We start from the raw sequence: 115343 nt of genomic DNA, 5'->3' as shown, positions 1-115343 counted from the left end.
GTACATATTGAAACGGTTGATATTGTCAGGACCATAGGTCGGGGTTACCGTCATGAACTCTGTGATAGGAGCCATTTCGCTACCGTTACGCACCTTTATCTTGTACAGACTCTCAAGGTTTGCACGATCGGCTTGTTCACCCTGTATCATTACACGATAAATCTTACCGAAACGGTTGAAGTTTGAAGCATAAAGACCACCATAGTAACCTTGCAACGTTGTCAAGATATCCCTGGGCGAAAGTCCGGCACGCTTACACTTGGCCGCATCAATATCAATAGTATATTGAGGGAAGTTGGTGTTGAAGGTCGTCTGAGCAGACTCGATTTCAGGACGTTTCTGCAAGTCTGCCAAGAAAGTCTGAGCCACCTGGTAGAACTTGTTCAAGTCGCCACCGGTACGGTCTTGCAAGTTGAATGTAAAACCGTTTGTCACACCATAACCACTAATCATAGGCGGCTGGAAGAAGAGAACCTGTGCATCCTTAAACACGTCACGCGAACGCAGATACAAGTTGGCAAAGATTACGGTTGAACTCTCCTTCATAGAGCGTTCTTCCCAATCCTTCAACTTGATAATGAACGAACCATACGAAGGACCTTGTCCACCAATGAACGAGTAACCCGATACAATGGTGCTGATTTCAACAGCCGGACATGAACGCACGAGGCTGTCTACCTTGTTAAGATAAGCTTCGGTGCGGTCTTGCGATGTGCCAGGAGGCATGGTTACAACACCCATAATGGTACCGGTATCTTCAGAGGGCACCATGGCCGTAGGCGTGATATTCATCATCCATACCAACAAGGCAATACTACCAGCAACAAAGCCGAGTGAGAGCCAAGGGCGTTGAATGAAGATAAGCACCTTCTTTTTGTAAGACTTCAATATCTTGTCGAACGAAGCCTCGAAAGAGTTTTGGAATTTTTTCGTAGTCAGACCGATGAAGGCCAATATAGCTACAATTGAAAGAATAACAGTGATGACAGGGTGCGAATCAAAGTTGAAGCCACCGAATATCAAGCCGAGGATAGAGATTACAACCAATATCAGAGTGATACTGGGATGAAGTATGCGGCCAATGCTTTCGGCATAACGCTGATACATTGTTCGGCCAGCAGCCTTGTAAGCCGTGCCCATGCGTTGTTTCAACGATTCTTCCTCCTCACCATGTGCCTTGTGCGGTTTCAGCAAGATGGCACAAAGGGCAGGCGAAAGCGTAAGGGCGTTCAAAGCTGAGAAACCGATGGCAATGGCCATGGTCAAACCGAACTGACGGTAGAACACGCCCGAGGTACCCGACATGAAGCTCACCGGAATAAACACTGCCATCATCACGAGCGTAATAGACACGATGGCCGAGCCTAACTCACGCATGGCATCGATTGAAGCCTTTCGTGCCGACGTGTAACCTTGATCCAACTTGGCATGCACGCCTTCCACCACCACAATGGCATCATCCACCACAATGGCAATGGCCAGCACCATGGCCGAAAGTGTCAGCAAGTTGATCGAGAAACCAATGGCATACAGAGCAAAGAATGTACCAATCAAAGCCACAGGAATAGCCACAGATGGTATGATGGTGCTTCGCATATCCTGCAAGAAGATATACACCACTATAAACACGAGGATAAATGCCTCTATCAAGGTTTTGATTACTTCGTGAATAGAGGCAAAAAGGAAGTCGTTTACGTTCTGAGCCACAGTAATCTTCAAGCCTTGAGGCAAGCCCTTCTGTGCATCATCAAGCAACTTCTCACAGTCCTGAATGATTTCAGTTGCATTTGAACCTGCCATCTGCGAAATCATACAAGTTACTGACTTGTGACCATTAACCTTACCCGAGAAGCCATAGCTTACACGGCCAAGTTCTACACGTGCCACATCCTTTAAGTGAATAATCGTACCATCAGGATTAGCCTTGATCACAATATCCTCAAATTCGGGAACCTGGCTCAAACGACCCTTGTAACGCAACGTGTACTGGAACGTCTGGTTTTCACGTTCACCGATGTTACCAGGTGCGGCCTCAATGTTCTGCTCAGCCAGTACACCGCTGATGTCCGTAGGCATCAAGTGGTATTCTGCCATCTTCTCTGGATTGAGCCAAATACGCATAGAATAGTCGGCACCCATCACCATGGCATCACCCACACCCTTTACACGCTGAATCTGCGGAATGATGTTAATTTTTGCATAGTTCTCAACAAAAGCCTCATCGTAGCGGTCCTCTGTATCCGAAACAGAGAAAATCATCAACATTGAACTCTGACGCTTCTGTGTAATCACACCTACCTGCGTTACCTCCGAGGGCAACAAACCCTGTGCTTTAGCCACACGGTTCTGCACATTCACAGCTGCCATATCAGGGTCAGTACCCATCTTAAAGGTAATCTGTATGGTGGCAGCACCTGTATTGGTTGCAGTAGATGTCATGTAGTCCATGTTTTCCACACCATTGATTTGCTCTTCGAGCGGAGCAATAACGGAGTTCAACACGGTCTGCGCATTTGCACCCGTATAGGTGGTGCTCACCTGCACAGTAGGTGGTGCGATGTCAGGATATTGGACAACTGGGAGTGATACCAAACCCAATACACCCAATATGACAATCACAATTGATATCACGGTAGAGAGTACCGGACGGTTAATAAACCGATCAAGTGTCATATTGCTAATATATTTAATTGATAAACAACAAGCGGCTGTCAAGTCAAAGCCCTATATCCGCTTGCTGCACATATTATTATACTTGATTATGCTTTGAGCCTTTATTACTTTTCGCCCGGCATCTTGCCGTCCTTCATGGCCTGCTGTTCCTTCTTCTGGTTAGCACGGAGCTGAGCAAGCGTAATAGGATTGATTTTCTGGCCATTCTTCAACTGGTTCACACCATCTACTACGATGCGCTCACCCGAACGGAGGCCCGAGGCTATTACGTAAGTTTGACCATCATTCTGCGGCAGCACAGTAATTTCGCGAGTGGCAACAGTCTTATCGTTGTTCAACACATAAACAAACTTCTTGTCCTGCACATCAAATGTAGCACTCTGTGGCACAATGATGGCATCGTTTGAATGAGTAGGAACAAGGATTGAACCCGTACCACCTGAGCGGAGAATGTGCTGTGCATTGTCAAATGTAGCACGCATCTGCACCGAACCCGTTGAAGAGTCTATCACACCGCTTACAGTACTGATGGTACCGCTCTGGCTGTAAGTTGAACCATCTGAAAGCAAAAGGCTCACTGCAGGCATCTTCTTAATAGCAGCATTCACGCCACCGGCCTCACGCGTAAGGGCAAGTAATTGCTTCTCGGTCATTGAGAAGTAAACATACATCTTTGATATGTTTGACACGGTGGTTAAAGGATCGGCCGATTGTGCACTTACCAAGCTACCTACACGATAAGGAATTGAGCCCACCACACCATCTGCCGGACTTGTAACCGTACACCAGCGCAAGTTGTCCTGTGCGCTCTGCAACTGGGCCTCAGCCGATGCCAACTGGGCCTCGTACGAAGCCAAAGTGTTTTCGGCCATCTTCAAGTCGTAGCTCGAAATGATATTCTGCTTAAAGAGCATACGCTTATTTTCCACCGTAAGTTTTTGAGTGGCAATATTGGCTCGGCACACACGAATTTGAGCCTTAGCTGCCTTTACCGCAGCACGATATTGTTCAGAATCAATCAAAAACAAAGGCTGACCTTTACGAACAGTTGAACCTTCGTCAACAAGCAGTTTTACCAAGTAGCCTGACACCTTCGGACGAATTTCGATATCCTGCATACCCTTGATTGTTGCCGGATACGATGTCTTCAAGTCAGCCGACGTGGTTTGTACAGTTTCTACTGCAAAGTCATTGCTGGCTTCGCCCATCTGTTTTGACTTGCTGCCGCAACCGGTCAAGACCACTGCGGTAAGCACCCATAAAGCGATTTTCTTCATGTGTTGTTTGTTATAAGTATTTTATTTGTGTTTCCTTCTTTCCGTTTACATCAGTGCATACTACACCCTAATATAAACTTTGTGCAAAGTTACGGCAAAAAAACTGAATGCAGTGTGTTAGTTTTCCTTGAAAATGTGCCCATTAGTAATTTTTAGTGCAGAAAAAGGTACAAAACGCCCCAAATGTATATTACAGATTGCAATAAGGTAATTGACACACGATGCGCACAACTCAGGCCATGCTTACCCCGTTGACCGTTTTTTGGGCTGACGAGATAACGAATTGACAGGTTGACGACTAAGTATGTCCTGCACTTTTTGTTATGTTAAAGACAGAAGAATAAGGAACGCAGAAACCTGACAAACACACGTGTCGCCCCATCAATTCGCCAACCTGTTAAATTACTCCGCCAACGGGTACACCCAACTTTTTTAGAGGCGCCCGCACGTATTTTAAGCATTCCGCTCCCGTTTACTATAATGTTTTGCGTAACTTTGCACCAAACTCGAAGTACACAAAATGAGAATAGGATTTGACAACGAAAAGTATCAGCGCATTCAGTCTGAACACATCAAAGAACGTATTTCGCAATTTGACGGCAAGCTCTATCTGGAACTTGGCGGCAAATTGTTTGACGACCATCACGCCAGCCGCGTACTGCCAGGATTTATGCCCGACAGCAAACTGCGCATGTTTCAAAAAATCAGCGACAGCATTGAAATAGTTATTGTTATCAGTGCCGCCGACATTGAGAAGAACAAGAAACGTGCCGACCTTGGCATCACCTACGACGAGGACGTACTCCGACTCAGAGGCGAATTCCAAAACCGCGGGTTCATGGTTGGCTCTGTAGTCATCACCCACTACAACGGACAACCGGCTGCCACACAATTCAAGCAGCGACTTGAACGTGACGGCATCAAAACCTACTGCCATTACCTGATCGAAGGCTACCCACACGATGTCAAGCTCATTGCTTCAGACGAGGGCTTTGGCAAAAATGACTATGTTGAAACCGAGCGTCCGCTGGTTATTGTCACGGCCCCCGGACCCGGCAGTGGCAAAATGGCTGTTTGCCTCAGCCAATTATATAATGAGAATAAACGCGGCATTAGAGCCGGATATGCCAAATTTGAGACCTTCCCCGTATGGAACCTGCCACTCAAGCACCCGGTCAACATTGCCTACGAAGCCGCCACTGCCGACCTCAACGACGTCAACATGATTGACCCGTTCCACCTGGAGGCTTACAACAAAATAGCCATCAACTACAACCGCGACATTGAGATATACCCTGTGCTCAATGCGCTGTTTGAGGGCATCTATGGTGCCAATCCCTACAAATCGCCCACCGACATGGGTGTTAACATGGTGGGATTTTGCATCAGCGATGATGAGGCTTGCTGCGAAGCATCAAAGGACGAAATTATACGCCGTTATTACGCCGCCACCAACAAGATGGCCCGCGGTGCTTGCAACGAAGCCGAAATCAGCAAAATACAAATCCTCTTTAATCAAGCCGGCATCACTACCGACTACCGTCGCACAACTACGGCAGCTAAAGAGCGCTTGAAGGAAACTGGCCACACTTCGTCGGCCATAGAACTCGAAGATGGCACCATCATTACGGGCAGTTCGAGCGAATTACTTGGTTGCAGTGCTGCCTTGCTACTCAATGTCATGAAGCACCTTGCAGGCATTGACCACCAACTCAAACTCATTCCGCAGTCAATGATCGAGCCCATACAGCACACCAAGATACAATACCTTGGCGGACACAACCCCCGCTTACACACCGATGAGGTGCTTGTGGCGCTCTCGGTTTTGTCTGAAAACGATGATAACTGCCGCAAGGCGCTCGAACAGTTGCCCAAATTGCGCGGCTGCCAGGTACACTGCACCGTCATGCTGAGTGAAGTGGACCAAAAAATCTTCAAAAAGCTGGGTGTCAACTTGACCTGCGAACCTGTGCTGAAAAAGTAACTTATTGAAGTTTCTGATTTAGCAAGTGCGGGCTGAAGGCCCAATGTTCTCCATAGCCCAGGGCAAGCGAAGCGGCACCTTGGGTTGATATGAATGCAAAAGTTACGCCCTGTAAGGGCAGAAGTAACAGAGCTTTTTACTTTTGCCCTTACAGGGCGCGACTGCTTCAATACGCGATACCCAGGGTGCCGCTTCGCTTGCCCTGGGCTATGAAGAACATTGGGCCTTCAGCCCGCCCTTGTCAAATCCGAAACTTGAGTAACTTGTTCAAAAGCCACATAAGCCCCAAGCTCAACAAAAGCCCTTAGCCATAAGTACAGCTATTAACGCTTGCTTACGACTAAGGGCTTAAATTATTTATGGATGATGCAACTTACCTCACCACGATTTTACAACTTTCAGTCATTCGTTTGCCATTGTCAACCTTCACCACATACAAACCAGCTGGCAAGTTAGAAGTGTTCAATCTGTAAGATGTCTGACCATTAGCTACTGGCGTTTGCATTACAGTTTGTCCATTACCATTCACCACACTCAGCAGTTTGGCATTTTCTATTCCTCTAAAATCCACGACAACCATTTCATTCTTGCGAGCGAACTCTGGCGTTGCTTTTAATCCAGTGCGTTCAGTACGTACGGCCTTAATTGAGGCAGCGTCACCAGGAGTTATCGCATAGAATATACTTACGTACTCGGTCTCACCATCGCTCCCAGTTTTCTCCACTTCTGCAACAATATAATTCTTATTCTCGAAATGAACAAAACTGAGGTGCCTATCATATCGATTAAGAATATATCCTTCATCAAACATTACAGTAGCAACCACATTTCCATTATCTTGCATTATCTTGAACCCTGGACAAGCATAGTCATACCATGTCACTATTTGGTCGACCTCTCCATCACCATCAAGATCTGTTTCAACTGTTCTTTCAACTGATTGTTGGCATATAGGAACGACATACTCATATGCTTTGTCAGCATTAAAAAGGTTTTGTGTAATATAGAAATTGTTGCATTCATAATGTGACACCATGTCATCGTAGCGCAAATATAATGCACTCACATCAAAGCTTCGCACATCACTTTTCTCTGGTGCCTCTTTCCAAGCACCCGTAAGAGAGGGCCCATAATATTTCAATGTGCCAGAATATTTGCCGCATTGCTGCCTATCACCACTCAAAGTCAAAGAATCCACTAAGGAGTATGTGATTTTGCCTATGTAATAGTGACCTGTCAACTTACCGTTATAATCCCTACTTACTTCCAACGAATCTTTATTTACACTTATGTCAAAAGACACAGAGGTAGCGGTTCTTGAAGTTTCCGTTATTACGGCCTCTTTACCAAATAGTCTTCGCGGCTCGTAGTATTCGTTTAATTCGGTCATATCACGACGTATCTGATCTGCTGTCATGTTCTCTATTGCAGTTGGATAGCCTGCAAGATCCACCACCTTGTCAAATTGAGGCATGTTTTTCCACAAAAGTTCGCGATATTTAGTCACTGAATACGTTTCCACATTAGGCAGAACCAAATCGAATTCCTTTTCAACGTCAAGATTTTCGTCATAGATCTTTACTCTTTTCTCGCCAGTATCTAAGTAATTATACATACGACCCTTTCCATCACAAGTGAACATTACTGGCGCAGGGTCCCCTATACCAACCAATTCTGACTTTGGTTTAAGAATTTGTGCCTGTGAAGCCAAGGCTACAGAAAGTGCTGAAACAACAAGTAATGTCTTTTTCATCTTTATTTCCCTGATACGTGTCGGGCGCAACCTTTAATTATAAAATATTGATTAAACTATCGTTGTGACAAAAGTAACTATATTATTTTACCCCCCCCCCGTGAATTATACAATATTTAACTATGAATGCGAGCCTATTGACACTACAACGGGATATTATCACAACACATGAAACATTTTATCCACTTAAATGCAAATTAGTAACCATCAATAGTCCTCAACATAAATTACAAAAGAATCTTTTCTTATTACAAATTAGTCATCTACTCCAAAAGGCACATCAATTACACTCTGGATTTAGCATCTTACTAAGTCCAGAGTGTTTTCATTTTTGCATACATAAAGGATTTATCTAACCGCCTTGCTTCGTATAGTGTGTGCAAGTTCATGTTTTACCAACAGTAAATTAAAATATCGATTTTTGTCTACACTCTACACTTTCGTACATAAATAGTTGATTATCATTGCATTATGATGTGTATACAAAGATGCATTCCATCTACACTCCGTCTGCACTATGCCTGCACGATTATCTGCAAATTAACAACACGACAACAAGAGGCAAGAGAAGAAAAACGGAAGGAAGAAAAAACAATAACGGGAGGTAGCACAAACAGTCGGACGAACTGTCGGTACTACCTCCCGTTATCATTTGCTGCGCCTCACACTGCCATAGTGCATGCAAGCCCATGACGTGCAGCGGTTGTTGTACATGGCGTGCATATAAACACTGCCACACCATCTTTGCGTGCAGACAAATACAACTGCGTGCAGACAAGAGTGTAGATAAGAATCGAAGTTGTCTACACGCCGTAGCGCATTGATTTTCAGCACGTTTACCACGTTTAGTGCAGAGTGCAGACAAAATGGCAATAAAATGCCGGACGCGCGCGCGAGGCTATTTGATGAAAGCAAAATCTACACCCAGCGGACGCATGGAAGTGCCATACTTTTGGCGGAGTTTTTCAAACAAGGCCATGGTATCTTTGGCAAACCCCTGGCCTTTCCATGTGCTGGTGTTGGTTATCAGCACCCAACACTGGTTGGTGTCGGGGTAGCGCACCACCAGTGCACTTGACCCCGAGAGCGTACCTGTGCGCGTCCAAGGCTTTCCCGTTGGGGTGAAATTCCAACCTATTGAGAAGCGGTGTTCACCCATATCCTTGGTCATTGTCTGCACCGACTGCGCTGTAAGTATGTCAGGATAATGCGCATCGCCGTCAATGGCCGAAATGAAATGACATAATTCGGCTGCCGAAGCGCACCAGGCACCAGCACCTGCCGAACCCGTAATGTCGTTCTCGCCATAGCACTTAACCACCATGCGGCCGCTGTTGTTAAACTCTTGAATGGGTTCGGCCTCCTTGTGCATGTAATATTTTACCTCGCCAGGGTGGCGGTCTTTATAGTAATTGCCAGCTATTTTGAAGCCAAAGCAACCTGCCGGCTGCAGCACCTCGCGCTGTATGAACTGTTCGTAGGTTGTGCCCGAACGTTTCTCGATAATCATCGACAGCAACAAATAACCTATATTGCAATACTTCTGCATGTCGCCCCCGGGCTGATAGCCCAAATGACGCTTGAGCACAATTTGCAGCAACGCATGATGGTCGGGCGGTGCGCTCAAGTGGTTCTGCATCATAATATAACGGGTTGAAAACACGGGATCGCCAGCATATCGCGTAAAGCCGGCTTTGTGGCGCAACAAGTCGTCAACTGTGATGTCGAAATAGCGTTTATCGGTTATGGCATTGGTGTAAGCTGTATCATTTAATATGCCTTGAGGGCCAAAAACATGGTCGGTCAGCTTTAACTTGCCCTTTTCTCGCAGTTTCATAATGCCTGTGGCTGTAATCAGCTTCGACACAGAAGCTATACGCAGAATATTAGACGGACGCATGGGGTCGTTCTTTTCCTTCTCTGCCCAACCATATCCCTTGGCATAAACCAGAGAGTCGTTGCGCGACACAGCCAACTGTGCGCCATTCACCTCCCAACGCTTAAGATATTTGGCAATGAGACTGTCCATCTCGGCCGCACCCTCGAAATTCGATTTTTCATTAGTTAGCGAGTCGTTCAGATGCGGCATGCGGCTTTCGGGCAAGGATTTGCCTTCATTTTCACTGCCCCCACGGCAGCGGCTTATGCAGAGCAAAGCGACTATGGCTACGACTACTGCTACAAAGATTTTGAAACTACGCTTGAATTTGCGCTTTTTCTTTTTCATTATTATAATGTGGTTATTTTTTTGTTTGTCCTTTATTCCTGCCTGTTACGGCTATGCTTAAAATTGCCGACAATGCCAGCAACATTGGGTAATAAAGATTGGGGATAATCTGCATCGGGCTTACAAGAGCCAGACCACTGGCCATGAGCAACTGGGCACCATATGGTATAATGCCTTGTACCACGCATGAGAATATATCGAGCAAGCTTGCCGCGCGACGTTTGTCCACGCCATAGCGCACACTGATGTCTTTAGTTATTGCCCCAACCGACAATATGGCCACAGTATTGTTGGCTGTGCAGCAGTTGGTAAGGGCAACCAATGAAGCTATACAACACTCTGCCGCACGACGCGAGTGCACACGGCGGGTCAGCACACGCACGAGATAGGTAACTCCCCCACCCTTACGCACAACTGCCAATAGGCCTCCAGCCATCATGGAGATGAGAATTAAGTCGCCCATGCCCGTTATGCCATGCGCCATGGAGAGCAACCAACCCGAAAGCGTGTAAGCCCCCTCGGCTATGCCAACCACACCCGTTAAAAGCGTGCCAACACAGAGCACCATCATAACGTTCATGCCGCACAACGCCGCTACAAGCACCACGGCATAAGGCAGCACTCGCCAAAGATGCAAGATGCCTTGAGCATTGGCTGATACCACGCCTTGCTCAAAACCCATAAAGGCGTAAATTCCAAAACACAGAATGGCAGCCGGCAGCACAATGCGGAAATTGGTGCGAAACTTGTCGCGCATGGTACAATTCTGGGTACGGGTGGCAGCCACAGTTGTGTCGGATATGAATGAAAGATTATCGCCGAAGAAGGAGCCGCCCACCACTATAGCCACCATGAAGGGTAATGACACCCCTGTGCGTGCCGACATTTCAGCCGCCATTGGCACAAGTGCCACGATGGTGCCTACCGACGTGCCTATACAAAGCGACACCACACACGATGCCAGGAACAACCCGGCAAGCAAAATGTTTCCGGGCAAGCACCTCATAGTCAGGTCGACCGTTGCCGTTACCGCGCCCATTTCCTTGGCCGATGCAGCAAAAGCACCTGCAAGCACAAATATCCATACCATCAATAAGAGGTCGCTGCTGCCGGCACCATGCGAAAAGGCGCGCACACGCTCATCAATGCTGTAACCACGCAATGTGAGCAATGAGGCTATACCTGTAAACAGAAACACGATGGTCATCGGCACACTCGAAAAGTCGTTCATCAATATGCCCATCACTGCCATAAGCAGCGCAAGCAACACAAGCGGCATGAGCGCAAGCCAACCACGGCGACGAGGACGCAGCCGGCGGTCTTCACGTTGTTTAGTAGTCATTTATTTAGATTTTGAGTGCAAAGTTAGAAAAATATGCTTACCTTTGCTATGACGTTAGCGGAATTAAGCATTAACGGGCTAACATATTAACAGGCTGACAAGTAGGCACGCCTTGCTCTTTTCGACCTGCGAATGTGTGATACAGACGGGGACACGGCCAGAAGGACACTGCAACTCGTCGTTCATTTGTTCGTCAACAAATTCGGCCAACGCACCGCTATAACAATCAACTTGATATCATTCAGGCAGGGAGGCTTTAACCTAACCCGTAGTGACAGCATATCATATTTGCCCTGTAACGCACACCAAGCCATTCTGCCCATCAAACTTTAATTCTATCATGCTTAAGCAAATCATTAATGGCCGCATTCTCACCCCACAGGGTTGGCTCAAGGGCGGTTCTGTAATTGTTGAAGGTAACAAGATCAAAGCCGTTAGCAACAACGACTTGCACGTTGAGGGTGCCGAAATCATTGATGCGAAGGGTTGCACTATTGTGCCTGGTGGCATCGAAATGCACGTCCACGGCGGTGGTGGACGCGACTTTATGGAGGGTACCGAAGAGGCTTTCCGCGTAGCCATCAACGCCCATGCCAAGCACGGCACGACCTCGATATTCCCCACACTGTCATCGTCAACCGTGCCTATGATTGAGGCTGCCTGCCAAACTTGTGACAAATTGATGGCTGAAGAGAATAGCCCCGTGCTCGGTCTGCACCTCGAGGGTCCGTACTTCAACCCTAAACAAGCTGGTGCGCAAATTCCCGAGTGGATCAAGGCTCCCGTGGCTGAAGAGTATGAACCGCTGCTTGAGAAATATAAGTGTCTGAAGCGTTGGGACGAGGCGCCCGAACTCCCCGGCTCGGTTGAGTTTATCACCGCCTGCCGCAAACATGGCGTTTTACCTGCCATTGCCCACACGCGCGCCACTTACGAGGACGTGGTGGCCGGCCACGATGCTGGTATGACTCATGCCACACACTTCTACAATGCCATGCCGGTGGTTTACAAGAACCGTGAATTTAAGGTGCCTGGCACAGTAGAAAGTATTTTTGCACTTGAGGACATGACTGTCGAAATGATTGCCGATGGCATTCACGTGCCTCCCGTCATGTTGCGCATGATTTACCAAATCAAGGGCGTTGAAAAGACAGCACTCATTACCGACTCTTTGGCATGCGCTGCAACTGAAGGCGATGCAGCCTTCGACCCCCGCGTCATATTGGAGGACGGCGTGTGCAAATTGGCAGACCGTTCGGCTCTGGCAGGCTCTATCGCCACAATGGACCGTCTTATCCGCACCTGCGTGCAGATGGCTAACATTCCATTGGAGGACGCTTGCCGTATGGCCAGCGAAACTCCGGCCAAAATCATGGGCGTGTTCGACCGCAAGGGTTCGCTCGAAGCTGGCAAGGACGCCGACCTCATGATGTTTGACGAGAACCTCAAACTGACATACGTGATGCAAATGGGCAACGTTGTAACCAATGAACTCTAAGCCTCAACGCTAACCTCCATTGTGCTGATGTGCACACGCGTTTTCTTAACACCCTTGAAAGCGCGTGTGCATATTAGCTTTTACTCCCCCCTATTTCTCAAACACAATGATTCCATTACTCGACATTCAGCACCTGACTAAACGCTTTGGTGCGCTCGAACTCTTTAACGACATAAGTTTCTCGGTTGCCGACGGCCAGAAAGTCGGACTCATAGCACATAACGGAGCCGGGAAAAGTACTTTGCTGAACATTTTGGCCGGAAAGGAGGATTATGACGGGGGAACTATCGTGACAAGACGCGATGCCAACATTGCCATTTTGGAACAAGCGCCAGTGTTTGAGCCTGGTACAACTGTGATTGACGCCTGCTTCCAGCGTGCTGGAGAATTGTCAACCCTTATCAGCCAATACGAACAATGCCTTGCCACACCCGGCAATCCGGGGTTGAGCGAACTGATAGACGAAATGGAACGACGCGAGGCATGGGACTTTGAGTTGAAGGCCAAGCAAATTCTGTCGAAACTCGACATTAACAATTTCACGCAGCCGGTAGAAGAGTTGTCTGGTGGGCAACTCAAACGCGTGGCTCTGGCTAATGTACTACTGGCTGACCCCGATTTGCTGGTGCTTGACGAGCCAACAAACCACCTTGACCTTTCAATGATTGAATGGTTGGAGGGTTACTTGCAACGCACTACCAAAGCGCTGCTCATGGTGACACACGACCGTTACTTCCTTGACAATGTGTGCCAGCGCATACTGGAACTTGACGATGAGACCATTTACACCTACGATGGCAACTATGAGTATTATCTCGAAAAACGCGAGCAACGCATCACGGCACAGAATGCTAACATAGCACGCGCCAACAACCTGTATCGCAAAGAGCTTGACTGGATGCGCCGCATGCCCTGTGCCAGAGGCACTAAAGCACGCTACCGCAAAGAGGCTTTTGTTGAATTGGAACAGCGTGCCAAGCAACGGCGTGAGGAAAGGGCTGCACGACTTGAGGTAAAGAGCGGATACATTGGCAGCAAAATATTTGAAGCTGAATATGTGAGCAAAGCTTTCGATGTGCCTGGTGCCGACGGCCAAAAACAGCAGAAGATTATTCTTGACCACTTTTACTACAACTTCGCACGGTTCGAAAAGATGGGCATTGTGGGTGGCAATGGTACCGGCAAGAGCACATTCATCAAACTATTGCTTGGACTTGAACAACCCGATGAAGGCCGTTTTGTTGTGGGTGAGACTGTACGATTTGGCTACTTCTCACAAGACGGCATGGACTTTAACGAGCAAGACAAGGTTATTGACGCGGTACGCAAACATGCCGAATACATTGACTTGGGAAATGGACGACACCTGACAGCCATGCAGTTTCTGACACATTTTCTCTTTCCACCAGCCCGTCAGCAAGATTACATTTACAAATTGTCGGGAGGTGAGCGCCGACGCCTGCAACTATGCACTGTGCTGATGAAGAACCCCAACTTCTTGGTGCTTGACGAACCGACCAATGACCTTGATATTGCCACGCTGCAAATTCTTGAGGAATATCTTCAGGACTTCAAGGGGTGTGTGATAGTAGTCAGTCACGACCGCTACTTCATGGACAAGGTTGTCGACCATCTGTTAGTGTTTAACGGTGAGGGCAAGATTGACGATTTTCCTGGTAATTATTCAGAATACCGCGAATGGAAATCGCTGCGTGAACATGAAGAGCAAGAGGAGAGAGAAGCCGCAAAGAAGCAGCAAGCCACCAACACTAATGCAAAAGCAAACACTTGGGGCGGCGAAAAGAAACGCAAACTGTCTTTCAAGGAAAAGCAAGAACTCAAGCAGCTTGAAACGGACATTGAAAAACTCGAAGCCGAAAAGAAGGAAATCGAAACAAGTCTTTGCTCTGGCACACTGTCCGTTGACGAACTTACAGAAAAAAGCAAACGTCTGCCTTTGCTCGAAGAAGAACTTGACGAAAAATCGATGCGATGGCTCGAACTTAGCGAAATAGAACAATGAAACCATTAGCTGAACGTCTGCGCCCTACAACGCTCAACGATTACATAGGCCAAAAACATCTGGTAGGGCCAGGTGCCGTACTGCGTCAGATGATTGACTCCGGACATATTTCTTCATTCATTTTATGGGGGCCACCGGGAGTTGGCAAGACAACTTTGGCCAAAATCATTGCGCAACATCTCGACACGCCTTTCTACACGCTATCAGCAGTAAATAGCGGGGTGAAAGAGGTGCGCGAGGTGATAGACCGTGCCACAAACGGACGTTTCTTCAGCGAGCAAAGCCCTATTTTGTTTATTGACGAAATTCACCGCTTTTCAAAGTCGCAACAAGATTCGCTCTTGGCCGCTGTTGAAACTGGTGCCATTACGCTGATTGGCGCCACCACCGAAAATCCTTCATTTGAGGTCATACGTCCGCTCTTGTCGCGCTGCCAAGTGTATGTGCTAAAGAGTTTGGACAAGGCTGACCTCGAAGTGCTGCTACATCGCGCCCTGACCAAGGACTTGGTGCTGAAAGAACGACATATCGAGGTGAAAGAGACTGAAGCTCTGTTCAGATACAGCGGTGGTGATGCCCGTAAACTATTAGGCATACTCGATTTGGTGACATCTGCCTCTGATGCCGACCCACTCGTTATTGACAATGCTACAATCACCGAACGTCTGCAACAAAACCCATTGGCCTACGACAAGGAAGGGGAAATGCACTATGACATCATTTCGGCCTTCATAAAAAGTATTCGAGGCAGTGACCCCGATGCGGCACTATATTGGTTGGCACGCATGATTGAGGGCGGCGAGGATCCCAAATTCATAGCACGGCGCTTGGTCATTTCGGCCTCTGAGGATATCGGACTTGCCAATCCCAACGCGCTGCTGCTGGCCAATGCAGCATTTGATGCTGTAGCTAAAATTGGCTGGCCTGAAGGGCGCATTCCGTTGGCCGAAGCTACGGTTTATCTGGCCACCAGCGCCAAAAGCAACTCGGCGTACATGGGCATTAACAACGCCCTGCAGTTGGTAAAACGCACAGGCAATCTGCCCGTGCCGCTGCACTTGCGCAATGCGCCCACCAAACTTATGGCGGAACTTGGCTATCACGACGGCTACTTATACCCTCACGATTACCCGGGAAACTTTACGCCACAACAATATCTGCCCAATGAGGTCAAGGACGAAGTGCTTTGGAAACCATGCAATAATCAGGCAGAAGACCGCAGCCGTGACCGCATGAATACATTATGGAAAGGCAAGCAAAGATAAAGAATGGGGCTGACATCTGATGCAAGATGTCAGCCCTATTATGTGAGGCAAGTTCCTGGCAAGCCATATGAGCGCCCCACTAATACAGATGGAATATACGCTCCATAAGTTGCCATTTTTCTGAAGAGGTGGCACCGTCTTTCGTCTTTTGATATTTCCCTGTCAGTGCCTCCCATTCTTCTTGCTTTGGCAGTTTGGCCAGTTTTGCCATCGACTCGTCCCAATTAAAATCCTCTGGCGTTTCAACAATCATAAACAGGCGGTTTTCCAACAGGTAAATCTCCATTTCGAGAATGCCTACCTCTTTGATACCACTGAGGATTTCTCTCCAGACGTGACCTTCTTCATGCAATTTCTTGTATGCGGCAATGAGTTCTGGCTCGTTTTTCAAATCAAGTGTTTGGCAGAAACGTTTGGTCTTAATACCATACTGCTTCTGCACATATCCATTTTGTTTCATTGTTTTAAGATATGCCCTACTGCATTCTCTCGTGAGAATATGCGAACAGGTGTTATTATACATCAGTTTATAAAGGTTGCTAAGTACGGAAAATCGTGCGACAAAGCCAAATCTTTTAAGTCGTACAAAGTTCTCACTTATTCAGTTCTGAGGCAAACATTTGCACCATAAAATGAACAGAACCAACGCTTCTGCATTAAAAGTAAGGCATTTAGCGTACATTTCTCAATGATTTACCCTATCTTTGCATAGGTTTCGGTTTAACAAAACAACAAAGCGAGTTTAGTACGGCGTTCTTGCCGCACCCATCACAAATATGTTACGCAAAATCTTCACACTACTGATGTTTGCAGCCATAGCCACCACTATGGCGCTTGCAGAGAAGTGGACCATCGAGACATTGCCCATGGTTCACTTGCAAAACGCGCAACATTATGTGTGCAACCCCGACGGTGTGCTATCGCCAACAGCTGTTGCCGCCACAGACAGCATGCTGCAAGCGTTGGAACGCGACAAAGGCATTCAAACTGTAGTGGTGGTGGTTAAACAGCTTAAGGGCGATGACCCTTATCAATTTGGTATGGATTTGAGCCGCAAATATGGCATCGGCTCAAAAGAACAACGCTCTGGCTTGATAGTCATTTTAGCAACAGAGGACAGAAGCTACCAAATACTTACCGGCAACGGGCTCGAAGGTGCACTGCCTGACGCCATTTGCAGGCGAATTCAAAATCAGGTAATGGTGCCAGCACTAAAAGCTGGCGATTGGAACAGTGCCATTGTCAACACAATCAAGCGCATTGACAGCTATGTGCGCAAAGACAATTCCCTGACAGCTGAGAATGGAAACGACGATGACAGTTCGGCCGCAGTTGCAGGTTTCATTATCGCATTGCTGTTCATTATTGCCATCTCATACATATTTGCCCACCGCACACCAAGATGCCCTAAATGCAAGACACGCATGCGCAAAGTCAGCAGTCAGAGGGTGCGCGCCAGTGCTATTAGCGATTGGAAGATACGTACCATTTGGCAATGTCCCAAGTGCGGGAATAAAACAACACACTATACCGACACAAACGACACACACAACGGCAATGCCATTCCACCCATATGGTTTGGCGGTGGCAGCGGTGGGGGTTCATTCGGTGGAGGAAGTATCGGAGGCTCTTTTGGCGGCGGCACCTTTGGCGGCGGCGGAAGCGGCGGCCGGTTTTGACAAAAAAATACAACGAACAGACATTTTTCAAACTAACAACAAACGGATATGAAGAAAGGAACAATAACCCTGCTCGTGATTGGCGTGCTAATTCTTATTATGGTAGGCGGCACACTGACCACCTACAATGGTCTGATTGCCAAAGACGAGGCTGTGGCCACTGCATGGGGCAACATTCAATCACAATATCAGCGCCGTGCCGACCTCATACCTAATTTGGTAAGTACCGTTAAGGGATATGCCAAACACGAAAGCGAGACACTCGAGAATGTAATGGCTGCACGAGCCAAAGCTACACAAGTAACTATAAATTCAGACAACCTTACCCCCGAAAAGCTCAAACAATATCAAGCCGCACAAGGCGAATTGTCACAAGCTCTCGGCCGCTTGATGGCGGTGTCTGAAAATTATCCCAACCTCAAGGCCAACGAGAACTTTTCAGAACTTCAAGCACAACTCGAGGGGACTGAAAATCGTATCAACGAAAGTCGTCAAATTTACAACTCGGCCGTTCAAACCTATAATGTGAGCGTGCGCCGTTTCCCTGCCAATATCGTGGCAGGAATGTTTGGCTTTGACAAAAAGAATCAGTTTGAGGCTGAGGCCGGAGCAGAAAAAGCACCCAAGGTAGAATTTTAATACACAACTCTAAACATACATACTCATCAGTTCACATGGACAGCAAACAACGATACATGATGCGCGGCGTATCCGCCATGAAAGAAGACGTGCATAACGCCATCAAAAACATTGACAAGGGCATATTCCCTCAAGCCTTTTGCAAAATCATTCCCGACATATTGGGTGGTGACCCCGAATATTGCAATATCATGCATGCTGATGGTGCCGGCACCAAATCAAGCCTTGCATACATGTACTGGAAAGAGACGGGCGACCTCTCTGTATGGAAAGGCATTGCGCAAGATGCCCTTATTATGAACACAGACGACCTCCTTTGCGTTGGAGCCGTTGACAACATTCTTGTAAGCTCTACCATTGGCCGCAACAAAATGCTCATACCGGGCGAAGTGATCTCTGCCATCATCAACGGCACAGACGAGTTGTTGCAGCAGATGCGCGACATGGGGGTAGGCATCTATGCCACTGGCGGAGAAACTGCCGATGTGGGCGACCTTGTGCGCACAATCATCGTCGACTCTACTGTCACTTGCCGCATGAAACGCAGCGACGTTATCAACAATGCCAACATTCGTCCGGGCGATGTTATTGTCGGCCTCTCGTCAAGTGGTCAAGCTACCTACGAGAAGGAGTACAATGGTGGAATGGGGTCTAACGGACTCACCTCAGCCCGTCACGATGTGTTTGCCAAATACTTGGCAGAAAAATATCCCGAGAGCTACGACCATGCCGTACCCGAAGAATTGGTATATAGCGGCGGACTTAAACTTACCGACAAGGTGGAAGGCTCACCCATCAATGCCGGCAAGCTTGTACTTTCCCCCACCCGTACATACGCACCCGTCGTGAAGAAACTGCTCGACGAACTGCGTCCCGAAATCCATGGTATGGTACACTGCACAGGCGGTGCACAAACCAAGGTTCTGCACTTTGTGGGCGAAAATTGCCGCGTCATCAAGGACAATATGTTCCCCGTGCCACCTCTCTTCAAGACCATTGCAGAGCAAAGCGGCACCGACTGGGCAGAAATGTACAAAGTGTTCAATATGGGACACCGACTCGAAGTCTACGTACGTCCCGAAAATGCCGAAAAAGTTATTGCCATCAGCAAGAGCTTCAACATCGATGCACAAGTTGTAGGCCATATCGAAGAAGGCCCGCGCTCACTCACCATCAAGAGCGAGTTTGGCGAGTTCAACTACTAAGACACAACACAGCCCGAAGTTCAAGAAGCCAGCAACCATGATTGCCCCCACACAACAGTAGCAATCAAGTTGCCGGCTTTCTGAACTTCTTTCTTTATAGACACCTACTGATTGTATAACATATTTTGAACACCTACTTAAATGAATACGTTATTAGATAAATTGAACGGACTTGAAGCACGCTTTGAGGAAGTCAGCACACTTATTACAGACCCCAACGTCATTGGCGATCAAAAGCGCTATGTGCGACTGACCAAAGAATACAAAGAGCTTGAAGACCTCATGGCAGCCCGCAAGGAGTACGCCAATTTACTATCGAACCTTGAGGAGAGCAAGGACATGCTGCTCAACGAGACTGATGCCGAAATGAAGGATATGGCACGCGAGGAAGTTGCCGAATGCGAGAAACGCATACCCGAACTCGAAGAGCGCATCAAACTCATGCTCGTACCTAAAGACCCCGAAGACGCCAAAAATGCCATTCTCGAAATACGTGGCGGCACGGGTGGCGACGAGGCCGCACTTTTTGCCGGTGACTTGTTCCGCATGTACAGCAAATACTGCGAGCGTAAGGGCTGGAAACTTGAAGTGTCAAGTGCCAGCGAGGGAGCCGCAGGCGGTTTTAAGGAAATTGTCTGCTCCATTACGGGCACCGACGTGTATGGCACCATGAAGTATGAAAGTGGCGTACACCGCGTACAGCGCGTGCCTGCCACCGAAACACAAGGACGTGTTCACACCTCGGCAGCAACCGTTGCCGTATTACCCGAAGCCGAAGCATTTGATGTGGTCATCAACGAAGGCGAAATTAGATGGGACACATTCCGCTCAAGCGGTGCCGGTGGTCAGAATGTCAACAAGGTAGAATCGGGTGTTCGTTTGCGGTACAACTGGAAAAACCCCAACACTGGCGAAGTAGAGGAAATCTTAATAGAGTGCACCGAAACCCGTGACCAACCTAAGAACAAAGAGCGCGCACTTGCACGTCTGCGCACTTTCATCTACGACAAAGAGCACCAAAAGTACGTTGACGACATAGCCAACCGCCGCAAAACGCTCGTTTCGACTGGCGACCGTTCGGCCAAAATCCGTACATACAATTATCCGCAGGGCCGCATCACCGACCACCGCATAAACTATACCATATACAATCTGCAAGCGTTTATGGACGGCGACATACAGGACTGCATCGACCACCTCATCGTAGCCGAAAACGCCGAACGATTGAAGGAAGCTGAAATGTAATATTGTCATGACACGCCTTTTGTTCATATTGTTTTTCACGCTGCCTCTGCTCACAGCCTGCCACAACAAAACGAGTCAGGCCTCGGGCGACAATGGCGCCTTTGCCAAGGCCAAAAGCCACAGCGACGGCGTAAACATCGACCGCATATCACAGTCCGGCGAACTCATTATTGGCACCATCAGCGGCCCCGACACATACTTCGACTACCAGGGCCGCGGCATGGGTCTGCAATATGCACTGGCCGAAGATTTTGCTAACACATTGGGAGTTGGTGTACGTGTTGAACTTGCCACAGACAGCACCGAATTGGCCAAAATGCTCAAAAAGGGAGATGTTGACGTCATAGCCTATCAGCTTTCCCCCAGTTTCTGCCAAAAACAAGGCATAGCCACTGCGGGAGCTAAAAACGCAAAGACGGGAGCAAGTTGGGCCATACTACCCGATGCTAAAGACCTGGCCGAAGCGCTCAACGATTGGTATGGCGATGGTGTAGAAGTGAAAGCACAAAAAACGGAAAGAACGTGGTTGCACAACCGCACCATCGTACACCGCAAGGTACGTGCCCCATTCATTTCACGCGAGAAAGGTATTATATCCACCTACGACGCCTATTTCAAGGCAGCTGCGCGCTATACAGGCTGGGACTGGCGACTCATTGCAGCACAATGTTATCAAGAGTCGGGCTTCGACCCCAATGCCACATCATGGGCTGGCGCCTGTGGCTTGATGCAAATTATGCCCGCCACTGCCGGACAATATGGCTTGCCTTCAACCCGGCTTTTCTCGCCCGAAGACAATATAACCACAGCAGCACGCCACATCAGACACCTGCAACAACAATTTGCCAACATTGCCGATGCCGAGGAACGTGCCAAATTTGTGCTTGCTGCCTACAACGGCGGGCTTGGCCACATACGCGATGCCCAATCACTCGCCCGGAAACATGGCGGAAACGCCTACAACTGGAGCGACGTGAGCTACTACGTGCGCAATTTGAGTAATGCCCAATACTACCGCGACCCCGTTGTTAAATATGGCTACATGATTGGCAACGAAACCTACAACTATGTAATCAGCATCATGGAGCGATGGCGGCAATACGGAGGCAATGTCCACAGCTTGTCAAGCGGCAGGTTGCCCGACGACACACCATTGACTGCCAACAGCAACGAGCGTGTTACGCCACACAAGCGCAACCGCTTCAGCAAAGCGCACAAAATACTGTCTGCCGATGAAATGGAGCAACTTAATCAATAAATTCGCAGCCCCAATCTCCACACACACATAAAGAGAAGGGACGCCTATATGTATAAGTAGACATGCGTTGGCAGAATTAGTGAACAAGTTGACAAGTTAACCTATAATTCCAAAGTTACCGTACAAGGGCTTGACTTACCCAAAAGTCAGACTGTTGTACGGTATTTTTCATTTTACCCCGACCCAACGTTAGCACAAGCTATCCTCCATCTACTTGTAACAAAAGCGCACAATGTATTTTGCATTTTAATACTTTTCAGCGCAAAGTAATAGCAAAATATAAACTCTACAAGAAGAATATCAACAAAAGAAGCATTTTACCCATATATTTCTGCGCAAAAAGTCATTCTGTTACGAATATTGTTGTTATATTTGCAACGTGATAACAAAACAAGTCTTCCACAAGACATTTGGCACATCACAAACATACATTCAAAACACAATAACAGACAGACTACAATGTGCGGCATCGTATCAATATTCAACATTAAAGAGCAAACTCCCGAGTTGCGCAAGAAAGCTCTTGCCATGAGTAAGAAAATCCGTCACAGAGGCCCCGATTGGAGCGGCATCTATTGTGGCAAGAGTGCCATATTGTGTCACGAGCGACTTTCGATTGTCGACCCCCAAAGCGGCAAGCAACCCTTATTTGCACCCGACAACAAACAGGTGTTGGCTGTAAACGGCGAAATTTACAACCATCAAGACATACGCAAGCAATATGCCGGCAAATACCAATTTCAAACTGGCTCCGACTGCGAAGTTATACTTGCCCTTTATCGCGACAAAGGCATAAACTTTCTTGAAGACCTCAATGGCATCTATGCCTTTGCATTATACGACGAAGCCAACGACGACTTTCTTATAGCCCGCGACCCCATTGGCGTCATACCCTTGTATATTGGACACGACAAGGACGGCACCATTTATTGTGCTTCCGAGCTCAAAGCACTGGAAGGGTTCTGCGATGAATATGAACCATTCTTGCCCGGACACTACTATCGTGGTTCTGAGGGGAAAATGGTAAGATGGTACAAACGCGATTGGGAAAGCTACGACAACGTAAAGAACAATGGCGCATCTGTCAACGATGTGCACAACGCACTCGAGGCAGCCGTCAAGCGCCAGCTAATGAGCGATGTGCCTTACGGAGTTCTTCTGTCGGGCGGTCTTGACAGTTCTGTCATATCAGCCATTGCCAAAAAATACGCAGCACACCGTATCGAGACCAACAGCACACAAGCAGCCTGGTGGCCTCAGCTCCACTCATTTGCAGTGGGATTGAAGGGAGCACCCGACCTGGCAAAAGCCAAGGAGGTGGCTGACTTTATCGGTACAGTGCACCACGAAATAAACTACACAATACAGGAGGGACTTGACGCCGTGCGTGACGTCATCTATTTCATCGAAACATACGATGTCACCACCGTGCGTGCCTCCACCCCAATGTACTTGTTGGCACGTGTCATCAAGTCTATGGGTATCAAAATGGTACTTTCGGGCGAAGGAGCCGACGAGGTGTTTGGTGGATACCTCTATTTTCACAAAGCGCCCAATGCACGTGCTTTTCACGAAGAAACCGTGCGCAAATTGTCAAAACTCCACCTTTACGATTGTCTGCGAGCCAACAAGAGCCTTTCGGCTTGGGGTGTTGAAGGCCGCGTCCCCTTCCTCGACAAGGATTTCCTCGATGTGGCCATGCGTCTGAACCCCGAAGCCAAGATGTGTCCTGGCAAGACTATAGAAAAGAAAATTGTGCGCGAAGCCTTTGCCGACATGCTGCCTGAAGATGTGGCATGGCGCCAAAAAGAGCAATTCTCCGATGGCGTAGGTTATTCATGGATTGACACCTTGAAAGCCGTCACCGCACAAGCCGTAACTGACGAACAAATGGCACACGCAGCCGAGCGTTTCCCCATCAACACCCCAATGAACAAGGAGGAATATTACTACCGTTCAATCTTTGAAGAATATTTCCCCAGCGAAAGCGCAGCACGCAGTGTGCCCAGTGTACCCAGTGTAGCATGCTCTACAGCCGAAGCACTTGCCTGGGACGAGTCATTCAAAAACATGAACGACCCCAGTGGACGTGCCGTTGCCGGTGTGCATGAAGAAGCTTACGCCAATAAGTAGGTATTCAAAAATCACCCTGCAGCACCATGCCATTTACCTGGCACCCCTATTACGAGACTTGACTAAACTATATAATGTTATTTTGGTTGATCTGTCCGCCGCACACACCAACGGGTGAACGTGCGGCGGATTTTTTATAACAAGCTGGCATTTCAGCCTTTTAATGTCAAAATAATTGGTAGCCACATTCGCTTCAACTGCCAACCAGCCAATATGTTAGATGCTGCGTATTCAAAAGCGGACATTACCTATTGGCACCTCCCTTTCTCCAAATTCAATCATTGCGTTAAAAAGACTCACCTTCACAGCATTTCGCAAATCATTCAATGTGATATCTGCTTCTTGAATAATACCTTTATCCAGGAGTGCTGCTCTTTTTGTACCAAGCAATAAAGGGCGTTTGGGAGTTATCCAATGATTACCGTCATATATGGCAAGGTTAGTAAATGAAGTATCAGTCAAAAGCCCATGTTTAACGATGATGATTTCATCGCAGTTCCCCTTCTGTGCCACCAAAGCATTAAGACTGCTGCGATCTGCACTTTAATAGTCATACGTTATCGCATCGTTTTCAACCACTTGCAAGGATTTTATTTCGCGCATGGCGTATGCAGCATAAGTTATGTCCTTTACACCCTGCTCTCCATACACCACCCTCGCCTTATAAAAATCCATATCTGCCGTTGGCGCCACGAGTTTCTCCAGCGAAGGCATAGGAGTCGCATTGCATAGCGATGGAAAGAAATGCCGAAGAGTTCTTTCCAACCTTTCCTGATGATATGCTATAGCCTGTGCCTCTCCTTCCTTAATCTTTATAGTTTCTACAAATTGCTGTGCCATATTTCATTGTGTAATTATTCAAACGGAAGATACACCTTTTGCAACACTTCCTCAAATTCTTTTCTGCAATCACTCTTTGAGGTAATGCCACCTCCGGCCTTGAAGAATATGCCCTCCCCGTCCTTTTCCATAAAACGTATCATTACGGCCGAATTGAGCATTTCGTTGTCATATATACCCATAATGCCCGTATAAAAACCGCGGTCGTATCCTTCAGCCTCATGAATTATCTGCACCGTTTTATCCTTTGGCGCACCCGTAATCGAACCTGCCGGCAACATGGCAGCCAAAATATCACCTATACGCTTATGATAGTCTGATGGCAACTTGCCGCTAATTTCAGAGCTGGTCTGCAGTATGTGACCCTTGTTAGTATGCAGTACATCTATATAACGGTATCTGTCCACCCTTACTCGCTCTGCCACACGGCTTAAGTCATTTCTAATCAAATCAACGATGGTCGCATGTTCCGCAGCCTCTTTCTCGTCGTTCATCAGCGCTTCTTCTGCATTTGGCAGGGAAGCGTCGAGTGTCCCCTTCATAGGATAAGAATATATCTTTCCATTCTTTATGCGGACAAAAGACTCCGGAGAAAAACACACAAACTGCTTGCCGTTATCTGTTCTCACGAGAATCTTGTACTTGCCTTTTGCCCTTAAAAAAATATCATCAAATGAAAGGTCGCAATCCACAGCCACCTTACAGGTAAGGTTAGTAAGGAAACTGTTACCACACAGAATGTTGCTCTTAACAGTCTCAAAACTTTTTGTGTACTCTCCAAAGTCCGGTTCATGCACCTTCCACATCTGCTGTTTTGCTGACGCGGAGCGCAATTGCCGTTTCACATTGGTGATGCCCTCAAAGTCATAAAGGCATTCTTCTGGAGAGATTTCCGAAAGTTTCCGTATATATGCTTCCGTGCCATCATAATTGATGACGAAAAGAAACGGTTCCTTTTCATCAGCCAAATGATTGAGACGGTCTATAATATTCTGGTTCATGGGGTTTTACTTATAAGTTGCAAAATTATACCATTTACATGAGAAAGCCAAAAGCACCAGTTGGTATGTTCACCACATCGGCATTTTTTCTCCGTTCTCTTTAGGCAAAACGACCTTTTATGCGTTACGAGTCATTATGCTAAATAGCACTTTATATTTACCTTACTTCGTTCGAAGTAAACACTTACAACGTTCGTGGTAAATATACACATCGTTCGTTATAAGCACATTGAACGACCGATGTAAGGTGAATACAAAGGCGCCTTAACTTAATTGCCCTACCGACCTCGAACAGTATTCTATGTTAAAATAACACCTAAAGAAGCAAGAAATGTTTTACAAGGATAGAGTAGAAAGAAACCTGCATCTCTTTCTACTCTTATTCCTATGAACATTTATTGGCATTTTACCAAGTGATAACCTTATCTACAATTTCTTGTTGCTCCAAGCTACTTCTTCGCAGATAGATACGTGTTGTCTCTATGCTTTCGTGTCCCATGAGGTCGGCAAGCAAAGCAATATCGTTGAACTTCTCCAAGAAATTTTTGGCATAACGATGGCGGAACGAGTGAGGGTACACCACTTTTTCATTCAAGCCATACTTCACCGCATAGTTCTTCAACTGCTGTGATATGCCTCTTGTCGTGATGCGCTCGCCAAAGCGATTGAGAAAGAGATAGCCACTTGTGCGGTTGAGTGTTTGCAACCACTTTCCAGTTTCCGTACGCAATGTCTTGGGGATATAGATGCGCCGTATCTTGCCACCCTTGGTGTAGATGTCGTAGTAGCCTACTTGCACGTGCTCAACCTTGATTTGTACAAGTTCGCTAACTCTGGCACCAGTCGCAGCCAAGAAACGCACCACAAAGTACCACTCCAAGTTGTCTTCCTTCTTCAACTTGTTCTTCAAGAAAGTGTAGTCGGCATTACTGATGACATTCTCCAGATAAGAACGTTGCTGCACCTTGACCGACTTTAAGCGGAGTTTCGTCTTGCCCACAAATACAAGATACTTGTTCAACGCCTGAATACGGAGGTTCACCGTCTTTGGCTTGTAAGTCTCAATCAAGTAGGTTTTGTAAACCAACAAGTTTCTCTTGTTCAACTCTTTGTGTCGAGAGCCAAACTCCTTCACGGCATACAGATATGCCGAAATCGTGTTTTTAGCCATATTGCCTTGGCTTAGGAACTCTTCAAATTTGTCTAATTCCATTTCTATTCGTTTATTAGTGAAACATTAAGTTGTCCTAATAAATAGGCATGGATTTGTTCTATGAGTTCCTATTATGAGAAGATACTTGCTACGGGGGAGGTGAAGTGCATTGATGAGGAGATACCGTTTGAGATACCTACATCTTGGAGTTGGGCAAGACTTTTGAATGTTTCGATATATATACAAAGAGGGAAGTCTCCTAAGTATTCACCGATAAAAAAGTATCCTGTTGTTGCTCAAAAATGTAACCAATGGGCAGGATTCTCTATTGACAAAGCGCAGTTTATAGAGCCTGAATCCTTGTCCAAGTACGCTATTGAGCGATTTTTGCAAGATGAGGATTTAATGTGGAACTCCACAGGATTAGGAACATTGGGGCGAATGGCTGTATATTACGCGAAGCTTAACCCTTATGAGCTGGCTGTTGCAGATAGTCATGTAACAGTCATCCGATTGTTCAAACCCTTTATGTCTCCTCTTTTCTTCTATTTTTACTTCGCAAGTCCAACGGTTCAAAGTGTAATAGAAGACAAATCAGATGGCAGTACTAAACAAAAGGAACTTTCGACTACAACTGTATGCAATTATCTTGTCCCTATACCACCAAGAAACGAACAGACACGAATAATATCAAAGGTTACGTCTTTACTACCTGTTATAGAAAAGTATGGAACACAACAAGAGAAGTTAGATAAATTGAATAGAATAATAAATGAACAAATAAAAAAATCCGTCTTACAAGAAGCAATTCAAGGAAAACTGGTTCCGCAAATTGCATCAGAAGGTACAGCACAAGAAATGCTTGAACAGATAAAAACAGAGAAGCAGAAACTTGTTAAAGAAGGCAAGCTAAAGAAGTCTGCCCTCAATGATTCTGTTATCTTCCGTGGTGACGATAACAAGTATTATGAGCAGATAGGCAAAAAGTGTTTGGATATAACTGATGAAATACCATTTGTAATTCCTGAAACTTGGCAATGGGTAAGGATTCGTGATGTTTTCCAATTAAACCCAAAGAATGAAGCCGAAGATGAGAAGTTGGTAGCTTTGTAAGCATCCCATGCAGGCCGTATTGAAAAGACTCCAATAAAGTCCGAATTTTGCAGGCAAAAAGTACTTATGTTTTGTCTGAACGAAAATAACATCTACCATCTCTATACTCAAGGCATAGATATGCGAAAGGGCGTTGAAGGACTTTGCGGCATTATTCGTACATATCAGTATAGTCCTACCAATCAAGAAGTCTATGTTTTTGCAAACAAATCGCGTACTCTGGTAAAAATGCTCCATTGGGAACGTGGAGGGTTTGTAGTATATTACAAACGGCTTGAACAAGGCAGGCTCAGCCCTTCCATCTTTCATCATAAAAATGCGGCAGTCTTTATAGATATAAGATGGGATGAAATGGTGCTGCTCATGGAAGGCATCAGACTTGGAACAAAAAGGCGAAAACGATATAATATTATCAAAGAAAAACTTTGATAATCAAAGATATTTTCGCAACTTTACTCTCATAATAAATGAGAGCGCCAAATATGAATACGATACAGGAATACATAGAATTACTTGCAGTTCGCAACGAACAGATTCGCGAGCTGCAAGAACGTATTTCTGGATTGGAAAACGAATTGAGCAAGCGGGAAATAGAACTTTCCAACTTGAAACGTCTGCATTTTGGGCAAAGCTCAGAAAAGATGAAAAAGCCCGAATCGTTGGAACCAATGCCGTTGTTCCCCGAATACGACGAGGCCACTGTCGAGGCCATAGACAATACATTGCCTCCAATAGCTCCTTCGGAAATCGTCGACGCGATAGAGGAAGAAACCAAGCAGCGCAAGGCAAAGAAAAAAACTGAGCAAAAGTCAAAGCAACAACGCGAACGCAGGACACTCAGACTTCCGGACAACCTGGAAAGAGAAGTTGTCACCTTATATCCTGACGGCTATGATTCAGAAGAAATGAAAATCATAGGCAAGGACAGCACCATCACCCTGGAAAGACGCACGCAAGAATACTACCTAAAAGAGGTTGTACGAGTAATCTGCATCAATAAATCTGAAAAAGGCAGTACTCGTCCACGAGTGATGCAACACCCTTTATTGCCGCGGATTTCAGAACACGGCTATTTGGGCGACAGCATGATCGTCAACATTCTTGTAGATAAATTCTGCCATCATTTACCCGAATACCGTCAAGCTAAAATCTTCCGTGAACATGGGCTGGACATACCAACCAGTACAATAAACAGGGCGGTCCATCAAGCTATAGACAAGCTCTACCCCATTTATTATGCCCAAATGAAAGCGGTGCTGCGTTCTCCCTATGTACATATGGACGAAACAGTTGTAAGCGTAAACGACCGCAAGGACAAAACCCGTAAGGCGTATCTATGGGATATGGTAGACGGCAGTCCGCAAAACAAAGGACTATTCTTCTATTACCGAGAAGGTTCACGTTCGCAACAAGTGATGCAACTTATGTTGGACGGGTATAAAGGCGCAGTACAAACAGACGGATACAAATCCTATGAAGCACTAGAGCAGACACGGTGGATAACACTTCTGCACTGCATGGCTCATGCACGCCGCAAGTTTGAAAACATAAAGGGTCAGTATCCTCAAGACATACAGGTCGTACTTAAATACTTCGCCCTCCTCTACCAAATCGAAGCCAATCTCAAAGAACGCCACGCATCTTTGGAAGAAATACAAAAAGAGCGAGAAGAAAAGTCTGTCCCCATCTTAAATAAAATAGAACAATGGCTGAAGCAAAAAAGCCTTGTAACAACTCCCAAAAGTTCTCTTGGCGAGGCAATCAGCTATACCCTTAAGCGTTGGGACAAACTATGTGCTTACGTCACCAATGGCATGTATAACATAGACAATAATCCTGTTGAGCGTAGCATACGTCCCATTGCCCTTGGGCGTAAGAACTGGCTGTTTATAAAGAATGATGAAAGTGGTGAAGACTTAGCTGTAATATCAACACTTATCCAAACCTGTGAACTCTTGGGAATAAATCCAAAGGATTGGTTATCCAAGACGTTTTCCAAAATCGCCGGGCAAAATAATTACGATCCAGAAACATTGCTACCTTATCATTACGTATAAAACAAATAAGCCAAAGTCAATCTATCAGGACTTTGGCTTATTTGTTTTATACAATACGGCCTGCATGGGATGCTTACGTAGCTTTTATTCCTATGGAGAAAATTAGTGCTGGCTATAAATCAGACTTTACTTTTGATACTACCAAATGGGGAACTATCAAAAAAGGATTTACTCATTTTGCGAATGGTGATGTTGCTTTTGCAAAAATCACGCCATGCTTTCAAAACAGGAAGTCTGCAATTTTCCATGACTTGCCCAATGGAATCGGGGCAGGAACAACAGAATTAAAGGTATTGAGACCCTATGGAAATACAATAGACAGGTGGTATCTGTTGTATTTCTTAGAGTCTCCGTATTTCATAGATGAAGCAACGTTTAAGGGAACTGCTAATCAACAACGTATTGTTGTGGGTTACTTGGAAGACAAACTATTTCCTTTGCCTACTCAAAAAGAGCAACAACGCATTGTTGCTCAAATAGAAAAATTATTTGAACAACTGCATTAATTGTTCTATCTTCTGAACTATTATTCTCTGCTCTTGCAGTGGTGGAATACCAATAATAAGACCATAAAACAATTCTTTGTTGAGGTGTGGAATTGCTGCACCTTTCTTAGAGTTGCGCAATGTCTCTTTATAGAACTGTATAAAAGCTAAAACATAAGGTTCGTACATTTGGGAACTTATCCATAACTGCTTGAATGTACTACCCATATAGCCATCTTGTGGTACGATGAAAACTTCACCAGAGTTTTCACCGTCCACAAGCATTATATTGTCACCTTTATATACAAGTTTACCTTGTTCTACTATTGTTTCAGAACATTTACCGCGTAAGTATTTTGCATCTAACAAGCATTGCTCGCCAATGGTTTTCAAGCCGTCTGTAAGTTGACAAACAGCATTTAATCGAGCAATAGACCAAGTACTTGGAAAGTCAAAAGGAAGTTCTATCTCGGTTACTTCGCTCCCTATTTGCTCATAATACTTGTTACGGACTTAATCTTTTGTACTATACGCAGTTGTTCTGCAAATGGTGGTAGTGGAACAAGATAGCTTTTTACAGTCTTTGTTGCTAATTCCTTTTGCTTTGTACTGCCGTCTGATTTGTCTTCAATAACAGACTGAACTGTATTACTTGCAAAATAATAGTACAGGTATTCAGAAACGATGTACGTTTTGTATGGACGAATAACTGTAACATGGCTATCTGCAACAGCCAATTCATATGGGTTAAGTAGCGTATAGTATATAGCCATTCTACCCAATGTTCCCAATCCTGTAGAGTTCCACATCAAATCTCTATCTTGCAAGAAATACTCACTATTATAAGATGTAATACTCTGTGGCTCAATAAACTTTGCTTTTTCTATGGAAAATCCAACCCATTGATTGCATTTTTGAGCAACAACAGGATATTTCTTTATAAGGCTATATTGGGGTGATTTGCCTCTATGAATAAAAGAACAAATATCGTCAAGTCGTACCCACGCCCAATTTGACGGTATCTCAAATGGTATTTCTTCATCAATACATACAGCCCCATCTTCCGACTTCTCCCAATACTTGTTATCGTCACCACGGAATATAACAGAATCGTTGAGGGCAGACTTCTTTAGTTTGCCTTCTTTTACGAGTTTCAGCTTTTCTTCTTTTATCTGTTTGAGCAGTTCTTTGGCTGTTCCTTCTTCTGCAATTTGCGGCACGAGTTCACCTTGAATTGCTTCTTGCAATACACTCTTTTTTATGATGTCTTTTATTGTTTTGTTCAACTCATTTAGTTTATTCTGAGCATTATCATATTTTTCGATCTGTAACAAGAGTGCTTCCAATTTTTTAATGATTCTCTGTTGCTCCTTAGAGGGTGGAATTGGAATAAAAGTGTTCTGAATGCTACTTTGCGACACATTAACCTGTGAAGCAGCCATTCCAACAGTTGCACTCATTACTAACTCATGTATTGCTGAACTATTAAGTACTAAAACGAGAAACCTTGGATTACAATAATCGTGCATATAATCTATTCGAACGGTCTTGTCTGAAAGAATTAGCTTATCACAATTATTTTCAACCATACAAACTATACCAGTTCGATTAACAGGACCAGCTCGTGTTATAAGTATATCACCATATCGTACACAATGTTCAGGGTTTATTACGTAATGCTTTGGTAATACTTTGTTCTCATTAGATAAAAAAGCATTCTCTTGGATTGCTGTAGTTGTCAACACCCCCCATTCATCCGCCTTTTTCGGTCTTTTTTCACAATTAGGGCTTTTGCCAGCATTTGTACCTAAAATAATATCACGTAATCTACACCATTCCCACCCCTGCGGTACTTCAAACGGTATCTCCTCATCAATGCACTTCACCTCTCCCGTAGCAAGCAACTTCTCATAATAGGAATTATCCTCACCACGGTAGATAATAGATGCGTTCTTGTCACGCTTGATTTTCTTCTCCTTGATCAAGCGTTCTTTCTCTTGGCGAATCTTATCAAGCAAAACGCTTGCAGGTTCGTCATTAGGGTCTTGCGGTACAAGTTTTCCCTGTATCGCCCATTGTAATATGCTATTCTTTAATTGCTTTCCGTTCATTATAATTTTCTATCGTTAGAAATCATTGTCCTTATTCTTCTGCTTCAAAAAGAACTGATAAAGTTTCTTGCCTATTTTATCTTTAGCAAATGTCCGCTCATGCTCAATAGGTATGGTAGATAACCTTATCTTAGCCACGCCTTTTTTCAACAACTCAAATTGTTGAGGACTTATCTTGAATTGAGCTGTAGAACTGATTTCTGTCACAGGAAGGACTATATTGCCAGAGACAATACCTGCCGTTTCAGAGCCGCTACCAATCTGAGAACCATAAAGTTTAATAACTTCACCATCGAATGTTTTCAACAACATGGTTGATTCTTTCAGGAAATTCAGTCTGTCTGACTTTACGGTTGCGATAATGTAATATGCCGTATCTTGCTTCACAACGCTATATTTCATGTTGCATCCCTCGGCAGCCAAAGGCCGATATGTATATCCAACCGTTTGTGCATTTATATTGGCACTGAACATAGTCAGTACAATAAACAAAATGATTTGTATTCCAATATTACTTTTCATAATTATGCTATAAAATCGAAATGTCCTTATTTTATTGTTGTTACTCTGCTTCGTCTAACAACTTGTCAAGTTGCGCTTGCAGTTCTTCACGCTTTGGCAGATAAAGTTGGTAACGTGCCACAAACAATTGATTGGTTATACCCTCCAAGGCATACTCCATCAGAAGTTCGTCTTTTCTTGCTCCCAAAACTATGCCAATTGGTGGATTATCGTCAGGTTGACATACTTCTGTTTTGAAATAGTTAAGGTAGAGGTTCATCTGCCCAATATCACCATGCTTTATCTCTGCTCGCTTCAGGTCAATCAGCACATAGCATTTCAAGATACAATGGTAGAATACCAAATCCACCTTGAACTGTCGGCTTCCTATCTGCATGGAGTATTGTCTGCCCACAAATGCGAAACCACGTCCCATTTCCAAAAGAAACTGCTCCATGTGGTCTTTAAGAGCCTTTTCCAAGTCACTCTCCTTATAGCGTTTCTGTTTGGGAAGTCCTGCAAATTCAAGCACGAAAGGGTCACGGATGATGTCTTGCGGAGTTTGCACTTGGTGCCCCTCGTTAGCCAAAGCAAGAACTCCTGCCTTGTCTGTGCTTAGTGCAAGTCGCTGAAACAGACAACTTTTCATCTGTCTTTTCAGTTCCCTAACTTTCCATCCTTCCTTGATAGATTCCTTATAATAGAACTGCATTTCAAGCGTGTTGTCACATTTCAACAATTCAAAATAGTGGCTCCATGTCAATTTGTGAGACACTGTCTCACAAATTGGAAAAGCAAGATAAAACTTACGCATATAGACAAGATTGGAGCGGCTAAAGCCTTTCCCGTTTCTTGCTGTCAAATCCTTTGCAAGGTTTACAAGTAACTGCTTGCCATACTCAGCTCTATCCTTACCTTTAAGTTCATATTCAACAATATACTTTCCTGTCTGCCAGTTGGCATCAAGCAGTTCTGTATTGACAGCAGCAATGGCTTTTGACTTCGCCTCACTCCATAACGTGGTTATGTTGTCTATCAACTTCTGATAGGCAGCATCATTTATGTTTGTCAAACCTTTATTCTCCATGCCAATCTTTTAGATTTGTGGGACACCGTCCCACATTTTACAATTCGTCCACATTCACATTTATCCCCAAGATACGCTGTATCTCTGCCAATGTCTTATCAATTTCATGATCAAGAGCCTTGCGCTTCTTGAAATAGTCGGCAAGCAGTTCGGCAGGAGGCAAGATCTCTTCATCCTCTTTCGGGAACTTACACAAGTCGAAGTTGCAATCGGTGGCGATAAGGTCTTCAACTGAATAGCAACGAGATTTCTCGTCACCATCAGCAATAATAATCTCCTTACGGTCGTTCCACCACTCACGGATTGGGTCACAATGTTCCGACTTCATGGACTTTGTCTTGGAGAAGTGCTTGTAACCCTCTGGCATATCGAGACGATAGAACCATGTTTCCTTCGTTGAGAAGCCTTCTGGAGCATCCTCCGCACTGGTATTGTCGAAGAACAAAATGTTTGTGGCAATCGAAGTGTAAGGTGCAAAGATACTGCCAGGCAAACGGATAATGGTATGCAAGTTGAAATCTCTGAGCAGCTTGGTCTTGATGGCTATCTTTGTGTTGTCCGCTCCAAACAGGAAACCGTCTGGGACAATGACTGCTGCACGACCATTCCTCTTCAGTCGGTACATGATGAGAACCATGAACAAGTCAGCGGTCTCGCTACTGCGCATATCAGAAGGGAAGTGTGACTTGACATCCGACTTTTCGTTTCCACCGTATGGTGGATTCATCAACACAACATCAAACTTGTCTTCGTCTGTATAGTTGAGTACATCTTTTGTAAGCGAGTTGTCGTGATATACCAATGGCGTGTCAATACCATGCAGCAACAGGTTTGTCACACATAGCATATACGGGAATTGTTTCTTTTCTATGCCAAATACAGACTGATTGTACTCTTTGCGGTCTTCAGCAGTCTTTACCTTCTTGTCCAATTCACCCAACCAGCTTGTGATGAAACCTCCTGTACCACAAGCGAAGTCTGCCATTTTTTCGCCAATCTGCGGATTGACTATCTCTGCCATAAACTCGGTCAAGGCTCTTGGGGTGTAGAACTCACCAGACGATCCAGCCGATTGCATTTCTTTAAGGATAGTCTCGTATATCTCTCCGAAAGCATGACTCTCTTCATAGTCACCAAGGTTCAAACCGTCAATTACATTCAGCACTTGACGAAGTTGAACTCCATCTTTCATATATTGGTTGGCATCCTCAAATGTGGTCTTTACAATCGCCTGACGGATAGGGGTAGTTGGTGTTACCTCTATGTTCTTGAGTTTCACAAACAATGTGTTGTTGACAAATGAAAGCAGTTCATCACCAGTCAAGGCATTACCGCTTCCATCGTCATGCGCCCAGTTGCGCCAACGGCATTCTTCTGGAATAATAGACTTGTAATCATCATCGTCCAACTCCCAATCATTCTCTTTCTCGTCATAGACTTTCAAGAACAGCATCCACGCCATTTGTTCTATGCGTTGCGCATCACCGTTGATACCGGCATCATTGCGCATTATATTGCGTACTCGTTTTACGAAATTTGATAAACTCATATTTTGTTTCACCTTGTGCATCTTTTCTCGCCACGACATAGTTCAAGCAAGCTTGGCTCTGTTCGTTTGGTTTTTCGAAAAGATTCTATTTTATGCTATATTATATATGTATTGTTCCAGTTCCTTTACGGCATCAAGATAGCCTTGTTTGCCACCAAAGAACTTCACGATGTTTGCCTTTGAACCCAATTTGCGGAAAGGGTCATTTTCAAGCACAGTAAGGCTTTCCAATTCGGACACACCTTTTTTGGTGTACTTATCTAACAAGGCTTCAAGCACAAGTCGTGCCTGTTCACCATACTTGCTGAATATGTCTCGTTTCTTCACTTGTTCGGCACGTTCGTGTCGTGTAAGTGTTTTCTTGCCGTAGGCTATATGGCAGATAAAATCGAAATCATCAACATCGTCCATATCTTGGTCATGCTTCAACGCCGCAAGGTCAATGCCACTTTCTTTAAGCATTTTAGCAATATCTGACTTTTTCTTGGTTTCTTGCCACTTGGAAGTGAACGTGTCAATCGTAGCGTATGTGTCTATGATACTTTTCTTTGTATAGTCGGTAATACTTTCCGTGCGAAGCAACTTACCATTTGTGTCATAAACAGAAACGACCTTATTAATGACCATCACTTGACAACCATCCTTGGCAACAATCGGCTTCGGGCGTGGCTCAGGATTGGGTTCTTTCACACCTGTAGGCTCGTCGTCTTCAGGAAGTACATATGGCTTAGGCTCTTTTTGCTTGGGCGGATAGTTCGGGTCTGTTTCAATCGGTCCGTCCCAATCTGGGTCTGCAAACAATCGGGTCACGTTGCGGAAGTCCATAACAGTGAAGTATGTCTTTCCTTCTTTCTCACGAAGACGAGTGCCACGACCAATAATCTGCTTGAACTCTGTCATAGAACCGATTTGTTGGTCAAGCACAATCAGTTTTGTCATTTTGCAATCAACACCAGTTGAAAGCAACTTACTTGTAGTTGCTATGACAGGATATTTCTCGGCAACAGAAATGAAATAATCCAACTTGCCTTTTCCGTATTCGTCACTACCAGTTATACGAACCACATAATCGGGATTTTTCTTGCACATATCAGCATTGGCATTAGCCAAAGCCATACGCATACGTTCCGCATGAGTTTCATCAGCACAGAACACAATGGTCTTAGCCATGCGATCTGTACTTTTCAGATAGTTAGTTATCTCTTGCGCAACTTCCCTTATACGGTCTTCTATAACAATGTTATAATCATAGTCGCTATTGTTATAAATGCGATCTTCTATCTCGTTGCCGTTTATATCCTTTTGGCCCATTGTCGGTCTCCACTCATCGCCAATGTTGGTTGTGATGTTTATAACCTTGAAAGGAGCAAGGAAACCGTCCTCAATTCCATTTTTAAGACTATATGTATATATAGGCTCACCAAAGTAGCCAATACTTGACTGGTATTTTGTTTCTTTAGGTGTAGCAGTCATACCTATATGAGTAGCCGAAGAAAAGTATTCCAAAATGTTTCGCCAGTTGCTATCATCCTTTGCACTACCTCTATGACACTCATCAACGATAACAAGGTCAAAATAGTCTGGATTAGGAAACAACTCCTTATAGTTTTTGGCATCATTCTGCCCAATCAACTGTTGATAGAGTGCAAAGAATACTTGATAAGACCCCAATTCTTCCAAGTGGTTCTTATCTTTTGAGTAGTCTATCTTGTGCGTTACCTTTTCTAATGGTTTGAAATCCTGCTGTATGGATTGGTCAACCAATATGTTGCGGTCTGCAAGATACAACACTTTCTTCTTCAAACCACTTTTAAGTAAACGCCATACAATCTGAAATGCTGTATATGTTTTGCCGGTGCCAGTTGCCATGACAAGAAGCACACGGTTTTGTCCTTTAGCAATGGCACCAACTGTGCGGTTTACTGCATTGCGCTGATAATACCGTGGCGGAAATATATTCTGACCAGTGCAGAAAGGCTGCTCAATGACAGACAACTCTTGCTCATTAAGTCCGTTTCCATCGTTAGACTCATTTTTATATTTTTCAATAAGTTCTTCTTTTGTTGGAAATTCGTCCATGGCAAAAGTGCGTTCCTTGCCTGTCAAGAAGTCATGTTCGGCAAAACCTTCACCATTTGAACTGTATGCAAACTTTACATCAAGCATTTGGGCATAGGTCATGGCTTGTTGCAATCCATGAGAAACGGAATGATTGGCATCCTTTGCTTCTACAATAGCAATGGGTGTTGCCTTATTTGCATAAAGTACATAATCGGCAAACTTCGGTTTCTCTCTATGCACAAAATTACCATGAAGGCTAATTTTACCGTCAGTAAATTTAACCTTCTGTTCCATGAATATACTATCCTTTGACCATCCCTTGCTTGTGATGGCTTCGTTGATATAGCGGAACTTGATGTCCTCTTCTGTTAAATCTTTGCTTATGCCCATATTCAAATAATATTTTATTATCAGAAGTTCTACAACATACTTGCCAAGACAAAAACTACGAGTTCATTACACTCTTTCGTTCTCGTCCGTAATCAAATCCTTGAGGTCAACTTCTAAAATCTTTGATATTTCAAGAAGCGTTTCTAAATCGGGTTGGTATTTATTCCGAGCATCGCTATTGACCATGCTAAAGCTCTTACCAAACTGTTTTGCCAGCCAAGTTTGTGATATTCCCCTGCTATCTAAGACATTTTTTTATCTTGTTTCGTTTCATAAATTCACCGAATTATGCTGCAAATATACATTAAATTTTGCGACAATCATTATAAGTCAAGTCATTCCAACATAACGATTGTTATTTCGTGTAGTTATTGTACCTTTGCAACAGAGAAGAGTTGTTTGACAGCAAACGTATGCATATTGCAGAAATTGATACTATTGCCAAATCATTACCTCTATTGAGATAAAAGACTCATAAATAGCTCATTTTAAGCTATTCTGTAGATTTTAGCGAAATTCTTGTGTAAAAAGCCACTTATTTGCCCATATTACCATGTTTTCCAAGTAAATTATACTTCCTTATACATGATATTGCGTATTTTTGTAGTCTAAACTAAGTAGGTGTTCAAAATTATTTTTTCATTGAAAGTGCGTTATCAGGACGCAGATGTTCCCTTCGAGTGAGGGTTTCTGTCCCCCGATAACGGGGGAACCGAAGGGGGTTATAGCGGGCTATGTGACCAAGGCCGAAGGGAACATCTGCGCCCCGATAATGTGCTTTCAATGTGAAAATGGCACCTACTGATTGTCTAAAATAATTTTGAATACCTACTTAAAGTTAGAAACAAATAATAAAAGAATTGTCATGTCAAAAACAACGATAAAGAAACTGCTTCAATCCATGACGAAGGATGAAATCATAGGAATGGTGCTTGAACTGTATTCCGCCAAAAAGGAAGCCAAGGAATACTTGGAATACTATGCCTGTCCTGACGAGAAAGGAAAACTCGAAGAGTACAAGGACATCATTCGTGAGGAATTTTATCCTGTGAGAGGGAGAGACCCGCAGTTACGTTTTTCTGTTTGCAGAAAGGCCGTGGCAGACTTCAAGAAGTTCAAGCCGTCAAAAAATGCAATTGCAGAACTGATGGTGTCGTATATGGAATGGGCCTTCCAATTAGCCCACGAGTATGGCGCCATGTGGGAAGATTATTATTACTCCGTGGAAAGCAACTTTGACAAAACCGTCCAGTACGTTGCCGAAAACGGACTTTGGGAGAAGTTTGACAAGCGACTTCAGCAGTGCGTAAAATGGACAGACGGAAGCGGCTATGACTTTGCGAATATCATTGAAGACATATATGAGGATGGCAAGGATGGATGAGTAGGTGTTCAAAATTATTTTTACATTGAAAGTGCGTTATCGGGACGCAGGAATCCCCTTCGTGTGAGGGTTTCTCAAACAACTTAAAGATCCCCGAAACGGTCTCGTTTTTGATGCCAATTTTGGGCGTCCTACCTTTTAAGGGCGGTTCTTATAATTCTGAAATAAAACAACTGACATTACACAAATTTGTTGATATACGATTGCAATATTAGCCACATAGCCTTAACTTTGTCCTTACAATTTCATTAACACCCATATAAAGAGATATACAAGATGGCAAAGAGTAAAAAAGAATTTACGTTCCTTACCATTGCACTCTTTTGCAGTTCTTTGGCTCATGCACAACAGCAAACTCCAACAGAACAAAAGGATACCATTGAAAACAGGAACACTATTATAAAGATGGCGGACAGCCACTCCTCAAGGGGAGGAGTCAACAACGCCCTTGATGTACTGAGCGGCCAAGCTGCTGGTGTCAACGTAACCTCCAACGGACTTGACCGAATGGCCATGCTCAACAGTGTGCGTGTGCGTGGCACCACCTCTATCATCGGAGGCAACGACCCATTGGTGCTGATTGATGGCGTCACTTCCGACGTACTTACACTTTCAACCATCTATCCTGCCGACATCGAGAGCTTCAAAATTTTGAAGAATGCCGCCGAAACTGCCATGTACGGCTCACGCGGTGCGTCGGGCGTAATAGAAGTAAAAACCAAAAAGGGAACTGGCCGAGGGTTCCAAATATCGTATGAGGGGAACATCGGATTCGAGCAGATGTACAAACATCTCGACATGCTCAACGCCGAAGAATATGTAGCCACAGCAAAGGCTTTGGGCATATATTGCAACGACGGGGGCTTCAACACCGATAATTACAAGGTGATAACACGCACAGGCATGGTCAACAACCATTACTTTGCATTTAGCGGCGGAACGCCACAGTCAAACTATCGTGCGTCTTTCGGGGTGATGGATCACAACACCATCATCAAGAGAATGGATTATAAAGTTTTTGTTGCCAAAGTTGACGTAACACAAAAAGCCTTCAACAACAAACTCACGGGAGACTTCGGGGTGTTCGGTTCGTCATTTAAGGACCATGACATCTTTGACACCCAGATGCTGTTTTATTCTGCAGCTTGCCAAAATCCGACATTCCCGGCTGGAACTGACAAGAATGGTAACTGGCTGAAGAACGGGTCTGCCACCCGCATCAATCCTCCAGGCATATTGCTTGATGAGAAGAATGACTCTAAGGATTTGAACTTTGACGCACACATAAAACTGAGCTACGACTTCAATCCCAACTGGCGCATTTCCACATTCGCATCATACCTTTATGGTTCTACCGAAAACGGCATGTTCTGTCCCACATGGGTATGGGCGCAAGGCAACGTATATCGTGGCGAGTTTAAGAAAGAGGAATGGCTCGGCAATGTGGCTCTCAGTTTCAAAAAGCAATTCGGCATACACAAAATCTCGGCAGAAGCGAACAGTGAATATCGTAAGCTAACAAAAACAGCCTTTTGGGTCTACGCCAAAGGCATTCCAACAAACGATTTCGGTTATAACAATCTGGGAGCTACCGCAGCCCGCCCTTATGGTGGCACAGAAAGCACCTACGAAGACCAGGCCCTGGCATCTGTAATGGGAAGCGTCACATACACATTGCTCGACCGTTACACAGTATCTGCCAATGCACGTGGTGACGGCTCTTCAATGGTTGGCGACAACAAGACATGGGGGTTCTTCCCGTCCGTGTCATTCACTTGGGACATGAAAAAGGAAGCCTTCCTTGCCAATATAAAACCGCTGTCGATGCTCAAGCTCCGTACAGGGTTTGGACAGGCAGGCAACCTTGGAGGCATCTCAGCCTATACAACGATGAACACCGTGAGACAGAATGGCATTGTACCTGTCAACAGCTCGCCTACGGTGACGCTCGGAATGGTGAGAAACAACAATCCCGACTTGAAGTGGGAAACCAAAAAGACCTTCAACATCGGTGCCGACATCGGCCTTTTTGCCAATCGCCTTATGCTCACGGCTGAGTACTACTATTCAGAAACTTCCGACATGCTCTATGCCTACGAGGTTCCCGTTCCGCCATTCGCCTTCAACACATTGCTGGCAAACATCGGCTCTATGTCCAACCGAGGATTTGAGTTTGGCTTGTCCGTACAGCCAATAAACAAGAAAGACATGGAGTTGAACATAAACATGAACCTGTCCTTCCAAAGCAACAAACTCATATCACTGAGCGGGGACTATAAAGGAATGAGCATGACGGCGGCAAACATCACCGCCATCGGTTCACTGGACGGGGCTGGGCAGAACGGCGGCGACAACAATGTTGTCTATCAAATTGTAGGACAGCCTCTTGGCGTGTTTTACCTTCCACACTGCAAGGGACTCGTCAAAAACGAGAACGGCAGCTACTCTTACGACATAGAGGATATTGACCACAACGGCAAAGTGGACTTGAGCGATGGCGGCGACAGATACATTGCCGGACAAGCCACACCCAAGGTAACTCTTGGTTCAAACATCAGCTTCAGATATAAGGACTTCTATATAGCCCTGCAAATGAATGGTGCTTTCGGCCACAAAATATTCAACGGAACGGGGTTGGCTTACACCAGCATGGCATGTTTCCCCGACTACAATGTGCTGAAAAACGCTCCACAGAAGAACATCACCGACCAAAGAGTCTCTGACTATTGGCTTGAGAAAGGCAACTATCTGAACTTCGAGCATCTGACAATAGGCTACAACATACCATTAAAGAGTATGGTCATTCGCTCATTGCGTGTGTCGTGCAACATCAGCAATCTTGGAACAATTACAGGCTACAAAGGGCTGACTCCAATGATAAACAGCTATGTGGTGAACAGCACAATGGGTATTGACGACAAGCGCAACTATCCTTTGTACCGTACTTATTCATTGGGATTGAGTGTACAATTTTAAGAAATGAAGAATATGAAAAGATACATCAGCTACATATTCATAATGTCAGTAACGCTATGCCTCTTCAGTTGCTTGGACGAAAATCCCAAGGACCAACTTGACCAAGAGGCCATCTACAATAATGCTGACAACATATACAAAAACGCCGTGGCTTCACTATACAACCATATCGGCAGCAACCAAGAGTCTGAAGGGCTTCAAGGCACCTGCCGCGGCATATATGATTACAACACGCTTACAACCGACGAGGCGATGAACCCAATACGTGGCGGCGACTGGTATGACGGCGGCCTGTGGGAGAATATGTATCAGCACAAGTGGAGCGCCAACGATGTCTATTTATATAATGTGTGGAAATATCTGTTCAAGGTGATTGTGTTATCCAACCAGTCACTCTCGGTTATTGACAGTCACAAGAGTCAGCTCACAGCAGAGCAAACGAGAAACTTCACAGCAGAGGTGAGGGCGGTACGTGCTTTGTTCTACTACTATGCAATGGACATGTTCGGACGGGTGCCTATTGTGACATCATACGATGTAGAGCTGAAACATGTGGTGCAAAGCGAAAGAAGCGAGGTATTCAAGTTTATCATTGACGAATTGCAAGATGTGGCTCCACTGCTTGCCGACAAGCATTCCAACAAGGAGGGCAACTATTACGGACGCATCACGCGCCCTGTCGTCAACTTTCTTCTTGCAAAGCTTGCCCTTAATGCGGAGATTTACACCGATGACAACTGGACTGACGGCAAACAATTAGAAGGTAAGGACATCTACTTCACTGTCAATGGTGAAAAGAAGAACGCTTGGGAAACCTGCATCTGGTATTGCGAACAACTAAAACAAGAAGGCTATGAACTGGAAAGTGACTATGCCTCAAACTTCGCCGTGCACAATGAAAACTCCAAAGAGAACATCTTCACCATTCCATTGGACAAGAACCTCTACCTCAACGAATATCATTATCTGTTCCGCTCACGTCACTACAAGCATGGCGGAGCTTATGGCGGTTCATCTGAGAACGGCACCAGTGCAACAGTTTCTACCGTCAAAGCGTTCGGCTACGGCACAAACCATGTTGACAACAGATTTCATATCAATTTCTACGCAGACACGGTGTTCGTTGACAACAAAAAGATATATCTGGACAACGGAAAGCCTTTGGTGTACATGCCGCTGGAGCTGAAACTAAACCTCAGTTACAGCCCATATAAACAAACGGCTGGTGCACGTGTCGGAAAATACGAAGTGGACAGAACCGCCTATTCAGATGGCAGGCAGGTTGACAACGACATTGTGCTTTTCAGATATGCCGACGCCTTGTTGATGGAAGCCGAGGCGAAAATACGCAATAACGAGAACGGTGCAGCAGAGCTTAATGCCGTAAGAGATAGAGTTGGTATGCCTCACGTCGAAGCCAATTTGGACAACATTCTCAAAGAGCGACTCTTAGAATTGGTATGGGAAGGCTGGAGACGTCAAGACCTCATTCGATTTGGCAAATACACAAAAGCATACGACCAGCGCACCCCTATTGACAATGAGAATACTGGCTTTACTACCGTATTCCCTATTCCGCAGAAATGTTTGGACTTGAACAAGAAACTCAAACAAAACTCCGGCTATGAGTAAGTAGCCAGCTTTTCACGCCAAGTTAGGCGGCACCTCAGCCCTGTAAACCGAAAAAAAATATTTTTTCGCTTTGCAGGGCATTCGGTTTGCACTAACTTTGCACCAAAAGTGGCTAAGCGCCACATTACAAACTATCATGTTGAAAAGAATTAAGAGAAATTGGTATGTGCCCAAGGGGCAAGAACCTACAGATTTCGACAAACGCATACTGAGCTACCAAAATCGCGGTGAACTCGTACCTACGCGCAAACTTATAAAAACGCCTGAACAAATAGAAGGCATAAAGCGCTCTTGCGAAGTGAACACTGGCGTGCTTGACCTGGTAGAAAAAGAAATTCATGCAGGCATGAGCACTGAGGACATTGACAAGCTGGTGTACGACTACACCGTGGCTCATGGCGCTATACCCGCACCACTCAACTACGAGGGCTTTCCCAAAAGCGTGTGTACAAGCATCAACGAGGTGGTTTGCCACGGCATTCCGTCTGAATTCGAGGTACTTGAAGAGGGCGACATCATCAACGTTGACGTGAGTACAATTCTTGACGGCTACTACAGTGACGCCTCGCGCATGTTTATCATTGGCAAGACTTCGCCCGAAAAGGAGAAGTTGGTGCGCGTAACAAAGGAATGCCTTGAAATTGGTGCCGAAGCTGCAAAACCATGGGGCTTTGTAGGAGACATCGGCAAGGCTATTGAGAAGCATGCCAAAAAGAATGGCTTCAGTGTGGTAAAAGACCTGTGCGGCCACGGCGTGGGATTAGAATTTCACGAGGACCCTGAGGTTGACCATTACAACACACACCACAATGGCATGTTGCTCGTACCGGGCATGGTGTTTACCATTGAACCCATGATCAACATGGGCGATTGGCACGTGTTTATCGATGAAGAAGATGGCTGGACGGTCGTGACGGAGGACGAACTGCCCTCTGCACAATGGGAACACACCTTCTTGATGACCGAACACGGATTGGAGGTTCTGACTTACTAATTTAGTTGACGCATACAAGTTGGTTAGCGTGCAAGCAAGCTACTATGCTTTATGTCGCATGAACGCCCTTATAATTGGTGTAAACAAAGTTACGACGAAATGAGCACAACACCCTTTTTACCATAAACAGGGCAACTAAACCAGCCTACGCTTCAACACAATTGCAGGATTTTTGCAGATTACATCAATCCCGATTGCATCACACAACACAAGTAGGTGTTCAAAATTATTTTTACATTGAAAGTGCATTATCGGGACGCAGATGTTTCCTTCGGGTGAGGGAACATAGCGGGCTATGTGACCGAGATCGAAGGGGACAGATGCGCCTCGAGAATGTGCTTTCAATGTGAAAATGACACCTACTGATTGTATAAAATAATTTTGAACACCTACTTACATACATTTACGAATACAACGAATGACTACAATACTTGCTATAGAATCGAGTTGCGACGACACTTCAGCGGCTGTCATGCGCGATGGCTTTCTGCTGAGCAATGTCACAGCAAGTCAAGCTGTGCACAAGGCATACGGTGGCGTGGTGCCCGAACTGGCCTCACGCGCACACCAGCAAAACATCGTGCCCGTTGTTGACCAAGCGCTGAAACAAGCCGGTGTCGACAAAGAGGAATTGTCGGCTGTGGCTGTAACACTTGGCCCAGGCCTGATGGGGTCGCTGCTTGTGGGCGTATCGTTTGCCAAAGGACTTGCTACCGCACTCGGCGTACCTTTGATCGAAGCCAACCACCTGCAAGGCCACATTTTGGCTCATTTTATCCAAACGAAAGACGATGTGCACGAAGTACCTCCCTACCCCTTCCTATGTTTATTGGTCAGCGGTGGCAACTCGCAAATAGTCAAAGTTAATGCCTACAACAAACTCGAAATATTAGGACAGACTATTGACGATGCTGCGGGCGAAGCAATGGATAAATGCTCCAAGGTGATGGGATTTGGCTATCCTGGCGGACCTATCATTGACAAACTCGCACGTCAGGGCAATCCCGACGCCTACAAATTTGCCAAGCCGCACATACCCGGACTTGACTATAGTTTTTCGGGACTGAAAACATCTTTCCTGTATTTCCTTCGCGACCAGATTAAGGAAGACCCCGACTTTATTGAACACCATAAAGAGGATTTGGCAGCCTCGCTTGAACGCACTATCGTTGACATATTGATGAAGAAGTTGGACCTGGCGGTCAAACAAACCGGCATTAACCATGTAGCCCTGTCGGGTGGTGTATCGGCCAACACAGGACTGCGCAACGCCTTCAAGCAACGTGCCGAGGAAAAAGGATGGCATATTTACATACCGCGCTTTTCATACACAACGGACAACGCTGCCATGATTGCCATCACAGGCCATTACAAATATCAGGACAAAGACTTCTGTCCGATTGACAAACCGGCCTACTCACGCACCACGCTCTAAGCTACGCTGTCACACGTACATTATACATATCATACGAAATTACAACTTAGAGGTGGCTCAACACACAACAAAACGGCCACCCGCTAAAAAGACATACAATGGATTTAGACCTCAAACTTGTAAGCAAGGAAATCAACGAAATTATGTGGCGTGAGTGCAAGACTCTTGCCACAGCCGAAAGCTGCACCGCCGGCCGCATTGCCAGCGTTATTACAGCAGTGCCGGGCAGTTCAAACTACTACAAAGGTGGCTTGGTATGCTATGCTGACGAAGTAAAAGAGAACATTCTGGGCGTTGACGCCAAAGTGATTGAAGAGCAAACTCCCGTATGCGAGGAGGTTGTACGCCAAATGGTCATCGGCGCCAACAAGTTGTTTAACACTGACTATGCCGTAGCCATTAGCGGCTATGCAGGTCCTGGCGGCCCCGATGGCGGCAAAGCTGGCGTCATTGTTGGCACAATTTGGATTGCAGTTGGCAATGCCGACCACATTGAAACGCGCATGATTGAAGAAGACAACGGCCGCGACAAGAACTTGGCCTCGGCCACAAACGCAGCCATGCACATGTTGCTCGACTATATCAAGGGCGAGGAAAAACCCGAAGATGCTGCCGAGTAAAGAACTGTCGTAAAGGGAACGACGTTCACACTCTATATCATACATTGTCACATCAGAGCAGAAAGTTTACAGACTTGCGCCCCAACAAAATAGAGGCGCACTGCAAACTTTCTGCTCTGTTTGGCTATAACAAGGGCATAACTTGCACAAAAGTCGCCCCCATTAGAGCTAGCGCTTAGAGCTAGCGTTTGGTGATAGCGCTTAGAGCTAACGCTTAGTGATAGCGTTTGTCGCTTGCGTCCGTTCGCTTGTTTACACTAAAAGAATCAAGACAAAAAAAGTTGCATTTGTGACTCCTGACTTCATCACTTTTTTGCGCCATTATATAGTGCGTATTGAAAATCAACGAGTTACGTAATTAAATTGGGTGACGTAGGGTGACGCAAGCAAAGAAGCGGACCTTGTTTTGCTCTTTTAAGGGCTGTTCGCCCTTGTACCGCTTACCGCGAAGACATAAGTACATAAGCTACATAAGTAACATAAGGCTGACGCCGTGGTTTTTTACATAAGCTGAGGCAGGGCTGCCCGCCCTGCTTGTAAGAGACATAAGGCTGGCGCCGTGTCATTGGCTCTAATGTAGTTTGTCGTGATAACATAATGGAACACAATTAAAGCGTTCTCTTTATCAGGCGTCAGCCCTTATGTATCTTACAGGCTGGGCGGAAAGCCCAGCCTCAACTTATGTAAAAAAACACGGCGTCAGCCTTATGTTACTTATGTAGCTTATGTTCTTATGTCTCCCGCGGTAAGCGGCACAAGGGCGAACAGCCCTTAAAGCAAAGGACAAGGCTCGTTGCTCCCAATGTAGAATAAGACATATTCTACCTTGTCAGCCCGCTATAATCGATTTGGGTGACGCATTGACGAAGTCAGGAAATGTTGCATTTGTGACTTTTACCATACTACAACAACTTACATACCGAGTATCTTACATCTTACACTAATACGTTACAACTCATTGATTGTCAACACTTTACTCAGTGTAAGATACTACAAATTCCACCTACACACAACCTACACAACCCATATGCTGCCACACGGCACAAGCACGGGAGAACAGTATCACGGCATAGGGGAGCAGAAAAGTCTGTTGCTCCGACTGATTTTTCTGCGTCCTTGTGCCGTATTATCTACTGCATACGTCCATGTTGACTGCGAGGCTGCGGGGTAAGGTGTGTAAGATGTGTGCAAGGGTGTGTAAGATACTTTGGAATCATCTTACACTCTTGAAACGTCTGTATATCAACTTGTTACGTACAAAAAGTGTAAGATGGCAGTAAAAGCACGCACTCTCTTTTACATGAGGGATGACGGCGATGGGGCAAATATTTGTGTACAAATTGTACACTTTTTTTGTTGGGTGCAATGCCTTAGTGTTACCTTTGCAGCACTTTACTTTTATATCAAACCAAATTGTATTGACTACCATGAAACGAATGCTTAACAGAATGCTGCGCTATGCTGATGCCATTGTGAAACGTGGCGTGGACAAACTGATAGATGTTATCGCGCATAGCCTGGAACCACAAAGTAAAAACACTGTAACACCCCAGCGGAAAAAACGCATGCGCAACGACACTGACTGCGCACCGCAAACAACTGGCAGCACCACGAACTGCGGTCTGACCGAACAAGCCATCAGTCTTATGGACGAACTGTACGACATTCGCTATAATGTGCTTGACCGCACACCCGAAGCACAACGGCGCGACCAGGCGGACAAAGGGTTTGTGCCCGTGAGCAAACTGGTGCGCAACACGATGGTGATTGACTTGCACAAACGGGGCTGCATGGTGTGGAACAATGATGTGGACCGCATTGTGGAGTCGGCCTACATGCCGCGGTATCACCCCTTCAGCGCTTATTTGCAGGCCCTGCCTCAGTGGGACGGCACCGACCGCGTGGGTCCACTGGCCGAACGGGTGAGCACCGATGCGCTGTGGCGCATGGTGTTTGGGCGCTGGCTGCGCTGCATGGTGGCCGGTTGGGTGCAAGCTACAGCGGGCGGTGCAAGCACCTGTGGCAATGCCATTGCGGCTGTGATAAAAACGTCTCCAACCGCAGCGACCTATTCCACCTTGTTTCTGTTATGCCCCTATCGAGATAACAAGAACGTTTGCCATTAGCTCTAATGTAAAGTTTCGTAATCTTGACGATGACCAAAAGGCAGGACTTGTCTCAACTACAAAGATGAAGGCAATGGTTATTGACTTTTTATTCGATTCAAAGTCTGTCTTAGGCACAAAATGACTGAAAAATAAGTCGTTTGCTTTGTCATTAAATAAAAAGTTACTACCTTTGCACCCCGTAAGCGGATAGTATGTCCGTTGACTGGTCAATGTAAGAAAAACCACCCCAAGATTACGCAACAACAAAATTCTGAAACCCAGTCATAGGAGAATAAATACCGAAAACCGCTACACTTCTAATCAAACAACAAAGAAACAAAGCGAAAGCAATGTCTAAGATTTGTCAAATTACAGGAAAGAAAGCCATGATTGGCAACAACGTTTCTCACTCGAAGCGTCGCACAAAGCGCTCGTTTGATGTAAACTTGTTCACTAAGAAGTTCTACTACGTTGAACAGGACTGCTGGATCACACTCCGCATCAGCGCTGCTGGTCTGCGCCTCATCAACAAGGTCGGCTTGGACGCCGCTCTCAACAGCGCCGTAGCCAAGGGATATTGCGATTGGAAAAATATTAAAGTAATCGGCTAAAATTGTAGAATAAAATGGCTGGAAAGAAAGCTAAAGGCAACCGCGTTCAGGTTATCCTCGAATGCACTGAAATGAAAGAAAGCGGCCTTCCTGGAACATCACGTTACATCACAACGAAGAACCGCAAAAACACTCCCGAACGTTTGGAGTTGAAGAAGTATAACCCCATTCTTCGCAGAATGACCATCCACAAAGAAATCAAATAAACCACAGTAAACCATGGCAAAGAAAACAGTCGCTACACTTCAAGAAGGTAAGACCGATGGACGCTCTTACACCAAGGTAATCAAGATGGTAAAGAGCCCCAAGACTGGTGCTTATATCTTTGACGAACAGATGGTTCCTAACGAAGCTGTTAAGGACTTCTTCAAGAACTAATCTGAAGTTCGGCAATAATTAATTGATTCTTGCGATGCCTACACAAAGGCTATCGTAAATCATACACAAGGCTGCGTACCTCTAATAGGTATGCGGCCTTTTTTGTTGGCCACGCGCTTTTCTCTTTACAAAACATAGTGTAACTTTGCAAAAGAACAATATATCAGCAGATGCTCATAACCATGATGGCATCATTACAACTTGCACGTCATTGTTTTGAATATCTGCCCAACTACAAAAGCACATTTCTATGAGAAAAAGAGTCCTATTCATTGCCTCATGCGCGATGCTTGCAATGTCTACTTTCTGCCAAGCGCAAAACACTTTCCTGAAACCAGACCAAGTGGCCAATAGCCTTGAGCTGCTTCCACCCCCACCCCAACCCGGTAGTGCACAGTTCAATTACGACGAAGCGCAATACAAGTGGGGAAAGATGCAACGTATCACTCCACGCGGCAAACAGGCTGCCGAAGACGCCAATTTGGGCGGTGTCGGATTGTCAAACGCCTTTTCTGATGCTTTCGGAATCAAAATATCTAAAGAAGAAACGCCCGAAATATATACACTCATAAGCCGTATGCAGGAGGACGCAGGCGATTTGTCTACACGAAGCGCAAAGAACTACTATATGCGCATGCGCCCATTCATGTTATTTGGCGAACAATCACTAACCCCCGGTGCTGAAAAGTGGCTCGCCACAAATGGCTCTTACCCATCAGGCCATACCGCCATTGGTTGGGCTACAGCCTTGGTGCTTGCCGAAATTAACATTGACCGCCAAAACGAGATACTGAAACGTGGATTTGAGTTTGGCCAAAGTCGTGTTATTTGCGGTGTTCACTATCAAAGCGATGTTGATGCAGGCCGAGTGGTGGCCAGCGGACTCGTGGCACGCCTGCATGCAGACGAAGGCTTTTGCACACAATTAGCCAAAGCCAAAAAAGAATTTGCAAAGTTGAAGAAAGCCGGCAAGGTGAAGTAAACAGACTGCAATACGCCTACTGATGCAAAAAGGGCGTGGCCTCAAAGCAAGATTCCAGAAATAGAAATCTGCCTTGGGGCCACGTCTTTTCTATATCAACAGGCCATGTTGCATTGCGTGCAACAACCATGCACGCACATCACCTGCACCTCATCATTTCTGTTCATCGTCACATTCGCCCAAACGATGCGAAATGCGCATGGCACAGAAGTTTGGACCGCACATGGTGCAGAACTCTCCGTTTTCGAAATGTGCGTCTTTGTAATACTTTGTAGCCAAATCTGGGTCAAGACTCAAGTTGAACTGGTCCTTCCATCGGAATTCGTAGCGCGCTTTTGACAACGCATTGTCGCGTACCTGTGCACCAGGATGCCCCTTTGCCAGGTCGGCCGCATGCGCAGCTATCTTGTATGTCACCACGCCCGTGCGTACATCGTCGCGGTTGGGCAAAGCCAAATGTTCCTTGGGGGTAACATAGCAAAGCATCGCAGTGCCAAGTGCACCTATTATTGATGCGCCAATGGCTGATGTAATATGGTCGTACCCTGGCGCAATGTCCGTTACAAGCGGGCCAAGCGTATAGAAAGGTGCATTATGACACTTTTCAATCTGGCGCTGCATGTTCTCAGGAATTTTATGCATTGGCACATGACCCGGCCCCTCAATAAAGGCCTGCACGCCCTTAGCCCAAGCACGTGTAACCAGTTCGCCCATGGTGTCGAGTTCGGCAAATTGCGCGCGGTCGTTGGCATCGTAAATTGAGCCCGGACGCAAGCCATCGCCAAGAGATATGGCTACATCGTACTGCGCACAAATATCGCAAATGTCATCAAAGTGTTCATACAAGAAACTTTCCTTGTCATTTTGCAAGCACCATTCTGAAATAATGCTGCCGCCACGGCTCACCATGCCTGTCATGCGCCCCTGAGAGAGGTGAATGTTTTTGCGACGTATACCACAGTGAATGGTGAAATAGTCCACGCCCTGCTCACACTGTTCGATGAGTGTGTCACGATAGAGCTCCCAAGTCAAATCCTTGGCCTTGCCATGCACCTTCTCCATAGCCTGATACATAGGCACTGTGCCTACGGGCACGGGGCTGTTACGCACTATCCACTCACGGGTTTCGTGAATATTGGCACCAGTTGAAAGATCCATAATAGTATCGCCTCCCCATTTGCAACTCCAAATAGCCTTTTCCACCTCTTCGTCTATCGATGAGGTAGTGGCAGAGTTGCCAAGGTTGGTATTGATCTTTACCAAGAAGTTGCGACCAATAATCATTGGTTCAGCCTCGGGGTGATTGATGTTGGCGGGAATGACGGCACGACCAGCAGCCACCTCATCGCGCACGAACTCTGGCGTAATGTGGGTTTCAATGCCAAGTTCTTTACAATTCATGTTTTCGCGTATGGCCACGTATTCCATCTCAGGCGTTACAACGCCCTGTTTGGCCAAAGCCATTTGTGTGACAGGTTGGCCGGGCAAAGCACGCAACGGCAGGTGATGGTGGTTAAAGCGCAAAACATCAAGCGATTTATCTGCCAAACGTTCACGACAGTAAGACGATGAAAATTCGCTCAATCGTTCTACACCGCCACGCTTCAATATCCACTCTTCACGCAAACGCGGAAGCCCTTCTTTTAAGTTGGGAGTATAATCAGGGTCGGAATACGGACCGCTGGTGTCGTATACCATCACAGGTGCATTCTCTTTGTAATGCTTTTTACCCTCAGCATCTTTAGTAACGGTTGGAGTCAATTCCACCTGACGCATAGCCACCCGCAGTTCGGGGTAACGTTCGCCATGCAAATATATTTTCTTGCTATTAGGATAATGTATTTTCATATCGAACTATTTATTTAGTAGGTGTTCAAAATTATTTTATACAATCAGCAGGTGTCATTTTCACTTTGAAAGCACGTTCCAGATAAAGAGTATTTTGAACACCTATTTATTTGTCAGCGTTCAAAAAACTCTGCATCATTTGCACAGGGTCGTCAGCACGCAGTATGGCACCACTCACAGCTATGCCATGTACCCCCGTTTCGAGAATAGGCATCACATCATCGAGTTCAATTCCGCCTATGGCACATATTGGTATGCGCAATGCTTCGTGCTCAACCTGCTGCATAATTTGTTTGTAACCTTCCAGACCTATCACCGGTGACAATTTCTCTTTAGTCGTCGTAAATCTGAACGGGCCGCAACCAACATAATCAGCACTAAGGCGTTTGAGTTGCCTGATATCGTCTATGGTGTTGGCAGTGCCCCCAATAATGAAATCGTGTCCCAACACCTCGCGCGCCTCATCAACGGGCATATCATGTTTGCCCAGATGCACACCATCAGCCTTTATCTTTTTACAGAGTTCCACTCTGTCGTCCAATATGAATGTGGCTTGATTTTTGCGACACTGCTCGAGCAAACGCACTGCAATGGGCTCAACCTCATCGTCCGACGCATTTTTCATGCGCAGCTGAATCCATTTGCAACCACCCCGCAGAGCCAACATAGCTGAGTCTTCATAGCCTATGGTGGCTGTGGTGTGGGTAATAAATTGTACTGGAACCATATAAATATAATATACGATTATTTTATGAGCTTTTCCTTCGCCAGCATGACCTGGTGCAGGTTCCGAGGGTATAATCTCAGCACGCCCAAATAGGCGTACACCCCTTAGCTCTTTTGAATTGCGCACAAAAGTACGAATAAAAACAAGGGCGACAAAAAAAGCCACTAATAATTTGCACCATTGGAGGATAAGTCATACTTTTGTAAGCATATTTATATTAGGCGTAAAGTGTAATCTTGCAAATTGATACTGCCACGCCATCATAATTTCAACAACATATGAAACAACATATACTACTTACTATCATAAGTTTACTTGTATTCTCAGCCCCGGCTGCGGCCATGGCATCGCCCGTCGACCCTTCGGCGCCACTTGCTGAATCAACCGAGATGCAAGGTATTAACGACGAAGCGAACCATGTGGACGTTTCGGTAAGCGGCACCAGCATTCAAGTGCACGCTGTCAACTGTCAAGGAGCCACCCTGAAGGTGTACGACATTGTGGGAAAACTGAAATATGTAGCGCACATTGACAGCAACGACAAAACGGTACGTTTCTCGCTGGGAAAGGGTGTATACTTACTCAACATCAACAAAACCACGCGACGCATCAGCGTAGCGGGCTAAAACGGCATGGCGCTGCAACATGATAGTGGCATATAGCATTGACACCCTGCGCAACCCCGACACACGGACTCAGGCCTTTGCGGCCATGGTGCGTGACACGACTCCAAAATTGTACACGCAAATCCGACGTATTGTACAATACCATGATGATGCCGACGACGTGTTGCAAAACACCTATATGAAAGCGTGGCAGGCATTGGACTCCTTTAGGGGTGACTGCCAAATATCCACATGGCTATACCGCATCGCCATGAACGAGGCTTTGTCTCTCCTGCAAAGGCAACATACTACAGACAGTTTGGACACTGAGGACGATGCCAACATGCGGTCGCTTGAAAGTGACCCTTATTTTGATGGCGACGAAACTGAATTGATGCTGCAACAAGCTATAGCTACCCTGCCTGAAAAACAACGCATTGTGTTTAACCTTAAATACTTCGACGAAATGAAATACGAGGATATGAGCACTATGCTTGAAACCAGCGTGGGAGCGCTCAAAGCATCGTATCATTTGGCAGTGAAGAAAATTGAGGAGTATTTTAACGCACACGATTAAACTTTTATGCGTTTTATGTGTCATAGAGATAAAGACATATTATCGTGATATGACCAAATAACTGTAACGCAATGAGCACATTCGATACAAATATTTCAAAAAAGCACAATCCATTTGTCGTACCCGAAAACTATTTGGCAAGTTTTCCGGAGTTGATGATGCAGCGCATCGCAGCATCGGCACAATGTGTGCAAAAGGCGCACAACATGTTCATTGTGCGCTGGATACCATGGCTTGGCGCTGCTTGCGTGGCAGCGCTGCTTGTACTGTTCTCGCAAATACAACAGAGCCAAATGTCTGATGTGGATACACATATTTCAGCACAGTCCAGCAACAGCGATTCGCATGCCGATGCGGCCTATGACTATTTGATGATGGCAAATGCCAATAATATTGAAGCCTACGACTATGATTACTAAAATACTTTGTTTGCTTGCCACCTTGTGCTGCTTGACATTAAACACGCCTGAAGCACACGCCGCTTCATGCCAAACAATGCAACCACAGCCTCCTGATGCACCAAACAACCGGCCGCCAAGAAAATTCAACCCTGAGCAATTCCGACGCGACCTTACCGAACACATCACCAAAGCGGCTGGATTTACACCTGCCGAGGCCCGGACTTTCTTCCCCCTATTCTTCGAAATGAGGGAAAAGCAGCGCAACCTTGAGCATCAAAAGGGACGTGCACTACGTCACGCGGCAGAGCATAATATGAACGAATATGACTGTCAACGTGTGTTGGCAGAGGTGGCCGAACTGCAAAAGAAATCGTTGCGCATAGAGCAGCAATACTGCACACGCCTGCGCAAAATAGTCGGTGCATGCAAACTTGTGAAGGCCATCAGTGCCGAGAGAGCGTTCGGACGCAAGGCTTTTAAGAAAATGACAAAATAACAAACAGACACATTGTCAATGGAGAACCCGCAAATCGAGTTAGCTCGAAAGATTATAGAAACGACAGACACCAGTTTGTTCCTTACAGGTAAAGCCGGCACAGGAAAGACAACTTTCCTGCGTCGGCTTCGTTCTGAGTCGCCCAAGCGTATGGTGGTACTTGCCCCAACCGGCATTGCGGCCATTAACGCTGGCGGAACAACCATACACTCATTTTTTCAATTATCATTTGCCCCCTTTGTGCCTGGCGCCACCTATACAGAAAAACAGCGCACATACGGCATGAACAAGCAAAAAATAAAACTGTTGCGTACCCTCGACTTACTCGTTATTGACGAAATAAGCATGGTGCGCGCCGACCTGCTCGATGCCGTAGACGACACACTGAAACGCTACCGCCACAGCAGCCTTCCGTTTGGCGGAGTGCAACTGCTGCTTATTGGCGATTTGCAACAATTGGCACCGGTCGTAAAGGACGAGGAGTGGGATATGCTCAAACAGTTCTACGCCACGCCTTACTTTTTCAGCAGCCTGGCCTTGCAAAAGACCAATTACGCTACCGTCGAGCTTGAAACGGTTTACCGCCAAAGCGACCCTGAATTTTTGTCATTGCTCAACCACATACGCATTGGCAATGTCAGCCAGCAAGTGCTTGACAAATTAAACAGTCGGTATATCCCAGGATTTCGTCCCGAAAATGAAGACGGCTATATTCAATTAGTCACCCACAACTACCAGGCACACAACATCAACTCTCATGAAATGGAGATGCTTGATGCACAGCCCTACACATACGATGCCACCATTAAAGGCAATTTTCCTGAATACGCCTACCCCACCGACCTGAATTTGACCCTCAAATGCGGTGCACAAGTAATGTTTGTAAAGAATGACACAGACAAGCGCTACTTTAATGGCATGATCGGCGAGGTTGTCAAAATAAGCAACGACGGTTTTACAGTAAGTCCCAAATCCGACCCCGAACAACTTATCGAGGTACACAAAGACGTTTGGGAAAACACACGCTACGTCCTTGACGAAAAGACTAAGGAAATAAAAGAGAAAGTAGACGGCACTTTTGAACAATACCCCGTAAAATTGGCATGGGCCATCACCATTCACAAGAGCCAGGGGCTTACCTTCAACCATGTGATGATTGACGCCTCGAGTGCCTTTGCACACGGCCAAACTTACGTAGCCCTTAGCCGCTGCCGCACACTCGAAGGCATTGTGCTGACATCGCGCATCAGCCAATCGGCCATTATTGCCGACAAGCACATTGACGCATACAACAACGAAATGACAAAGCGCCGTGTAGACAATGACAAACTGACACTGATGCGTCACAACTACAGTCTGCACTTGGTGGCCGAGCTATTCAATTTTGAAAAGGAGCGCATCGGACTGGCAAGCATGACACGCATATTCCAAGAGTTTTTGTCATCAACATACGCAAGCACCACAAGGGTGTATGAAGATATGCTGCGCATCTTCGACATGCAAGTAATGAACGTGTCAGGCACATTTCACCAACAATACACACAAATGCTGCATAACTTAAATGGCGATGTTGAAAACGAGGCGCTACAAGTGCGCATCAGAAAAGGCGCAGAATACTTTGCCGACAAATTGTACGATGTGCGCGAATTGATAGAAAACACGCAAATCGACATTGACAATGCGGCAACCAAGAAACGCCTTACAACAACACGATCCGACCTGTTGCTGCAAGTGCGCCTGCACATCAAGCTCCTTGAGATTGCTGCCGACGAAGGATTTACAACAAGCAGTTATCTGCAAAATCGTGCCAAGATATTGTTGCAGATCGAAGAAAGCAGCAACACGAAGAGCAGTCCAACCCAGAAAAACGGCACAACCAAGAGCACAGACAAGGAGAGTATACCGACTGAGATCAAAAACGGTGACCTGTACTACCGGCTCAAAGCATGGCGTGCCCAACGTGCCACTGCCGATGGCGTACCGGCCTACATGGTGCTTAACACCAAAGCGCTGATTGCCATGGCCAATTACGTGCCCACCGAAACGAAGTATCTGATCAGAATGCCCCACTTTGGCAACAAGAGCATGGAAAAATATGGCGCAGAATTATTGGAGCTCATTAAAGCCTATGCACAAGAGCACAATCTTAAGCCAGCCATGCCCGACAGTGTTTTGCAACAGCCAGCTGAACAGCAGCCCGAGGCGCCCAAGGAACCCAAAGAAAAGACCTACGAAAAGACCTTGCGCCTGTACCTCGAAGGCAAAAAGCCTCAAGCTATTGCCGATGAGCGCGAGCTGGCACTGAGCACCATCATATCACACCTTGCACGATACATCAGTTCCGGCGAGGTTAAATTTGACGACTTGGTGTCGCCCGCCAACTTTGAGCGTACCAAAGCCTACTTTGCCACCCACCCCTACTCCAAAGAGCAGCGTCTGACCGACATACGCAATAGCATGGGCGACGACATCAGCTTTAACGACATCAAACTGTCTATGCTCAAACTGGGATACATTAAAGATTATAACTAACACTTTGACATGAAGAGTTTACTGATAAAAGATACAACAACTGAGGAGCGCATTGAAATCGTAAAAAACGCGCTGAACTTTGGCGGTGCCGACTGCGAAGGCATTGACATGGACGACATGTACGACGACTACATCTTCGGATTGAAGGAGTTGGCAGAAATCAACCTCGAATTCAGCGAAAGACATGCAGGAGAAATCAAAGCCAATTCTACAATGGACCGCCCCACCCGAGGCGGGTGCAGCATGCGCTGACATTTTGCACAAAAATACATGACTTTTCTAACCCACAATCGCCTTTATAGTCCGGTTGTGGGCTTTTTAATGTCAAATATCTACACATTGGCACATTATTTGTATGCAAAACAAGCAAACATATTAAACCAACAAAATACAATGCAAAAAGGTAATATCGGTATAACCACAGAGAACATATTCCCTGTTATCAAGAAATTCCTCTACAGCGATCACGAGATTTTTCTTCGCGAAATAGTAAGCAACGCAGTTGACGCTACACAAAAGCTCAAAACTTTGGCCATGAAGGGCGACTTCAAAGGCGAGCTGGGCGACCTCACAGTACATGTAGCCGTTGACAAAGAGGCTAAAACACTTACCATCAGCGATCGTGGTATTGGCATGACCGCCGAGGAAATTGACAAATACATCAACCAAATAGCCTTCTCGGGAGCTAACGACTTCCTTGAAAAATACAAAGACGATGCGTCTGCCATCATCGGACATTTTGGCTTGGGCTTTTACTCATCATTCATGGTGGCTGACCGTGTTGACATCATCACACGCAGCTACAGAGATGACGCCAAAGGTGTGAAATGGACCTGCGACGGTTCACCCGCCTTTGAAATAGACGACTGCGAAAAGGCCGACCGTGGTACAGACATTGTATTGCACATTTCAGATGACTGCGTAGAATTCTTGGAAAAGAACAAAATTCAAGAATTGCTCACCAAGTACTGCCGTTTCTTACCCATACCTATTGCTTTCGGCAAAAAGACAGAATGGAAAGACGGCAAGCAAGTTGACACCGAAAAAGACAATATCGTAAACGATACCACACCTCTGTGGACTAAAACACCATCGACACTCAAGGACGAAGACTACAAGAAGTTCTACCGCGAACTTTACCCCATGTCTGACGACCCCCTCTTCTGGATACACCTTAATGTAGACTACCCCTTCAACCTGACCGGTGTACTCTACTTCCCACGCATCAAGAGCAACCTCGACATTCATCGCAACAAAATTCAGTTGTACTGCAACCAAGTGTTTGTAACCGACCAGGTTGAAAACATTGTGCCAGACTTCCTCACATTGTTGCATGGTGTGATCGACTCGCCCGACATTCCGCTGAACGTTAGCCGCAGCTACCTGCAAAGCGACTCTAATGTAAAGAAAATATCTTCATACATTACCAAAAAAGTCAGCGACAGACTGCAGTCTATATTCAAAGCCGACCGCAAAGACTTTGAACAGAAGTGGGACGACCTGAAGTTGTTCATACACTACGGCATGCTGTCTGAAAACGATTTCTACGACAAGGCCAAGACCTTTGCTTTGTTCAAAGACGTTGACGGCAAATACTTCACATACGACGAATACCGCGACCTTATCAAGGACGCACAAACCGACAAGGAAGGCAACCTTATATACCTCTACGCCACCAACAAAGACGAGCAGTACAGCTACATCGAAACTGCCAAGTCGAAGGGATACAATGTACTCTTGCTCGACGGTCAACTCGACACTGCCATGGTGAGCATGCTGGAGCAGAAGTTTGAAAAGAGTCGTTTCAGCCGCGTAGATGGCGATGTCATTGACCGCATAATCCAAAAGGACAACGAAACCAAGGATGAACTTCCTGCCGACGAAGCAGCCTCACTCACCGGTGTGTTCACATCAGAACTGCCCACAATGGACAAGACACAGTTCCATGTCGAAACTGCTGCCATGGGCGAGCAAGCCACACCGGTTGTTATCACGCAAAGCGAGTATATGCGACGCATGAAGGACGCCAGCCGCTATCAGCAGGGCATGTCGTTCTACGGCGAAATGCCTGACATGTACAATTTGGTGCTCAATTCCGACCACCGACTTGTTAAAGAGGTGCTCTCCGACATGAAGTCTGCCTTGGCCGACAAACTGCTGCCCATTGAGAACGAGCTCAACACACTCAAGGCACGTCACACCGCCATCGAACAAGATCAAAAGGACAAGAAGCCCGAAGAACTGACCGACGACGATAAAGAGACTATGAAAAAGTGCAACGACGACATTGAGGCTCAAGAGAATGCACGCAAAGGCGTTTGGGCCGAATATGGCAAGAGCAATCCCGTCGTAGCACAGCTCATCGACCTGGCTCTCCTTCAAAACGGCCTTCTGAAAGGCGAAGCCTTGAGCAAGTTCATCAACCGCTCTGTCGATTTAATCAAATAGATTATACAAACTACTAAGCCAAGAGCTTATGAGTGTTATGTGCAACATGAAACAAATTACACAATCATCATGACGCACCAACATTCATAGGCTCTTTTTGCATTACGTATGAAACTATTTATTTCTACCATTCTACTTTCATTATTTGCCCTGTCATGCCAATCCACCACGGCCAACAAGAGCAACGAACGACAGGACACGCCAGACGCCACACTGAGCAACGTCGCTGCCAACACCACAAACGACACCATTCTCAAACACTGCGTTTACACTGCTGCCGACTCTGCCAAAGTGGTAGAATTACTCAAACTGCAACCGGGGCATGACGATGTGCTATTTTATGCACGCAAATTTAAGGGCGTGCCATACGTGGCCTCTACGTTGGAAAAAAAGGACCCAGAACAGCTCATCATAAATCTCAAACAACTTGATTGCACCACACTGGTAGAGACAACACTGGCCTTAACCATGACAAAACGCCAGGGCGAAAGTACATTCGAGGCATATTGCAAAAATCTGGAAACTCTGCGCTACTGGCATGGCGAGATGAACGGTTACCTGTCGCGTCTGCACTATTTTACATGGTGGATGCACGACAACATTGACAAGGGACTGATAGAGCACGTTAAAGATGCCGTGCACTTTACCGCCCCCATCAATGTGCAAAATCACTATATGTCTGCCCACCCCAACAAATACAAGTTTTTGAAAGCTCACCCCGAATGGGTGGACAGCATCAAGCAACTCGAACAACAATACAACGGCCCCGACGGATTTTTCTTGCCAGCAAACAAAACCCGGCTCACCCCCAAGGAACTATCGAGCATACACAATGGTGACATTGTGGCCATTGTGACACGCAAAGATGGTATAGACTACTCGCATCTCGGATTTGCAGTATGGGGAAAGGACAACCACCTTCACCTGCTCAATGCTTCATCTATTCATCACAAAGTTGTTGAGGAACCCAAAACGCTCTACCAATATCTCAAAGAGCACCCATCATCAATCGGAATCAGACTGCTAAGGCTGAAATAAACATGACAAGTGTAGTCAGTGCCAAGCAGAATCCCCATCATTTTTTATTTGGCATTTTGTCTGCACTCTACACTAATCACACTTAAAACACTGATATTCAGACCATTACAGCGTGTAGACAAAGTCAAAATCCGTCTACACTCCTCTCTGCACGTGTCTGCACTTGCTTGCACTTGTCTGCACCGGCACAATCACGCCGTGGGCACATGCCAATATGTGGGCACCTGCACTCATCAAAATGTGTCATGACAACAAGATAATCCTGTATAGGGAGAGCGATAATTCTGTCGGAGTTACAGTTTTTTCGCCCTCCCTATATTTATTTTCCGTTCCGTACAAACAATTTTGCAGCCTTAGGCAAACAAAGATGTGAAAATGCAAGCAAGCCTTTAGTGCAGACAAGTGTAGATAGCAGTGTAGACGGATTTTGACTTTATCTACACGCCGTAAAACCATGATTATCAGAAAATTTAATACGATTAGTGCAGAGTGCAGACACTTTTTACATAAACAACTATGGAGGGAACATACGCAAAAATGTCATTTATTCTACACAACACTCTAATGCCTGCACACCATTCATTCGCGTCCGAAATGGCTAACGAGCAAAAAAAACACTTGAAAAATTTGGTCGTTATACCAGAAAGCCGTACCTTTGCACTCGCAAAACGGAAATGAGACTTGCACTCTTAGCTCAGTTGGTAGAGCAACTGACTCTTAATCAGTGGGTCCAGGGTTCGAACCCCTGAGAGTGTACAAAGGATTTTTTCATACGCCAATCATTTCCGGTTTTTGCAAAATGCACTCTTAGCTCAGTTGGTAGAGCAACTGACTCTTAATCAGTGGGTCCAGGGTTCGAACCCCTGAGAGTGTACTTATCAAGCAAATTATTTTGCACTCTTAGCTCAGTTGGTAGAGCAACTGACTCTTAATCAGTGGGTCCAGGGTTCGAACCCCTGAGAGTGTACAAAAGAGACTGAGGTTGACAAACTTCAGTCTTTTTTTGTATGTATACTTGAACTAAAAAACAGCATTTCTAACATGAACATCATACACATCGACAGCATTGACCACCCCGGGGTTGAAATATTCAGCACGCTTACCGAAGCTCAACTACGCAACAAACTCGAACCTGAAAAAGGCATCTTCATTGTTGAAAGCCCAAAGGTGATAAAGGTTGCCATGCAGGCAGGTTACGAGCCTGTGGCTCTGCTTACCGAAAGCAAGCACATCAATGGTGACGCCGCCGACATCGTAAGTCAACTCGGCAACGACATACCCATCTACACCGGTAGCCGCGATGTGCTTGCCTCACTCACAGGTTACAAACTCACGCGCGGCGTGCTCTGTGCCATGAAACGGCCTGCGCCACCCACACTCGCTGCAACACTGGAGGGCGCTCAACGCATAGTGGTCATTGACGGCGTGGTGGACACTACCAACATTGGTGCCATTTTCCGTTCTGCAGCAGCATTAGGCATCGAGGCCGTCATTTTAACACGCAACTCTTGCGACCCACTCAATCGCCGAGCTGTGCGCGTGTCGATGGGATCAATCTTTCTCGTTCCCTGGACCTGGATTGACGAGGAAGATATAAGCGGACTCAAATCGTTAGGATTTAAGACCGTGGCCATGGCACTCACCGACAAATCGGTTTCGCTTGACGACCCAGCCTTGGCTAATGAGGAAAAACTTGCCATCATTATGGGCACCGAAGGCGACGGACTACCCAAACACACTATTGAGGAGGCTGACTACACCGTACGCATACCCATGGCACATGGTGTGGACTCACTAAATGTGGCCGCCGCATCGGCTGTTGCCTTTTGGCAGTTGTGCAAAAGAACGCACTGAAGCACAAATGATCATTTAACAACACTTTCTACAATTTATGTAGAACCTGTAAACAAACTCGTACATGTAAACTTTGTATTTTCAAATAAATATTTACCTTTGCATAAGATAAGGCTGCGGTTCGGCATAACGTTCAAGCAAGCTTGACGTTCTGCACTCACCTTGCACTATCTTTGCATAAGATAAACGGCGCCACCGCGCTACAAACATTTATTTAATAGTCTAACCACCGTTACTACTTATATTAGACATGAATACAGAGGATTTACGTGATGCACGAGATAACGATCAAGAAGTTAATGAATTCAACCTATTAGATTTTGCCCTACAATTATTGCAGAATTGGTATTGGATTGCTATTTCCGTAGCCATCACATTGTGCATTGCTGTTTTTTGCATGCTGCGGACTACACCTACTTACACACGCAGCACGTCTATTCTCATTAAGAACGAAGATGGTAAGCCTTCAGGCTCAGGGGTAGCCTCCTTGTCACAAGACTTTCAAAACCTTAGCGGCATGTTGGGTACAAACACCAACATCAAAAACGAAATGTACACCATTGGCGCACCTGTCGTGATGCAGGAAGTGGCTAAGCGCCTGCATCTTGATGTACAAATGAAGGTGGAACAAGGACTGCACGATGTGCCTTTATATGAGGAATCACCTATCAAATTGTTGCTGCCGCAAGCTAATGACGACGATATGCTCTCCTTCAAAATGCGCCTGCACGCCAACCAGACTGCCGAACTTTGGGACTTTGAAAATGGGGGGGGTAAAATTGACAAACGTGTGACCATAAAAATGGGAACGTTTGCCCGCACACCTGTAGGCGTTGTGGTGATACAGCCCACGCAGTACTGGCACAAGCATTTCTTTAGCGACGATATCACCGTAAACAAAATTCCACTTGAAGTTGTTGGCAATATGTACAACAGCAGGTTGAACGTGAGCTTGACCGATAAGGAGTCGACTATTGTTGACATCAGCATCACTGATGAGGACAAACAACGGGCCGAGGACATATTGTGTAAACTCATTGACGTGTATAACGAACAATGGCTGAAGGACCGTAACAGAGTGGCCGAAAGCACTTTTGAGTTCATCACCAACCGCTTGAACACGTTGTCTAAAGAATTGGGCGATGTTGACCAAAAGATTTCTGACTACAAGAGCCAGAACAAGATGCCAGACATTGACGCAGCATCAAATATGTATATGGCACAGAATTCTAAAAACAACGACCAAATTCTGCAACTGAACAACCAACTGGGGGTGGCACGTTACATACGCGAATATCTTAACGACCACAGCAAGCACAACCAATACTTGCCCACTAACACAGGCATTGGCAGTACTGGCATTGAAACGATGATTGACAACTACAACAAAACTGTCAGTTCGCGCAACGATGTGCTTGTTAACAGCAGCGAGAACTCGCCCCTCGTTCAAAAGTTCAACAACGACTTGGCCCAACAGCGACAAACTATCGTGCGCTCACTTGACAACCTTATTGTGCAACTGCAATCGCAAGTGAACAGTTGGCAAAACACTGAAGCGCTGACTAATGAGAAATTGGCTGCTGCTCCGCAACAGGTAAAGCAGTTGCTCTCTGTGGGACGCCAACAAAAGGTTAAGGAAGCACTCTACATTTATTTGCTGCAAAAACGTGAGGAGAACGAACTGTCGAAGACTTACACGGCATGGAACACACGCATCATTCAGCCACCTATAGGAAGTAAGTATCCTACTTCGCCACGTAAAAACATAGTGTTGCTCATTGCATTAGCCATCGGTGTATGTGTGCCAGCCGGCATCATGTTCCTGATGCAGACGCTCAACCACACGGTGCGCGGACGCAGTGATCTTGAAAAATTGAGCATTCCATTGATTGGCGAAATTCCACATTTTTTAAGCGGTGGTAAAAAACTATGGAAGAGTCACAAAGATAACGCCAAACGACAGGTGTATGTCAAGAAGGATTGCCGCGACTTAATTAACGAGTCTTTCAGGGTGCTGCGCACCAAACTGGACTATTTCATCAAACCTTTTGGCGCAGACAAAAAGATTATTCTGGTTACAAGTTTCAACATCGGAGCTGGCAAAAGCTTTATATCTGCCAACTTGAGCGAGGCTTTAGCTCTTAAAGACTGTCGGGTATTGGCTATAGACTTTGACATGCGTCATGCCTCACTCAGCACATTTGGCGAAACACAAGCACAGGGATTGTCTGCATATCTTTGCGGAATTGAAGATGACGTGGCTAAACTTATACAACACAATCCTAAAGGTTTCAATTTCGACATACTACCCGTTGGCGTACTGCCGCCCAACCCCGCAGAATTGCTTTTGAGCCCTAAGATGAACGATATGCTCGACAAGCTGCGCAATGAGTACGATTACATCATACTTGACTGTCCACCTATTGACATAGTGACAGACACAAGTATTATCAAGGACTACGCTGATGCCAACCTGTTTGTCATACGCGTTGGTCTCATGGACAGACGTAGTTTGAAAGACATTGAAGAACTCTACCAAAAGGGGGTATTCAAGAATATGGCACTTGTGCTTAACGGCACCAAATACGTAAGCAGCCGCTACGGCAACTTTAGATACGGCTATAGCTATGGCTACAACAGCCATGGGTATTCCAGCTATTTCGTAAGCATCCCATGCAGGCCGTATTGTATAAAACAAATAAGCCAAAGTCCTGATAGATTGACTTTGGCTTATTTGTTTTATACGTAATGATAAGGTAGCAATGTTTCTGGATCGTAATTATTTTGCCCGGCGATTTTGGAAAACGTCTTGGATAACCAATCCTTTGGATTTATTCCCAAGAGTTCACAGGTTTGGATAAGTGTTGATATTACAGCTAAGTCTTCACCACTTTCATCATTCTTTATAAACAGCCAGTTCTTACGCCCAAGGGCAATGGGACGTATGCTACGCTCAACAGGATTATTGTCTATGTTATACATGCCATTGGTGACGTAAGCACATAGTTTGTCCCAACGCTTAAGGGTATAGCTGATTGCCTCGCCAAGAGAACTTTTGGGAGTTGTTACAAGGCTTTTTTGCTTCAGCCATTGTTCTATTTTATTTAAGATGGGGACAGACTTTTCTTCTCGCTCTTTTTGTATTTCTTCCAAAGATGCGTGGCGTTCTTTGAGATTGGCTTCGATTTGGTAGAGGAGGGCGAAGTATTTAAGTACGACCTGTATGTCTTGAGGATACTGACCCTTTATGTTTTCAAACTTGCGGCGTGCATGAGCCATGCAGTGCAGAAGTGTTATCCACCGTGTCTGCTCTAGTGCTTCATAGGATTTGTATCCGTCTGTTTGTACTGCGCCTTTATACCCGTCCAACATAAGTTGCATCACTTGTTGCGAACGTGAACCTTCTCGGTAATAGAAGAATAGTCCTTTGTTTTGCGGACTGCCGTCTACCATATCCCATAGATACGCCTTACGGGTTTTGTCCTTGCGGTCGTTTACGCTTACAACTGTTTCGTCCATATGTACATAGGGAGAACGCAGCACCGCTTTCATTTGGGCATAATAAATGGGGTAGAGCTTGTCTATAGCTTGATGGACCGCCCTGTTTATTGTACTGGTTGGTATGTCCAGCCCATGTTCACGGAAGATTTTAGCTTGACGGTATTCGGGTAAATGATGGCAGAATTTATCTACAAGAATGTTGACGATCATGCTGTCGCCCAAATAGCCGTGTTCTGAAATCCGCGGCAATAAAGGGTGTTGCATCACTCGTGGACGAGTACTGCCTTTTTCAGATTTATTGATGCAGATTACTCGTACAACCTCTTTTAGGTAGTATTCTTGCGTGCGTCTTTCCAGGGTGATGGTGCTGTCCTTGCCTATGATTTTCATTTCTTCTGAATCATAGCCGTCAGGATATAAGGTGACAACTTCTCTTTCCAGGTTGTCCGGAAGTCTGAGTGTCCTGCGTTCGCGTTGTTGCTTTGACTTTTGCTCAGTTTTTTTCTTTGCCTTGCGCTGCTTGGTTTCTTCCTCTATCGCGTCGACGATTTCCGAAGGAGCTATTGGAGGCAATGTATTGTCTATGGCCTCGACAGTGGCCTCGTCGTATTCGGGGAACAACGGCATTGGTTCCAACGATTCGGGCTTTTTCATCTTTTCTGAGCTTTGCCCAAAATGCAGACGTTTCAAGTTGGAAAGTTCTATTTCCCGCTTGCTCAATTCGTTTTCCAATCCAGAAATACGTTCTTGCAGCTCGCGAATCTGTTCGTTGCGAACTGCAAGTAATTCTATGTATTCCTGTATCGTATTCATATTTGGCGCTCTCATTTATTATGAGAGTAAAGTTGCGAAAATATCTTTGATTATCAAAGTTTTTCTTTGATAATATTATATCGTTTTCGCCTTTTTGTTCCAAGTCTGATGCCTTCCATGAGCAGCACCATTTCATCCCATCTTATATCTATAAAGACTGCCGCATTTTTATGATGAAAGATGGAAGGGCTGAGCCTGCCTTGTTCAAGCCGTTTGTAATATACTACAAACCCTCCACGTTCCCAATGGAGCATTTTTACCAGAGTACGCGATTTGTTTGCAAAAACATAGACTTCTTGATTGGTAGGACTATACTGATATGTACGAATAATGCCGCAAAGTCCTTCAACGCCCTTTCGCATATCTATGCCTTGAGTATAGAGATGGTAGATGTTATTTTCGTTCAGACAAAACATAAGTACTTTTTGCCTGCAAAATTCGGACTTTATTGGAGTCTTTTCAATACGGCCTGCATGGGATGCTTACGCTATTTCGACAACAAGGGCTCTCATAAATAAGTTTCATTAGACATTGAGACCAAACACAATCTCCGCATGAGTTTTGCAGACTACAAACACTCATGCGGAGATTGCATTTTGTTTAGCGGGTGATCGAAACAGTTTTGTACACCTACCTATAAGCAGCGAGGTTACCTGTATTGCTTTTTGCGATTAAAGAAGAAGCCCACGTACACGTTGCAAAAGTTTACAGAATTAGCCAAACTGAAACGCTGCTTGCGATACAGATACAGATGGCTGATAAACGAAGCACCGGCAAACCAATGAGCATTGTTCCAAACCAACCCCAATCGCGATGTGCAGTCGAAACTGAAGTTACGCAGGTCATTAAACAACTCATCACCCTTTAGTTTCTCACCACTCATCTTGCGAATACCCACCGAAGGCATGACCGATGCACCGAACAAGCAATTACGCGCAAACACCCAATTATAGCCGTAGCCCGTGCTGACAAAGTAATAATCATAACTAATTCTGGAGAATTTCAATTCGTCGACAATTCTCTCATCATTACCCGTGCCCAATAAATCGGACGGCAACTGCGTGTAATCAAAATTCACCTCCTGTTTGCTGTACCCCATGCCCAAGAGCATTGAGCCACAACTTTTGCGCTGCACCGTGCTTTGATTGTATGCCGCAGGATAGGAAAAATGCTTATGATTAAACACATAATAGGCACTGAACGACACCGTTTTTGCATTAAGACCACGAAAGTCTACGTTGTAAAAATCTTTGTTGCCAACACCTTCAAAACCTGTGGTGCGGCGCAGTCTGAAGTTGCCTGTATTCTTGATATAAATGAAGTCGCACCCGAGCATCGCGCTATACAAACTAAAGTTGAACTCTGTGCTTTTGCTTATTGCCTTGGGATGGGCAACGTCGAACGTGTAACCCAAAAATATCCAACGCCAACCGAAATATGGACCAACCTTCACACTCGGAGCCGGTTGGGTTGATATCGTTTGTCTTAAACCATCTTCATTCCTTCCTTGAAACTTATACGTCTGAAAAGAATTTGTATTTTGCAGCATCGCCGTAAAGTTGTAGTAGTTGGGCGATATATAAGTTGTGTCGTAATTGTCGAAGTTCTTGACAAAACGATAAAAAACATTTCCCGCGTGCTTTACCTTCTTCTTTATATGCTGCATGCGCGTTTCTGTCACGGCACTGTCCGCAAGCTCCATATTGGCGTGCAACGAGTCGGCAGCGTGTACTCTTTCACCCACCTCCTCGGCATGCACAAAAGTGTTGACTTCAAAAGCCAACACCAAAGCGACAGATATGTTTCTTATTAAATCGTTAATAGCAGTACGTAATAGATGTTCCTAATACAAATCAACATATATCAGCGGCCATTATTGTATCGCTTACAACTTGCCCAAAATACGGTCTACCACCCAATTAACAGGTGTTGCACTCACACAGTCACAAGTACAAATAGCTTTGTCTTGCAAATGTTCGACCACTAACTTGATTAGGGGCAACTGCACATAGGGAGGGTTTTCAACAGCAAACTCTTGACGCCCGTTTTCATTTTGCAACACAATGGGTTGGTAAGTGAATACCGAAAAAGACAACGACCCTTTATCGCCCACTATGTCGATGCGGTCTTCCTTTGCCGATTCGTGTGCTACAAAGCACCATGAGCCAGAACCTGGCAATCCGTTGCCAAACTTAAAACAAGCACTTACAGAGTCCTCGGTGGGATATAATCCGCCACGGTTTGCTTTCATACCCTCAGCCTCGAGTATAGGGCCAAACATCTCTTGCAATAAATCTATTTGATGCGGTGCCAAATCGTAGAAATAGCCCCCACCAGCAATGTCGGCCTGCACACGCCACGGCAAGTTAGTTTTGTTGTAATCCAAATCACGCGGCGGCACTGCAAAGCGTATTTGCACATTTACGACCTTGCCCACAGCGCCCGAATTAACCAAGTCCTTTACCTTGATGAAGTATGGCAAATAACGCCGATAATAGGCCACGAAACACGGCACACCCGTTTTCTCAGCTATACGGTTGATACGACAGCAGTCCTCATAGTTCGAGGCCATAGGTTTCTCCACATATACGGCCTTGCCGCTTTTCATTGCCATTATGGCATAAGTGGCATGTGTTGATGGCGGAGTAGCTATATAAACTGCATTCACTTCAGGATCATTCAGCAGAGCTTGCGGATCGGTGTACCAACGCTTCACGCCATGACGCTCAGCATACGACTGTGCACGATCAGCCCTGCGACTCATCACTGCCACAACTTCAGATCCTTCAATCAAATTGAAAGCCGGGCCACTCTTTTTTTCGGTCACTTCACCACAACCGATGAAGCCCCAACGTACATGTTCCATAGTTGCTATAATTTGTAAGTAGGTTTCTTCAAGCTATCTCAGAGACACCTCCCCTTAAAGGCACATCGGGTACATGGTTCCAAAGAGACTGATTATTCTCTCTGAATCATGTACCCGAAGTGTATCATTGCATTAAAACATCATCAATACTCCTGCCAGCACTTGATTTCGAGATCGTCAAGTTTCTGTGTGCAGAAAGCGTAGATGAAAGCCGATGCCAATCGGGCATTGGTTATCAAAGGAATGTTCAAGTCGATAGCAGCACGACGTATCTTGTAACCATTACTCAATTCACCCGTCGACAAGTTCTTGGTCACATTTACCACCATATCGATGTCCTTGTTGTGCAACATGTCGAGTGCCTGAGGCTGTTGTCCTTCCTCGCTGGGCCAATGCACCAAAGTGTTTTCTATGCCGTTTTCGTCAAGATAGCGGCTTGTACCCGGTGTGGCGAACAATTTATAACCATGGTCGCGCAGCATAGCACAAGCAGCCAACATTTCAGCCTTTTGCTTGCCATCACCTGTTGAAAGCAGAATATTCTTTTCGGGCACACGCTGGCCTACTGACAACATGGCCTTGAGCAATGCCGAACGCGAATCTTCGCCCAAACAACCTACTTCGCCTGTCGAAGCCATATCGACACCCAACACGGGGTCGGCCTTCTGCAAGCGGTTGAATGAGAACTGCGATGCCTTGACACCTACATAATCGAGGTCGAACAAACTCTTTGCAGGCTTTTCAACCGGCAAGCCGAGCATAATGCGTGTAGCCAGCTCAATAAGGTTGATTTTAAGCACCTTGCTCACGAACGGGAACGAACGCGATGCACGCAAGTTACACTCAATAACCTTGATATCGTTTTCGCGGGCCAGATACTGAATGTTGAATGGACCAGAAATATGGAGTTCCTTGGCAATTTGCTTTGAAATCTTCTTGATGCGACGTGCCGTTTCAACATAAAGTTTCTGCGGCGGGAACTGAATTGTAGCATCACCAGAGTGCACACCTGCAAATTCGATATGCTCAGATATGGCGTATGCAATGATTTCGCCATCTTTGGCTACAGCATCCATTTCTACTTCCTTGGCGTGCTGCATGAAGCGGCTCACAACCACAGGGTGCTTTTTCGACACATTGGCAGCCAACTTCAAGAAGCGCTCGAGTTCCTCCTGATTTGAGCACACGTTCATGGCTGCACCCGAGAGCACATACGACGGACGCACCAATACGGGGAAACCAACACGCTCAATAAAGTGCTGGATATCGTCCATCGAAGTCAACGCGCTCCACTCAGGCTGGTCTACACCGATGCGATTCAACATTTCAGAGAATTTCTCACGGTCCTCTGCATTATCAATATATTTGGCTTGTGTGCCAAGCAAGTTGATATTTTCAGCATCGAGGCGCATGGCCAAGTTGTTCGGAATCTGACCTCCCGTGCTCACAATCACGCCATAAGGACACTCTAAGTCGAGAATATCCATTACACGCTCAAATGTCAGCTCATCAAAGTAGAGTCGGTCGCACATGTCATAGTCCGTCGACACAGTCTCGGGGTTGTAGTTGATCATGATTGAGCGATAGCCCTCCCTGCGGATAGTATTGAGTGCCTGCACACCACACCAGTCAAACTCTACAGACGAACCAATGCGATATGCACCCGAACCGAGCACAACAACCGAGCGCTTGTCATTTTCAAATCGAATGTCGTGAGCAATGCCACTATATGTCAGATACAAGTAATTGGTCTGAGCGGGATATTCGGCAGCCAAAGTATCAATCTGCTTTACAACGGGCAGAATGCCGGCCTGCTTACGACGTGCACGTACCGCAAGAATAGCCTTTTCGATGTCCATCTCCTTCTCCATGCCTACGGCACGAGCTATCTGGAAATCGGTAAAGCCCTGCACCTTTGCCTTACGCAACAATTCGTTGTCGAGCACATTGATTGAGGTGCAAGCATGCAGTTCCCTATCCGTCTCATGTATTTTATAAAGCTTCTGCAAGAACCAACGGTCAATCTTTGTCAATTCATGAATTTGATCGATGGTGTAACCTGCATTGAATGCCTTTTCAATAACAAAGATACGCTTGTCGGTAGGCTCTTTCAAAGCCTCGTCCACATTGTCAATCTTGAGTTCCTTGTTGTCAACAAAGCCATGCATGCCCTGGCCAATCATGCGCAAGCCCTTCTGAATAACCTCCTCAAAGGTGCGGCCGATGGCCATAACCTCACCAACAGACTTCATTGACGAACCAAGTTCGCGGTCTACGCCATGGAATTTGCCCAAGTCCCAACGCGGTATCTTACATACCACATAGTCCAATGCCGGCTCAAAGAAAGCCGAAGTTGTTTTGGTTACAGAGTTCTTCAAGTCGAACAAGCCGTAGCCCAAGCCCAATTTAGCAGCCACAAAAGCCAAGGGGTAACCAGTAGCCTTTGATGCCAAAGCCGAAGAGCGCGACAAACGGGCATTAACCTCGATTACGCGATAATCCTCGCTGTTGGGGTCGAAAGCGTATTGCACGTTACACTCACCCACAATGCCCACATGGCGTACAATGCGGATAGAGAGTTCGCGCAGCTTATGATATTCAGAGTTTGTCAGCGTCTGCGAAGGCGCAATCACAATACTCTCACCCGTATGAATGCCTAACGGGTCGAAGTTCTCCATATTACAAACTGTAATACAGTTGTCAAAGCGGTCGCGCACAACCTCATATTCCACTTCTTTCCAACCCTTCAAGCTCTTCTCTACAAGCACCTGTGGTGAGAAAGAGAAAGCCTTTTCAGCCAATTTGTCGAGTTCTTCCTCATTGTCGCAGAAGCCCGATCCAAGTCCGCCCAAAGCGTAGGCGGCACGCAGAATGACAGGATAGCCCAATTCGGCAGCGGCCTTGCGAGCCTGCTCTACATTTTCGCAAGCCTCGCTCTTGATTGTCTTAACGTTGATTTCGTTCAACTTCTCAACAAACAGTTCACGGTCCTCCGTATCCATGATGGCCTGTACCGGTGTGCCAAGCACCTTGAGATTGTACTTTTCGAGCACACCGTTTTCAAAGAGTTTTACACCGCAGTTAAGAGCGGTTTGTCCGCCAAATGCCAACATGATGCCTTCGGGACGTTCCTTTTCGATTACGCGCTCAACAAAGTAAGGTGTTACCGGCAAAAAGTAGATACGGTCTGCCACGCCCTCCGAAGTTTGCACCGTGGCGATGTTCGGATTGATAAGTATTGTTTCGATACCCTCCTCTTTCAGAGCCTTGAGGGCCTGCGAACCTGAATAGTCAAACTCGCCAGCCTCACCAATTTTAAGTGCGCCCGAACCGAGAAGGAGAACTTTCTTTATTGTAGTCATAGCTTGGATATTTCGATGGTGAGCATACTCTGAGGCTACCACACTACCATGAATGTAGCAGGTTACAGCCCCAGCACTATTTCACCCTTTGGATATATTATTTATTCAGCAACTTTACAAACTCGTCAAAAAGGAATTCCGTATCAACAGGACCGGAACAAGCCTCTGGGTGGAACTGAGCCGAGAACCAAGGATTGGTCTTGTGGCGCACACCCTCGTTCGAGCCATCATTCATATTGACAAAGTAGGGTTCCCATTCAGCAGGCAGTGTACGGTTGTCTACTGCATAGCCGTGGTTTTGCGATGTAACGAAGCAACGGTTTGTGCCAACCATACGCACTGGCTGGTTGTGACTGCGGTGTCCATACTTCAACTTGTAGATGCTGGCACCTGCGGCCTTCGACAGCAACTGATTACCCATACAAATACCCATGCAAGGACGTACAACCGGATTGTTCAAGAACTTGCGAATATTCTCGACTGCCTCCACACAAGTGTCCGGGTCGCCAGGACCATTTGCCAGGAACAGGCCATCAAATTCCATGTCATTGAAATCGTAGTTCCAAGGCACACGAATAACCTCTACCCCGCGCTTTATCAAGCAACGAATGATGTTATTCTTCACGCCACAGTCAACGAGCACCACTTTCTTGCGGTTCTCGCCTTCGTTGTAACGAATGATTTCCTTGCATGACACTTTAGCCACATAATTAACCCCCTCATACTCTGCCGTAGGAACGTTGTTGGGCTCATCATCAAACAATATCTTACCCATCATCACACCATGTTCACGCAACACTTTGGTAAGTTCGCGCGTGTCGATGCCCGTAATGCCTGGCACCTTTTCGCGTTTCAGCCAGTCCCCCAAACTTTCCACAGCATTCCAATGACTGTACTGCTCGCTATAATCGCTCACGATAATAGCCGAAGCATAAATGCGGTCACTCTCCATGTAAGTGGCCAATTTATCATCACCGATTGTGAAAGGTGGCACACCATAATTGCCCACAAGCGGATATGTAAGAGTCATGAGCTGTCCTGCATACGAAGGGTCTGTCAAACTTTCGGGATAACCCATCATGGCTGTGTTGAAAACCACTTCGCCTGCTACAGGAGCTTCATAACCAAACGACTTACCATGAAATTTGGTTCCGTCGTCAAGAACAAGTGTTACGTTACGCATATTATTGAGTTGATGTAGATTTATAAGTAGAGTATGCATAGATTACCGGCATAATCAGCACTGCGTTACCGGCAAACATCTGTACTATTTCGTTTTATAAGAGTTTTCGTAGAAATTCACAAAGGCTTCATTCACACGCTTGTTGCCTCCAGGCGTCGGATAATGACCAGAGAAATACCAATCGCCTGGTGAATGCGGACAAGCCTTATGCAGCCCTTCAATACTTTGATACACAATATGTATTTCGGTTGTTACACCTTCGGGGCGGAGCATTTCGGCCATTTTCTCAGATATATCCTCCGAGGTGAATGGTTCGTACACATCGCGCACATAGTTCACCACCTGCTCTTTGGGCAAATTCAGTTGTGCCTTACAGCGCTGATATATAACGTCCAAGCGTGCTTCAATGCCACGTTCCTTATGCAGTTCTATGGCTGCGCGGAAGGCTATAAACTCCTCCATGTGCGCCATGTCTATGCCATAATAATCGGGGTAGCGCACCTGCGGCGACGAGCTTACCACTACTATGCGACGCGGGTGCAAACGGTCCATGATGCGTATGATGCTCTCACGCAGTGTCGTACCACGCACAATACTGTCGTCTATTACCACAAGATTATCAACGCCCGGACGCACCGAGCCATAAGTGATGTCATAAACATGAGCAGCCAAATCGTTGCGCGAATTGCCCTCAGCTATGAATGTGCGCATCTTGATATCCTTCCATGCCACCTTTTCAGCGCGGATACGGCGCGACAATATTTCATGCAGCTTTTCGTGTGTGACATTTGCACCGAGCTTTTCAATATCTTCTGCCTTCTGTCGGTTAAGATATTCGTTAAAACCCTGCAGCATGCCATAATAGGCGGCCTCAGCTGTATTAGGAATATAGCCAAACACGGTATTGTCTAACTCATTGTTGACAGCCTTCAATATAGGCTCAACCAAGGTACGGCCGAGTTCCTTGCGTTCATTATAGATATCCTTGTCCGAGCCACGGCTGAAGTACACGCGCTCAAACGAACAAGCAGCATATTTTTTAGCCTCAATTACCTGTTCGGTATGCACTTCTCCGCATTTATTCATAAAGATGCCCTGACCAGGCTGCAGCTCATGCACCATGTCAGCCTCCACGTCCAAAGCCGTTTGTATGACAGGACGCTCTGAGGCTACAACCATCAATTCGTCATCTTTGTAATAAAACGCAGGACGTATGCCCCAAGGGTCGCGCATGGTGAACATCTCGCCCGAACCGGTCACGCCACACAGCACATAACCACCGTCCCACACGGGTGCAGCCTTCTTCAGCACGTTGCACAGGTTAATATTGTCCTCAATGTAGCGCGTGATGTCCATATTTTCGAGCCCCAACTTCTTAGCCTCAACAAAGCAGCGTTCGCTCTCGCGGTCAAGGCGATGACCGAGTTGTTCAAGTAAGATATATGTGTCCGACACCATACGCGGATGCTGGCCTTTCACAGCTATCTCGTTGAATATCTCCATCACGTTTGTCATGTTGAAGTTGGCGCAGATGCACAAATTCTTGGCGCGCCAGTTGCTGCGGCGCAAAAACGGGTGGACATACGAAAGGCCACTCTTGCCAGTAGTCGAATACCGGAGGTGGCCCATATATATTTCGCCAGCAAACGGAACATAACGGGCCGCAAAGTCCGCGTCATGCAATTGTTCGCTTGTGAAATCAGCTAATTCCTTATGTACGTTACCAAAAATCTCTTGAATGGCTCCGCCGCCAAGGCCGCGTTGCCGAAACATAAACTCCTCACCTGGAGCCGCCTGCATTTTCACGCATGCCAGCCCCGCACCTTCTTGACCGCGGTTATGCTGCTTTTCCATCAGCAAATACAGCTTGTTCAAGCCGTACATCCACGTGCCATATTTCTTTTCATAATAAGAGAGCGGCTTGAGTAATCGCACCATGGCTACACCGCACTCATGTTTCAAAGGTTCCATTCGCCGAATTCTTTGGTTTTGTGGGCAAAGATACGAAAAAAGTTACAACTCTGCTAAGGTTCTCGCAATTAAGTACACAACGTTTCGTAAAAAGAGCTTCACTCCGCCTACTCTACCCCTAAAACGTGGGCATCACACGCAGCCAACCCTTAAATCCGCTCACCATTCGTTCCTAAACAAATAGCGGATTTAAGGGTTGGCACATAGAGTTCGCGCTTTACTTCACCATCACCTTTTTACCATCAACAATATTCAAACCTTTTATTGGCCTGTTGAGCTTCACACCTGTGGGTGAATATATGCTATGTGGCATAGCCGTTGACGAAGTCTCGACCTCGTCCACCGCATCAAGTTCCGAATCGGCAAGATAGGCAAATTCCGTATCTTCGATAGGTAACACCTCTTTAGCCATGCCCCACACACGATGCTTCTGAAATTTGTCAACCGCATCGCGTGGCACATAGAGTGTAACTTTTTTATAAGCGTCCCAATAATCACTATATACACCATCAACATAATCCACATACTCACCATCAGGTATGTCATGACACCCCAAATATAATCTATTTAGTCGCGCATAGCTAAACGGACCAATTCCTACTCTTTTTAATTTACTACCAAAAGCCAAATAATCTGCACTCCACAGGTCAGCAAAAGCATGCCCACCTATTTCTATTACATTTTTACCCACAAAGCCTTTTAACTTACCCGAACGAAGAGAGCTCCATTGCACCGTGCGGCACTCATCAGGCAAAGGCAACATACCATCATAAGAAGGGATAATATGCACTATTTGTCCGTAATCTTTTGTGTATACAGCTATTCCATCAAACGTATAATAAGGATTATCTGGGTGGAAGGTGAAATCTTTCAGTTTATAACAAGAAGCAAATGTCGTGCCTTGAAACGACCTCACTGTAGACGGGATATTTATTTTTTCAAGAGAACTTTCTACGTTCCAAGAAGCAAATGCCCAAGTGTCTATTTCCACCAATCCTTCATTAAGGTTCACCTCACGCAACGAATAGGTATCTTGAAACGCCGCATAACCAATAGAACGCAATGTACTCGGAACAGTAATAGAACGCAAAGACACAGCACGTTCAAAGGCCAAATCTGGCAAATGATTATCTTTATCCAGCTCTTTGTCATCCATATAGACACCACCTTTTACTATCTGCGCTGCACTTAAATCCAAATTTGCAAGTTTGGGCGTTTTATTGTCAGTACACCCCACCATATCACGGAGCGTAGCCAAATCATCACCATTTATCTTACCACTAACAACTAAAGTACGCACCTTGTACAAATCATTGCCCAACTTCTCCTTCAGCGTACCAGGTTCTTGCCCCATATCAATAGTCAGCGTTTTATCCAAATCGGTGCGCTTAGGCAATGGCATACGATCCGCATTCACGATGGTATTTGTGGCAGCATCGTAGAGCATCACCGTGAGTTGCAACTTTCCATAGTCGTCACAATTAAAGTTTGCAGATACGTTTGCCACATAAGCATAATCCTTGCAGGCCTCCAACGTTGATGGCACACTACCCTCCAGCCCGTCACAACTGAGATAAATGAAGCGCGCAACGTCCGAATACAGCATTTCCACCTTTGTTGGCAAGTTCTCAAATCCACCCATCTCCTCACTTTCACCAGCAAAATTATTCGTTTGTTTATAAGGGCCCACACTATCCTCTGTCACCACATACACCAAGCGCAGTTGTGCATTTTCCAAAAAATTGGCCACACGTGTGGTTGTATACACCTTATACGCCTCATCGGCCTCAACATAGGTTACGCTGTCAATGCGCACCATTTTATCAGTTGTCAGTCCGGCCTTTTCTATTTGTCGTTTTAGCCACGAATAGCTCACTGACGTACTTTGGCGATTGAGAAAGGCTGAAGGATAACTATTAACCTGCAAGCCATATTCGTCAACATACGCCATTTTATCCCCGTTTCCGTGTATAGCAATGGCTAAAAAGTTGTCGGGAAAATCGCGTTTAAGGCCATCTATGGCCACAATGCCCTGAGGACACCAGCCACACCATGTAGCAGTGGCCTCCTCCATCACCATACGGCGTGGATAGCTCTCTGCCGCGAGTGCAGCACCATCTGACGACAAAGTAAATTCTGCCCATGTTTGCACCGTACCCATGATGCTTAATAACACCACGGCCGCCAAAAATCGTAATATTCGTTTCATAGCATTCTTATTTTGTTGAATAATACAAGTGATTTGCGGTCAAATATACGAATATCCTTTTACATCGGTTTTATTATATTTAATGATATTTGCCCATGTAAGGGCAAAAATGGCAAACAGAAACGAATACAGATACAAGATTTTGGGCCATACACGCTATACAAGAGATTTATTATAGTCCTGATTTTTAGACATATAGACGCATATTTCTTTAGTTTTCCTTTAATATAAGCGCTCTTGCCTTGTAGTCAGGCAAATAACTGGCCATCAATTCATGAAAATGGCGGTTGTGCGAAGGCTCCTTGAGGTGGCACAACTCGTGTACTACGACCATTTCAAGACACCGCTCAGGGTAAAACACAAGGTTAAAATTAAAACACACGACACGTGAGGCTGGCATCATACTGCCCCAACGCGACTTCATAACCTTGTAGCGCACAACCGAAAGTGGCGCCTCATTCATGCGTGGAAGCCAATAGGCAAGATAACTCTTGACAAGCGTTTTGAACTGTTTTGCGTACCACGCATTGATTACCAACATGGCTTGCTGCGGTGTGAGCCAGCGCGACGAGCTCACTACAAGCTGACCATCTTTTAGTTCGGCTTGCGGTACCCCTTTTTCTGTCAAGCGGTAATGAAGCGGGTAACGGTTTCCTAAGTAGGTGAACAACTCGCCCTCTGCATAATCGTGGAACCAATAGTCCTTTTGCTTTTCTAAACGTTGTTTGGATTTTGCCACGGCATTTCGCAGCCAATCTTTTTTGTCGTTCAAAAAGTCCATGACTTTGTTTTTGTCGCACCACAGGGGCACAACCAGCGACACACTACCATCACGGCGTACCACCATGCGTAGTGCCTTGACAGCCTTTATGCTGACCGTTAATTGTATGCCCTCGTAAGTAATTGTTGTGTTGTCCATCTTTGAATAAAAGGGTGTTAGCCTCGCGCGCACGCGCGTCATGTTTTTTCGTGCAATTTGTCTACACTCTACACTTTTACGGTCTAACTAATTGATTATCAAATATTTTAAGTGTGTAGACACTACCTACACTTTGTCTACACAGCATCTGCACTACCCGTCTACACTATGGAAAGCCACATCTATCTTAAAGTGCAAATATGATTGCACAGGTAATATGTCGCGTGGCAGACAGTCGTGCCACTACGTTTGTAGAGTTACGGGGGAGCGGCTTGCCTGTTTCTCCGGCTGAAAAGTCTGTCGCCCGTTACACAAAAGCCGCAAGCACAATGTGGCATACGATGGCTGTCTGCACTCGCACCGACACTCACGAAGCGTGCAAACAAAGTGCAGATGAGTGCAGATAAAGTGCAGACGAAGTGTAGAGTTGTCTACACTACTTTTTGCATTGAATATCAATGAGTTAAATAGCAAAAGTGCAGAGTGCAGGCTGTTTTACATTTTATAAATTAAGGGAGTGCACACAGACTTGTGCAAGCACCACATACACTTGCCTACACTGCCATCACCCTAATAAACCACCTCGACAGCTGCGGGATAAATGCGCTCGGGGTCAAAATAGGTGGCAAGCGATTGCACCATGTTTTTCACGTCAAGCCGCAAACGGCGCTCGCAAATGGTTTTGCCATTTACTACCACCTTGACAGGTTGGGACAAATCAACCAGATGCTCGTCAAGATAGAGTGTGAAACTGCCGCCCCGGGCTGGTGTGTAATGACGGGCAAACTTTAATTCGATACCATATACAGGGTCACGCTCCACGGTGGTGTAGTGCACATCTTCTACCACAATATTTACCTCGTTTGCAGCGATGTTTACATCATAGCGTGTGCGGCATTCGGTTGCCGGGCGTTTGTTTACCTTAATATTGTAAAAACCCGTACGATGCAGACCGTCCATTTCAAAATCCTCCCATATAAAATGCTTGGGGTATGGATTTCGTGTAAAATGCGACAACCACGGTGTGGTGACTGAATAGTCGATAAAATGCTGGCGTCCGGGTATGAGTTCAACTTTGTGTCTGAAGCCGGCAGGATAAAGGGCTTCCATGCTGTCGAGCGCCTCCTTGGTATAACCTGTCAGTCGGTTGCGATAAAAACCGGCATCGTTGGCACCTGTGCGAAACGAAAAGCCGATGTTCTCCAAATTTTCAACTGGTGCATTCTTCAAGGGTTCGCCACCAGCCATCGGCCCCGCTGCAGCCCAATAGTCGGCATAGAACGAAGCCAGACGTTGCGACCCATAACCGCCCTCGGATATGCCAAACACATACAAGCGGTTAGGATTGACATCGGGCGAGAGCATTGCCTCACGCAGCAAGTTGGACCATGCCACTTGCTTGCTGCGCTGCCACCATCGGTACCATTCGCCCTCGTTGGGTATTTGCGGAATGAAATACAACGAAGGGGTATCGGCAAAGCGCTTGGCGAGTATCAGTCCGGTTTGCCACTCTTGCTGCTTGGGACCCGAACCATGCAGATAGACGTAAAGGGGATAACCTGCCTCGGGCTTGCTACCCTTGCAGCCATAATAGAACGGCATGACGGCATGCGGCTCGAGCGTGTCGGGCAACAGCCATTTGTCGGTCGTGCTCCCAAGACTATCAGTAGCCGGCAGATGGTATGCTGCCGCCTTGTTTGCCTTACACCAAGCTTGCCAAACAAGGGCACGCTTGGCATTTAGCCGACTGACAGAAACACGTGCCGAAGGGGCTACAACCGCGTTGCTATTATTAAAGGTTTGCGTGAAATAATGCTCTATATCACCTTGATTTTGAGCATTTACACACAGACTAAAAAGACTAAGTATAAGTAAATATAGCTTGTTCATAAAGTCGTTTTAATATTGGGACGTGCATCAGTTTGCTACAAGGTCAGTCATCATGGCCAAGTCGGCCTCAGACAGTCCGGCCTTAAGCAACATGGCTTTGTCATCGTCGAGGAAGTGCAAGGCATTGTCGTGTGGCAAAGCCCGTTTGTAGCGCGTTACCGCCAGAGGCAGATTGCCTCCGAGCCAGGCTGCATGCCCTGCATTAAGAAAGTCGGTTGGTGTGGGTTGGTTGGCCAGCACTTTGGTGTAATATTTTTCGGCCTGTTCATATTTAGCTGTCAGCAATGAACACCATGCCAAAGCACGCTCAGAATTGCCTGACTGAGGAGCCAAATAATTGGCTTTGAACAGATATTTGAACGCCTCGTCGTAACGTTGCAAATATATCAGACATTCGGCTTGGCGCAACGCCAATGCTGCATCTTCGGGCTGCATTTCGGCCAAGTCGTTGTAACATGACAGAGCCTCTTCGTAGTCGCCGGCATTGCGGTTGCAAACGGCCAAATGACGAAGTGTCCAATCTGATTGTGGTTTGAGCGCATTGGCCTGTTCGTAAAGTGCACGGGCACGTACAAAATCGGCCACTTGTTCGTAGCAATAACCAAGTCTCTGCAACAGGCCATTGGTACGCGCACCGACCGGCACACGCTCGTACAAACTGCGCGCAAGGTCGTATGACTTGTCTTTGAAAACGAAGTCAGCCATGCGTACAAGCAGTTCCTCGTCGTTCATAATATTGTCGAACGGGCTGTAATCGGCTATAAAGAGATTGCGTTGGAACGGATTGACAAAAGCCTCGCGATGTATGTACAAATTGCAAAAGCGGTAAAAGCCTTGTACATAAGAGCGCAACTCATCTTTGTAACGCTCTGCGGCATCACGCTCCATGGGAGCTGGCAAATCGATGTCTGCCAGGCTTTCTTGCATTTTTGCAGCCTTGTCGGAACCGGCATCAAGCGGCAACTGCAGAGCCATCAAGCAGAACGAATATTTGTCGGAATCGCAAAGCCCTGCATTGTTTATCATCAGTTTTACGAGTTTGTTCTTTTCAAGGCCAGCCGGCAGTTCGGGGTGCTGCATGGTGAATGGCCAAAACCAATTACAAGCTATATTGAAAAATGGGAACCGCTGCTTCAACACCTTGAACGAGCCCATATACATGTCGGCACCACGTTGTTGTAATGCTACAAACTCCTTCATGTATTCGCTTAATTTTGAGGGCGTTCCGTCATCGTTCCATTCAGGATTAAAGTCTGCTTCGTCCAATCGTTCCTTAATATCGTCTATGCCAAGCGACTTGTCAATGCGCAAATCTTTCATGCGCTTCATCATCTGCGGAATTATTTCGTTTTGCAGACTTTTTTCAATGCGTTTAGTTTCCAGACTCAAGAACATCTGCGTCTGCAACAACTCAAGTTCGCTCACAAAACTGGGCAAATCAGACATGAGTTTGAGACGCGCCTCAACCTCGGGATACATGGCCAAGCGCGAGGCATGAACAATGTGTACAAAGACCAATCCCGTCAAGGCTCTTACACGTAGTTTCGTTTCGAGCACCAAGGCATTGTCAAGCAGCAACCGGTATTTGGCTACATCGAAAAAACGCATTGCAGCCAAGGTGGCAGCACTCAGCAATAGTGCTTTATGTTCTACGGGGATAGTGTCTGCTGCCATATAATTGGCCGCAGCAATTTCTTCGTCAGCTGTCCAGGCGCCTGAAAGCCATACGGCATCGAACATGTCGCGCACTGGCGCATCGGGCGACAACAAATCGGCTAACTGATATTGTGCACCACGCAACTGCTGCAAGGTGCGCAGACACGTAGCATAATATGATGTGTCGGAAGAGATTTCTCCCACCCTTTCGAGCACATCGGCCAGCTCGTAGGCTCTGCGCACAAAACCTGCATACATTTTGTGGCGCTGAGGATCGTCAGCCCCCTTGGCCATGTAGCTTAACATCATTTGATATGAGTCGGCCAAGGTGTCAACCTCCTCTTTCACACTCCACGACTTCAGGGTTGCTGCCAACCCTTGCAACGATTGCAAGGCCAAAAGCAAATGGTTGCCTTTTAAGGCCTCAATCACATCTTTATGCAAATATTGGTAAGTTTGGGTGTTCATCTTTGTACTATTATGGCTATTATAACCTTTGCAACATTATTTCATTTTGCAAGTGCGCAATCAATATTTTATTGTATCAGCTACGGCCTTTGGCAATCCGTAATCCTTTTGCAGGATAATGCTGTAAGCCTTTGGGCCCTTAATGCGTATGGAGTCGAGTGCCATACGGCGTCCCTTTTCGAACAGCTGCCACTGTTGACGCTTTGACGCGTCTGCCATACGTTTGGATTTCATCACAAAGCAACCTTTTGAACTGGCAAAGCGTTGGGCATAAATGCACTTGTGCCCTTCAGAGTAAGCCAATGAGGTATAGGGCCAGCACAACATGGCCGCATCTATCTGGTCGCCAGTCAGCATTTGGGCGCGAAGATTTAAGTTGTTGATTTGTGGATAATATACATTGTCGGCGTTTACCTTGGCCGATTGCAGCACAAGACGTAACAGTTCGCTTTCAGCCGAATGACGGGCTATGCCCACTGTGCGGCCGGCGAGCGACTTTACCTCGCGCAGTCGGAGTGTGCCACATGTAAACAGCTCCCAACGTTGCGAACCTGTCCACATCACTTTTAAGCCAGCCATACGTGCACCATGGTGCGCCATACGCACGCCATCGGCCCAACCGCCATCGGCTATGCGGCCCATAAGGGTGGTGTCGCAGTCCATCTGCGAGGGATAGGTGGCTATCTGCAAGTGCAGACCAAGCGAGTCATAAATGCCGGTTCGCTCGGCATAATATATGGGGAGACAATCACGGTTGGGGACTAAGGCGACATGTAATGCCGCGGAGTCGTATGGCTCGGTGCCAAAATTGAATTGGCTGGCGGGCTTTCGGTCTGTACACGACACAACGACAGCCATCATTACCACAAACAGAGTTGTCAGAAGTTTCATTTTCAGTATTTATTGTATGCAAGGATTCTATTTTTACAGATATGGAGTTGTACTAATCAGGTGATTATCAGCTTTACCATAATGCACCTTCAGTGTAAAATTAGACCCGAGCACATGCTTAGAGATTATCTTTATATTGCGTGTTATTTTGTAGAGGTCGCAAGCCTCAGCGGTGTACTCCCCGATGCGGCCATGCACAGGAAGGACTTGTATAAAAAAGAATAAGAGTTTAGAAGTTTAGAAGGAAGGCATACTATATATGCCACCTCTTAAACTTCTAAACTCTACTTAAAGCAACGTTTCAAGCCACTTGCACATCAGTAAGCCCAACGGCAATTTGGCCGAAATGCCATATTACTCGCCCTTGATGGCTGCGATACCAGGAAGCACCTTGCCTTCGATAGCCTCGAGCAATGCACCACCACCTGTTGAGATGTAAGACACCTTGTCGGCCATGCCAAACTTGTTGATGCAAGCTACTGAGTCGCCACCACCGATGAGTGAGAAAGCGCCATTGGCTGTAGCCTTGGCAATAGCCTCGGCAATGGCCTTTGAACCACCAGCGAAGTTGTCCATTTCGAACACACCTGCAGGACCATTCCAAAGGATAGTCTTGGCATCTTCGATAACCTTGGCAAATGCCTTGCGGGTTTCGGGACCTGCATCAAGGCCTTCCCAACCTTCGGGAATGGCATTGGCAGGGCAAATCTGAGTGTTGCAATCATTCTTGAAGTCATCACCGGCAATGCAGTCAGTACCAAGTACGAGGTTTACACCATTTTCCTTAGCCTTCTTGATTACGTCGAGTGCTACGTCGAGCTTGTCGTCCTCGCAGATAGACTTACCGATATGACCACCCTGAGCCTTGGCGAATGTGTAGGTCATACCACCGCAAAGAATGAGGTTGTCAACCTTGCCGAGAAGGTTTTCGATAATACCAATCTTGGTTGAAACCTTTGAGCCACCCATAATAGCTGTGAAGGGGTGCTTGATGTTGCTCAACACATTGTCAACAGCCTGAACTTCCTTCTCCATAAGATAGCCAAGCATCTTGTGGTCAGCGTCGAAGTTGTCAGCGATTACAGCAGTTGAAGCGTGCTTGCGGTGTGCTGTACCAAAGGCGTCGTTGATGTAGATGTCAGCGTATGAAGCCAATGTCTTAGCAAAATCCTTCTGACGGGCCTTCATTTCCTTCTTTGCCTCATCGTACTTAGGATCTTCCTTGTCGATGCCTACAGGCTTGCCTTCCTCTTCAGGGTAGAAGCGGAGGTTTTCGAGCAAGAGCACTTCACCGGGCTTGAGAGCTGCGGCAGCGTCCTGTGCCTTGGCACAATCAGGAGCGAACTGTACCTTTACACCCAATTTTTCGCTAACGGCATCAACAATCTGGCCGAGAGAGAATTTGGGGTTTACCTTGCCTTTGGGCTTGCCCATGTGACTCATAATGATGAGTGAACCACCATCGGCGAGTACCTTCTTAAGAGTGGGGAGGGCACCACGAATACGGGTGTCGTCTGTGATGTTACCATTGTCATCAAGAGGTACATTGAAGTCCACGCGAACAATTACCTTCTTGCCTTTGAAGTCGCAAGTTTCAATAGTCATAGCGAATACTTATTTATTTGAAAGTTTAATATTTTCACTATTTGCACACAACATTCAGCCGGCCACACCATACTGGCGCTCCACAATCTGCCGCTGCGCGCATAATTTTATGCAGCAAAGTTAATGCAATCGGAGCGAAAGGCAAAAGTTTTGGCTAAAAAAACTACCAAGCGGGTGCTTTTGGCACATTTTTAGTCTGCTTTGTGCGATTTACGCTTTTATTTTTACTTTTCGCTCCCCAGCATTCGCCCTTTGTGCGTAATTTTGCGGCGCAATCAAGTTGCAAGCACATTTGCGAACATCACTTAAACGAACATTTTAGACAACATGGCAGACGGAAATTTTAATCGCACACACTTGCCCAACCGCCCTTTCTTAAGCGGACTGAATGCCGGCAAGGCCCAAATGCACACTTTGGCCATACGCGCATTTAACGCATGGCAAGCCGAACAAGGATTTGACGAAGAAAAGAAACAAGAGAACGAACGTCGATTCAGAGAACTGCTACCTTTATAATAATGCTCGACAACCCGTCAATTTGCCAACAACCATCTTAAAAACACCTTTCACTTTTTCAAAATCAAGGCCCCGTCTGGCAAAGTTTTGTAAAATAAACATAACAACAGGCATCTTTGCTTGGCATAACGCAATTATTTTCATAACTTTGCCAACATGGAGATAAAATCGACTATTCTGAACAAAATACATAAACTGAGCGGTTGCGCCCTGCTCCTTTCTATTGCTTTCATGATACCGTCAACTTCTCATGCACGCAAAAAAGATAAGGACAACGGACGCGGCATGGCTGCATACGTGGCTACAGAGCCAGACGTTGTGCCAGTTAAAGCTATTGGCGAAAAGCGTATGGTGCACGCTGCCGCCGTATTTATACGTACATCAAACGCACGCATCAATTCGAAATACAAAGAAGGCATTGACGTATCGCACTACCAAGGCAATATCGATTGGGACAAAGTGGTAAACGGCACGCCCATTTCGTACGTTTATCTCAAAGCGACAGAAGGTGCCTCACTAGTTGATGACACTTACGAGCGCAATTTGACCGAAGCGCGCCGCGTGGGGCTGAGTGTAGGTAGTTACCACTTTTACCGTCCCAACGTGGACTGGAAGAAACAGTTTGATAACATGACTTCTGTGGTAAAGACCGAGAATCAGGATTTAGTGCCTATTATCGACATTGAACACCGTGGTTCGGTAAGCTCAGAGGACTTTATTGCCGACCTGCGCTCATTTATAGAGAAAGTGACTGCTTACTACGGCAAGAAGCCCTTGCTCTACACATACCACAACTTTTACAACCGTTACTTGCAAGGCGAATTTACCGACTACCACTTCATGATAGCCCGATACCGCAGCGACTCCCCCACCCTTAACGACGGGAAGGACTATATTATGTGGCAGTACACTCAAACAGGATCTATTCCGGGTATCAGAGGACACGTTGACCGTTCGAAAATAATGGGCAATTTCTCGCTCAATCAAGTAATGATGTAGCGTATACCCTACATTATATATATAGTACATTCAAAACACAACAAACCGCTGTCTCTGCACGAACAATCATATTCATGCCGACGACAGCGGTTCGTTGTATCATGAAAAGTCTCACACATATATTTATTATATAAGTGCTTACTTCTGCAACGCATCACGTATTTCGCGCAACAACTTTACTTCCTCAGAAGGTTCGGCAGGAGCCTTGGGCTGCGCAGCCTCTTTTTTCTTGCGCGAGAGCTTCATAATAAGACGCACCAACATGAAAACGCAAAATGCGATAATAATGAAGTCGATGCAAGTCTGCAAGAAATTGCCATAAGCAATACTAACAGGTTCGCCACCCTCATTCAACGGATTAACAGGCAAATCATACTTCAGGTCCTTAAAATCAATACCGCCAATCAGCCAGCCAATGGGCGGCATAAACAAGTCATTGACAATAGAAGAAACTATTTTGCCAAAAGCGCCACCGATAATTACACCTACTGCCATATCAATGGCATTACCCTTTACAGCAAACTCCTTAAACTCTTGCAAGAAAGCCGATTTCATGTTTTTGAAAATTTAATGATTAAACATGGTGCAAAAATAAAAAGGTTTTTGTACTTTTGCGGTGGAATAAGGAAATAAGTGACAATGCCTTGAAAGCAAAGCACTGATTTCTGCTTCCAACTCAGAGTTCATTAACAGAAATATTAACCACACAAATAGTTAATTCATAACTTAAACATCATGATTAAAGTAGGTATTAACGGTTTCGGTCGTATCGGCCGTTTCGTATTCCGTGCTGCTCAGAACCGCAGCGACATCCAGATTGTAGGTATCAATGACCTTTGCCCCGTAGATTACTTGGCATACATGCTCAAGTACGACACTATGCACGGTGCATTCCAGGGCACAATCGAGGCTGACGTTGAAAAGAGCGAGCTCATCGTAAACGGCAACCACATCCGTGTTACTGCTGAACGCAACCCGGCTGACCTTAAGTGGGACGCTGTAGGTGCTGAATACGTAGTTGAGTCAACTGGTCTCTTCTTGACTAAGGAAAAGGCTCAGGCTCACATTCAGGCTGGTGCTAAGTACGTAGTTATGTCAGCTCCTTCAAAGGACGACACTCCTATGTTCGTATGCGGCGTAAACTTCGACAAGTACGTTAAGGGTACTCAGTTCGTATCTAACGCTTCTTGCACTACTAACTGCTTGGCTCCTATCGCTAAGGTATTGAACGACAAGTTCGGCATCGTAAACGGTTTGATGACTACCGTTCACTCTACTACTGCTACTCAGAAGACTGTTGACGGTCCCTCTTTGAAGGACTGGCGCGGTGGTCGTGCTGCCAGCGGCAACATCATCCCTTCTACTACTGGTGCTGCTAAGGCTGTAGGTAAGGTAATCCCCGAACTCAACGGTAAGTTGACTGGTATCTCTATGCGTGTTCCGACTTTGGACGTTTCTGTAGTTGACTTGACTGCAAACCTCGCAAAGCCCGCCACTAAGGAAGATATCTGCGCTGCTATGAAGGAAGCTTCAGAAGGCGAATTGAAGGGTGTACTCGGCTACACTGAAGACGCTGTTGTATCAAGCGACTTCCTCGGCTGCACTAACACTTCTATCTTCGATGCTAACGCCGGTGTTTACCTCACTGATACTTTCGTTAAGGTTATCAGCTGGTACGACAACGAAATCGGTTACTCTAACAAGGTTCTCGAACTCATCGCCCACATGGCTAAGGTTAACGGCTAATCCGTTGCTTTAAGTTCAGAAACTTAGACCTTTAACAGCCGCCACTAAGCTCTACGCTTAGTGGCGGCTATTTTTTTACACCAGCATGGCCCGCCAGTTGCCCGCATTTAGTATCTTTGCATAAGATAGGCCGCGGCTCGGCATAACGAACAAGCAAGCTTGACATTCTGCTCTCGCCTTGCGCAATCTTTGCATAAGATAGGCTGCGGCTCGGCATAACGAACAAGCAAGCTTGACATTCTGCTCTCGCCTTGCGCAATCTTTGCATAAGATAGGCTGCGGCTCGGCATAACGAACAAGCAAGCTTGACGTTCTGCTCTCGCCTTGCGCTATCTTTGCATAAGATAGGCTGCGGCTCGGCATAACGAACAAGCAAGCTTGACGTTCTGCTCTCGCCTTGCGCTATCTTTGCAACAACAATAAGTAAACAGCAAATAACACACAGTGGACATCATAACAATACTTGGCCCCACCGCCTCAGGCAAAACAAGCGTTGCCGTAAAATTGGCCGAACGGCTCGATGCCGAAATTATCAGTGCCGACAGCAGACAGGTATATCGGCGCATGGACCTCGGCACAGGCAAAGACCTTGATGACTATACCATCAATGGCAAGCAAATACCTTACCACTTGATTGATATTGTCGAACCAGGCACAAAATACAATGTGTTTGAATATCAGCAGGACTTTCTCAAAGCCTACAATGACATTCGCTCACGAGGTAAACGGGTGATTGTGTGTGGAGGTACGGGCCTATACCTCGAAAGCATTCTGCGCAGCTACCGCCTGTCGCCAGTGCCACAGAACCCTCAGTTGCGAGAAAGGTTGAAAGACAAAACGCTCGATGAGCTGACGCAAATTTTGAGCCAATACAAAGTGTTGCACAACTCTACGGACGTCGATTCTGCTCAACGTGCAATCAGAGCTATTGAAATTGCTGAATACTACAAGCACACCCCCATAGACGACCGTCCATTTCCCACCCTCACATCATATAACATTGGTATCGATGTGGACCGCGATACACGCCGCAAGCGCATTACCCAACGTCTCAAGCAACGTCTTGACGCCGGTATGGTAGACGAAATAAGGCATCTACTTGCCGAAGGCATTCAACCTGATGATTTGATATACTACGGACTCGAATACAAATATCTTACACTATATGCCATAAACAAACTCAGCTATGACGAAATGTTCAGGCAACTCGAAATAGCCATACATCAGTTTGCCAAACGGCAAATGACATGGTTCAGGGGCATGGAGCGCCGTGGCATCGAAATTCATTGGCTTAAAGCTGAAGAAGCCGTTAACATCAACATCACCGATTTATAATAAGCCCCTTCACTAACTCAACACGTACATCAACATTTAACTAACTATGCCAGCAAATTCATGGGGCATCATATACTGCCCGAAAGAGGGCTCTGCCCATACACAAAAGCGTTGGAAAAAGATACGCCAATATCTTGAAGAGAAAGGCGTCAACTTTGACTACGTGCAAAGCGAGGGAGCAGGTTCGGTTGAACGATTGGCTGCCATGATGACGCGTACCGGTTACGCCACCATCATTATTGTCGGCGGCGATTCGGCCCTTAACCACGCCATTTGCGGCATTATGTCTACAGCGTCGCCATCGGGCAAACACCCTGTGCTTGGCGTCATACCCAACGGCTTTGGCAATGACTTTGCCAAATTTTGGGGCATGCACACCGATGATTACAAAAATACGATAGACGCCTTAATATTTCAGCACACCCGCAAGGTTGATGTAGGCACAATTCAAATAGCCGATGCCGACGGTCAAAACAAACAGCTGTACTTTCTCGATTGTGTTAACCTTGGCGTAGCATCGTCCATCACAAATTTGAAACGCAAGACAAGCAACTGGTTCGGTTTCAAAACCATCTCATACTTTTTCTCTGCACTGCTGCTATTGTTCCAGCGCATGAATTTCAGATACGTATTTGACATGAGCGGCGAACACATCGAGCAAAGCGCCATGAGCATTTGCATCGGTTCGGCACACGGATACGGACAAACGCCAAGTGCTGTGCCATACAATGGTCTGCTTGACATCACGCTTGTATCAAAGCCTGCCATATTTCAGATATTTCATGGACTGTGGTTGCTGTTCACAGGACGTTTCCTGAGTCACCGCGGTGTAAAAGTGTGGCGCACCCGCCATGTCGAATTTACAAAGCTCGGCCATGCCCCCTTGAGCTTTGACGGCCGCACATACCATGGCCACGCCCAATCCATCAACATCGGCATCATGCCCGAGGAGATTGAGTTCTTGATACCATAACACTTCGCCCTTACAAAGGGTTATATACCCATAACAAAGGCGTGTTTCGCACCATCACGAAACACGCCTTTGTTGTATGCAATAAGTCATTGCATCGGTTATTGTTGTCCGCCTCCTGCATTAGCGTCTCCGCTTGCGCCCGAACTATTTCCGGTTCGCATCACATCATCATTTTCGATGCTTCGGTCCACCTTCTTCACTCCCGACTTCAGTGAGCCAAGGCGGTAACTTACGCCAATGCTCAAACGCATCATGTCATTGCGGGTATCTGAAACATAGCGCATTTGATTAGTGACAGTTGAGGTACGGAAGTGAGTATAACGTCCGATAAAGTTGCCAGCTTGCAAATTGATGCCCAAACGGTCCTCCTTCAAGAATGAACGGCTCAAGCTCAGACTATAGAAAAAGAAGCCTGGAGCCTTACCCTGCAAGGTAACCTGACGTGTGTTGCCGCCGAGCCAAAGACCAAGTTTGAGTTTCCACGGCATCGTTTGCTGCAATCCGCCCCACAAGTTTGCTGAAAAACCAGAATTATGACTACCCAACACATGGGCCTTATAATCAGAATAACTTGCCGAAGCGTTCAGATTGATTGTAGTACACTTAAAAACAGTCCAGTTAATATAGGTTGACAGCATCGTCATCTTTGAATGTTGAAATCCGCCATAAGTGGTGTTGGCCACGCCATTCTCATCAACAAAACTATACGACACCATACCATTGTTGGAGAATGAATAGTTGAGTGACGCATTAAACGTGAGTTTCGGACCAAACATGCTGTAAGTTAAATCCAAATTGTGCGACTTTTCGCTCTTCAAGTCTGGATTACCATACGTTACTGCCTCAGGCGAATAAGACACCTTATAAGGTGAGAGATAGCTAATGTCCGGACGTCCTATACGCATATTATATCCAGCCTTCAACATTTTGCCGTCGCTCAAATTAAAACCGGCACTTATCGAAGGCACCCAATCGCTCATGTGTGTGCCAAAAGCCTCACGCTTACCATCGGGATAGCTCACATCTACCTTGTAATACTCATATCGGCTTCCGGCCATTGCGCTCCACTTGCCCTTTTTCAAGTTATATTCCAGATAAGCGGCGGCAATGTTACCCGTATGGCGGTAGCGCAATGAGCGTTCCTCGTCAAGTTGCATGTCGGCATCACTACCAGCTGGGCGCGAATACTCCACACTGTTGCTTCGGTTGACACGACGAATATACTTCACGCCCGTTGCCATTGTGTGGGTTTTCTTTTTGTCTAAAGGCGTGGTAAAATCCACCTGTGCCGTATGTTCGTATGACAAATTGTCCGGGTCTGTGTCAAGATCCTTCAAACCAAAGTTTTCGGGCAGATTGGTCAACTGGTCATTCCACGTCTTTACCTTTGTCGTTTGCGGACTGTTGTCGTAGCGGTATGACATAGTCAGTTTGGTGTCATCAGTAAAAGCGTGCTGGTAATCGGCCGAAGCGTTTATGCTGCGATACAGGCTCTTTGTTTTCGATGCCACATGATAGCTGTAATAAGGCGATCCGTCAACCCTAAACATCTGGTTCAGCGAAATATTGCTGTTACGACCGTTCCAGCCATGAATGCCAGCCGACACACTCAACAAGTCCTTTTTAGTAAATTCATAACTGGCGTCGAGGTTACCAAACTGAAAAATGCCGTGCGACTCCGATTCCGTGTCCGATTTCAACAAATGACTGTCATTTTCGCCATACAATTCGCGTTCAACGTTAGTAGTGGTATTAGGTTGATCGTGATACCCCGCACCATAGTGTGCAGAAATCATGAATTTGCCAAACTGTGCCATTCCCATCAACGACCCCATTTCGCCACGATTACCAACCGAAGCATTTGCCGTCACGGTATAGCCCGACGTCGAAGTCTTGGTGTTGGTTATGATATTAAGCACACCAGCCACCCCCTCGGCATCATATTTTGCGCCAGGATTGGTAATAACCTCTATCTTTTGAATAGCCGAAGCCGGATAAGCTTTGAATATCATAGACGGATTGGCACTCATCATTTGGTTGGGCTTTCCGTCGACATACACCTTAAAGCTGGCATTTCCGTTCACCTTGATGTTATCCTCACCATCAACCGTCACCATCGGCACCTTGCGCAACATTTCAAGCACCGTGTTGGTTTTAGCGTCAGGGTCATCGGCTATCGAATACGTCAGTTTGTCCAGTTCGGCCTTAACCAATGGGCGTTGTGCCGTCACGGTTGCTACCCCTAAAGTAGAGTTGTATTCCTTTATGTACAGCGTATCAGTATCAACCATACGCTTATCTGCTGCCAACGTTATCTGCCGGCGTACGGGAGCCTTGCCAATCGACATAAGCTCAAGCACGTATTTTCCAGGCTTTGAAGCAGTAATGCTAAATTTGCCATCAAGCTGTGTGGTGTTAGCTTTCAGCGGTTTCATTGACGGCACTCCGAGCAGTCGCACCGTGGCGTATGCCTCTGGCTGACGGGTCAAGGAGTCGCACAATGTGCCTTTTATGGTATAATTGCTCTGACCATACACTGCCACGAGGGGCGAAAAAGGCAATAATAGTGTCAATAGGGTGATTTTGTTCATTTAAGTCTATGTTCTATATTGTGTCATACAATCAGCAGAGGTCGTTTCCCATGCAAAACAGGTCTGGACAGTTGCTTATACCTATCAGACGCGCCTCATTACAGTTTTGCTACATAACAAAGGTGTAAAAAGTTATCGCACCTCCATTTTGATGTCCTCTATCTTGAACATTTCATCAAAATAAGGCAACCAATGATTTTCAGCTATGCCAAGTTGCAACCCATAAAAGCGGGTGCCTTCATGCCTCAAACGCTCTATTTGCAGAAAATACGTTGGTGGCGGCAAAGGAATGCGGAAGTCCGTCACCCAAAGCACGTCGGCACCAGCATAACGCGAATTGCCATTCAGCAACGCAAACATGGCATCGAGCGCGCGCCTGGCATCGGTGTCACCCGCAGCACGGCGGTTGAAAAATTGCAAGAGTTGCGTGCGGTCGTTGAGCACATCGATGGGTTGTGCCTGCACGCTAAAAGCTATCAAATAGCAATTACGCCGCTTCGATGTGCACATTTCGCACAAACTCATCATGAGCGAAAGGGCCACCTTGCTTGGCTCGCCCATCATACTGCCAGACATATCCACACATACAACCATTGGGCCGCACGGCCGCGCTGGCTTGGTGTGCAAACCCCGTGCCGCATTAAGCGTGCGACTTTGGTAGTCAAACGTTTGCAAACGCCCCGTCACATATTTCTGCAAAAAAACGTCCTCCATGTCGGCATCGGCATATTGCGCCAACTCTGTTGGCAACAAAGCCCCCAAGTCGCGCCCCACACTGATGCCCGTTATGTCGCTTTGCGAGGCATGGTGCATTTGCTCCTCATTTCCCTGGCTATAGCCTATGCGCTTGTGGCCCAAAGCATCGGCCACCCGTCCCATGCGGTCGGTTATAGTCTGCAGGACGGGATAGCGGCGCTGAAAGTCGACCACCTGCTGCAAACGCTCGTATTCCACCACATTCCAACGACCGCCCATCAGTGCCCACGACTGATAAAAGCGCTCCCGGTTCACACCATGCTGCTGTACATATTGGGTAACAGCCTTCAGGTTGTTGTGCAACAAGCGGTTCTGCAACTCGCGCCGGCTCTCCAAAAATTCGCGTTGGTGCAGAGCCAGGCGCAAGTCCAAATTATTTTGCCAATCATTGAGCAACGTTTGCCATAAAGCATCATCGTCTGATTGCCCCTTTTCGCCAAATTCACGATTGTAAAAGCCCTTGTCAAACCCCTGTGCTGCATATTTGTCGTCCATCATCTGCACCAAGGCCTGCCAGTTGTCGCGCCGCTTGATGTGGCTCCATTCTGCCGCTTCGGCTATTTGTTTGCGTTCATAGCTGCACCGCTGCATTTGGTAGGCAGCCTTTTGCAAGTTAAGACTGACGAATTGCGCCATTGTATCTACAAACACACGCGCAGCCACCTCGTCATTAAGCACCAGTGCCTTTACCTGCGCATCGTGCATGGCTGTACACAGGTATTGCGCCAGAACATCACACTCGCACGTAAGGGCATCGGGTTCCTCGCCTGAGTTGACAAAGGCGTGGAGCATTTTCATATAAAAGGCTGGCTCATTCGTCATACAGCAATCGGCGTATATCAACGCGGCACAAAGCCACTTGCTTGTAAAATGACTGCAAGTAAGCATCAACCTCCTTGCGGTCGTCGTCACTCACAAAGATGTTCTGCTCCAAAGCCCGTTTCAAGGAGTCGGCGTCATTACATACCTGCTCCACATCGTCCTCGTAATGTGCATAAGTTGTGGTTGATGCCACATCAGCGTTTGACGCCACATTTGCATTGTCAAACAACCCACCGATACTGCCATCTGCCGGATTCATTACAGCAGCTCCCACATGGCGCATTTTGAATGCTATACCATTTATATATATGTGATCGCTGTCGCGGCACAACGTCACCTGCTCGCGGTTTTGACGCGGAATGCCGGCCATGATGTCAGGCGAGAACAAACGCACTATTTGCCGCCCGTTGTGCGTTGGGTCTTTATAAATCACCCCTTGTGCCGGTGCTGCCAATTTGCTGCGTACCGGCATACGCTTAAAGTCGGTTACAAACACATAGGTATGGCCCGTACCATGATTTTCAATCTGATAAAAGAAGCGGTCGACAATCAGCAAATCGTCATCGCGGTGGTCATTCTCGCGCACAGCTTTGGCCAAAGCCTCGTCGGCACGGCGGGCACGCAAGTCGGCCTTCACACCAGCGGCCAAGGTTTCGAGGCGCTGAACGTGAGGGGCGAATATTGACTTTATAACAATTGACCTGACAGCTGCTATCTCAACAGGCTCATTCCACAAGCAATGATACATTGTCAGCAGGTCGGCACGCGTGGCCGATGTGCGCCCCTGTAAATAGGCCGATGTGCGCAACAAGGCAGCAATGTGTTTCCAACGACGGTCGCTCACATATATGCTACGTGGCAACTCCGTATTCTCAATCTCTACACGCTTAAACTCTTGGCGGATACACGATATGGATTCGAGCAAATCCTGACTCAATGCCACTTTGTGTGCCTCACGTTGCCAAAGGGCATATTCATCTGCGGTAATAGGCTCTGCCACCTCCTCGTCGGCACATGGCTCGTCATCGTCGCAGCATAGCATTTGCCTGAAAACCGATTCACTCTGTATGCAACGGCACACTACGCGAATAACAAAGCGGTCCCACAGGGCTTCGAGTCCTTCGCCTTGGGCCGGAAGTTCGTTCGAAGCTGCCACCAGCAATTTTAGCGGCAAGTGCAGCTCTTTATTACCATTGCGGAACAATTTTTCATTCAGCACCGTCAGCAGCGTATTCTGTATGGCAGGACCTGCCTTCCATATCTCGTCAAGAAACACCACATCGGCCGTGGGCAGAAATCCTTCGGTTGCCCTTTCATACACATCGTCGGACTTGAGCCTTGCTATGCTTACGGGGCCAAATATCTCGTCGGGGGTTGAAAATCTCGACATTAAATATTCAAACGACGTGGCACCGCCAAAAGCCTTTTTCAACCGACGTGCTACCATCGATTTTGCCACCCCCGGAGGGCCAAGCAACAAGATGCTTTCACCCGCCAACGCTGCCAACAGCGCCAGGGCCATTTCTGTATTTTTTTCGTAAATGCCCCGCTGCAAATAGCGCAACAGATGCGTCATACGTGATTGTAGTGTATTCATTATTGTTTGTGCATAAAACAGCCTATCCAGCTAAGTCGATGCAAAGGTAGCACTAATAAGTAGGTGCTCAAAATTATTTATATGTTGAAAACACTATCTCGGGCGCATCTGCCCACCGCGTTCTCAGTCACATTACCCAACCAACTTAAAGCTATTTCTCAAATTACCAAACTAAAAGTTTTGTTGCGTAGCAGTGTAGTTTGTCCTGACACCACGATCCGGCTGTCGGTGCACCACATAATCAACTTTTTGAGTATTTGTCTGCACTCTGCACTTTTCGATGTTTTTTAGCTGATATTCAACGTATTACGCTGTGCATACAACTATCATAACCATGTACACTACCATCTGCACGCCTGCCTATGAGTGTAAACAACAACGGGCGAGAGTTTTTTCTGTCATAGGCGGCAGAATATCCATTCGGAGCAACCCAAAATCCGCTCTCCCTAAAGCGTAAAGTCCACCTTTCCGTGCCATTACGTCGCCCCACCGTTAGGGGGTTGTGCAGACGGCAGTGCAGACAAAATGCAGTGTTGTCTACACTCATAAACTATGTGATTATCAATCGGTTACAAGCAAAAGTGCAGAGTGCAGACAATTTGAAGATTTTTCGTCTGACAGGCAATACAAGCCTCTGATTTGTGTGCACTACACTTGTCTGCACGCGTCTGCACTTGTGCCGCTTGTCTGCACGTAAAGTGCAAGCCCTGTGGCGCAACCACCGGAATGTGGACATTGTAAAACATTTCCTATCTACAACGGCACGCCAAATTGCATAAATCGCCGTCACACCTGCATATTTGAATAGATTTACTGCATATTCTTGAGCATTTTAACCTCATTCCGTATTTTTGCATAAGACAAATAACTAAACATGACAACTAACAAGAAAACGCCTTCGGCTCTATTATCGCTCCTGCCTATCATTGTACTTGTACTGATGCTGGTAGCCACTGTACGCACCTATGGCAGCGACTCGCTATCGGGTGCAAGCCAAGTTACACTGCTGGCCGTATCAGCCATCTGCGTGCTGATTGGTACCTGTTTTTTGCGCATTCCATGGAAGGATTTTGAGAATGCTATCACGCACAACATCTCAAGCGTGACAAGTGCCATACTCATTTTGCTACTAATTGGTGCCCTCAGCGGCACATGGATGGTGAGCGGTGTGGTGCCTTCGCTCATCTATTATGGCATACAAATTATACACCCCGATATATTTTTGGCTTCAACTTGCATCATATCGGCCATTGTCAGCGTCATGACAGGCAGCTCGTGGACCACCATAGCCACCATTGGCATAGCCCTCATGGGCATTGGACGTGCCCAGGGATTTGACGACGGCTGGATTGCTGGTGCCATTATCAGCGGTGCATATTTTGGCGACAAGATATCGCCATTGTCCGACACAACGGTGTTGGCTTCGGGGGCCGTCAACGTGCCTTTGTTCAAGCACATTCGCTACATGCTCATTACTACTATACCCTCACTGAGCATCGCGCTGCTGATTTTTGCCATTGCAGGCTTTGTACAAGATACCAACAGCACACATGAGATATCACTGTTTACGGCCACCATTAAAGACCGTTTCTGCATAACTCCTTGGTTGCTGCTTGTGCCTGTGCTTACGGGATTTATGATAGCCAAACGTCTGCCACCTGTTGTTACGCTGTTTTTATCCACACTGTTGGCGGTTATTTTTGCTTTGATTTTTCAACAACAAGTGCTGCACGACATTGCTGGCGACAACTTGTTTAAGGGGGCCATGCAGAGCATTTATGGCAGCACATCCATACCAACTGACAACCCCGTACTCACATCGCTTGTGGCCACACGTGGCATGGCTGGCATGATGGGCACAATTTGGCTGATAATCTGTGCCATGTGTTTTGGCGGTGCCATGGAGGCTGGCGGCATGGTGCGCGGCATCACCCGGCTGTTTGTGCGTATGATAAAAGGGCGCACCAGCCTGGTAGCCTCAACTGTGTGCAGCGGTTTGATGCTTAATTTGGCTGTGGCGGACCAGTACATCTGCATATTGCTTACTGGCAATATGTTCAGACGCATATTCGACCGTCAAGGATTTGAACGCCGGTTGCTAAGCCGCACCACCGAGGACAGCGTGACAGTCACCTCAGTGCTTGTGCCATGGAACACGTGCGGCATGACACAGGCCACAGTGTTGGGGGTGCCTACCATGGTTTATCTGCCTTATTGTTTTTTCAACATCATCAGTCCTGTGATGAGCATAGCCATTGCGGCTTTGGGGTATAAGATATTCCGAACCTCGGCAAACCAACAGGGTGACGCCTCCAAAGCGTGACACTTGCACAACTTTGGTACGATACACGCACATACTTGCGCATCAATCCTCATTTGAACGTTCATAACCGGCAGCGGGTTCGGCTGCCTGTAACAGACACGAGGTCGTTTCGGCATGATGATATGCCGAAACGACCTCGTATTGTTGTAAGAAATAGCGGTTGAGTTTTAAATAAAGCGCATCGAGTGTGCCGACACGCACTGCCGGCTTCAACTCACACTCCCAAATGACTATTACATGCCAACCCTGATGCTGCAGTTGCACCACATTGCGCGCATCGCGCTGGCGGTTGCGGCTGATTTTGTCGCGCCAAAACGCAGTGTTCGTCTTTGGCAAATGATAGTATTTACAGGCTTCGTGCCCATGCCAAAAACAACCATTTACAAATATCACGGTGCGATACTTGCGCAACACGATGTCGGGGGTGCCGGGCAAAGCCTTTACATTTTTGCGGAAACGCATGCCGCATGCAAACAAGAAACGGCGCACCATGCGCTCCGGCCGCGTGTTGCTGCTACGAATGTGCGACATGCAGCGGTGCCGCTGCTCGGGAGTCAGCACGTCAATGCTTTTGGGCAACAACTGGGCCATACTTATGCGCTTATTTTGCTATGCCGCGCTTGTTGAGTGCCTCAGCATAGCGCTTGGCGTTTGCTGTATGTTCCTCGTAAGTGGCAGCAAAATTGTGCGTGCCCGAAAAGTCCTCTTTGGCACACATATATATATAGTTGTGGTGTGCGTAGTTGAGCACCGACTGTATGGCATTGAGCGATGGTATACATATAGGGCCTATGGGCAGGCCTACATTGCGGTAAGTGTTGTATGGGCTATTGACACTCAAATGGTTTATCATGATGCGACGCAACGCAAAATCGTGCAGAGCATACTTTACGGTGGGGTCGGCCTGCAGTTTCATGCCTTGGTGCAAGCGGTTGAGATACATACCGGCTATCATCGGGCGTTCGCCCTCATTGGCCGACTCCTGCTCTACAATTGATGCCAAGGTGTAAGCCTCGTCGGGGGTGAGGCCTGCTGCCTTGGCCTGTTGCTTGCGCGCCGATGTCCAATAGGCATCGTGTTCTTTTTTCATACGCTGCATCAATTTCTGCGGTGTAATGTCCCAATACACCTCGTAGGTGTTGGGTATGAACAAGCAAGGCACTGTGGCGGTGTCGACACCTAATGGCGTTAGCACCTTGCCGTCCTTAAACGTGGCGGCCAATGTGGCTGAGTCGGCCTCGAGTTGTTGTGACAATCGGCCTGCAAGGTCATTCATGGTGTGCACCACGGGTATGACAAGTTCGACGGCGGACTGGCGGCCACCACGCAAATTACGAATTAAGCGGAATGTGCTAACACCATCGCCCGTGGCATAACGCCCTAGGTGAACATGCGAACCATAATTCACCACGAAAGCGCAAAGCTTGAGTCCAACCATTTGCGAGGGTTTTGCAGCCTTGTCGAGCTTTACATATACAGAGTCGGGGGTGTCGTCGCTGTCAATATAAACAAACGAGGGCTTGCGGCTTGAGCTGAAACTTGAGAAGAAAAGCCAGTATATCAATATGGCCACAATGACAACGGCCGCAGCTGCAATGCTTGTTATTTTTTTTTGTTTGTCTGTCATAATACACTCAATTTATTAAGTACACGTTGGCGGAATTTGTAAACAAGTTGACAATCCAACGGGTTCGTTAGCCAAGTTCATACGTTCCTTGCCTTTCTGTCTTAAAAACACGGGTAGGCAGTGCAAAACCAACTTACCTGTCAGCCCATCAACTTGTTAACCCGCTAATCAAGAATTCCGCCAACGGGTTAATGGTTTAGCATCGCAAAAGTACGTATTTTTTAGGCGTAACGTTTGGGATTGGTGAAATAATTGCCCATACGCTTTGTGAAAGGCTATTTTTTTTACTACTTTTGCACAAAACATTATTCAATGTGCCGAGTTAGACTATACTTCTACTTAAATACGATGTGCTAACCCGGCCTATCAAATACCTCAGATGGAAACATATACCGATTTCGTCGACTTGATAGCTGAGAGTCTCAAAAAGAATTGGGACCTTGACGCACTAACCGACTATCAAGGTGTGACCTTGCAATACAAGGACGTAGCACGAAAAATTGAGAAGCTCCATATCCTGTTTGAAAATGCAGGTGTTGCCAAGGGTGACAAGATTGCCCTGTGCGGCCGCAATAGTGCCAACTGGGCTACAGCCTTTTTGGCCACACTGACGTATGGTGCGGTGGCGGTGCCTATTTTGCATGAATTTAAGGCGCAGCAAGTGCACGACATTGTTAACCACTCTGAAGCTAAAATTCTCTTTGTGGGCGACATGGTTTGGCCCGAACTCGACGCACAGGCCATGCCTCACCTTGAGGGCATTATCAACATTCCCGACTACTCGGTACTCCTGTCACGCACCGAACTGCTGACTGATGCACGCGAAAGGCTCAACGAACTGTTTGGCCGCAAATATCCCAAATATTTCAGAAAGGAACACATCAGCTATACACATGCTGCCGACCCCGACGCTTTGGCGCTTATCAACTACACCAGCGGCACCACATCTAACTCAAAAGGCGTGATGCTGCCTTTCCGCGCATTGTGGTCGAATTATCAATTTGCCATCGAGGTGCTCGGCAAACAAGTGCACCGCGGCGACAGCGTGATATCGATGCTGCCCCTAGCCCACATGTATGGTATGGCTTTCGAGTTTATTTTCGAATTTATACACGGCTGCCACGTATACTACCTCACGCGCATACCTTCACCCAAAATTGTGTTGAAGGCGTTTGGCGAAATCAAACCCGTCATTGTTATCTCAGTGCCGCTGATTATCGAAAAGATTATCAAAAAGAATGTGTTGCCCAAGTTGCAAACGCCCAGCATGAAAGTGTTGCTCAAGCTGCCCTTCATAAGCGGACGTATTCTTGACAAAGTGCGTCAGGGACTGGTTGAGGCTTTCGGCGGAAACTTCTACGAAATCATCATTGGTGGCGCTGCATTCAACAGCGAGGTGGAAGATTTGCTCAATAAAATACATTTCCCCTACACGGTGGGCTATGGTGCTACAGAATGTGCGCCCATCATTTCGTACGAGGATTGGCAAAAGTTTAAGAAAGGCTCATGTGGCAAGGCTGCGCCCCGCATGGAAATAAAGATTGACAGTCCTGACCCCCAACACACTGTGGGCGAAATTCTGACACGCGGCGCCAATGTGATGCTCGGCTATTTCAAAAACCCCGAAGCCACAAAATCTACACTCGTTGACGGTTGGTACCATACAGGCGATTTGGGCGTGATGGACGCTGAAGGCAACTTGTTTATACGCGGACGCAGCAAGAACATGCTACTTGGCGCCTCGGGACAAAACATTTACCCTGAGGAAATTGAGGACAAACTCAACACGCTGCCATACGTTAATGAGAGCATCGTGGTGCAGCGCGACGAAAAGCTTGTGGCTCTAATACACCCCGACTACGACGAGGCCGAACGCGACGGATTGGACGAGAACGGATTGCGCATGGCCATGGAGCAAAACCGCAAGGACCTTAACGTCATGGTGGCTGCATACGAGCGCATTTCGTCAGTCGAACTCCATAAAACGGAGTTTGAAAAGACACCGAAACGCAGCATCAAACGTTTCCTCTATAAATAAGCTAACAAGGTTGGCCACATAACGGGTTGACAGGTTTAAGGATTGTGTGTGCAAAACGCGCCCTTGCCTGTTAACCCGTTAGCCCGTTAACCATGCAAATAAGTAGGTGTTCAAAATTATTTTATACAATCGGTAGGTGTTATTTTCACATTGAAAGCACGTTCTCGAGGCGCATCTGTTCCCTTCGTTCTCGGTCACATAGCCCGCTATGCTTCCTCACCCGAAGGAAACACCTGGGTCCCGATAACGCACTTTCAATGTAAAAATAATTTTGAACACCTACTTACAAAAGCAATACACATGATTTCATTTTTCAGGCATAATAATTCTGACAACGAGGAGCAGACTGCCAACATGCAACCACTGCAACCAACTACCGACCAAACCGCACAAACATCAATGGTGCTGAGGTCGGAAGGACTGGTCAAGAAATACGGCAAACGCACCGTGGTAAATGGCGTGTCGTTTGACGTGAAGCAAGGTGAAATTGTAGGATTGCTCGGCCCCAATGGTGCCGGAAAGACTACTTCGTTTTATATGACAACGGGGCTTGTTGTGCCCAACGGTGGCCGAATATTCTTGGACAATCACGAGATTACGAAAGACCCCGTTTACAAACGTGCACAAAAGGGCATCGGATATCTGGCACAGGAGGCATCGGTGTTTCGCAAAATGAGTGTGGAGGACAACATTGCCTCTGTGCTCGAAATGACGGGACGATCAAAAGAGTATCGCAAAGAGAAACTCGAAAGTCTGATAGCCGAATTTCGACTGCAGAAAGTGCGCAAGAACCTTGGCGACCAACTGTCGGGCGGTGAGCGCCGACGTACTGAGATTGCTCGCTGTCTGGCTATCGACCCAAAGTTTATCATGCTCGACGAACCATTTGCGGGCGTTGACCCCATTGCCGTGGAGGACATTCAATACATTGTGTGGAAACTGAAGGACCGCAACATAGGCATTCTCATCACCGACCACAATGTGGAGGAAACACTTTGTATTACCGACCGTGCATATCTGCTGTTTGAAGGCAGAATACTATTCCAAGGTACGCCAGAGGAATTAGCTGAGAACCAAGTTGTTCGAGATAAATACCTAACTAATAGCTTTAAGTTGCGCAAAAAGGATTTCCAAACCATGGACCGTGACCGCAGCAACAACTAATAACACACATACCGCATTATGCTTTTATCAATACTGCTTTCAGTTGCAGCATCTGCTACCACCGACACTTTGGTGGTTAAAACAGCACAGATGGAGGGTCCCTACACCATACAAAGTCCCTACTCTACCGATTCTCTAAATACTAAAGGACAGCCTTTTGACATTAAGGAAGCACTCGGCAGCAACGCCAAACTCATCAAGACGAGTGGCGTGCGCAAGCCCGTTTTTACCAAAATCAATCAAGGCTATCACTTTACGCTTGAAAAGGACAGCTTGCCAGCCATGCGCATTTTGCGATTTAACCTGCAGGCTGACCGCTACACTAAAGCGCACGTCGACATTAAAGGCATCAGCAACTACAAGTTGTACGTCAACGACAAAGAAAGCAGCAGTGACCTGACACTTACACCAGGACGCGCCGAACTGGCTCTGCAAATATTTACACAAAAGGCCGACAAGGACTCATTTGACGTGAGCATCACGGGCAAAGACCTTGCCGGATTGCAAGTGAATGCTACGGGTAAACGCCCATTCACCATTGGACAACAAACTTGGGGACCACACTACCGCAACGTGGCGCTCTCGCCCACGGGTAAATACCTTGTAACATCGAGCTATTATACCAAGACCGATGGTAAAAGTCAGTATACCACCACGCTGACCGAAGTGGCTACAGGACGCGAACTGATGCACCGCAATGAGTATGTAGAACTGAATTGGCTCAACGGCAACCGCGATGTGTTATACTACACTCGCCCCAGCGGACAAGGCAAGGAACTCGTAGTGTACACACCTGCCGACGGCAAAGAACAAGTGTTGGCCGACAACATGCCGGACGGAAGCTTTAATGTGTCGCCCGACGGGAACTACCTCATCTTCAACAAGACCGAGGAGGGTGAGGGCTCTAAAAATGGCTTGAAACGCATACAAGAGCCCGATGACCGCCAACCAGGCTGGCGCAACCGCAACAACTTATGGCGCTATGATTTGAAAAGCGGACTTATGCAACGCATCACCTTTGGCACTGCCGGCGTATGGTTAGCCGACATCTCTGCCGACGGCAAGCAACTGCTGTTGCAGTACGGCCGCACCGACGTGAGCAAATTGCCCATTTCACGCACCACTTTTGTACGCATGGACGCCTACACAGGAAAGGTTGACACACTGCTTGCAGACACTACTTTCATCAATAGTGCGCAATTCTCACCTAACGCACAACAGCTGCTCATATCGGCCTCGCCTGGCGCATTTGCAGGAATTGGGAGCGAAGTTAAAGCCGGACAAACACCACAAGGCTTTGACTACCGGCTTTACATATACGACATAGCTTCGCGCAAGACCACACCCGCCCTACGGCATTTTAATCCCTCGGTGGCCAATTACGAATGGAACAAGGGCGATAACATGATTTACTTTACTGCCGACGACCGCATGGGACGGAACCTTTTCCGTCTCAACCCTAAAAATATGCAAGTCACACGCTATGAGTTGCCCGTCACATACGTGCAGGATTATAGTATTGCCACAACTGCCAAGTCTGCACCCCGCGCAGTATTTTTTGGACAGACACCGCAACGAGCACGCGACATGTATACTTGCGAATTGGGCAAAGCAAAGCCACAAACTCGCCACATTGGTTCAATCAACTTTGACGACATATATAAAGACGTAGCTATCGCCCCAAGTACCAGTTGGCAATTCAAGGCCACACGTGGCGACTCTATCGACGGTTTTTACCTTTTACCGCCCAACTTTGACAGCAGCAAGAAGTATCCCATGATAGTGTACTACTATGGTGGTTGCTCACCCTCGAGCAATCAACTTGAATCATGGTATCCGTTCCAAACCTTTGCAGCACAAGGCTACGTAGTTTATGTGCTCAACCCAAGCGGAACTACCGCCTATGGCCAGGAATTTGCTGCACGCCACGTCAACACATGGGGACACGAATCTGGCGACGACATCATTCAGGGCGTCAAAGAGTTCTGCAAGCAGCACAATTTTGTTGACGCCAAGCGTGTAGGCTGCATCGGTGCTTCATACGGTGGTTTCATGACAGAATACCTGCAAACACGTACTGACATATTTGCTGCAGCCATCTCACACGCCGGCATCAGCAACATTGCCAGCTACTGGGGCGGCGGCTATTGGGGCTACTCTTACGGCGAAACAGCTCAATATGGTAGTTTCCCATGGAACAACCCCGACCTCTACGTCAAACAGTCGCCTCTGTTCAATGCTGACAAAATTCACACGCCCCTACTGCTGCTGCATGGTACAGCCGACACCAACGTGCCAACCAATGAGAGCCAACAACTCTACACTGCGCTCAAAATTCTTGGCCGCGATGTGGCATACGTACAGGTGGAGGGTGAGAACCACGTCATCACCGATTACAACAAACGCCTCGCATGGCTCAATGTAATCTATGCCTGGTTTGCCAAATATCTGCAAAACGACAGCAGCTGGTGGGACAGCATAAAATAAGTTGTCACTTTAGCAACACCATACGGCTGGCTAACCAATCATTTGTTCTGTCGGCGGAATAAATAACCACCCTGTTAAGGTTATGAGATTATAGCGCATTGCCAATAAGGACAATCGCTCATCATATAATCTCATAACCTTAACTCATTAAACACATACATACTTTATGATTATTGAAATAACTCTCCGCCTGCTCATCGCCCTGGTGTTGGGTGGTATTATAGGCATTGAACGCGAATACAGGTCGAAAGATGCGGGATTTCGCACCCACTTCTTGGTAGCACTCGGCAGTGCCCTGTTCTGCATCGTGTCACAATATGGCTTCGGATTCGACCTGAAAGATTCCTCACGCGTAGCAGCACAGGTTGTTTCAGGAATAGGTTTCCTTGGCGCAGGCACCATCATATTTCAAAAGAATGTGGTACGCGGCCTCACCACTGCAGCCGGGTTGTGGGTAACTGCAGCCATAGGCCTGGCTTGCGGCAGCGGCATGTATGCAGCAGCAAGCATTGCCACTGCCATCGTCATTATCGGGCTCGAAGTACTCATAGCCTTTGTTCCACACATCGGAAAGACCGTGGTAGAATTGTCTTTCTACACAACAAATGAAAGCAACATAAAGGTCATTATCAAACAACTCAAACAAGCCAATATCAGTATTTCGTCATACAAACTGCGCAAACAGCAAACTGCCCAAAACACCGACTTGTACAAGGTAGAACTCGAACTCCGCATCAAAAGGCACACCAGCAACGAACACCTAATAGAAATGGTTAGCCATTATGACGATGTGACAATATCAAGCGTAGAATAGCTGTAATAAGCAGGTTTTCGAATACAGATGATACGAATAGGTGTAGAAGATGATGGTGTAAACTAATCTTGAAGACTTGATTATAATAGTCACGTGCTTGCCTTTACAGCCTCTGCAGACCATAAAACGCACTTAAAACCGCTGATTTACATAAAAAACTACTCGGAGGGTTTGCCATGAAACAAAAAAGTAGTACTTTTGCACGCCGATTATTATCTGGCCGGCCATAAAAGCCAGCCAATCCGCAGGTTAATAGTTGCATCCGTTCTATTGGCCAGGGTGTAATGGTTAGGTAATATCTGCGGTAAAAGATAAACATTAGTAGTTACAATTAAAACAAACAAAAGTGGACACTTTAAGTTACAAGACCATTTCTGCTAACAAAGAGACTGCACAAAAAGAATGGGTAGTAGTAGACGCTACTGACCAGGTTCTCGGTCGTCTTTGCACAAAAGTTGCCAAACTGCTGCGCGGTAAGTATAAACCCAATTTTACTCCGAACGTAGACTGCGGCGACAACGTTATCATTATCAATGCCGACAAAATCCAGCTCACTGGTAAGAAGTGGACAGATCGCATCTATCTTACTTACACTGGTTATCCTGGTGGTCAGCGCGAACACACTCCTGCCAGCATCATGGCTAAGCCCAACGGTGCAGACAAACTTTTCCGTCGCGTAGTTAAGGGTATGCTTCCCAAGAACAAGCTCGGTGCCAAGCTCCTCACAAACCTTTACGTTTACGAAGGTGCAGAACACAAGCACGAAGCACAAAGCCCCAAGGCAATTGATATTAACCTCCTTAAATAAGCTTAGCAGCAATGGAAATGATTAATGCATTAGGCCGCCGCAAAAGCGCCATCGCCCGTATCTACGTAACCGAAGGTACAGGTAAAATTACCATTAACAAGAGAGACCTCACTGAGTACTTCCCCTCTCCCATCCTGCAGTTTGTTGTAAAGCAGCCCCTTACCCTTTTGGACGTTGCTGAAAAGTACGACATCAAGGTAACCCTCTGCGGTGGTGGTTTCACTGGCCAGAGCCAGGCTCTTCGCCTCGCTATCGCCCGTGCACTCGTGAAAATCAATGCTGATGACAAGAAGGCTCTTCGTGCTGAAGGCTTCATGACTCGCGACCCCCGTGCCGTTGAGCGTAAAAAGCCCGGTCAGCCCAAGGCTCGTCGTCGCTTCCAGTTCAGCAAGCGTTAATATTCAAATGCGCTGCTTGAAATCACACGACAAATGTGCCGCATGATTTCAGACTTGCAACTGGATTTACGTTTAGTATCTAAACCAGCAGGATCTTCTGATACAAGACTTACTTACAGAAGCTACCCGCTGGCTGGTTGAACTAAAACACAACTCACAAAGAAAGTAAACGAACAAAACAAAACAAAGAAATGTCTAGAACATCATTCGACACCCTTTTGGAGGCCGGTTGTCACTTCGGTCACCTCAAACGCAAGTGGAACCCCGCCATGGCTCCTTACATTTTCATGGAGCGTAACGGCATTCACATCATCGACCTTCACAAGACTGTTGCCAAGATTGACGAAGCTGCTGAAGCTTTGAAGGCAATCGCAAAGCAGGGCAAGCGTGTCCTCTTCGTAGCTACTAAGAAGCAAGCAAAAGAGGTTGTAGCCGACAAGGCTGCCTCAGTTAATATGCCTTACGTGACTGAACGTTGGCCGGGCGGTATGCTCACCAACTTCCCCACTATCCGCAAGGCTATTAAGAAAATGGCCAATATCGACAAGTTGATGAACGATGGTACTTACTCTAACCTCTCAAAGCGTGAAATCCTTCAGATTTCTCGTCAGCGTGCTAAGTTGGAGAAGAACCTCGGCTCAATCAGCGACTTGACTCGTCTCCCCGCCGCTCTGTTCGTGGTTGACGTATGCAAGGAGCACATCGCAGTAAAAGAGGCTCAGCGCCTCGGCATCCCTGTGTTTGGTATTGTCGACACTAACTCTGATCCTAACGTTGTAGATTACATCATCCCTGCCAACGATGACTCTAACAAGAGCATCGAGGTAATCCTTGACGCTGTATGCGGTGCTATCGCTGAAGGTATCGAGGAGCGCAAGGCCGAGAAGGTTGACGCTGAAGCCGCTGGCGAAGGCGAAGCCAAGACTCGTAACAAGCGCGCTTCAAAGGCTCGTGCCGACAAGGACGAAGCTACTGAGGCTCCCGCTGCTGAGGCTAAGGCTGAGTAATCTTTTCATCAAGTAGTTCTTAGTTTTAAGGTTATAGGGTTATAAGGTTAGTTTTTGCCGTTATCGACTAAAGGTGACTTTGTAACGGCTTGTGCCTTAGAACTAAGGACTTTTCTTTTTTAGTTAATACTATCTCAAAACAACTATATATTTCCAACAATAAAATGGGAGTAGCATTAGAAGATATCAAGAAGCTCCGCACCATGACTGGTGCTGGTTTGGGCGACTGCAAGAAGGCACTCGCTGAGTCAAATGGTAACCTCGAAGAGGCTATCGAAATCATTCGTAAGAAGGGTCAGGCTGTAGCTGCCAAGCGTTCTGACCGCGAAGCAGCCGAAGGTTGCGTGCTCGTAAAGAGCGAGAACGGCTTTGCTGCCATCATCGCTTTGAAGTGCGAAACTGACTTCGTTGCCAAGAATGCTGATTTCGTTAAGCTCGCTCAGGACATTCTTGACGCTGCTGTTGCCAACAAGTGCAAGAGCATCGACGAGGTTAAGGCTCTGCCTATGGGTGGCCACACTGTAGCTGAGGCTGTTACTGACCGTAGCGGTATCACTGGTGAGAAGATGGAACTCGATGGCTATAGCTTCATCGAAGGCGACAATGTGGCAGTTTACGACCACATGGGCCGTCACATGCTCTGCACCATGGTACAAACGAACAAGTCTGCTGAAGAGGAGGCTCACAACGTTGCCATGCAGGTTGCAGCAATGAACCCCGTAGCTCTTGACGAAGCAAGCGTTCCCCAGGCTGTTAAGGACGAGGAACTTAAGGTTGCCATCGAAAAGACTAAGGAAGAGCAGGTTAAGAAGGCTGTTGAAGCAGCATTGAAGAAGGCCGGCTTCAACCTCTACATTGCCGAAAGCGAAGAACACCTCGAAGAAGGCATCATGAAGGGTAACATCACTGCTGAGCAGGCTGACCAAATCCGCGAGTTGAAGAAGACTACCGCAGAGCAAAAGGCTGCCAACCTTCCCGAGCAGATGATTCAGAACATCGCCAACGGCCGTATGAACAAGTTCTACAAGGAATCTTGCCTCTTGAACCAAGAGTATATCCAGGATAGCAAGATGACCGTATCAGAGTACCTCAAGTCTGCCGACAAGGAACTTACTGTTACTGCCTTCAAGCGTTTCACTCTCCGCGCTGAATAAGCCAATATCACATACGATATAGATATTAAGCCTCGTTGCTACCGGACATACGTCCCAAAGCAATGAGGCTTTTTGTATACAAGCAGTTATTTCAAAACTGCGCTCTGCGCGTGCTTTCGTTTACAAAATGAAGAATAATATACATGGTATGCAAACATTTTGCTAACTTTGCAACATAAAATACAAACACAAAGATACATTACTATGGACTTATTTGTAAAAAAGAGCGCAGAGGATTTACTACACGAAGCCGACAACGAAGGTGGAAGGGGATTAAAACGTGTGTTAGGCCCTTGGGGGCTGATAGCCCTTGGCGTCGGTGTGATTATTGGTGCCGGTCTATTTTCTGTAACAGGCATTGTAGCAGGAGAGCACACCGGTCCAGCCATCGTCATTAGTTTCGCGCTGGCAGCCATTGCGTGCGCCCTGGCAGGTCTTTGCTACGCAGAATTCGCGTCAATGCTGCCCGTGTCAGGCTCTGCATACACCTATTCATACTTTACCATGGGCGAACTTGTGGCCTGGGTCATCGGTTGGGACCTCGTGCTCGAATATGCCGTGGCATCAGTAGCCATTTCCATTTCGTGGAGCAAGTATTTCAGCATCATGATGTCCGACATCGGGTACGCCATACCTGTTGAGTGGACCGCTTGCCCGGCAGAAGGTGGCGTGTTTAACCTGCCCGCTGCACTATTGGTTGTATTACTGTCCGTTATACTAATGAGAGGCACCGCAGGCAGTTCTAAATTCAACGACTTTATGGTCACGCTCAAGATAGCCGTAGTTTTAGCCTTTATAGTCATTGGTTTCAAATACATCAACACCGACAACCTCACCCCATTCATACCTCAAAACACAGGTGTATTTGGTCAATATGGTTGGTCGGGCATACTTCGTGGCGCAGCCATCGTATTTTTTGCATACATCGGCTTTGATGCCGTCAGCACAGCTGCACAAGAAACCAAGAACCCACGCAGAAACATGCCAATCGGTATTTTAGGTTCACTCATAATATGCAGCATATTGTACATGGTGTTTTCATTTGTCATGACAGGTGTAGTAGACTACCATGCCTACATCGGAGCCGAAAGTATAGCCCCCGCAGCGACTGCCGTTGCCCACATGGGTCCCGTTGGTCCTGACGGTGTTGTAGTGCCGGCCTTTCCGTGGTTAAATCGTGGCATCATTGTAGCCATATTGCTGGGCTACGCAAGTGTGGTACTCGTCATGATGTTGGGGCAAAGCCGCGTATTTTACAGCATGAGCAAGGACGGACTTCTTCCGCCAGTATTCTCTCACCTGCACAAACGTTTTCACACCCCTGCACGCAGCAATTTCCTTTTTATGATTATCATTGGTTTGCTTGCAGGCATAGTCCCAGCCAACGTAGCTGGCGAGATGACAAGCATCGGCACACTCTTCGCTTTCTCACTTGTGTGCCTTGGCGTGATTGTAGTGCGTCGCACTCAGCCCAATGCCCCGCGAGGTTTCAAAACGCCCCTTGTGCCATGGATACCCGCAGCCGGTTTAGTGTGCTGCGTAGGCATGATGCTCTTTCTTCCGGCCGAAACATGGATACGTCTTGTCATGTGGATGCTCATAGGCATTGACATTTACTCATTCTATGGCATAAAGCACAGCACTGCCGGAGGTGGCACAGTGCGACGCCATGGCCAAACCATACTGAGCGCCATTGGCGTGTTTGTAGCCTTCCTTTGCATCATCACCGGATTTTGGCATCAACAGACTGTAGGTTGGCAAGAAAGCCATTTGATGTTATGGATAGCAAGTTTGTTTGGCGTGGCACACATATTCTTCTTCCTCGCACGCGGTTTTACGCATAAAGCCAAACAGGTGTCCAGAATTATGTTGTAACACCCAGTACGGAAGTTGCACAAAAAAAGGAGATTTGCCTAATGCCTGATAAGCATCAGCAAATCTCCTTTTTTATATTCAAGAGCCTTTAGCCTCTGAATGGATTATTCCCACTCAATTATACTCCATCTAATATTAGAACCAACATATTTAGCATTCTTAGCACCGGTTTTTCGACTTTATCTGAATAAAGTTGTAAATTTGCATTAGCTACTTCCAAATTGGGGCGTAGTTCTTTTACTTTTTGACTAAGTATCAAGAGACAGCTTAAGTGCTGGACCAACCGAGCTGACATAGCCACGGTGGTAAAAACGATACGAGTTTAAGGATTTAGAGCCATAATCATTAAATTAAAAAGGTATGTCACAAAAACAGACACTTTTGGAATTGTTATGAGCAGTGTGGAGCATACTAATGCCTCACACTTTAATTGCATGCCCTTCTCCAAGGTTACAAACGAGGCGAATGGCACAAATATGCGTTGTATGAACGAAGTAAAAAGGTAATACAGATTTCGTTAATATGCTCCAGCAACTATCACATGACGCCGTCATTATTAAGGACGGTGCCAATCAGCATAGCGACACTGAAAAGGTTCGTCTATACATCAACCAAGCGTTGGCTATAACGTAAGCAAACGTATTTCATTCACCCACAATAATATTAGAACATGACACATCGTAACACAGAGCAACTAAAGAATAGCATCACCCTAATGAATGGAGAGGCACTTGAGTGTTTTCCAAAGCAATCCCCCCAAACAAAATTTGCGTCCGATAAAATG

Annotated in this window: 88 protein-coding genes, 3 tRNA genes, 1 pseudogene and 2 riboswitches (2 of these 94 cut by a window edge); of the genes and pseudogenes, 54 read left to right on the top strand and 38 right to left on the bottom strand. The window is 46.4% G+C overall.

Features of this window, described 5'->3' with window-relative positions:
• Positions 1 to 2673 carry the 5' portion of an efflux RND transporter permease subunit gene (locus BQ5453_RS10565; protein WP_071123185.1) on the bottom strand. Its footprint begins 747 nt before the window's first position, so the window shows 2673 of its 3420 coding nt (coding positions 1–2673); its start codon is at positions 2671 to 2673; its stop codon lies off the left edge, out of view.
• Between the two features lie 104 nt (positions 2674 to 2777).
• The gene (locus BQ5453_RS10560; protein WP_071123184.1) at positions 2778 to 3950 is read right to left on the bottom strand and encodes an efflux RND transporter periplasmic adaptor subunit; all 1173 of its coding nucleotides are present in this window, start codon (positions 3948 to 3950) and stop codon (positions 2778 to 2780) included.
• A 520-nt stretch (positions 3951 to 4470) separates the two neighbouring features.
• On the opposite strand from BQ5453_RS10560, the gene BQ5453_RS10555 reads away from it, so the two are divergent.
• Complete coding sequence (locus tag BQ5453_RS10555) at positions 4471 to 5934, top strand: DUF1846 domain-containing protein (protein WP_071123183.1); 1464 nt, start codon at positions 4471 to 4473, stop codon at positions 5932 to 5934.
• A gap of 373 nt (positions 5935 to 6307) precedes the next feature.
• Here the strand turns inward: BQ5453_RS10555 and BQ5453_RS10550 are convergent, their stop codons facing one another.
• From BQ5453_RS10550 to BQ5453_RS10540, 3 genes are all read right to left on the bottom strand, one after another.
• Complete coding sequence (locus BQ5453_RS10550) at positions 6308 to 7687, bottom strand: T9SS type A sorting domain-containing protein (RefSeq protein WP_071123182.1); 1380 nt, start codon at positions 7685 to 7687, stop codon at positions 6308 to 6310.
• Positions 7688 to 8585: 898 nt separating this feature from the next.
• Positions 8586 to 9914, bottom strand: a complete 1329-nt coding sequence (locus tag BQ5453_RS10545; protein ID WP_235860076.1) for a serine hydrolase domain-containing protein — start codon at positions 9912 to 9914, stop codon at positions 8586 to 8588.
• Positions 9915 to 9927: 13 nt separating this feature from the next.
• Positions 9928 to 11256 (bottom strand): Na+/H+ antiporter NhaC family protein, encoded by a 1329-nt coding sequence (locus BQ5453_RS10540; RefSeq protein ID WP_071123181.1) that lies wholly within the window; start codon positions 11254 to 11256, stop codon positions 9928 to 9930.
• Positions 11257 to 11596: 340 nt separating this feature from the next.
• On the opposite strand from BQ5453_RS10540, the gene nagA reads away from it, so the two are divergent.
• From nagA to BQ5453_RS10525, 3 genes are all read left to right on the top strand, one after another.
• The gene (gene nagA / locus BQ5453_RS10535; protein ID WP_022102215.1) at positions 11597 to 12754 is read left to right on the top strand and encodes an N-acetylglucosamine-6-phosphate deacetylase; all 1158 of its coding nucleotides are present in this window, start codon (positions 11597 to 11599) and stop codon (positions 12752 to 12754) included.
• A gap of 106 nt (positions 12755 to 12860) precedes the next feature.
• Positions 12861 to 14777: a ribosomal protection-like ABC-F family protein gene (gene abc-f / locus BQ5453_RS10530; protein ID WP_071123180.1), complete on the top strand. Its 1917-nt coding sequence runs from the start codon at positions 12861 to 12863 to the stop codon at positions 14775 to 14777.
• Positions 14774 to 16042: a replication-associated recombination protein A gene (locus BQ5453_RS10525; protein WP_071123179.1), complete on the top strand. Its 1269-nt coding sequence runs from the start codon at positions 14774 to 14776 to the stop codon at positions 16040 to 16042. Before abc-f ends, BQ5453_RS10525 begins: the two co-directional genes overlap by 4 nt.
• 79 nt (positions 16043 to 16121) lie before the next feature.
• Here BQ5453_RS10525 and BQ5453_RS10520 read toward each other — a convergent pair whose 3' ends face one another.
• Positions 16122 to 16502: an L-rhamnose mutarotase gene (locus BQ5453_RS10520; RefSeq protein WP_071123178.1), complete on the bottom strand. Its 381-nt coding sequence runs from the start codon at positions 16500 to 16502 to the stop codon at positions 16122 to 16124.
• 316 nt (positions 16503 to 16818) lie between these two features.
• Here BQ5453_RS10520 and BQ5453_RS10515 point away from each other — a divergent pair, with 316 nt between their 5' ends.
• The 6 genes from BQ5453_RS10515 to asnB all read left to right on the top strand — a co-directional run bounded on the left by BQ5453_RS10515 (position 16819) and on the right by asnB (position 24201).
• Positions 16819 to 17721 (top strand): TPM domain-containing protein, encoded by a 903-nt coding sequence (locus BQ5453_RS10515; protein WP_071123177.1) that lies wholly within the window; start codon positions 16819 to 16821, stop codon positions 17719 to 17721.
• Between the two features lie 48 nt (positions 17722 to 17769).
• Positions 17770 to 18360, top strand: coding sequence for a LemA family protein (locus BQ5453_RS10510; protein WP_022102220.1), 591 nt, complete (start codon positions 17770 to 17772; stop codon positions 18358 to 18360).
• 35 nt (positions 18361 to 18395) lie between these two features.
• Positions 18396 to 19565 carry an AIR synthase-related protein gene (locus tag BQ5453_RS10505; RefSeq protein ID WP_071123176.1) on the top strand — a complete coding sequence of 390 codons (1170 nt, stop codon included), beginning with the start codon at positions 18396 to 18398 and terminating at the stop codon, positions 19563 to 19565.
• 141 nt (positions 19566 to 19706) lie between these two features.
• Positions 19707 to 20810 (top strand): peptide chain release factor 1, encoded by a 1104-nt coding sequence (gene prfA / locus BQ5453_RS10500; RefSeq protein ID WP_071123175.1) that lies wholly within the window; start codon positions 19707 to 19709, stop codon positions 20808 to 20810.
• Positions 20811 to 20817: 7 nt separating this feature from the next.
• Positions 20818 to 22068, top strand: coding sequence for an MltF family protein (locus BQ5453_RS10495; protein WP_071123174.1), 1251 nt, complete (start codon positions 20818 to 20820; stop codon positions 22066 to 22068).
• 459 nt (positions 22069 to 22527) lie between these two features.
• A complete protein-coding gene (asnB, locus tag BQ5453_RS10490; RefSeq protein ID WP_071123173.1) occupies positions 22528 to 24201 on the top strand; it encodes an asparagine synthase B in 1674 nt (557 codons plus the stop codon).
• A 231-nt stretch (positions 24202 to 24432) separates the two neighbouring features.
• On the opposite strand, the gene BQ5453_RS14610 is transcribed toward asnB, so the two are convergent.
• From BQ5453_RS14610 to BQ5453_RS10475, 4 genes are all read right to left on the bottom strand, one after another.
• Positions 24433 to 24714, bottom strand: coding sequence for an aminotransferase class IV (locus BQ5453_RS14610; protein WP_235860110.1), 282 nt, complete (start codon positions 24712 to 24714; stop codon positions 24433 to 24435).
• Between the two features lie 30 nt (positions 24715 to 24744).
• Positions 24745 to 25041 carry an aminotransferase class IV gene (locus BQ5453_RS14605; protein ID WP_235860075.1) on the bottom strand — a complete coding sequence of 99 codons (297 nt, stop codon included), beginning with the start codon at positions 25039 to 25041 and terminating at the stop codon, positions 24745 to 24747.
• A gap of 14 nt (positions 25042 to 25055) precedes the next feature.
• Positions 25056 to 26042 carry an aminodeoxychorismate synthase component I gene (locus BQ5453_RS10480; RefSeq protein ID WP_071123172.1) on the bottom strand — a complete coding sequence of 329 codons (987 nt, stop codon included), beginning with the start codon at positions 26040 to 26042 and terminating at the stop codon, positions 25056 to 25058.
• Positions 26043 to 26448: 406 nt separating this feature from the next.
• A complete protein-coding gene (locus BQ5453_RS10475; protein ID WP_071123171.1) occupies positions 26449 to 27255 on the bottom strand; it encodes a tyrosine-type recombinase/integrase in 807 nt (268 codons plus the stop codon).
• Between the two features lie 60 nt (positions 27256 to 27315).
• On the opposite strand from BQ5453_RS10475, the gene BQ5453_RS14695 reads away from it, so the two are divergent.
• The 4 genes from BQ5453_RS14695 (at position 27316) to BQ5453_RS10455 (ending at position 30871) form a co-directional block, all read left to right on the top strand.
• Positions 27316 to 28308, top strand: a complete 993-nt coding sequence (locus tag BQ5453_RS14695) for a restriction endonuclease subunit S (protein ID WP_083361213.1) — start codon at positions 27316 to 27318, stop codon at positions 28306 to 28308.
• Between the two features lie 66 nt (positions 28309 to 28374).
• Positions 28375 to 28737: an IS66 family insertion sequence element accessory protein TnpB gene (tnpB, locus tag BQ5453_RS10465; protein ID WP_071123148.1), complete on the top strand. Its 363-nt coding sequence runs from the start codon at positions 28375 to 28377 to the stop codon at positions 28735 to 28737.
• A 53-nt stretch (positions 28738 to 28790) separates the two neighbouring features.
• On the top strand, positions 28791 to 30365 hold the full coding sequence (tnpC, locus tag BQ5453_RS10460) for an IS66 family transposase (protein ID WP_071123149.1): 1575 nt from the start codon (positions 28791 to 28793) through the stop codon (positions 30363 to 30365).
• A gap of 92 nt (positions 30366 to 30457) precedes the next feature.
• Entirely contained in the window at positions 30458 to 30871 is a 414-nt protein-coding gene (locus BQ5453_RS10455) for a restriction endonuclease subunit S (protein WP_071123170.1), read from the top strand.
• Here BQ5453_RS10455 and BQ5453_RS10450 read toward each other — a convergent pair.
• From BQ5453_RS10450 to BQ5453_RS10420, 7 genes and pseudogenes are all read right to left on the bottom strand, one after another.
• Positions 30851 to 31243, bottom strand: a complete 393-nt coding sequence (locus BQ5453_RS10450; protein WP_235860074.1) for a restriction endonuclease subunit S — start codon at positions 31241 to 31243, stop codon at positions 30851 to 30853. The two genes, BQ5453_RS10455 and BQ5453_RS10450, sit on opposite strands and share 21 nt — an antisense overlap.
• 92 nt (positions 31244 to 31335) lie before the next feature.
• Positions 31336 to 32961: a restriction endonuclease subunit S gene (locus BQ5453_RS10445; RefSeq protein ID WP_071123168.1), complete on the bottom strand. Its 1626-nt coding sequence runs from the start codon at positions 32959 to 32961 to the stop codon at positions 31336 to 31338.
• Between the two features lie 15 nt (positions 32962 to 32976).
• Positions 32977 to 33483, bottom strand: coding sequence for a hypothetical protein (locus tag BQ5453_RS10440; protein ID WP_071123167.1), 507 nt, complete (start codon positions 33481 to 33483; stop codon positions 32977 to 32979).
• 40 nt (positions 33484 to 33523) lie between these two features.
• Positions 33524 to 34549 (bottom strand): PDDEXK nuclease domain-containing protein, encoded by a 1026-nt coding sequence (locus tag BQ5453_RS10435; protein ID WP_071123166.1) that lies wholly within the window; start codon positions 34547 to 34549, stop codon positions 33524 to 33526.
• A gap of 37 nt (positions 34550 to 34586) precedes the next feature.
• Positions 34587 to 36098 (bottom strand): class I SAM-dependent DNA methyltransferase, encoded by a 1512-nt coding sequence (locus BQ5453_RS10430; protein WP_071123625.1) that lies wholly within the window; start codon positions 36096 to 36098, stop codon positions 34587 to 34589.
• A gap of 90 nt (positions 36099 to 36188) precedes the next feature.
• Entirely contained in the window at positions 36189 to 38549 is a 2361-nt protein-coding gene (hsdR, locus tag BQ5453_RS10425; RefSeq protein WP_071123165.1) for an EcoAI/FtnUII family type I restriction enzme subunit R, read from the bottom strand.
• A gap of 66 nt (positions 38550 to 38615) precedes the next feature.
• Positions 38616 to 38823, bottom strand: a pseudogene (locus BQ5453_RS10420) (helix-turn-helix transcriptional regulator).
• 591 nt (positions 38824 to 39414) lie between these two features.
• On the opposite strand from BQ5453_RS10420, the gene BQ5453_RS10415 reads away from it, so the two are divergent.
• From BQ5453_RS10415 to BQ5453_RS10370, 11 genes are all read left to right on the top strand, one after another.
• On the top strand, positions 39415 to 39933 hold the full coding sequence (locus BQ5453_RS10415; protein ID WP_071123163.1) for a DUF6155 family protein: 519 nt from the start codon (positions 39415 to 39417) through the stop codon (positions 39931 to 39933).
• A gap of 276 nt (positions 39934 to 40209) precedes the next feature.
• Positions 40210 to 42909, top strand: coding sequence for a SusC/RagA family TonB-linked outer membrane protein (locus BQ5453_RS10410; protein WP_071123162.1), 2700 nt, complete (start codon positions 40210 to 40212; stop codon positions 42907 to 42909).
• A 12-nt stretch (positions 42910 to 42921) separates the two neighbouring features.
• Positions 42922 to 44541 (top strand): RagB/SusD family nutrient uptake outer membrane protein, encoded by a 1620-nt coding sequence (locus BQ5453_RS10405; RefSeq protein ID WP_071123624.1) that lies wholly within the window; start codon positions 42922 to 42924, stop codon positions 44539 to 44541.
• Between the two features lie 136 nt (positions 44542 to 44677).
• A complete protein-coding gene (gene map / locus BQ5453_RS10400; RefSeq protein WP_071123161.1) occupies positions 44678 to 45535 on the top strand; it encodes a type I methionyl aminopeptidase in 858 nt (285 codons plus the stop codon).
• Positions 45536 to 45953: 418 nt separating this feature from the next.
• The gene (gene tsaD / locus BQ5453_RS10395) at positions 45954 to 46970 is read left to right on the top strand and encodes a tRNA (adenosine(37)-N6)-threonylcarbamoyltransferase complex transferase subunit TsaD (RefSeq protein WP_022102236.1); all 1017 of its coding nucleotides are present in this window, start codon (positions 45954 to 45956) and stop codon (positions 46968 to 46970) included.
• Between the two features lie 98 nt (positions 46971 to 47068).
• Complete coding sequence (locus tag BQ5453_RS10390) at positions 47069 to 47590, top strand: CinA family protein (RefSeq protein WP_022102237.1); 522 nt, start codon at positions 47069 to 47071, stop codon at positions 47588 to 47590.
• Positions 47591 to 49017: 1427 nt separating this feature from the next.
• Positions 49018 to 49716 (top strand): hypothetical protein, encoded by a 699-nt coding sequence (locus BQ5453_RS10385; protein ID WP_143033377.1) that lies wholly within the window; start codon positions 49018 to 49020, stop codon positions 49714 to 49716.
• Between the two features lie 332 nt (positions 49717 to 50048).
• On the top strand, positions 50049 to 50309 hold the full coding sequence (rpmB, locus tag BQ5453_RS10380) for a 50S ribosomal protein L28 (RefSeq protein WP_022101083.1): 261 nt from the start codon (positions 50049 to 50051) through the stop codon (positions 50307 to 50309).
• Between the two features lie 14 nt (positions 50310 to 50323).
• Positions 50324 to 50515, top strand: coding sequence for a 50S ribosomal protein L33 (gene rpmG / locus BQ5453_RS10375; RefSeq protein ID WP_022101084.1), 192 nt, complete (start codon positions 50324 to 50326; stop codon positions 50513 to 50515).
• Positions 50516 to 50528: 13 nt separating this feature from the next.
• Positions 50529 to 50687 carry a DUF4295 domain-containing protein gene (locus BQ5453_RS13830; RefSeq protein ID WP_021908561.1) on the top strand — a complete coding sequence of 53 codons (159 nt, stop codon included), beginning with the start codon at positions 50529 to 50531 and terminating at the stop codon, positions 50685 to 50687.
• 250 nt (positions 50688 to 50937) lie between these two features.
• Entirely contained in the window at positions 50938 to 51669 is a 732-nt protein-coding gene (locus BQ5453_RS10370) for an acid phosphatase (RefSeq protein WP_071123159.1), read from the top strand.
• Between the two features lie 153 nt (positions 51670 to 51822).
• Here BQ5453_RS10370 and thiC read toward each other — a convergent pair whose 3' ends face one another.
• Together thiC and BQ5453_RS10360 are read right to left on the bottom strand one after the other, a co-directional pair.
• Positions 51823 to 53517 carry a phosphomethylpyrimidine synthase ThiC gene (gene thiC / locus BQ5453_RS10365; protein ID WP_071123158.1) on the bottom strand — a complete coding sequence of 565 codons (1695 nt, stop codon included), beginning with the start codon at positions 53515 to 53517 and terminating at the stop codon, positions 51823 to 51825.
• 106 nt (positions 53518 to 53623) lie between these two features.
• Positions 53624 to 54244, bottom strand: a complete 621-nt coding sequence (locus tag BQ5453_RS10360; RefSeq protein ID WP_022101087.1) for a thiamine phosphate synthase — start codon at positions 54242 to 54244, stop codon at positions 53624 to 53626.
• Positions 54245 to 54259: 15 nt separating this feature from the next.
• Positions 54260 to 54359: riboswitch (TPP riboswitch) on the bottom strand.
• 163 nt (positions 54360 to 54522) lie between these two features.
• Here BQ5453_RS10360 and BQ5453_RS10355 point away from each other — a divergent pair.
• From BQ5453_RS10355 to BQ5453_RS10295, 13 genes are all read left to right on the top strand, one after another.
• A complete protein-coding gene (locus BQ5453_RS10355; RefSeq protein WP_083361212.1) occupies positions 54523 to 54870 on the top strand; it encodes a T9SS type A sorting domain-containing protein in 348 nt (115 codons plus the stop codon).
• A gap of 19 nt (positions 54871 to 54889) precedes the next feature.
• Positions 54890 to 55426, top strand: coding sequence for an RNA polymerase sigma factor (locus tag BQ5453_RS10350; protein ID WP_071123156.1), 537 nt, complete (start codon positions 54890 to 54892; stop codon positions 55424 to 55426).
• A 71-nt stretch (positions 55427 to 55497) separates the two neighbouring features.
• A complete protein-coding gene (locus BQ5453_RS10345) occupies positions 55498 to 55845 on the top strand; it encodes a hypothetical protein (RefSeq protein WP_071123155.1) in 348 nt (115 codons plus the stop codon).
• A 76-nt stretch (positions 55846 to 55921) separates the two neighbouring features.
• Positions 55922 to 56323: a hypothetical protein gene (locus tag BQ5453_RS10340; protein WP_143033376.1), complete on the top strand. Its 402-nt coding sequence runs from the start codon at positions 55922 to 55924 to the stop codon at positions 56321 to 56323.
• 18 nt (positions 56324 to 56341) lie between these two features.
• Positions 56342 to 58855, top strand: coding sequence for a helix-turn-helix domain-containing protein (locus BQ5453_RS10335; RefSeq protein ID WP_071123153.1), 2514 nt, complete (start codon positions 56342 to 56344; stop codon positions 58853 to 58855).
• A gap of 9 nt (positions 58856 to 58864) precedes the next feature.
• The gene (locus BQ5453_RS10330) at positions 58865 to 59107 is read left to right on the top strand and encodes a hypothetical protein (protein WP_071123152.1); all 243 of its coding nucleotides are present in this window, start codon (positions 58865 to 58867) and stop codon (positions 59105 to 59107) included.
• 141 nt (positions 59108 to 59248) lie between these two features.
• The gene (htpG, locus tag BQ5453_RS10325; protein WP_071123623.1) at positions 59249 to 61303 is read left to right on the top strand and encodes a molecular chaperone HtpG; all 2055 of its coding nucleotides are present in this window, start codon (positions 59249 to 59251) and stop codon (positions 61301 to 61303) included.
• Positions 61304 to 61411: 108 nt separating this feature from the next.
• A complete protein-coding gene (locus BQ5453_RS10320) occupies positions 61412 to 62341 on the top strand; it encodes an N-acetylmuramoyl-L-alanine amidase-like domain-containing protein (RefSeq protein ID WP_083361211.1) in 930 nt (309 codons plus the stop codon).
• Positions 62342 to 63024: 683 nt separating this feature from the next.
• Positions 63025 to 63097: transfer RNA gene (locus BQ5453_RS10315), tRNA-Lys, on the top strand.
• 45 nt (positions 63098 to 63142) lie between these two features.
• A tRNA-Lys gene (locus BQ5453_RS10310) sits at positions 63143 to 63215 on the top strand.
• A 20-nt stretch (positions 63216 to 63235) separates the two neighbouring features.
• Positions 63236 to 63308, top strand: a tRNA-Lys gene (locus BQ5453_RS10305).
• A gap of 74 nt (positions 63309 to 63382) precedes the next feature.
• Positions 63383 to 64195, top strand: a complete 813-nt coding sequence (locus BQ5453_RS10300; protein ID WP_071123151.1) for a TrmH family RNA methyltransferase — start codon at positions 63383 to 63385, stop codon at positions 64193 to 64195.
• A 250-nt stretch (positions 64196 to 64445) separates the two neighbouring features.
• Positions 64446 to 66944, top strand: coding sequence for a GumC family protein (locus BQ5453_RS10295; RefSeq protein ID WP_074027665.1), 2499 nt, complete (start codon positions 64446 to 64448; stop codon positions 66942 to 66944).
• Here the strand turns inward: BQ5453_RS10295 and tnpC (BQ5453_RS10290) are convergent.
• The 13 genes from tnpC (BQ5453_RS10290) to BQ5453_RS10230 form a co-directional block, all read right to left on the bottom strand.
• The gene (gene tnpC, locus BQ5453_RS10290; RefSeq protein WP_071123149.1) at positions 66935 to 68509 is read right to left on the bottom strand and encodes an IS66 family transposase; all 1575 of its coding nucleotides are present in this window, start codon (positions 68507 to 68509) and stop codon (positions 66935 to 66937) included. The genes BQ5453_RS10295 and tnpC (BQ5453_RS10290) overlap by 10 nt on opposite strands.
• Positions 68510 to 68562: 53 nt before the next feature.
• Positions 68563 to 68925, bottom strand: a complete 363-nt coding sequence (tnpB, locus tag BQ5453_RS10285; protein ID WP_071123148.1) for an IS66 family insertion sequence element accessory protein TnpB — start codon at positions 68923 to 68925, stop codon at positions 68563 to 68565.
• A gap of 233 nt (positions 68926 to 69158) precedes the next feature.
• Positions 69159 to 70295, bottom strand: a complete 1137-nt coding sequence (locus BQ5453_RS10280) for a DUF4421 domain-containing protein (protein ID WP_143033375.1) — start codon at positions 70293 to 70295, stop codon at positions 69159 to 69161.
• Positions 70296 to 70394: 99 nt separating this feature from the next.
• Complete coding sequence (locus tag BQ5453_RS10275; protein WP_022101102.1) at positions 70395 to 71375, bottom strand: Gfo/Idh/MocA family protein; 981 nt, start codon at positions 71373 to 71375, stop codon at positions 70395 to 70397.
• A gap of 143 nt (positions 71376 to 71518) precedes the next feature.
• A complete protein-coding gene (gene carB / locus BQ5453_RS10270; protein WP_071123147.1) occupies positions 71519 to 74737 on the bottom strand; it encodes a carbamoyl-phosphate synthase (glutamine-hydrolyzing) large subunit in 3219 nt (1072 codons plus the stop codon).
• Positions 74738 to 74834: 97 nt separating this feature from the next.
• Complete coding sequence (gene carA / locus BQ5453_RS10265; RefSeq protein ID WP_071123146.1) at positions 74835 to 75920, bottom strand: glutamine-hydrolyzing carbamoyl-phosphate synthase small subunit; 1086 nt, start codon at positions 75918 to 75920, stop codon at positions 74835 to 74837.
• A gap of 84 nt (positions 75921 to 76004) precedes the next feature.
• Positions 76005 to 77891, bottom strand: coding sequence for an amidophosphoribosyltransferase (locus tag BQ5453_RS10260; RefSeq protein WP_071123145.1), 1887 nt, complete (start codon positions 77889 to 77891; stop codon positions 76005 to 76007).
• Between the two features lie 217 nt (positions 77892 to 78108).
• Complete coding sequence (locus tag BQ5453_RS10255) at positions 78109 to 80100, bottom strand: leucine-rich repeat protein (RefSeq protein ID WP_083361208.1); 1992 nt, start codon at positions 80098 to 80100, stop codon at positions 78109 to 78111.
• Positions 80101 to 80311: 211 nt separating this feature from the next.
• On the bottom strand, positions 80312 to 81019 hold the full coding sequence (locus tag BQ5453_RS10250; protein WP_071123143.1) for a M48 family metallopeptidase: 708 nt from the start codon (positions 81017 to 81019) through the stop codon (positions 80312 to 80314).
• 570 nt (positions 81020 to 81589) lie between these two features.
• Positions 81590 to 82909: a hypothetical protein gene (locus tag BQ5453_RS10245; protein WP_071123142.1), complete on the bottom strand. Its 1320-nt coding sequence runs from the start codon at positions 82907 to 82909 to the stop codon at positions 81590 to 81592.
• Between the two features lie 27 nt (positions 82910 to 82936).
• Entirely contained in the window at positions 82937 to 85033 is a 2097-nt protein-coding gene (locus BQ5453_RS10240; RefSeq protein WP_071123141.1) for a tetratricopeptide repeat protein, read from the bottom strand.
• A gap of 60 nt (positions 85034 to 85093) precedes the next feature.
• Positions 85094 to 85924, bottom strand: coding sequence for an ABC transporter substrate-binding protein (locus tag BQ5453_RS10235; RefSeq protein ID WP_071123140.1), 831 nt, complete (start codon positions 85922 to 85924; stop codon positions 85094 to 85096).
• A 354-nt stretch (positions 85925 to 86278) separates the two neighbouring features.
• The gene (locus BQ5453_RS10230; protein WP_022101113.1) at positions 86279 to 87529 is read right to left on the bottom strand and encodes a phosphoglycerate kinase; all 1251 of its coding nucleotides are present in this window, start codon (positions 87527 to 87529) and stop codon (positions 86279 to 86281) included.
• Between the two features lie 327 nt (positions 87530 to 87856).
• Here BQ5453_RS10230 and BQ5453_RS10225 point away from each other — a divergent pair, with 327 nt between their 5' ends.
• Positions 87857 to 88045: a hypothetical protein gene (locus BQ5453_RS10225; RefSeq protein WP_022101114.1), complete on the top strand. Its 189-nt coding sequence runs from the start codon at positions 87857 to 87859 to the stop codon at positions 88043 to 88045.
• A gap of 156 nt (positions 88046 to 88201) precedes the next feature.
• Entirely contained in the window at positions 88202 to 89044 is an 843-nt protein-coding gene (locus BQ5453_RS10220; RefSeq protein WP_071123139.1) for a glycoside hydrolase family 25 protein, read from the top strand.
• 138 nt (positions 89045 to 89182) lie between these two features.
• Here BQ5453_RS10220 and mscL read toward each other — a convergent pair whose 3' ends face one another.
• Positions 89183 to 89599, bottom strand: coding sequence for a large-conductance mechanosensitive channel protein MscL (gene mscL, locus BQ5453_RS10215; RefSeq protein WP_022101116.1), 417 nt, complete (start codon positions 89597 to 89599; stop codon positions 89183 to 89185).
• Positions 89600 to 89779: 180 nt separating this feature from the next.
• Between mscL and gap the strand changes: the two genes are divergently transcribed.
• The 3 genes from gap (at position 89780) to BQ5453_RS10200 (ending at position 93098) form a co-directional block, all read left to right on the top strand.
• The gene (gap, locus tag BQ5453_RS10210; protein WP_022101117.1) at positions 89780 to 90790 is read left to right on the top strand and encodes a type I glyceraldehyde-3-phosphate dehydrogenase; all 1011 of its coding nucleotides are present in this window, start codon (positions 89780 to 89782) and stop codon (positions 90788 to 90790) included.
• 444 nt (positions 90791 to 91234) lie between these two features.
• Positions 91235 to 92125, top strand: a complete 891-nt coding sequence (gene miaA / locus BQ5453_RS10205) for a tRNA (adenosine(37)-N6)-dimethylallyltransferase MiaA (RefSeq protein WP_071123138.1) — start codon at positions 91235 to 91237, stop codon at positions 92123 to 92125.
• A 46-nt stretch (positions 92126 to 92171) separates the two neighbouring features.
• Positions 92172 to 93098 carry a diacylglycerol/lipid kinase family protein gene (locus tag BQ5453_RS10200; protein ID WP_071123137.1) on the top strand — a complete coding sequence of 309 codons (927 nt, stop codon included), beginning with the start codon at positions 92172 to 92174 and terminating at the stop codon, positions 93096 to 93098.
• 98 nt (positions 93099 to 93196) lie between these two features.
• Here BQ5453_RS10200 and BQ5453_RS10195 read toward each other — a convergent pair whose 3' ends face one another.
• The 3 genes from BQ5453_RS10195 to BQ5453_RS10185 all read right to left on the bottom strand — a co-directional run bounded on the left by BQ5453_RS10195 (position 93197) and on the right by BQ5453_RS10185 (position 98864).
• Positions 93197 to 95689: a TonB-dependent receptor gene (locus BQ5453_RS10195; RefSeq protein ID WP_071123136.1), complete on the bottom strand. Its 2493-nt coding sequence runs from the start codon at positions 95687 to 95689 to the stop codon at positions 93197 to 93199.
• A gap of 132 nt (positions 95690 to 95821) precedes the next feature.
• On the bottom strand, positions 95822 to 97267 hold the full coding sequence (locus BQ5453_RS10190; protein ID WP_071123135.1) for a vWA domain-containing protein: 1446 nt from the start codon (positions 97265 to 97267) through the stop codon (positions 95822 to 95824).
• Positions 97257 to 98864 (bottom strand): AAA family ATPase, encoded by a 1608-nt coding sequence (locus BQ5453_RS10185; protein WP_071123134.1) that lies wholly within the window; start codon positions 98862 to 98864, stop codon positions 97257 to 97259. The genes BQ5453_RS10190 and BQ5453_RS10185 overlap by 11 nt, the downstream gene beginning before the upstream one ends.
• An 874-nt stretch (positions 98865 to 99738) precedes the next feature.
• Here BQ5453_RS10185 and BQ5453_RS10180 point away from each other — a divergent pair.
• Positions 99739 to 101187, top strand: a complete 1449-nt coding sequence (locus BQ5453_RS10180; RefSeq protein ID WP_071123133.1) for a Na+/H+ antiporter NhaC family protein — start codon at positions 99739 to 99741, stop codon at positions 101185 to 101187.
• Positions 101188 to 101229: 42 nt separating this feature from the next.
• Here BQ5453_RS10180 and BQ5453_RS10175 read toward each other — a convergent pair whose 3' ends face one another.
• Complete coding sequence (locus BQ5453_RS10175; RefSeq protein ID WP_071123620.1) at positions 101230 to 101754, bottom strand: very short patch repair endonuclease; 525 nt, start codon at positions 101752 to 101754, stop codon at positions 101230 to 101232.
• A 34-nt stretch (positions 101755 to 101788) separates the two neighbouring features.
• Complete coding sequence (gene mltG, locus BQ5453_RS10170; RefSeq protein WP_071123132.1) at positions 101789 to 102814, bottom strand: endolytic transglycosylase MltG; 1026 nt, start codon at positions 102812 to 102814, stop codon at positions 101789 to 101791.
• Positions 102815 to 103193: 379 nt separating this feature from the next.
• On the opposite strand from mltG, the gene BQ5453_RS10165 reads away from it, so the two are divergent.
• The 10 genes from BQ5453_RS10165 to BQ5453_RS10120 form a co-directional block, all read left to right on the top strand.
• On the top strand, positions 103194 to 104852 hold the full coding sequence (locus BQ5453_RS10165) for an AMP-binding protein (protein ID WP_071123131.1): 1659 nt from the start codon (positions 103194 to 103196) through the stop codon (positions 104850 to 104852).
• A 354-nt stretch (positions 104853 to 105206) separates the two neighbouring features.
• Positions 105207 to 106016 (top strand): LPS export ABC transporter ATP-binding protein, encoded by an 810-nt coding sequence (gene lptB, locus BQ5453_RS10160; RefSeq protein ID WP_071123619.1) that lies wholly within the window; start codon positions 105207 to 105209, stop codon positions 106014 to 106016.
• Between the two features lie 18 nt (positions 106017 to 106034).
• Entirely contained in the window at positions 106035 to 108503 is a 2469-nt protein-coding gene (locus tag BQ5453_RS10155; protein WP_071123130.1) for a S9 family peptidase, read from the top strand.
• A 166-nt stretch (positions 108504 to 108669) separates the two neighbouring features.
• Positions 108670 to 109317, top strand: coding sequence for an MgtC/SapB family protein (locus BQ5453_RS10150; RefSeq protein WP_071123129.1), 648 nt, complete (start codon positions 108670 to 108672; stop codon positions 109315 to 109317).
• A 346-nt stretch (positions 109318 to 109663) separates the two neighbouring features.
• Positions 109664 to 110125: a 50S ribosomal protein L13 gene (gene rplM / locus BQ5453_RS10145; RefSeq protein ID WP_022101677.1), complete on the top strand. Its 462-nt coding sequence runs from the start codon at positions 109664 to 109666 to the stop codon at positions 110123 to 110125.
• 11 nt (positions 110126 to 110136) lie between these two features.
• Positions 110137 to 110523, top strand: a complete 387-nt coding sequence (gene rpsI, locus BQ5453_RS10140) for a 30S ribosomal protein S9 (RefSeq protein WP_022101676.1) — start codon at positions 110137 to 110139, stop codon at positions 110521 to 110523.
• Between the two features lie 191 nt (positions 110524 to 110714).
• A complete protein-coding gene (gene rpsB / locus BQ5453_RS10135; RefSeq protein WP_071123128.1) occupies positions 110715 to 111530 on the top strand; it encodes a 30S ribosomal protein S2 in 816 nt (271 codons plus the stop codon).
• 164 nt (positions 111531 to 111694) lie between these two features.
• Positions 111695 to 112684, top strand: coding sequence for a translation elongation factor Ts (gene tsf, locus BQ5453_RS10130; RefSeq protein ID WP_071123127.1), 990 nt, complete (start codon positions 111695 to 111697; stop codon positions 112682 to 112684).
• Positions 112685 to 112888: 204 nt separating this feature from the next.
• Positions 112889 to 114559 carry an amino acid permease gene (locus BQ5453_RS10125; RefSeq protein WP_071123126.1) on the top strand — a complete coding sequence of 557 codons (1671 nt, stop codon included), beginning with the start codon at positions 112889 to 112891 and terminating at the stop codon, positions 114557 to 114559.
• A gap of 247 nt (positions 114560 to 114806) precedes the next feature.
• A riboswitch (SAM-I-IV-variant riboswitch) is annotated at positions 114807 to 114922 on the top strand.
• A 352-nt stretch (positions 114923 to 115274) separates the two neighbouring features.
• Positions 115275 to 115343, top strand: partial view of a hypothetical protein gene (locus tag BQ5453_RS10120; protein ID WP_143033373.1) — the start only. Its footprint extends 948 nt past the window's final position; the window shows 69 of its 1017 coding nt (coding positions 1–69); its start codon is at positions 115275 to 115277; its stop codon lies off the right edge, out of view.

The organism is Prevotellamassilia timonensis (genome assembly GCF_900106785.1).
In the GTDB taxonomy this organism is placed as follows: Bacteria; Bacteroidota; Bacteroidia; order Bacteroidales; family Bacteroidaceae; genus Alloprevotella; species Alloprevotella timonensis.
The sequence above is the reverse complement of the archived record's forward strand: the minus strand, read 5'-3'. Positions and strand labels throughout refer to the sequence as shown.

What these genes read in the sequence shown, in the direction of transcription:
- BQ5453_RS10560 (WP_071123184.1), bottom strand. Translation starts at nt 3,950, where the DNA reads ATGAAGAAAATCGCTTTATGGGTGCTTACCGCAGTGGTCTTGACCGGT.
- BQ5453_RS10555 (WP_071123183.1), top strand. Translation starts at nt 4,471, where the DNA reads ATGAGAATAGGATTTGACAACGAAAAGTATCAGCGCATTCAGTCTGAA.
- BQ5453_RS10550 (WP_071123182.1), bottom strand. Translation starts at nt 7,687, where the DNA reads ATGAAAAAGACATTACTTGTTGTTTCAGCACTTTCTGTAGCCTTGGCT.
- BQ5453_RS10545 (WP_235860076.1), bottom strand. Translation starts at nt 9,914, where the DNA reads ATGAAAAAGAAAAAGCGCAAATTCAAGCGTAGTTTCAAAATCTTTGTA.
- BQ5453_RS10540 (WP_071123181.1), bottom strand. Translation starts at nt 11,256, where the DNA reads ATGACTACTAAACAACGTGAAGACCGCCGGCTGCGTCCTCGTCGCCGT.
- nagA (WP_022102215.1), top strand. Translation starts at nt 11,597, where the DNA reads ATGCTTAAGCAAATCATTAATGGCCGCATTCTCACCCCACAGGGTTGG.
- abc-f (WP_071123180.1), top strand. Translation starts at nt 12,861, where the DNA reads ATGATTCCATTACTCGACATTCAGCACCTGACTAAACGCTTTGGTGCG.
- BQ5453_RS10525 (WP_071123179.1), top strand. Translation starts at nt 14,774, where the DNA reads ATGAAACCATTAGCTGAACGTCTGCGCCCTACAACGCTCAACGATTAC.
- BQ5453_RS10520 (WP_071123178.1), bottom strand. Translation starts at nt 16,502, where the DNA reads ATGAAACAAAATGGATATGTGCAGAAGCAGTATGGTATTAAGACCAAA.
- BQ5453_RS10515 (WP_071123177.1), top strand. Translation starts at nt 16,819, where the DNA reads ATGTTACGCAAAATCTTCACACTACTGATGTTTGCAGCCATAGCCACC.
- BQ5453_RS10510 (WP_022102220.1), top strand. Translation starts at nt 17,770, where the DNA reads ATGAAGAAAGGAACAATAACCCTGCTCGTGATTGGCGTGCTAATTCTT.
- BQ5453_RS10505 (WP_071123176.1), top strand. Translation starts at nt 18,396, where the DNA reads ATGGACAGCAAACAACGATACATGATGCGCGGCGTATCCGCCATGAAA.
- prfA (WP_071123175.1), top strand. Translation starts at nt 19,707, where the DNA reads ATGAATACGTTATTAGATAAATTGAACGGACTTGAAGCACGCTTTGAG.
- BQ5453_RS10495 (WP_071123174.1), top strand. Translation starts at nt 20,818, where the DNA reads ATGACACGCCTTTTGTTCATATTGTTTTTCACGCTGCCTCTGCTCACA.
- asnB (WP_071123173.1), top strand. Translation starts at nt 22,528, where the DNA reads ATGTGCGGCATCGTATCAATATTCAACATTAAAGAGCAAACTCCCGAG.
- BQ5453_RS14605 (WP_235860075.1), bottom strand. Translation starts at nt 25,041, where the DNA reads ATGGCACAGCAATTTGTAGAAACTATAAAGATTAAGGAAGGAGAGGCA.
- BQ5453_RS10480 (WP_071123172.1), bottom strand. Translation starts at nt 26,042, where the DNA reads ATGAACCAGAATATTATAGACCGTCTCAATCATTTGGCTGATGAAAAG.
- BQ5453_RS10475 (WP_071123171.1), bottom strand. Translation starts at nt 27,255, where the DNA reads ATGGAATTAGACAAATTTGAAGAGTTCCTAAGCCAAGGCAATATGGCT.
- BQ5453_RS14695 (WP_083361213.1), top strand. Translation starts at nt 27,316, where the DNA reads ATGAGTTCCTATTATGAGAAGATACTTGCTACGGGGGAGGTGAAGTGC.
- tnpB (WP_071123148.1), top strand. Translation starts at nt 28,375, where the DNA reads ATGTTTTGTCTGAACGAAAATAACATCTACCATCTCTATACTCAAGGC.
- tnpC (WP_071123149.1), top strand. Translation starts at nt 28,791, where the DNA reads ATGAATACGATACAGGAATACATAGAATTACTTGCAGTTCGCAACGAA.
- BQ5453_RS10455 (WP_071123170.1), top strand. Translation starts at nt 30,458, where the DNA reads ATGGAGAAAATTAGTGCTGGCTATAAATCAGACTTTACTTTTGATACT.
- BQ5453_RS10445 (WP_071123168.1), bottom strand. Translation starts at nt 32,961, where the DNA reads ATGAACGGAAAGCAATTAAAGAATAGCATATTACAATGGGCGATACAG.
- BQ5453_RS10440 (WP_071123167.1), bottom strand. Translation starts at nt 33,483, where the DNA reads ATGAAAAGTAATATTGGAATACAAATCATTTTGTTTATTGTACTGACT.
- BQ5453_RS10435 (WP_071123166.1), bottom strand. Translation starts at nt 34,549, where the DNA reads ATGGAGAATAAAGGTTTGACAAACATAAATGATGCTGCCTATCAGAAG.
- BQ5453_RS10430 (WP_071123625.1), bottom strand. Translation starts at nt 36,098, where the DNA reads ATGAGTTTATCAAATTTCGTAAAACGAGTACGCAATATAATGCGCAAT.
- hsdR (WP_071123165.1), bottom strand. Translation starts at nt 38,549, where the DNA reads ATGGGCATAAGCAAAGATTTAACAGAAGAGGACATCAAGTTCCGCTAT.
- BQ5453_RS10415 (WP_071123163.1), top strand. Translation starts at nt 39,415, where the DNA reads ATGTCAAAAACAACGATAAAGAAACTGCTTCAATCCATGACGAAGGAT.
- BQ5453_RS10410 (WP_071123162.1), top strand. Translation starts at nt 40,210, where the DNA reads ATGGCAAAGAGTAAAAAAGAATTTACGTTCCTTACCATTGCACTCTTT.
- BQ5453_RS10405 (WP_071123624.1), top strand. Translation starts at nt 42,922, where the DNA reads ATGAAAAGATACATCAGCTACATATTCATAATGTCAGTAACGCTATGC.
- map (WP_071123161.1), top strand. Translation starts at nt 44,678, where the DNA reads ATGTTGAAAAGAATTAAGAGAAATTGGTATGTGCCCAAGGGGCAAGAA.
- tsaD (WP_022102236.1), top strand. Translation starts at nt 45,954, where the DNA reads ATGACTACAATACTTGCTATAGAATCGAGTTGCGACGACACTTCAGCG.
- BQ5453_RS10390 (WP_022102237.1), top strand. Translation starts at nt 47,069, where the DNA reads ATGGATTTAGACCTCAAACTTGTAAGCAAGGAAATCAACGAAATTATG.
- BQ5453_RS10385 (WP_143033377.1), top strand. Translation starts at nt 49,018, where the DNA reads ATGAAACGAATGCTTAACAGAATGCTGCGCTATGCTGATGCCATTGTG.
- rpmB (WP_022101083.1), top strand. Translation starts at nt 50,049, where the DNA reads ATGTCTAAGATTTGTCAAATTACAGGAAAGAAAGCCATGATTGGCAAC.
- rpmG (WP_022101084.1), top strand. Translation starts at nt 50,324, where the DNA reads ATGGCTGGAAAGAAAGCTAAAGGCAACCGCGTTCAGGTTATCCTCGAA.
- BQ5453_RS13830 (WP_021908561.1), top strand. Translation starts at nt 50,529, where the DNA reads ATGGCAAAGAAAACAGTCGCTACACTTCAAGAAGGTAAGACCGATGGA.
- BQ5453_RS10370 (WP_071123159.1), top strand. Translation starts at nt 50,938, where the DNA reads ATGAGAAAAAGAGTCCTATTCATTGCCTCATGCGCGATGCTTGCAATG.
- thiC (WP_071123158.1), bottom strand. Translation starts at nt 53,517, where the DNA reads ATGAAAATACATTATCCTAATAGCAAGAAAATATATTTGCATGGCGAA.
- BQ5453_RS10360 (WP_022101087.1), bottom strand. Translation starts at nt 54,244, where the DNA reads ATGGTTCCAGTACAATTTATTACCCACACCACAGCCACCATAGGCTAT.
- BQ5453_RS10355 (WP_083361212.1), top strand. Translation starts at nt 54,523, where the DNA reads ATGAAACAACATATACTACTTACTATCATAAGTTTACTTGTATTCTCA.
- BQ5453_RS10350 (WP_071123156.1), top strand. Translation starts at nt 54,890, where the DNA reads ATGATAGTGGCATATAGCATTGACACCCTGCGCAACCCCGACACACGG.
- BQ5453_RS10345 (WP_071123155.1), top strand. Translation starts at nt 55,498, where the DNA reads ATGAGCACATTCGATACAAATATTTCAAAAAAGCACAATCCATTTGTC.
- BQ5453_RS10340 (WP_143033376.1), top strand. Translation starts at nt 55,922, where the DNA reads ATGCAACCACAGCCTCCTGATGCACCAAACAACCGGCCGCCAAGAAAA.
- BQ5453_RS10335 (WP_071123153.1), top strand. Translation starts at nt 56,342, where the DNA reads ATGGAGAACCCGCAAATCGAGTTAGCTCGAAAGATTATAGAAACGACA.
- BQ5453_RS10330 (WP_071123152.1), top strand. Translation starts at nt 58,865, where the DNA reads ATGAAGAGTTTACTGATAAAAGATACAACAACTGAGGAGCGCATTGAA.
- htpG (WP_071123623.1), top strand. Translation starts at nt 59,249, where the DNA reads ATGCAAAAAGGTAATATCGGTATAACCACAGAGAACATATTCCCTGTT.
- BQ5453_RS10320 (WP_083361211.1), top strand. Translation starts at nt 61,412, where the DNA reads ATGAAACTATTTATTTCTACCATTCTACTTTCATTATTTGCCCTGTCA.
- BQ5453_RS10300 (WP_071123151.1), top strand. Translation starts at nt 63,383, where the DNA reads ATGAACATCATACACATCGACAGCATTGACCACCCCGGGGTTGAAATA.
- BQ5453_RS10295 (WP_074027665.1), top strand. Translation starts at nt 64,446, where the DNA reads ATGAATACAGAGGATTTACGTGATGCACGAGATAACGATCAAGAAGTT.
- tnpC (WP_071123149.1), bottom strand. Translation starts at nt 68,509, where the DNA reads ATGAATACGATACAGGAATACATAGAATTACTTGCAGTTCGCAACGAA.
- tnpB (WP_071123148.1), bottom strand. Translation starts at nt 68,925, where the DNA reads ATGTTTTGTCTGAACGAAAATAACATCTACCATCTCTATACTCAAGGC.
- BQ5453_RS10275 (WP_022101102.1), bottom strand. Translation starts at nt 71,375, where the DNA reads ATGGAACATGTACGTTGGGGCTTCATCGGTTGTGGTGAAGTGACCGAA.
- carB (WP_071123147.1), bottom strand. Translation starts at nt 74,737, where the DNA reads ATGACTACAATAAAGAAAGTTCTCCTTCTCGGTTCGGGCGCACTTAAA.
- carA (WP_071123146.1), bottom strand. Translation starts at nt 75,920, where the DNA reads ATGCGTAACGTAACACTTGTTCTTGACGACGGAACCAAATTTCATGGT.
- BQ5453_RS10260 (WP_071123145.1), bottom strand. Translation starts at nt 77,891, where the DNA reads ATGGAACCTTTGAAACATGAGTGCGGTGTAGCCATGGTGCGATTACTC.
- BQ5453_RS10255 (WP_083361208.1), bottom strand. Translation starts at nt 80,100, where the DNA reads ATGAAACGAATATTACGATTTTTGGCGGCCGTGGTGTTATTAAGCATC.
- BQ5453_RS10250 (WP_071123143.1), bottom strand. Translation starts at nt 81,019, where the DNA reads ATGGACAACACAACAATTACTTACGAGGGCATACAATTAACGGTCAGC.
- BQ5453_RS10245 (WP_071123142.1), bottom strand. Translation starts at nt 82,909, where the DNA reads ATGAACAAGCTATATTTACTTATACTTAGTCTTTTTAGTCTGTGTGTA.
- BQ5453_RS10240 (WP_071123141.1), bottom strand. Translation starts at nt 85,033, where the DNA reads ATGAACACCCAAACTTACCAATATTTGCATAAAGATGTGATTGAGGCC.
- BQ5453_RS10235 (WP_071123140.1), bottom strand. Translation starts at nt 85,924, where the DNA reads ATGAAACTTCTGACAACTCTGTTTGTGGTAATGATGGCTGTCGTTGTG.
- BQ5453_RS10230 (WP_022101113.1), bottom strand. Translation starts at nt 87,529, where the DNA reads ATGACTATTGAAACTTGCGACTTCAAAGGCAAGAAGGTAATTGTTCGC.
- BQ5453_RS10225 (WP_022101114.1), top strand. Translation starts at nt 87,857, where the DNA reads ATGGCAGACGGAAATTTTAATCGCACACACTTGCCCAACCGCCCTTTC.
- BQ5453_RS10220 (WP_071123139.1), top strand. Translation starts at nt 88,202, where the DNA reads ATGGAGATAAAATCGACTATTCTGAACAAAATACATAAACTGAGCGGT.
- mscL (WP_022101116.1), bottom strand. Translation starts at nt 89,599, where the DNA reads ATGAAATCGGCTTTCTTGCAAGAGTTTAAGGAGTTTGCTGTAAAGGGT.
- gap (WP_022101117.1), top strand. Translation starts at nt 89,780, where the DNA reads ATGATTAAAGTAGGTATTAACGGTTTCGGTCGTATCGGCCGTTTCGTA.
- BQ5453_RS10200 (WP_071123137.1), top strand. Translation starts at nt 92,172, where the DNA reads ATGCCAGCAAATTCATGGGGCATCATATACTGCCCGAAAGAGGGCTCT.
- BQ5453_RS10195 (WP_071123136.1), bottom strand. Translation starts at nt 95,689, where the DNA reads ATGAACAAAATCACCCTATTGACACTATTATTGCCTTTTTCGCCCCTC.
- BQ5453_RS10190 (WP_071123135.1), bottom strand. Translation starts at nt 97,267, where the DNA reads ATGACGAATGAGCCAGCCTTTTATATGAAAATGCTCCACGCCTTTGTC.
- BQ5453_RS10185 (WP_071123134.1), bottom strand. Translation starts at nt 98,864, where the DNA reads ATGAATACACTACAATCACGTATGACGCATCTGTTGCGCTATTTGCAG.
- BQ5453_RS10180 (WP_071123133.1), top strand. Translation starts at nt 99,739, where the DNA reads ATGACAACTAACAAGAAAACGCCTTCGGCTCTATTATCGCTCCTGCCT.
- mltG (WP_071123132.1), bottom strand. Translation starts at nt 102,814, where the DNA reads ATGACAGACAAACAAAAAAAAATAACAAGCATTGCAGCTGCGGCCGTT.
- BQ5453_RS10165 (WP_071123131.1), top strand. Translation starts at nt 103,194, where the DNA reads ATGGAAACATATACCGATTTCGTCGACTTGATAGCTGAGAGTCTCAAA.
- lptB (WP_071123619.1), top strand. Translation starts at nt 105,207, where the DNA reads ATGCAACCACTGCAACCAACTACCGACCAAACCGCACAAACATCAATG.
- BQ5453_RS10155 (WP_071123130.1), top strand. Translation starts at nt 106,035, where the DNA reads ATGCTTTTATCAATACTGCTTTCAGTTGCAGCATCTGCTACCACCGAC.
- BQ5453_RS10150 (WP_071123129.1), top strand. Translation starts at nt 108,670, where the DNA reads ATGATTATTGAAATAACTCTCCGCCTGCTCATCGCCCTGGTGTTGGGT.
- rpsI (WP_022101676.1), top strand. Translation starts at nt 110,137, where the DNA reads ATGGAAATGATTAATGCATTAGGCCGCCGCAAAAGCGCCATCGCCCGT.
- rpsB (WP_071123128.1), top strand. Translation starts at nt 110,715, where the DNA reads ATGTCTAGAACATCATTCGACACCCTTTTGGAGGCCGGTTGTCACTTC.
- tsf (WP_071123127.1), top strand. Translation starts at nt 111,695, where the DNA reads ATGGGAGTAGCATTAGAAGATATCAAGAAGCTCCGCACCATGACTGGT.
- BQ5453_RS10125 (WP_071123126.1), top strand. Translation starts at nt 112,889, where the DNA reads ATGGACTTATTTGTAAAAAAGAGCGCAGAGGATTTACTACACGAAGCC.